The 112172-nt window shown below is 72.0% G+C and carries 100 protein-coding genes and 1 pseudogene (1 of these 101 running past the window's edge); 50 read left to right on the top strand and 51 right to left on the bottom strand.

Annotated elements, in window-relative coordinates; translation table 11 throughout:
* Together cyoD and EOE48_RS03020 are read left to right on the top strand one after the other, a co-directional pair.
* Window positions 1–247, top strand: partial view of a cytochrome o ubiquinol oxidase subunit IV gene (gene cyoD / locus EOE48_RS03025; protein WP_127727303.1) — the 3' portion only. Its footprint begins 170 nt before the window's first position; 247 of the gene's 417 nt are visible here — the last part of the coding sequence; the start codon falls outside the window, past its left edge; its stop codon occupies window positions 245–247.
* Window positions 248–858: 611 nt separating this feature from the next.
* The gene (locus EOE48_RS03020; protein ID WP_127727302.1) at window positions 859–1896 is read left to right on the top strand and encodes a PAS domain-containing protein; all 1038 of its coding nucleotides are present in this window, start codon (window positions 859–861) and stop codon (window positions 1894–1896) included.
* 10 nt (window positions 1897–1906) lie between these two features.
* Here EOE48_RS03020 and hydA read toward each other — a convergent pair whose 3' ends face one another.
* The 4 genes from hydA to EOE48_RS03000 all read right to left on the bottom strand — a co-directional run bounded on the left by hydA (window position 1907) and on the right by EOE48_RS03000 (window position 9713).
* Window positions 1907–3400 carry a dihydropyrimidinase gene (gene hydA, locus EOE48_RS03015; protein ID WP_127727301.1) on the bottom strand — a complete coding sequence of 498 codons (1494 nt, stop codon included), beginning with the start codon at window positions 3398–3400 and terminating at the stop codon, window positions 1907–1909.
* 315 nt (window positions 3401–3715) lie between these two features.
* On the bottom strand, window positions 3716–5266 hold the full coding sequence (locus tag EOE48_RS03010) for an efflux transporter outer membrane subunit (protein WP_246153924.1): 1551 nt from the start codon (window positions 5264–5266) through the stop codon (window positions 3716–3718).
* Window positions 5263–8403 (bottom strand): efflux RND transporter permease subunit, encoded by a 3141-nt coding sequence (locus tag EOE48_RS03005; protein ID WP_127727300.1) that lies wholly within the window; start codon window positions 8401–8403, stop codon window positions 5263–5265. Before EOE48_RS03005 ends, EOE48_RS03010 begins: the two co-directional genes overlap by 4 nt.
* A gap of 41 nt (window positions 8404–8444) precedes the next feature.
* Window positions 8445–9713 carry an efflux RND transporter periplasmic adaptor subunit gene (locus EOE48_RS03000; RefSeq protein WP_127727299.1) on the bottom strand — a complete coding sequence of 423 codons (1269 nt, stop codon included), beginning with the start codon at window positions 9711–9713 and terminating at the stop codon, window positions 8445–8447.
* A gap of 529 nt (window positions 9714–10242) precedes the next feature.
* Between EOE48_RS03000 and EOE48_RS02995 the strand changes: the two genes are divergently transcribed.
* The 3 genes from EOE48_RS02995 (at window position 10243) to EOE48_RS02985 (ending at window position 11503) form a co-directional block, all read left to right on the top strand.
* Window positions 10243–10566 carry a hypothetical protein gene (locus EOE48_RS02995; RefSeq protein ID WP_127727298.1) on the top strand — a complete coding sequence of 108 codons (324 nt, stop codon included), beginning with the start codon at window positions 10243–10245 and terminating at the stop codon, window positions 10564–10566.
* Window positions 10563–11156 carry a hypothetical protein gene (locus EOE48_RS02990; RefSeq protein WP_127727297.1) on the top strand — a complete coding sequence of 198 codons (594 nt, stop codon included), beginning with the start codon at window positions 10563–10565 and terminating at the stop codon, window positions 11154–11156. The genes EOE48_RS02995 and EOE48_RS02990 overlap by 4 nt, the downstream gene beginning before the upstream one ends.
* A gap of 86 nt (window positions 11157–11242) precedes the next feature.
* Window positions 11243–11503, top strand: coding sequence for a hypothetical protein (locus EOE48_RS02985; RefSeq protein ID WP_127727296.1), 261 nt, complete (start codon window positions 11243–11245; stop codon window positions 11501–11503).
* A 34-nt stretch (window positions 11504–11537) separates the two neighbouring features.
* Here EOE48_RS02985 and EOE48_RS02980 read toward each other — a convergent pair whose 3' ends face one another.
* The 6 genes from EOE48_RS02980 to rpiA all read right to left on the bottom strand — a co-directional run bounded on the left by EOE48_RS02980 (window position 11538) and on the right by rpiA (window position 16319).
* On the bottom strand, window positions 11538–11813 hold the full coding sequence (locus tag EOE48_RS02980; RefSeq protein WP_127727295.1) for a hypothetical protein: 276 nt from the start codon (window positions 11811–11813) through the stop codon (window positions 11538–11540).
* A 6-nt stretch (window positions 11814–11819) separates the two neighbouring features.
* Entirely contained in the window at window positions 11820–12047 is a 228-nt protein-coding gene (locus EOE48_RS02975) for a hypothetical protein (protein ID WP_127727294.1), read from the bottom strand.
* Window positions 12048–12355: 308 nt separating this feature from the next.
* Complete coding sequence (gene gor, locus EOE48_RS02970) at window positions 12356–13747, bottom strand: glutathione-disulfide reductase (RefSeq protein ID WP_127727293.1); 1392 nt, start codon at window positions 13745–13747, stop codon at window positions 12356–12358.
* Window positions 13744–14967: an O-antigen ligase family protein gene (locus EOE48_RS02965; protein WP_246153923.1), complete on the bottom strand. Its 1224-nt coding sequence runs from the start codon at window positions 14965–14967 to the stop codon at window positions 13744–13746. The genes gor and EOE48_RS02965 overlap by 4 nt, the downstream gene beginning before the upstream one ends.
* A gap of 21 nt (window positions 14968–14988) precedes the next feature.
* On the bottom strand, window positions 14989–15543 hold the full coding sequence (locus tag EOE48_RS02960; protein WP_127727292.1) for a DUF2059 domain-containing protein: 555 nt from the start codon (window positions 15541–15543) through the stop codon (window positions 14989–14991).
* Between the two features lie 77 nt (window positions 15544–15620).
* Window positions 15621–16319, bottom strand: a complete 699-nt coding sequence (gene rpiA, locus EOE48_RS02955) for a ribose-5-phosphate isomerase RpiA (RefSeq protein WP_127727291.1) — start codon at window positions 16317–16319, stop codon at window positions 15621–15623.
* Window positions 16320–16794: 475 nt separating this feature from the next.
* Here rpiA and EOE48_RS02950 point away from each other — a divergent pair, with 475 nt between their 5' ends.
* The 4 genes from EOE48_RS02950 to EOE48_RS02935 all read left to right on the top strand — a co-directional run bounded on the left by EOE48_RS02950 (window position 16795) and on the right by EOE48_RS02935 (window position 20690).
* The gene (locus tag EOE48_RS02950) at window positions 16795–17649 is read left to right on the top strand and encodes an ABC transporter permease (protein ID WP_127727290.1); all 855 of its coding nucleotides are present in this window, start codon (window positions 16795–16797) and stop codon (window positions 17647–17649) included.
* Window positions 17646–18464, top strand: a complete 819-nt coding sequence (locus tag EOE48_RS02945) for an ABC transporter ATP-binding protein (protein ID WP_127727289.1) — start codon at window positions 17646–17648, stop codon at window positions 18462–18464. The genes EOE48_RS02950 and EOE48_RS02945 overlap by 4 nt, the downstream gene beginning before the upstream one ends.
* A gap of 23 nt (window positions 18465–18487) precedes the next feature.
* Window positions 18488–19498 carry an ABC transporter substrate-binding protein gene (locus EOE48_RS02940; protein ID WP_127727288.1) on the top strand — a complete coding sequence of 337 codons (1011 nt, stop codon included), beginning with the start codon at window positions 18488–18490 and terminating at the stop codon, window positions 19496–19498.
* Window positions 19499–19799: 301 nt separating this feature from the next.
* The gene (locus tag EOE48_RS02935) at window positions 19800–20690 is read left to right on the top strand and encodes a TauD/TfdA dioxygenase family protein (protein ID WP_127727287.1); all 891 of its coding nucleotides are present in this window, start codon (window positions 19800–19802) and stop codon (window positions 20688–20690) included.
* A 25-nt stretch (window positions 20691–20715) separates the two neighbouring features.
* Here EOE48_RS02935 and EOE48_RS02930 read toward each other — a convergent pair whose 3' ends face one another.
* Window positions 20716–21711, bottom strand: a complete 996-nt coding sequence (locus EOE48_RS02930) for a L,D-transpeptidase family protein (RefSeq protein WP_127727286.1) — start codon at window positions 21709–21711, stop codon at window positions 20716–20718.
* A gap of 80 nt (window positions 21712–21791) precedes the next feature.
* Window positions 21792–22580 (bottom strand): extensin-like domain-containing protein, encoded by a 789-nt coding sequence (locus EOE48_RS02925; protein ID WP_127727285.1) that lies wholly within the window; start codon window positions 22578–22580, stop codon window positions 21792–21794.
* Window positions 22581–22739: 159 nt separating this feature from the next.
* Here EOE48_RS02925 and EOE48_RS02920 point away from each other — a divergent pair, with 159 nt between their 5' ends.
* Window positions 22740–24797 carry a M3 family metallopeptidase gene (locus EOE48_RS02920; RefSeq protein WP_127727284.1) on the top strand — a complete coding sequence of 686 codons (2058 nt, stop codon included), beginning with the start codon at window positions 22740–22742 and terminating at the stop codon, window positions 24795–24797.
* A 78-nt stretch (window positions 24798–24875) separates the two neighbouring features.
* The gene (locus EOE48_RS02915) at window positions 24876–25706 is read left to right on the top strand and encodes a hypothetical protein (RefSeq protein WP_127727283.1); all 831 of its coding nucleotides are present in this window, start codon (window positions 24876–24878) and stop codon (window positions 25704–25706) included.
* 3 nt (window positions 25707–25709) lie between these two features.
* On the opposite strand, the gene EOE48_RS02910 is transcribed toward EOE48_RS02915, so the two are convergent.
* From EOE48_RS02910 to purL, 8 genes are all read right to left on the bottom strand, one after another.
* A complete protein-coding gene (locus EOE48_RS02910) occupies window positions 25710–25898 on the bottom strand; it encodes a hypothetical protein (RefSeq protein ID WP_127727282.1) in 189 nt (62 codons plus the stop codon).
* A gap of 283 nt (window positions 25899–26181) precedes the next feature.
* Window positions 26182–27060: an SMP-30/gluconolactonase/LRE family protein gene (locus tag EOE48_RS02905; protein WP_127727281.1), complete on the bottom strand. Its 879-nt coding sequence runs from the start codon at window positions 27058–27060 to the stop codon at window positions 26182–26184.
* Window positions 27061–27190: 130 nt separating this feature from the next.
* On the bottom strand, window positions 27191–27346 hold the full coding sequence (locus tag EOE48_RS02900) for a hypothetical protein (RefSeq protein WP_246153922.1): 156 nt from the start codon (window positions 27344–27346) through the stop codon (window positions 27191–27193).
* A 141-nt stretch (window positions 27347–27487) separates the two neighbouring features.
* Entirely contained in the window at window positions 27488–28387 is a 900-nt protein-coding gene (locus EOE48_RS02895) for an NAD(P)/FAD-dependent oxidoreductase (RefSeq protein ID WP_127727279.1), read from the bottom strand.
* A 127-nt stretch (window positions 28388–28514) separates the two neighbouring features.
* Window positions 28515–28850 (bottom strand): Grx4 family monothiol glutaredoxin, encoded by a 336-nt coding sequence (gene grxD / locus EOE48_RS02890; RefSeq protein ID WP_127727278.1) that lies wholly within the window; start codon window positions 28848–28850, stop codon window positions 28515–28517.
* Window positions 28847–29728, bottom strand: coding sequence for a DUF29 family protein (locus EOE48_RS02885; RefSeq protein WP_127727277.1), 882 nt, complete (start codon window positions 29726–29728; stop codon window positions 28847–28849). Before EOE48_RS02885 ends, grxD begins: the two co-directional genes overlap by 4 nt.
* Before the next feature lie 30 nt (window positions 29729–29758).
* A complete protein-coding gene (locus EOE48_RS02880) occupies window positions 29759–29995 on the bottom strand; it encodes a BolA family protein (protein WP_127727276.1) in 237 nt (78 codons plus the stop codon).
* 14 nt (window positions 29996–30009) lie between these two features.
* A complete protein-coding gene (purL, locus tag EOE48_RS02875; protein ID WP_127727275.1) occupies window positions 30010–32232 on the bottom strand; it encodes a phosphoribosylformylglycinamidine synthase subunit PurL in 2223 nt (740 codons plus the stop codon).
* A 212-nt stretch (window positions 32233–32444) separates the two neighbouring features.
* Between purL and EOE48_RS02870 the strand changes: the two genes are divergently transcribed.
* Window positions 32445–33797 carry an NAD(P)H-dependent oxidoreductase gene (locus EOE48_RS02870; RefSeq protein ID WP_127727274.1) on the top strand — a complete coding sequence of 451 codons (1353 nt, stop codon included), beginning with the start codon at window positions 32445–32447 and terminating at the stop codon, window positions 33795–33797.
* Between the two features lie 409 nt (window positions 33798–34206).
* On the opposite strand, the gene EOE48_RS29070 is transcribed toward EOE48_RS02870, so the two are convergent.
* The 3 genes from EOE48_RS29070 to EOE48_RS02860 all read right to left on the bottom strand — a co-directional run bounded on the left by EOE48_RS29070 (window position 34207) and on the right by EOE48_RS02860 (window position 36161).
* Entirely contained in the window at window positions 34207–34458 is a 252-nt protein-coding gene (locus tag EOE48_RS29070; protein WP_187371303.1) for a hypothetical protein, read from the bottom strand.
* Between the two features lie 44 nt (window positions 34459–34502).
* Window positions 34503–35549, bottom strand: coding sequence for a hypothetical protein (locus tag EOE48_RS02865; RefSeq protein ID WP_127727273.1), 1047 nt, complete (start codon window positions 35547–35549; stop codon window positions 34503–34505).
* Window positions 35550–35732: 183 nt separating this feature from the next.
* Complete coding sequence (locus EOE48_RS02860) at window positions 35733–36161, bottom strand: carboxymuconolactone decarboxylase family protein (RefSeq protein WP_127727272.1); 429 nt, start codon at window positions 36159–36161, stop codon at window positions 35733–35735.
* A 301-nt stretch (window positions 36162–36462) separates the two neighbouring features.
* Between EOE48_RS02860 and EOE48_RS02855 the strand changes: the two genes are divergently transcribed.
* Window positions 36463–38061: a Dyp-type peroxidase gene (locus tag EOE48_RS02855; protein ID WP_127727271.1), complete on the top strand. Its 1599-nt coding sequence runs from the start codon at window positions 36463–36465 to the stop codon at window positions 38059–38061.
* 4 nt (window positions 38062–38065) lie between these two features.
* Here EOE48_RS02855 and EOE48_RS02850 read toward each other — a convergent pair whose 3' ends face one another.
* On the bottom strand, window positions 38066–39913 hold the full coding sequence (locus tag EOE48_RS02850) for an aminopeptidase P family protein (RefSeq protein ID WP_127727270.1): 1848 nt from the start codon (window positions 39911–39913) through the stop codon (window positions 38066–38068).
* A gap of 48 nt (window positions 39914–39961) precedes the next feature.
* On the bottom strand, window positions 39962–41068 hold the full coding sequence (locus EOE48_RS02845; RefSeq protein ID WP_246153921.1) for a DUF2125 domain-containing protein: 1107 nt from the start codon (window positions 41066–41068) through the stop codon (window positions 39962–39964).
* Between the two features lie 132 nt (window positions 41069–41200).
* On the opposite strand from EOE48_RS02845, the gene EOE48_RS02840 reads away from it, so the two are divergent.
* From EOE48_RS02840 to EOE48_RS02810, 7 genes are all read left to right on the top strand, one after another.
* Window positions 41201–41746 (top strand): gamma-glutamylcyclotransferase, encoded by a 546-nt coding sequence (locus tag EOE48_RS02840; protein ID WP_127727268.1) that lies wholly within the window; start codon window positions 41201–41203, stop codon window positions 41744–41746.
* 156 nt (window positions 41747–41902) lie between these two features.
* Window positions 41903–43144: an MFS transporter gene (locus EOE48_RS02835; RefSeq protein ID WP_127727267.1), complete on the top strand. Its 1242-nt coding sequence runs from the start codon at window positions 41903–41905 to the stop codon at window positions 43142–43144.
* Between the two features lie 227 nt (window positions 43145–43371).
* Window positions 43372–44091 carry an ABC transporter ATP-binding protein gene (locus tag EOE48_RS02830; RefSeq protein WP_246153920.1) on the top strand — a complete coding sequence of 240 codons (720 nt, stop codon included), beginning with the start codon at window positions 43372–43374 and terminating at the stop codon, window positions 44089–44091.
* Window positions 44084–44833, top strand: a complete 750-nt coding sequence (locus EOE48_RS02825; protein ID WP_127727265.1) for an ABC transporter ATP-binding protein — start codon at window positions 44084–44086, stop codon at window positions 44831–44833. Before EOE48_RS02830 ends, EOE48_RS02825 begins: the two co-directional genes overlap by 8 nt.
* Before the next feature lie 234 nt (window positions 44834–45067).
* Window positions 45068–46273, top strand: a complete 1206-nt coding sequence (locus EOE48_RS02820; RefSeq protein ID WP_127727264.1) for an ABC transporter substrate-binding protein — start codon at window positions 45068–45070, stop codon at window positions 46271–46273.
* 83 nt (window positions 46274–46356) lie between these two features.
* Complete coding sequence (locus tag EOE48_RS02815; RefSeq protein WP_127727263.1) at window positions 46357–47244, top strand: branched-chain amino acid ABC transporter permease; 888 nt, start codon at window positions 46357–46359, stop codon at window positions 47242–47244.
* A gap of 30 nt (window positions 47245–47274) precedes the next feature.
* Window positions 47275–48267 carry a branched-chain amino acid ABC transporter permease gene (locus tag EOE48_RS02810; protein WP_127727262.1) on the top strand — a complete coding sequence of 331 codons (993 nt, stop codon included), beginning with the start codon at window positions 47275–47277 and terminating at the stop codon, window positions 48265–48267.
* A gap of 28 nt (window positions 48268–48295) precedes the next feature.
* On the opposite strand, the gene EOE48_RS29065 is transcribed toward EOE48_RS02810, so the two are convergent.
* The gene (locus EOE48_RS29065; protein WP_187371302.1) at window positions 48296–48748 is read right to left on the bottom strand and encodes a MarR family winged helix-turn-helix transcriptional regulator; all 453 of its coding nucleotides are present in this window, start codon (window positions 48746–48748) and stop codon (window positions 48296–48298) included.
* A 410-nt stretch (window positions 48749–49158) separates the two neighbouring features.
* Between EOE48_RS29065 and EOE48_RS02800 the strand changes: the two genes are divergently transcribed.
* On the top strand, window positions 49159–51315 hold the full coding sequence (locus EOE48_RS02800; protein WP_127727261.1) for an acetate--CoA ligase family protein: 2157 nt from the start codon (window positions 49159–49161) through the stop codon (window positions 51313–51315).
* A 142-nt stretch (window positions 51316–51457) separates the two neighbouring features.
* On the opposite strand, the gene EOE48_RS30165 is transcribed toward EOE48_RS02800, so the two are convergent.
* Complete coding sequence (locus tag EOE48_RS30165; protein ID WP_127727260.1) at window positions 51458–53488, bottom strand: transglycosylase domain-containing protein; 2031 nt, start codon at window positions 53486–53488, stop codon at window positions 51458–51460.
* A 282-nt stretch (window positions 53489–53770) separates the two neighbouring features.
* Here EOE48_RS30165 and EOE48_RS02790 point away from each other — a divergent pair, with 282 nt between their 5' ends.
* The 3 genes from EOE48_RS02790 to EOE48_RS02780 all read left to right on the top strand — a co-directional run bounded on the left by EOE48_RS02790 (window position 53771) and on the right by EOE48_RS02780 (window position 56144).
* Complete coding sequence (locus EOE48_RS02790) at window positions 53771–55012, top strand: hypothetical protein (protein WP_127727259.1); 1242 nt, start codon at window positions 53771–53773, stop codon at window positions 55010–55012.
* A 180-nt stretch (window positions 55013–55192) separates the two neighbouring features.
* Window positions 55193–55453 carry a hypothetical protein gene (locus tag EOE48_RS02785; protein WP_127727258.1) on the top strand — a complete coding sequence of 87 codons (261 nt, stop codon included), beginning with the start codon at window positions 55193–55195 and terminating at the stop codon, window positions 55451–55453.
* A 166-nt stretch (window positions 55454–55619) separates the two neighbouring features.
* Window positions 55620–56144: a CoA-binding protein gene (locus tag EOE48_RS02780; RefSeq protein WP_187371301.1), complete on the top strand. Its 525-nt coding sequence runs from the start codon at window positions 55620–55622 to the stop codon at window positions 56142–56144.
* Window positions 56145–56150: 6 nt separating this feature from the next.
* Here the strand turns inward: EOE48_RS02780 and gph are convergent, their stop codons facing one another.
* Together gph and EOE48_RS02770 are read right to left on the bottom strand one after the other, a co-directional pair.
* Complete coding sequence (gene gph / locus EOE48_RS02775) at window positions 56151–56843, bottom strand: phosphoglycolate phosphatase (RefSeq protein ID WP_127727257.1); 693 nt, start codon at window positions 56841–56843, stop codon at window positions 56151–56153.
* A gap of 68 nt (window positions 56844–56911) precedes the next feature.
* Window positions 56912–57820 carry a LysR family transcriptional regulator gene (locus EOE48_RS02770; RefSeq protein WP_127727256.1) on the bottom strand — a complete coding sequence of 303 codons (909 nt, stop codon included), beginning with the start codon at window positions 57818–57820 and terminating at the stop codon, window positions 56912–56914.
* A gap of 243 nt (window positions 57821–58063) precedes the next feature.
* Here EOE48_RS02770 and benA point away from each other — a divergent pair, with 243 nt between their 5' ends.
* The 9 genes from benA to lptB all read left to right on the top strand — a co-directional run bounded on the left by benA (window position 58064) and on the right by lptB (window position 66980).
* Window positions 58064–59392 carry a benzoate 1,2-dioxygenase large subunit gene (gene benA / locus EOE48_RS02765; RefSeq protein ID WP_127727255.1) on the top strand — a complete coding sequence of 443 codons (1329 nt, stop codon included), beginning with the start codon at window positions 58064–58066 and terminating at the stop codon, window positions 59390–59392.
* A gap of 278 nt (window positions 59393–59670) precedes the next feature.
* On the top strand, window positions 59671–60162 hold the full coding sequence (gene benB / locus EOE48_RS02760) for a benzoate 1,2-dioxygenase small subunit (RefSeq protein ID WP_127727254.1): 492 nt from the start codon (window positions 59671–59673) through the stop codon (window positions 60160–60162).
* Between the two features lie 10 nt (window positions 60163–60172).
* Window positions 60173–61186, top strand: coding sequence for a benzoate 1,2-dioxygenase electron transfer component BenC (gene benC / locus EOE48_RS02755; RefSeq protein WP_127727253.1), 1014 nt, complete (start codon window positions 60173–60175; stop codon window positions 61184–61186).
* On the top strand, window positions 61183–61977 hold the full coding sequence (locus tag EOE48_RS02750; RefSeq protein ID WP_127727252.1) for a 1,6-dihydroxycyclohexa-2,4-diene-1-carboxylate dehydrogenase: 795 nt from the start codon (window positions 61183–61185) through the stop codon (window positions 61975–61977). The genes benC and EOE48_RS02750 overlap by 4 nt, the downstream gene beginning before the upstream one ends.
* 31 nt (window positions 61978–62008) lie before the next feature.
* Window positions 62009–62950, top strand: a complete 942-nt coding sequence (gene catA / locus EOE48_RS02745; protein WP_127727251.1) for a catechol 1,2-dioxygenase — start codon at window positions 62009–62011, stop codon at window positions 62948–62950.
* Window positions 62951–63047: 97 nt separating this feature from the next.
* A complete protein-coding gene (locus tag EOE48_RS02740; protein ID WP_127727250.1) occupies window positions 63048–64217 on the top strand; it encodes a muconate/chloromuconate family cycloisomerase in 1170 nt (389 codons plus the stop codon).
* 4 nt (window positions 64218–64221) lie between these two features.
* Window positions 64222–64500, top strand: coding sequence for a muconolactone Delta-isomerase (gene catC / locus EOE48_RS02735; RefSeq protein ID WP_127727249.1), 279 nt, complete (start codon window positions 64222–64224; stop codon window positions 64498–64500).
* A gap of 77 nt (window positions 64501–64577) precedes the next feature.
* Window positions 64578–65939 carry an MFS transporter gene (locus EOE48_RS02730; RefSeq protein ID WP_127727248.1) on the top strand — a complete coding sequence of 454 codons (1362 nt, stop codon included), beginning with the start codon at window positions 64578–64580 and terminating at the stop codon, window positions 65937–65939.
* A gap of 231 nt (window positions 65940–66170) precedes the next feature.
* Window positions 66171–66980 (top strand): LPS export ABC transporter ATP-binding protein, encoded by an 810-nt coding sequence (gene lptB, locus EOE48_RS02725; RefSeq protein ID WP_425463617.1) that lies wholly within the window; start codon window positions 66171–66173, stop codon window positions 66978–66980.
* Window positions 66981–66999: 19 nt separating this feature from the next.
* Here lptB and EOE48_RS02720 read toward each other — a convergent pair whose 3' ends face one another.
* A complete protein-coding gene (locus EOE48_RS02720) occupies window positions 67000–68622 on the bottom strand; it encodes an ABC-F family ATP-binding cassette domain-containing protein (RefSeq protein ID WP_127727246.1) in 1623 nt (540 codons plus the stop codon).
* Between the two features lie 895 nt (window positions 68623–69517).
* Here EOE48_RS02720 and EOE48_RS02715 point away from each other — a divergent pair.
* Complete coding sequence (locus tag EOE48_RS02715) at window positions 69518–70336, top strand: DUF1828 domain-containing protein (protein ID WP_127727245.1); 819 nt, start codon at window positions 69518–69520, stop codon at window positions 70334–70336.
* An 83-nt stretch (window positions 70337–70419) separates the two neighbouring features.
* On the opposite strand, the gene hutC is transcribed toward EOE48_RS02715, so the two are convergent.
* Together hutC and EOE48_RS02705 are read right to left on the bottom strand one after the other, a co-directional pair.
* On the bottom strand, window positions 70420–71121 hold the full coding sequence (hutC, locus tag EOE48_RS02710) for a histidine utilization transcriptional repressor HutC (protein WP_127727244.1): 702 nt from the start codon (window positions 71119–71121) through the stop codon (window positions 70420–70422).
* Entirely contained in the window at window positions 71118–72473 is a 1356-nt protein-coding gene (locus EOE48_RS02705; protein ID WP_127727243.1) for a formimidoylglutamate deiminase, read from the bottom strand. Before EOE48_RS02705 ends, hutC begins: the two co-directional genes overlap by 4 nt.
* A 109-nt stretch (window positions 72474–72582) precedes the next feature.
* Between EOE48_RS02705 and hutI the strand changes: the two genes are divergently transcribed.
* From hutI to hutU, 3 genes are read left to right on the top strand one after another with little or no spacing between them, the layout of a single operon-like run.
* Entirely contained in the window at window positions 72583–73785 is a 1203-nt protein-coding gene (gene hutI, locus EOE48_RS02700) for an imidazolonepropionase (RefSeq protein ID WP_127727242.1), read from the top strand.
* Complete coding sequence (gene hutH, locus EOE48_RS02695; RefSeq protein ID WP_127727241.1) at window positions 73782–75308, top strand: histidine ammonia-lyase; 1527 nt, start codon at window positions 73782–73784, stop codon at window positions 75306–75308. The genes hutI and hutH overlap by 4 nt, the downstream gene beginning before the upstream one ends.
* A 33-nt stretch (window positions 75309–75341) precedes the next feature.
* Window positions 75342–77009, top strand: a complete 1668-nt coding sequence (hutU, locus tag EOE48_RS02690; protein WP_127727240.1) for a urocanate hydratase — start codon at window positions 75342–75344, stop codon at window positions 77007–77009.
* A gap of 320 nt (window positions 77010–77329) precedes the next feature.
* Here the strand turns inward: hutU and EOE48_RS02685 are convergent, their stop codons facing one another.
* The 3 genes from EOE48_RS02685 to EOE48_RS02675 form a co-directional block, all read right to left on the bottom strand.
* Entirely contained in the window at window positions 77330–78271 is a 942-nt protein-coding gene (locus EOE48_RS02685; RefSeq protein WP_127727239.1) for a prephenate/arogenate dehydrogenase family protein, read from the bottom strand.
* Complete coding sequence (locus tag EOE48_RS02680) at window positions 78264–79376, bottom strand: pyridoxal phosphate-dependent aminotransferase (RefSeq protein WP_127727238.1); 1113 nt, start codon at window positions 79374–79376, stop codon at window positions 78264–78266. Before EOE48_RS02680 ends, EOE48_RS02685 begins: the two co-directional genes overlap by 8 nt.
* 91 nt (window positions 79377–79467) lie before the next feature.
* Complete coding sequence (locus EOE48_RS02675; RefSeq protein ID WP_127727237.1) at window positions 79468–81039, bottom strand: GMC oxidoreductase; 1572 nt, start codon at window positions 81037–81039, stop codon at window positions 79468–79470.
* 142 nt (window positions 81040–81181) lie between these two features.
* On the opposite strand from EOE48_RS02675, the gene EOE48_RS02670 reads away from it, so the two are divergent.
* Genes EOE48_RS02670 through EOE48_RS02655 form a run of 4 tightly spaced genes read left to right on the top strand, consistent with a single transcriptional unit; the run spans window position 81182 to window position 83826 of the window.
* Window positions 81182–81658: a DoxX family membrane protein gene (locus EOE48_RS02670; RefSeq protein ID WP_127727236.1), complete on the top strand. Its 477-nt coding sequence runs from the start codon at window positions 81182–81184 to the stop codon at window positions 81656–81658.
* Window positions 81655–82101 (top strand): cupin domain-containing protein, encoded by a 447-nt coding sequence (locus tag EOE48_RS02665; RefSeq protein ID WP_127727235.1) that lies wholly within the window; start codon window positions 81655–81657, stop codon window positions 82099–82101. The genes EOE48_RS02670 and EOE48_RS02665 overlap by 4 nt, the downstream gene beginning before the upstream one ends.
* A 4-nt stretch (window positions 82102–82105) precedes the next feature.
* Window positions 82106–83008, top strand: coding sequence for an SMP-30/gluconolactonase/LRE family protein (locus tag EOE48_RS02660; RefSeq protein WP_127727234.1), 903 nt, complete (start codon window positions 82106–82108; stop codon window positions 83006–83008).
* On the top strand, window positions 83005–83826 hold the full coding sequence (locus EOE48_RS02655; RefSeq protein WP_127727233.1) for a VOC family protein: 822 nt from the start codon (window positions 83005–83007) through the stop codon (window positions 83824–83826). The genes EOE48_RS02660 and EOE48_RS02655 overlap by 4 nt, the downstream gene beginning before the upstream one ends.
* 5 nt (window positions 83827–83831) lie before the next feature.
* Here EOE48_RS02655 and EOE48_RS02650 read toward each other — a convergent pair whose 3' ends face one another.
* A complete protein-coding gene (locus EOE48_RS02650) occupies window positions 83832–87401 on the bottom strand; it encodes a methyltransferase domain-containing protein (RefSeq protein ID WP_127727232.1) in 3570 nt (1189 codons plus the stop codon).
* A 241-nt stretch (window positions 87402–87642) separates the two neighbouring features.
* On the opposite strand from EOE48_RS02650, the gene EOE48_RS02645 reads away from it, so the two are divergent.
* Window positions 87643–87888, top strand: a complete 246-nt coding sequence (locus EOE48_RS02645; protein ID WP_127727231.1) for a hypothetical protein — start codon at window positions 87643–87645, stop codon at window positions 87886–87888.
* Window positions 87889–87896: 8 nt separating this feature from the next.
* On the opposite strand, the gene EOE48_RS02640 is transcribed toward EOE48_RS02645, so the two are convergent.
* From EOE48_RS02640 to EOE48_RS02605, 8 genes are all read right to left on the bottom strand, one after another.
* Window positions 87897–88682 (bottom strand): TrmH family RNA methyltransferase, encoded by a 786-nt coding sequence (locus EOE48_RS02640; protein ID WP_127727230.1) that lies wholly within the window; start codon window positions 88680–88682, stop codon window positions 87897–87899.
* Window positions 88683–88773: 91 nt separating this feature from the next.
* The gene (locus tag EOE48_RS02635; protein WP_127727229.1) at window positions 88774–88947 is read right to left on the bottom strand and encodes a metallothionein; all 174 of its coding nucleotides are present in this window, start codon (window positions 88945–88947) and stop codon (window positions 88774–88776) included.
* A 115-nt stretch (window positions 88948–89062) separates the two neighbouring features.
* A complete protein-coding gene (locus tag EOE48_RS02630) occupies window positions 89063–89362 on the bottom strand; it encodes an ArsR/SmtB family transcription factor (protein ID WP_246153919.1) in 300 nt (99 codons plus the stop codon).
* Between the two features lie 249 nt (window positions 89363–89611).
* On the bottom strand, window positions 89612–90922 hold the full coding sequence (gene fahA / locus EOE48_RS02625; protein WP_127727475.1) for a fumarylacetoacetase: 1311 nt from the start codon (window positions 90920–90922) through the stop codon (window positions 89612–89614).
* Window positions 90923–90930: 8 nt separating this feature from the next.
* On the bottom strand, window positions 90931–92283 hold the full coding sequence (gene hmgA / locus EOE48_RS02620) for a homogentisate 1,2-dioxygenase (RefSeq protein ID WP_127727228.1): 1353 nt from the start codon (window positions 92281–92283) through the stop codon (window positions 90931–90933).
* A complete protein-coding gene (locus EOE48_RS02615; RefSeq protein WP_127727227.1) occupies window positions 92280–92531 on the bottom strand; it encodes a DUF2783 domain-containing protein in 252 nt (83 codons plus the stop codon). The genes hmgA and EOE48_RS02615 overlap by 4 nt, the downstream gene beginning before the upstream one ends.
* Complete coding sequence (locus EOE48_RS02610) at window positions 92531–94189, bottom strand: FAD-dependent oxidoreductase (protein ID WP_127727226.1); 1659 nt, start codon at window positions 94187–94189, stop codon at window positions 92531–92533. Before EOE48_RS02610 ends, EOE48_RS02615 begins: the two co-directional genes overlap by 1 nt.
* 272 nt (window positions 94190–94461) lie before the next feature.
* Window positions 94462–95415: an MBL fold metallo-hydrolase gene (locus EOE48_RS02605; RefSeq protein WP_127727225.1), complete on the bottom strand. Its 954-nt coding sequence runs from the start codon at window positions 95413–95415 to the stop codon at window positions 94462–94464.
* A gap of 119 nt (window positions 95416–95534) precedes the next feature.
* On the opposite strand from EOE48_RS02605, the gene EOE48_RS02600 reads away from it, so the two are divergent.
* The 5 genes from EOE48_RS02600 to EOE48_RS02580 all read left to right on the top strand — a co-directional run bounded on the left by EOE48_RS02600 (window position 95535) and on the right by EOE48_RS02580 (window position 100369).
* Complete coding sequence (locus EOE48_RS02600; RefSeq protein ID WP_127727224.1) at window positions 95535–95990, top strand: MarR family winged helix-turn-helix transcriptional regulator; 456 nt, start codon at window positions 95535–95537, stop codon at window positions 95988–95990.
* Between the two features lie 196 nt (window positions 95991–96186).
* Window positions 96187–97176, top strand: coding sequence for an ABC transporter ATP-binding protein (locus tag EOE48_RS02595; protein WP_127727223.1), 990 nt, complete (start codon window positions 96187–96189; stop codon window positions 97174–97176).
* A 52-nt stretch (window positions 97177–97228) separates the two neighbouring features.
* Window positions 97229–98515 carry an ABC transporter substrate-binding protein gene (locus EOE48_RS02590; RefSeq protein WP_127727222.1) on the top strand — a complete coding sequence of 429 codons (1287 nt, stop codon included), beginning with the start codon at window positions 97229–97231 and terminating at the stop codon, window positions 98513–98515.
* A complete protein-coding gene (locus EOE48_RS02585) occupies window positions 98512–99468 on the top strand; it encodes an ABC transporter permease (RefSeq protein WP_127727221.1) in 957 nt (318 codons plus the stop codon). The genes EOE48_RS02590 and EOE48_RS02585 overlap by 4 nt, the downstream gene beginning before the upstream one ends.
* Window positions 99469–99472: 4 nt before the next feature.
* Window positions 99473–100369, top strand: a complete 897-nt coding sequence (locus tag EOE48_RS02580; protein ID WP_127727220.1) for an ABC transporter permease — start codon at window positions 99473–99475, stop codon at window positions 100367–100369.
* Window positions 100370–100482: 113 nt separating this feature from the next.
* On the opposite strand, the gene EOE48_RS02575 is transcribed toward EOE48_RS02580, so the two are convergent.
* From EOE48_RS02575 to EOE48_RS02565, 3 genes are all read right to left on the bottom strand, one after another.
* Complete coding sequence (locus EOE48_RS02575) at window positions 100483–101040, bottom strand: hypothetical protein (RefSeq protein WP_127727219.1); 558 nt, start codon at window positions 101038–101040, stop codon at window positions 100483–100485.
* Window positions 101041–101280: 240 nt separating this feature from the next.
* A complete protein-coding gene (locus EOE48_RS02570) occupies window positions 101281–102576 on the bottom strand; it encodes a pilus assembly protein TadG-related protein (RefSeq protein WP_127727218.1) in 1296 nt (431 codons plus the stop codon).
* Between the two features lie 83 nt (window positions 102577–102659).
* Window positions 102660–102902, bottom strand: coding sequence for a hypothetical protein (locus tag EOE48_RS02565; RefSeq protein WP_127727217.1), 243 nt, complete (start codon window positions 102900–102902; stop codon window positions 102660–102662).
* Between the two features lie 264 nt (window positions 102903–103166).
* On the opposite strand from EOE48_RS02565, the gene EOE48_RS02560 reads away from it, so the two are divergent.
* A complete protein-coding gene (locus EOE48_RS02560; RefSeq protein WP_127727216.1) occupies window positions 103167–104840 on the top strand; it encodes a formate--tetrahydrofolate ligase in 1674 nt (557 codons plus the stop codon).
* 143 nt (window positions 104841–104983) lie between these two features.
* Here EOE48_RS02560 and EOE48_RS02555 read toward each other — a convergent pair whose 3' ends face one another.
* A complete protein-coding gene (locus EOE48_RS02555; protein WP_187371298.1) occupies window positions 104984–105559 on the bottom strand; it encodes a transposase in 576 nt (191 codons plus the stop codon).
* A gap of 769 nt (window positions 105560–106328) precedes the next feature.
* On the opposite strand from EOE48_RS02555, the gene EOE48_RS02550 reads away from it, so the two are divergent.
* Complete coding sequence (locus EOE48_RS02550; RefSeq protein ID WP_127727214.1) at window positions 106329–107966, top strand: porin; 1638 nt, start codon at window positions 106329–106331, stop codon at window positions 107964–107966.
* A gap of 587 nt (window positions 107967–108553) precedes the next feature.
* Here EOE48_RS02550 and EOE48_RS29705 read toward each other — a convergent pair.
* The 3 genes from EOE48_RS29705 to tsaD are packed head-to-tail and all read right to left on the bottom strand — an operon-like array spanning window position 108554 to window position 111473.
* Window positions 108554–109546, bottom strand: a complete 993-nt coding sequence (locus tag EOE48_RS29705) for an NAD(P)H-dependent glycerol-3-phosphate dehydrogenase (protein ID WP_246153918.1) — start codon at window positions 109544–109546, stop codon at window positions 108554–108556.
* Complete coding sequence (locus tag EOE48_RS29700) at window positions 109543–110415, bottom strand: GNAT family N-acetyltransferase (RefSeq protein ID WP_246153917.1); 873 nt, start codon at window positions 110413–110415, stop codon at window positions 109543–109545. Before EOE48_RS29700 ends, EOE48_RS29705 begins: the two co-directional genes overlap by 4 nt.
* Complete coding sequence (tsaD, locus tag EOE48_RS02540; protein ID WP_127727213.1) at window positions 110412–111473, bottom strand: tRNA (adenosine(37)-N6)-threonylcarbamoyltransferase complex transferase subunit TsaD; 1062 nt, start codon at window positions 111471–111473, stop codon at window positions 110412–110414. The genes EOE48_RS29700 and tsaD overlap by 4 nt, the downstream gene beginning before the upstream one ends.
* Window positions 111474–111824: 351 nt before the next feature.
* On the opposite strand from tsaD, the pseudogene EOE48_RS02535 reads away from it, so the two are divergent.
* Window positions 111825–112172 (top strand): annotated as a pseudogene (locus tag EOE48_RS02535) (uroporphyrinogen-III synthase); the annotation flags it as partial.

The following is a 112172-nucleotide window of genomic DNA, read 5'->3' as shown; positions in this document are numbered from 1 at the left end:
GCCGGCCATTCCGGCCGCGCTGCTGGTCTTCGCCGTCGCCCAGATGGGCGTGCACCTCGTGTTCTTCCTGCACCTCACCACCGGGCCGGACAACACCAACAACGTGATGGCGCTCGCCTTCGGCGTGCTGATCGTGGTGCTGCTGTTCGGCGGCACGGTGTGGATCATGGCCCACATGAACCACAACATGATGATGCCGGCCGATCCGGTGGCGGCACGGCCATCCCACCCCCCCGGGCACCATTGACGGACGCCGAAACCCCGCCGGCCGTGGATCCGGCCGGCGGGGTCTGCGACTGAAGACCGAGGGGGCGAGCCGCGCACGCGAGTTCATGCAGCCGCTGCATGGCAGCAAGGCCACCGTTCCGCTTGTGATGTGCGCTGCAACGTGGGACACCGATCCCACGCACGGACGCGATGGCGTCGCGGCCGTGTCGCCCTCCTTGGGCGTTTCCTCCCTAGACTTCGGGCCGCCTGCAAGGGCGGCCTTTTTCTTTGGTGTGCACGGGTCTTAACCGCCGTCGGGATCGGGATCAAGCACAATCGTGCGCCACCCCGGGTTGAGTCGCACTTTGTTTCCAGATTTTGCCGGCTGCGGCATCGTGTCAATCCCCCGGTCGCGACACACCCCCGCACAGTGAAGAACCATCGGTGAGTTGCCGCAGCGAGAGGATCTATCAGGTCTGTTCTCGCGTGGGGATGAGCCGATCTTGATCCTGCGAGGATTTCGCGGCTGCTTCGACCGGGAACCGAGTCCCGCGACGGGTCGTGGACGACTGCAACGTCAGGCCGGGTTCCGGCGTTTGGACCGGCGATGCCGTCCTGCACGAAATCCCGAATCCGCAGATCACGACCGTCATGAGCGCGAACACGATCCGAGACCTGTCCGTCGATCCTGATGCGGACGCACTGCTCTGGTCGTCCACCGTCGGACATCTCGCCGGCGCGTGGCGGTGGATCTTCGCCACCGGCGAACAGGTCTGGTCGCCCGGCCTGTTCGGCCTGCTCGGCCTCGATCCCGGGAGCGTGCGCCCGGACTACCGGCTGTTCCTCGCCCTCGTCCATCCCAACGACCGCGTCCTCGCGGGCAGCACGCTGCTGCTGTTCCGGGACGGCGTCCTGCCCGAGGCCACGATCCGGGTGGTCCGGCCGGACGGGGCGGTGCGCGTGCTCGCCCGCCGCGGCCGGGTCGTGCACTCCCCCGACGGCCGTCCGCTGTCGGCGGCGGGCGTGATGCTCGACGTCACCGACGCGGAGGCTCTGGCGGGCCTGCGCCACGAGGAGCAGCGCCGCCGCCGGGCGCTGTTCGAGCAGGCGCAGACCTGGACCCACGCCACCGCCTACGGGGCCGCCGCTCGCCGCGGCTCGCAGGAGATCCTGCGTCTCACCGGCCTGAGCCAGGAGGCGTTCCAGCACGACTGCACCCTGGTCTCCGTGCCCGACCGGCGCGAGCGCATGCGCGCGCAGGTCCGCCGGATGCTCGACGCCGGCCGGCCGTTCGCGGTCGAGAAGCGCCTCGTCCTCGCCGGGGGCGGGCACGGCGACTTCCGGTTCGTGTTCGCGCCCGTGCGTGACGAGCGCGGCGCGATCGAGGTCTGGGCGAGCCAGGCGGCGCGGATCGGCGGCCTGCGCGAGGCGCCGGCCGGGCGCCTGCGCCAGGGCCTCGAACAGGGCATCGAGGGGCGGCACCTGCGCGCCGCCCGCGGGCTGCTCGACTGGTCGCGCGACGATCTCGCCCGGGTCAGCGGCCTCTCGCTCTCGACCATCCGCCGCCTGGAGCAGGACGGCGAGGGGGCCGCCGCGCGCAGCCGCCACGCCGCCGTGGCGGCCCTGCGACAGGCCGGGATCGGCTTCCTGCTCGTCGACGGCAACGCCGTCGCGGTGGTGAAGCAGTAGCCCGGCAGCGTCAGCGCCCGGCGGCGTCGAAGCCGTCCGGCACCCGGCCGGTCGGGCGGACGAGGTCGTAGGGACCGCGGGCGAGGAAGCGGCCGGAGCCGGGCTGCGCCAGCACCGCGCCGTCGCGCACCGCGACCTCGCCGCGCCGGATCGTCGTCGTCGGCAGCCCCTTGAGCCGCAGGCCCTCCCACGGGGTGTAGTCGATGGCGTGGTGCAGATCGGCGTTGGCGAGCGTGCGCTCGGCCGTCGGGTCCCACAGCACGAGATCGGCGTCGGCTCCGGGCGCGAGGCTGCCCTTGCGGCCCTGGAGGCCGAACAGCCGGGCGGCGTTGGCCGAGGTCAGGCGTACGAAGGCCGGCAGGTCGATGCGGCCGGCCGAGACGCCCTCCGAGAACAGCACCGGCATCCGGGTCTCGATGCCCGGCACGCCGTTGGGGATCGCGTTGAAGGCCGGCAGCCCGTCGGCGCGGGCCGCCGCGCCGCCCTGGCCGTAGCCGCTGCTGCCGGGGGCGCGCTTGGCGGTGGCGAAGGAGAAGCCGCAATGGTCGGACGACACCACGTCGAGGGTGCCGTCCTGGATCCGGGCCCAGACCCGCGCCCGCTCCTCCGGCGCCCGCAGGGCCGGCGAGCACACCGCCTTGGCGCCCTCGAAATCCGGCCGCGCGAGGTCGTCGGTCGAGAGGGTGAGGTATTGCGGGCAGGTCTCGCCCCACACCTTCACGCCCCGCGCCCGCGCCCGGGCGATCTCCTCCGCCGCCGCGTCGCAGGAGACGTGGAAGACCTGGATCGGCTGGTCGACGAGTTCGGCGAGCGCGATCGCCCGGTGGGTCGCCTCGCGCTCGACCACCGGCGGACGGGCCCAGGCGTGCTGGAGCGGGTCGGTGAGGCCGGCCGCCAGCAGGGCGCGGATGCGCCAGCCGATCGCGTCGAAGTTCTCGCAATGCACCGTCACCAGGGCGCCGAGCCGGCGGGCGGTGGCCAGCACCTCGAGGAACTGCCCGTCGGTGAGGCGCAGGGGATCGTAGGTGAGGAACACCTTCAGGCTGCGGATGCCGCGGGCGACGAGCGCCGGCACCTCCCGCTCCAGCACGTCCGGGGTCGGGTCGGTGATGATCTGGTGGAAGCTGTAATCGGCCATCGCGGCGCGGGCGGTCGCCTCGTAGGACTCCGCGGTGGCGGCGATCGGGTGGCCCTTCCATTGCGGCACGAAGCAGATGAACGAGGTCGTGCCGCCGGCGAGCGCCGCCGCCGAGCCGGTGACGAAGCTCTCCTCCTGCACGCCCCCGCCCTCGGCGGGCTCCTCGATGTGGCAATGCGGGTCGAGTCCGCCGGGGGTGAGGATCAGCCCCCTGGCGTCGATCTCCTCCGCGCCCCGCCGCAGGCCGCGCCCGACCGCCGCGATGGTGCCGTCCTTCACGCCGAGATCGGCCTCGAACACCTCGGCCGCGCTGGCGAGCGTGGCGCCGCGCACGACGAGGTCGTAGTCGTGGTCGTGGCTCTGCATGGGGCTGGTCCTCCGCTGGCGTCGGGGATCGTTCTACCTGCCGACCCGCACCGTTGTCCCGCGCGCGCCGTGCAAGACGGTGGCCGGATGATGTGTACCTCCGTGCTTCGCCATCGACACGTCGATGGCGAAGCGTCCGGCGCATCGGCGCCGGCGCCCGTTCGGGCTTGCCTTGCATCGTCGAACGGGACCGTTCGACGATGCGGCGGTTCATACGATTTTCGATTGATCGCTTCGCGATGCGAAAATCGGCCTCGCTCAGGCGCCGCGCGGGCTCGTGATACGGATTTCGGAACTGATCGTCCGAAAATCGTATCACAGGAACGGCGCCGGGTCGGCCGGGTCGGGCCGCGGCGCGGGGCCCGGTCGGTTCCACCAGCCGCCGCCGAGGGCCTGGAACAGGGCGGCGGTGTCGGCGTACTGGTTGGCGAGCGCCTGGTTCTGGCTGATGACCGCCTGGAGATAGGCCTGCTGCGTGATGAGCAGCGAGGCGCTGCTGACCGCCCCGGCGGTGAACTGCTTGCGCACCAGCGCGACGCTCTCGCGGCTCGCCTCCAGTGCCCGGTTGGCGGCGGTGACGGCGCGGCCGTCGGACTGGAGCGCCCGCAGGGCATCGGCGACGTTCTGGAGCGCGGTCAGCACCGTGGCGCGGTACTGGGCCTGGGCCTGGGTCAGGGTCTCCTCGGCGGCGCGCTGGCGGCGAAAAAGGGTGCCGGCGTCGAACAGCGGCTGGGCGACGGCCCCGGCGACGCTCCACAGGCCGGCGGCCGGGTTGAGCAGCCCCGCGAAGGTGGTGGCGCTGGCCCCGCCGGCGGCCGAGAGGGTGAATTGCGGCAGCCGGTTGGCCAGCGCGACGCCGACCTGGGCGCCGGCCGCCTGCACGGCGGCCTCCGCCGCCTTCACGTCGGGCCGCTGGGCGACGAGACGCGAGGGCAGGCTCACCGGCAGGTTGCGCGGCAGGCGCAGGCCGGCGAGGGTGAAGGTCTGGCCGATCTCCTCGCTCGGGACGCGGCCGGCGAGCGCGGTGAGCAGGTTGCGCTGCTGCGCCAGCGCCCGCTGCAGGGGCGGCAGCGTCTGCTGCGACTGGGCGAGGAGGGCGGTCTGCTGCACCACGTCGGCGCCGGCGAGCTGGCCGGCCTGGGACTGGGTGGTGATGAGCTTCAGGAGGTCGGTCTGGGCCGCGATCACCTTCTCGGTCGCGGCGATCTGGCCGCGCAGGGACGCCTCCTGGATCGCCGCCGCCACGACGTTGCCGGTCAGCGTCAGCACCGCGGCCTCGTACTGCCAGCCTTGAATCGCGGTCTGGGCGTCGGCGGCCTCGATCGCCCGGCGGGTGCCGCCGAACACGTCGGGGACGTAGGACACCGTCACCCCCGGCGTCGCGAGGCTGTAGAGCAGGGCGTTGTTGTTGAGCGGCGACTGGATGTCGCCGCCCGGCGCCTTCTGGTAGGAGGCCGCGCCCCCGAACGCGACCTGCGGGAACAGCGCGCCGCGCTGGGCCTCGGCGCTCTCGCGCGCCGCCCGCAGGGAGGCGTCCGCCGCTTCCAGGGTCGGGTTGCGCGCCAGCGCCTCCGCGACGAGGGCGTCGAGGGCCTTCGAGCCGAACAGCCGCCACCACGCGCCCGGCACGTCGGCGCCCGGCACGAAGTGTTGCCGCGGGGCGTGCTGGGACGGGTGGGCGCCGGCCGCCGCGACCTCGGGGTCGCGCAGGGGCTCGGGCGTGTAGCCGGCGGCCGGCGGCGCCTGCGCGCCGTGGAAGTCGGGCCCGACCATGCAGGCCGAGGCGAGGAGCGGCAGGGCGAGAGCCGCGAGGCGCGCGGGCAGGCGCAGGCGCCGCGAGGACGACATGGGGAAGCGGGGCGTCACGGGGTCGGTTCCGCATGGGTCCGGACGGCCGGGCGGGCCGGCTCGGGGGGAGGGCGGCGGCGCGAGGCGGCGGCGATCAGCGCCGGCATCACCACCAGGATCAGGATCGGCGCGAGCAGGATGCCGCCGACCACCACGAGGGCGAGGGGCTTCTGCACCTGCGAGCCGATGCCGTCGGAGAGCGCCGCCGGCAGCAGGCCGACGCAGGCGGCGACGCAGGTCATCATCACCGGCCGCATCCGCACCGCCGCGGCCTCGCGGATCGCGGCGAGCCGGTCCCGGCCCGCGGCGACGAGCTGGTTGTACGACCCGAGCAGGATCACCCCCTCCATGGTCGAGATGCCGAACAGCGCGATGAAGCCGATCGCCGCCGAGACCGAGAACGGCGTCCCGGTGACGAGCAGGGCGAAGATGCCGCCGATCAGCGCCATCGGGATCACGCTGAGCGTCAGCAGCGTGTCGGTGAGGGAGGCGAAGTTGAGGTAGAGCAGCAGCGCGATCAGCAGCAGGGTGACCGGCACCACCACCTGGAGCCGGGCGATCGCCCCCTGGAGGTTGCTGAACTCGCCGACCCAGTCGAGCCGGTAGCCCGGCGGTAGGGTCACCTCGTCGGCGATGCGCGCCTGCGCCTCCAGCACCGCCCCGCCGAGGTCGCGGCCGCGGACGCTGAACTTCACCGGGATGTAGCGCTGCTGGTCCTCGCGGTAGATGAACGCCGCCCCCGAGACCAGTTCCACCGTCGCGATCTCGCTCAGCGGGACCTGCATCACGCCGCCATTCGGGTTCGCCACCCCGACCGTGATGTTGCGGATGCTGGCGAGCGAGCTGCGGTATTGCGGGGCGAGGCGCACCCGCATCGGGAAGTGGCGGTCGCTGCCGTACTCGTAGAGGTCGCCGGCGGTCTGGCCGCCGATCGCCGCCTGGATCGTGGTGTTGACGTCCCCGGGCGTGAGGCCGTAGCGGGCCGCCCGCGCCCGGTCGACGTCGATGCGCACCGTCGGCTGGCCGAGGGAATCGAAGATCGCGAGGTCGGTGATCCCCGGCACCCGGGCGAGCGCCGCCTTCACCTCGCCGGCCGTGCGGGTGAGCGTCTCGAGGTCGTTGCCGTAGATCTTGACCGAGTTCTCGCCCTTCACGCCCGAGGCCGCCTCCTCGACGTTGTCCTCGATGTACTGCGAGAAGTTGAACTCGACCCCGGGCAGGGCCTCGGCGAGCCTCGCCGACATCTCCTCGACGAGATGCTCCTTGGTCAGCCCCTTGCGCCAGGCGTCCGCCGGCTTGAGGGGGGCGAGGATCTCGACGTTGAAGAAGCCGGTGGCGTCGGTGCCGTCGTCGGGCCGGCCCTGGTGCGAGACCACCGTGACCACCTCCGGGAACGAGCCGATCAGGGCGCGCATCCGCTCCACCGCCGGGTTGCCGGCATCGAGCGAGATCGAGGCCGGCAGGGTGGCGCGGATCCACAGGTTGCCCTCCTCCAGCTTGGGCAGGAATTCGAGGCCGAGCCCCCGCACCCCGATCCCGGCGGCGAGGAGGCCGGCCAGGGCCACCCCGATCGCGAGGCCGCGATGGGCCACCGCCCCGCGCTGGAGCGGCCCGAACAGCGCCCGCAGGGCCCGCACCACGGGCGTGTCGCGCTCCTCGACGCGGTTCGGCAGGATCAGCGCGGCGAGCGCCGGCGAGACCGTGTAGGTGGCGATCAGCCCGCCGACGAGGGCGTAGGCGTAGGTCTTCGCCATCGGCCCGAAGATGTGGCCCTCGACCCCCGTCAGGGTGAAGAGCGGCAGGAAGCCCGTGATGATGATCGCGGCCGAGAAGAAGATCGCCCGGTTCATCTCGCGGGCGGCGGCGCCGATGACGCCGAGGCGGGTCTCGGCGTCGGCGGGGCCGCGATGCTCGGCGAGGTGGCGGTAGATGTTCTCCACCATGATGACGGTGGCGTCGACGATGAGGCCGAAATCGATCGCGCCCAGGGAGAGCAGGTTGGCCGAGTCGCCCCGCGCCACCATGATCGTGATGGCGAAGCCGAGGGCGAACGGGATCGTCGCCGCGACGATGATCGCGCTGCGCAGGCTGCCGAGGAAGAGCCACTGGACCAGGAACACCAGCACCACCCCGACCACGAGGTTGTGCAGCACCGTGTGGGTCGTGGTGTCGATGAGCCCGCTGCGGTCGTAGATCGGCTCGATCCGGACCCCCGGCGGCAGGATCCCGCTGGCGTTGATCCGCGCGATCTCGGCCTTGACCCGCTGGAGGGTCGGCAGGCTCTGGCCGCCGCGGCTGAGCAGCACGATGCCCTCGACGATGTCGCCGTCGCCGTCGTGGCCGACGATGCCGAGCCGCGGCGCGTGCCCGACCCGCACCTCGGCGACGTCGCGGATCAGAATCGGCACGCCGTTCGCCTGCGTCACCATCGTGTTGCGGATGTCGTCCGTGTCGCGGATCAGGCCGACGCCGCGCACCACCGCCGACTGCTCGCCGACGTCGAGGGTCTGGCCGCCGACGTTGGTGCTCGAAGCGTTGAGCGCCGTCGTCACCTGCACCAGCGTCAGGCCGCGGGCCTGGAGCCGGGGCAGGTCGACCGAGACCTCGAACTCCTTGACCTTGCCGCCGAAGGCCGAGACGTCGACGATGCCGGGAATCGCCTTGAACCGGCGCTGGAGCACCCAGTCCTGCAGCGTCTTGAGGTCGGTCGAGGAGAAGCCCTTGGGCCCCACCACCTTGTAGCGCATGATCTCGCCGATCGGGCTCGTCGGCGAGATCTGCGGCTGGGCGCCGTTGGGCAGCGGCGGCAGCTGCGACAGGCGGTTGAGCACCCGCTGCAACGCCTCCTCGTAGGTGAAGTCGTAGGTGAACTGGATCTTCACGTCCGAGAGGCCGAACAGGGAGATTGTGCGCACCACCGTGGCGTTGGGGATGCCGGCGAGCTGCACCTCGAGCGGGATGGTGATGTAGCGCTCGATCTCTTCGGCCGACTGGCCCGGATTCTGGGTGATGACGTCGACGAGCGGCGGCACCGGGTCGGGATAGGCCTCGATGTTGAGGATTCGGAAGCTGCCATAGCCGACCGCCAGCAGGCCGGCGAACAGCAGCAGGACCAGCACCCGCTGGCGCAGGGCGAACTCGATCACCGCGTTCATCGTCGGGGCTCGCTAGGGTTGGGGCCGGTTGGGCGGAAGATTCAGGACGCCCTGTCGCCGCTGGCGGCGCGGTCGATGAACAGGCTGCCGCGGGTGACCACCCGCTCGCCGGGGCTCAGGCCCTGCACGACCTCGACCAGCCCGTCGGCGGCGAGGCCGAGGGCGACGCCCCGCGCCTCGATGGCGCCGTCCGGGCGCTCGACCCAGACATGGGCGCGCCCGCCCTCGTACACGACGGCGCCGGCCGGCACCGCCGGGGCCGAGACCGCGCGCCCGGTCAGGATCGCGAAGGTGGCGAACATCTCGGGCCGCAGCAGCCCCTCGGCGTTGTCGATCTCGGCCCGGACCGGGAGCCGCCGGGTCGCCGGGTCCAGGGCGGCGGCGACGTAGGAGATGGTCGCCCGGAAGGTCCGGCCCGGCAGCCCGACGACCCGGGCCTCGAGCTCCTGGCCCTTGCGGACCTGCGCCGCCTCGCTGTCGCGCACCTGGGCGATGAGCCAGACGGTCGAGAGGTCGCCGATGACGAAGACCGGGTCGCTGCCCGCGGACAGGTACTGGCCGGTGCCGACCTTGCGCTGGACGATGGTGCCGGCGATCGGCGCGCGGATCTCGGTCTCGGGGCTCATCGCGCCGCTGCGGGCGAAGGCCTCGATCTCGGCCTCCGACTTGCCGAGCAGGCGCAGGCGGTTCTTCACCGCCTGGAGGCTCGCCTCGGCGGCGCGCTGGTCGCTCTGGGCCGCGATGACGTCGTTCTGCGCCTGCTGCCAGTCCTTCAGCGCCACCGCCCGGGCCTGATAGAGCTCCTGAAGCCGCGCCGCGACGGTCTGGTTGAGCTTGAGCAGGGCGGCGTTCTTGGCGAGCGCGTTGGCCGCCGCCTGATAGTCGTTGAGGGCCTGGACCATGTCGGCGGCCTCGAGCGTCAGCAGGACCTGCCCGGCCGCGACCCGGTCGCCGGCGCGGGCGGTCACCCGCAGCACCCGGCCGGCATAGGGCGCGTAGACCGGGACGTTGTCGTCCTCGTTGACGCCGATCCGTCCGTCGGCGGAATCCTCCGGCTGGAACGCCCGGGTCGCGACCGGCTCGATCGTGAAGCCGGCGCGCTGCTGCTTCGTCGGGCGAAACACGCCCTCGCGCGGCGCGGCGCCGGCGGGGGCGTCCGCCCGCGTGCCGGCCTCGCCGGGCCCGCCCAGGGCGTCGAGGGCGCCGGCGCGCCACAGCAGCACGCCCGCGGCGGCCAGGACCAGAACGAGCAGCGCCGGAACGGCCCGCCGGACCGGGCGGCGCCCCGGCCGGGGATTGGTGTCGTCCATCGCTCCGCGTTCCCCGGCTCCGCCTGCGGTCACGGGGGCGCGTCGCCCGGGTTTCCCGCTCATGGTCGCGCCGTGCTGTTGTCCCGGATTGCGGCGGTGTCTGGGCGACGGTGGGTTAGGCCGGATGGCCATGGGTCGTCGTCGGGGCGCCGCGGGATCAGCCGCACGACAGGCCGGTCGCGATCACGATGAAGATCGGTCGACACCCGGTCGTTCCTCTGTGTCAGGGTCTCGTTTGATCGCACCGCATGACGGTCCGGTGACTAGCCGGGGCCTGATCACCCGGGCGATCCCGACGGAACCGGTGCAAGTCTCCTGCCGGAGCGGCGCGGCGCGCGCCCGGACGCGGCGGGACCGTGGTTCGACATCCGCCATCGACCGGGATCCCGGTTTCGTGCCATCACGTTCCGACATCGACAGGATTCGGGTGGCCGCGCCGGCCGTGCCGGCGTCGCTGTCACGGTCGCCCGGGATTGCCGGAGATGCGGGGTCTCCCCCGGCGATCCGACACCCCAGCCGTGGAGGCCGGATGGAGCCCGTCGTGATCCTGGCTGCTGCGGCAGCCGTGCTGTTCTCCTGCCTCGCGGCCGGGTTCGCGTTCATGCGCGGGCGCCGTCCCCCCTTGCGCCTGCCGCACGAGGACACCCTGGAGGATCGCGGCGACGGGCTGTACAGGGACGACCAGCCCGAGGAGCCCGCCCTGCACCGCCTGCCCGAGATGTTCGACGACCTGCTGCCCGAGACTCTGCTGCCCGATCCCCGGACGCCCGCGCGCCGCGGCCCCGACACGATCGACCACGACCCGGCCGAGCCGGGCCTGGGCGGGCGTCCCGGCCGGACCGACGACCGATGAGGGGTCTCCGCCTCGCCCTGCTGCCGCTCCTCGCCCTGCTGCCGGCGGCGGTCCGGGCGCAGCCGGCGCCGGACCCGTCGGCCGCGCCGGTCGCCTGCGGCGCCCGGGCGGCGCGCTACGCCGCGGCGAAGGGCCTGTCGCTGTGGGTTGCCCGCCGGGGCACGATGACCTTCGAGAATCCCCTGCGGCCGCTCTCGCCCGAGGTGCTGCAGGTGCTGCAGGTGACCATCCGCAACAAGCCCGCGACCGCCTACGGCCCGGACCTCGACAGCCTGCGGCGCGGCGCGTCGCCCGCCGCCCTGGAGGCGCAGTACGGCGCCCCGGTGAAGTGGTCCGGCGAGCTTGAGGGCCTGCCGGCGTCGCTGCGGATCCTCGCCGACGACGGCGCCGCGGTGCTGGCGCAGCTCCGGTTCGAGGCGTGCGGCGACGCCCCGAAGGTCGCCGAGCCGCGCAAGCCGGCGCCGCCCCGCAAGCCGGCGCCGAAGCCGAAGGAGGGCGCTCCCGCCGAGGCCACCCGCACGCCGTCCGGCCGCGCCCTGCCGCAGGGCGCCCTGCCGGAGGGCGCGCTGGCGCCCGGCCCGCGCCCCTGACGCAGGGGAGCCGTCGCGCGTCCGGCGCGTTCATGAGAGGAGCGCCGCGGGGCGGCGTTCTGCCTCATGCCCGGTGCGGAGACGTCATGTTCGGACCCTGGATGCAACTCGGCCTCGCCACGACGCAGCTCGCCTTCGAGGCGCAGACCGTCATCGCGATGCGGTTGGCGAAGCTGTCGCTCGGCGGGCCGGCCGCCGGGGTCGAGGCGCAGCGGATGGTGTCGGAGAAGGTGATGGCTGCGATGGAGGCCGCCGCGACGCTCGCCACCGGCGGTTCGGCCTCCACGGTGGTGAAGGACTACCGGCGCCACGTGCGCGCCAATGCCCGCCGGCTCCGGCGCGGCTGAGGCCGGGACGCCCGCAGGGCGCGGGCCCGCGGCGTTACTTGCGGGCCGCCATCATGTCGTGGGTGAGCACCGTGAGCTTGCCGATCAGGCTCGAAATGTCGCCGTGGGTGCACGACCACTGCGTCCCGATCGCGGCGCCGTCGGACGACACCGAGACGACCGCCACCGAGCGCAGCTTGCCCTCGCGGGCGAGGCGGAGCTGCTCCTGCAGCACGTCGATCATCGAGGCGGTGTTCTCGTCCGCCGGGGTGACGGGAACGGCCCGGGGAAAGGCGAGCACGCGGTCTTGGTCGGTCGCGGATTCGGTCATGGCACTCTACGCACGCAGGGAGGAATCGCAGGACGGGGCGGAGGCGGTCTGGTCGAGCCGCGCGACGAGGTCGGCGAGACATCCCGCCAGATCCGCCGGCAGTGCCTCGGAGAGGCAGCCGCCGTAGGCCGCCCGCAGCCCGGTCGACAGGGCCGCCACGTAGCGGTCTCCCTCGCCGGGGACGGGGTCCGGTCCGGCGAACCCGGTCTCGTCGCTGTGGATCTGTGACGTCATCGTAACCTCGGGTCGATCGGCGTCTTCCCTCCCGGCTCACCCTGCCAGTCCCGGCGCGGATCACAATCCCCGCTCTGTGGTCGAGCTTGCAGTTCGACTTCCCTTGTTGTGGTGCAGCAACACTTCCGGGCCGCCCCGCCGACGTGCCAGTTCCGGCCGGGTGCGGCCACGGTCGAGGCGGTGGCGAGATCTTTCGGTCCGGTTAATCGGGGCCGGCCACGACTTGCCGCGGCGGGGACCTGCGGCTGTTCACGACGGGGCCCGACGCGAGCCCTCTCCCCCTCCGCGGGGGAGGGTTCGCGCCCCGCCTAGCCCACGCCGACCGGGCGCTTGATCGCCGAGGGCGTGCGCATCGTGACCAGCTCCTCGCCGGCGGTCGGGTGGACCGCGATGGTGCGGTCGAAATCCGCCTTGGTGGCGCCCATCGTCACGGCGATGCCGACCGCCTGGATGATCTCGCCGGCATCGTGGCCCATGACGTGGACGCCGACGACCCGGTCGCTGGCGCGGGCGACCACGACCTTCATCAGGATGCGCTCGTCGCGGCCCGACAGGGTCGCCTTCATCGGGCGGAACCGCGCCTCGTAGACGTCGATCTCGCCGTGGAGCGCGCGCGCCACGTCCTCGTTGTGGCCGACGACGCCGATCTCCGGCGTCGAGAACACCGCGGTCGGGATCAGTTCGTGATCCACCGCCCACGGTTTGCCGCCGAACACCGTGTCGGCGAAGGCGTGGCCCTCGCGGATCGCGATCGGGGTCAGGGCGGCGCGGTTGGTGACGTCGCCGACGGCGTGGATCGACGGCACGGCGGTCTGCGAGAAGCGGTCGACCGGGATCGCCCCGGCGGCGTCGAGGTCGAGGCCGACGCGCTCCAGCCCGAGCCCGGCGACGTTGGGGCGCCGTCCGGTCGCCACCAGCACCTGATCCACGACGAGGGTGCTGCCGTCGTGCAGCGTGGCGCGGATCGCGCCGTCCTGGCGGTCGAGGCGGTGCACGGTGGCGCCCAGCCGCAGGTCCATCCGCTTGGCGTAGGCCTCGCCCAGCGCGTCGCGGATCTCGGGGTCGAAGCCGCGCAGCAGCCGGTCGCCGCGGTGGAGCAGGGTGGTGCGGCTGCCGAGCGCCGCGAACACCCCGGCGAACTCGACCGCGATGTAGCCGCCGCCGACGACGAGGATGCGCGCGGGCTGCGTCTCCAGCTCGAACACCTCGTTCGAGGTGATGGCGAGCTCGGCGCCGGGGATCGCCGGCTCCTTCACCGGGCGGGCCCCGACCGCGATCAGGATGTGCCTGGCCCGCACCCGCTCGCCGGAGGCGACGAGGCGCACGGTATGCGGGTCCTCGATCACCGCCCGGTCGGCGACCACGTCGACGCCGGCGCGCATCAGGTTGGTGGCGTAGATGCCTTCCAGCCGCGTCACCTCGGCGTCGCGCCGGCGCTTCAGCGCCGCCCAGTCGAAGCGCGTCGTCCCGACCTCCCAGCCGAAGCCGGCGGCGTCCTCGAACTCGTCGGCGAAGCGGCCGGCATAGACCATCAGCTTCTTGGGCACGCAGCCGCGGATCACGCAGGTGCCGCCGACCCGGTACTCCTCGGCCAGCCGGACCCGGGCGCCGTAGCCGGCGGCGATGCGGGCCGCCCGCACGCCGCCGGACCCGCCGCCGATCACGAACAGGTCGCAGTCGAAATGGTCGGACTCGCTCATCGCGGTTCTCCTTCTCGGGCGTCGTCATGGTGGCGCAACGCGCGGGCCCAGGCGATGGCGGCGCCGAGGCTCGCGGTCCACCACGCCGCCCAGGCGCCGTGCTCGACGAAGGCGACGATCGCGGCGGCGGCGAGCAGCGCCAGCGCCGCCGCCCGCTCCGGCCGCCCCCAGGCCGCGAGGGCGCGCAGAAGCAGCATCAGGGCGATGCCGGCCAGCACCGCGCCGGGCAGGCCGAGTTCGACCCAGACCTGCAGGAAGCTGTTGTGCGGATGGCCGACCGCGAGCATCTCGCGCATCTCGGCCGGCAGGCCGGCGGCGACCGGCGTCTCGTGGAAGCGCCCGCTGGTGCCGAGTCCGGCCCCGCGCCAGGGATCGGCCGCCACCGCGGCGCCGAAGCTGCGGGCGATCATCACCCGCGCCCGGGTGCTGCTCGCCGCGAGGCGCTCGTGCGCCGCCTCGGGCATGAGCCTCGTCAGGATCTCGCCCTCGACCGGCGCCACCGCGAGGGCGGCGAGCAGCGCCGCGCCGGCGAGGGCCACGGCCGGGCGCCCCGGCATCCGGCGCGCCGCCGCGTAGACGATCAGGCCGGTGGCGAGGCCGAGCACGGCGGCGCCGCTGACTGAGCGCCACGCGGCGACGAGGCAGGCGAGCACGATCAGCGCCGCGAGCCCGCGCCGGCCCCGCCGCAGGAGCAGGGCCGCGAGGGGAAACACCACCAGCATCGCGGTGAGCAGCGGCCGGTTGTAGGCGAAGGCCGCGACCCGCAGGCCGAGCGCCCGCCGCATCGCGAGGTCGGCGGCGAGGTCGGCCACCACGACGGCGCAGGACGCCGCCAGGATCCAGCCCGCCGGTCCCGCCGCGGCGGCGAGCCAGGGCGGCGCCAGCCGGGCGACGAGGAACGCCCCGGCGAGCGCCGGCAGGAATTCCGTGGCGGTGCGCCAGGACAGGCCGGGCAGCGCGGTCCAGGCGCAGCTCAGGCCGCACCACGCCAGGAAGGCGAGGGCGGCGAGGCCGAGCGGGCCGGCGAGGGGCGCGAACGTGCGCCGCAGGGCGCCGGCCCCGCCCTCGCGCCACTCGGCGGCGAGGAACAGCAGCCCGGCCAGCCCGATGACGAGCGGACTCGACCGGTTCGCCGCCGCCATGATCGCCGGCAGCGCCGCGACCAGCCCGACCGCGACGGCGCGCAGCGGACCCGCCGGCCGGGCCGGACCCGGATCCACCCTCCGCACCGCGCGCCCCGGCTATTGCAGGTTGTGGCCGCGCTTGCCCATCTCGGCGCGCACCCGGACCATGGTGTATTCCGAGACTTCCTGGGTCCAGGTCTGCATCGCCTGCACCATCTCGTCGAGCACCTGCGGCTGGCTCTCGACGTAGCGCTTGCCCGAGGGCGAGCGGAAGAAGGTCGCGATGTCGCGCAGTTCCGCCTCGGTCAGCCGGGTGGCGTAGATGCGCGAGGCGGTGTCGATCATCCGCTGCTTCTGCAGCTCCATCTCGGGCTGGAGCTTCTCGATGACGTCGTTGAGGTCCTTGGCCAGTTCCGGGCGGGTGACGGCGGCCTGACGGATCTGCTCGCCGAAGGCCGGGATGATCGAGTCGAACGACCGGGCGATGCCCGAGGCCATCATCACCTCGCGGGCGAGGGTGAGATGGGTCGGGCTGATCTCCTTGGCGGCGGGAGCCGGCGCCGGCGCCGGCGCCGGAGCGACGGGGCGCTGCTGGGCCACGGCCGGCGCGGCGAGGAGCGCGGCGAGGAGGCCGGCCAGGACGAGGGGGCGGCGCGGGAACGGCGGGACCATGGGACGGGCTCCGGAGAGGGGCGCGGGGCAGGGCCCGCCGCCGGGATCGGGATGACAGGAAGGAGGGGTGGTCGCGCTCAGGCGAGCGCCCCGAGGAGGACGAGGCCGTCGCCGCCGGCGACTACGGCCCCGGTGGCGAGGCTGAGGAACAGGCCGTGCTCGACCACGCCCGGCACCGCCGCGAGGCCGGCCGCGAGGCGCTCGGGATCGGGAATGCGGCCGAGATGGGCGTCGAGGATGAGGTGGCCGCCGTCGGTGACGAAGGGCGCGCCGTCGGGCCGGGTCCGCAGGGTCAGCTCGCCGGCGCAGCCGGCCGCCGTCACGGCGTCCGCCACCGCCCGGCGGGTCGCGCCGAGGCCGAACGGCACCACCTCGACCGGCAGCGGGAACCGGCCGAGGGTCTCGACCCGCTTGCCGGCGTCGGCGATCACCACCATGCGGGCGCTCGCCGCCGCGACGATCTTCTCCCGCAGCAGCGCGCCGCCGCCGCCCTTGATGAGCCGCAACCGCCCGTCGATCTCGTCGGCGCCGTCGACCGTGAGGTCGAGCTCCGGGGTCTCCTCGAGGGTGGTGAGCGGGATGCCGGCGGCCTCGGCCGCGGCGCGGGTCGCCTCCGAGGTCGGCACGCCGACGACCGACAGGCCGGCCCGCACGCGCTCGCCGAGCAGGTCGACGAAATGCGCCGCCGTCGAGCCGGTGCCGAGCCCGAGCCGCATCCCGTCCTGTACCAGCGCGACCGCGCGGGCGGCCGCCTGGCGCTTCGGGTCGGCGCTCATGCGACGTCTCCGGGAGGATGCGGGATGGAGGAAGCGGAATCGGCCGGCATGGAAGAGGGGTCCCGACGGGCGCGCCGGTGCCCTGCGGCGCCCGGCGTCTTGCGCAACGCCCCTACCATGCGGGCGGCGCGGCACGGAAGCCGTGTCGGCGTGCCATTGCGCCCGCCCTCCGCCCCCTCTGCCGCAACGTCCAGCCCCGGTTCCTCCCGATCGGCCGATCTGAAGAACGATCTTCCCCGTCTCCTCGTCGAATTGGATATTGTTTCGCGTTGACATGGCATTGCTTTCAACAGACCATGTGCATATCCCGAATATATAGACGAAGACGGTGCGGGACGTCGCGTATTCATACTGATGTCCATCGCTTTGGTTGCGCGGGATTCGGCGCGATGACGGGGTGGGGCGACGGTGTTCGTCCGGCTCGTCCTCGGCTGGGACGCGCGCAGTCTCTTGCTCCAAGGCCATGAGGTTCGACATGACGACGCTCGCCGGCCGTCCGGCCGACGCGGCAGGCCATCCCGGGGCTGCGGCCGGCACGGGTCTCGGGGCGGTGGGCCCCGTCCTCGCATCCTTCGCCGGGCGCGCGGGACTCGTCCTGCTGCCCTGGGCCGCGATCGTCGGCCTGTGGGCCGCGGCGGCGGGCTCCGGCCTGTTCGACCCGGTGCTGCTGCCGGCGCCCTCGGCGGTGCTGGCGCAGGCTCTGCAGCAGCTCGGCGACGGGCGCCTGCCCGCGGCGGTGGCGGCCTCGACCGGCCGGGTGCTCGCCGGCCTCGTCCTCGGCGTGGCGCTGGCGGTCCCGGCCGGCATCCTGCTCGGCCGCAGCCGGGGCGTGCGCCGCGTCGCCGGGCCGCTGCTCGGCTTCTTCCGCGCCCTGCCGCCGATCGCCCTGATCCCGCTGGTGATCGTCTATTTCGGCATCGGCGAATCCGCCAAGGTGATCGTGCTGACCTTCGCGGCGTTCTTCGCCGCCGTCATCGTGGTCAGCGAGGGCGTGGCGCAGATCCCGCCGCTCTACGAGAACGCCGCCCGGACGCTCGGCGCCACCCGCGCCGAGGTGTTCCGCCGGATCGTGCTGCCGCAGGCGCTGCCGCACATCCTCACCGGCATCCGGGTCGCCCTCGGCACCACCTGGGCGACGCTGGTCGCGGCCGAGCTGGTCGCGGCCCAGGTCGGGCTCGGCGCCACGATCCAGGTCGCCGCGGCGTTCTTCGACCTGCCGGTGATCTATCTCGGCATCATCGGTATCGGCGCCGCCGCCCTCGCGATGGATGCCGGCCTGCGCCGCCTCAATGCCCGCCTGCTGTCCTGGCAGGACCGGAGGCCGGCATGACCGCCGTGCCGGCCCGGGGCGGCCTGTCCTTCTCCCGCGTCAGCGTCGCCTACGACACCTCGCGCGGGCCGGTGCCGGCCCTGTCGGAAGTGAGCCTCACGGTCGCGCCCGGCGAGTTCGTCGCCGTCGTCGGGCCGTCGGGCTGCGGGAAGTCGACGCTGCTGAAGCTCGCCGCCGGCCTGCTGGCGCCGTCCTCCGGCACGGTCACGGCCGGCGGCGTCCCGGTCGCCGGTCCGGGCGCCGACCGCGGCGTGATCTTCCAGGACTACGCGGTGTTCCCCTGGCTCACCGTCGAGCAGAACATCGGTTTCGGGCTGACGCTGTCGGCCAACCGGGCCGAGGCGCGCGAGCGCGAGGCCCGGGTCGCCCACTACCTCGACCGCATGGGGCTGGCCGAGTTCCGCCACGCGCTCCCCAAGACCCTGTCGGGCGGCATGAAGCAGCGGGTGGCGCTCGCCCGCGCCTACGTGGTGCGGCCCGGCACCCTGCTGATGGACGAGCCGTTCGGCGCCCTCGACAGCCAGACGCGGCTCGCGATGCACGACCTCCTCCTCGGCGTGCTGCGCCAGGAGGGCACCGCCGGCCTGCTCATCACCCACTCGGTCGAGGAGGCGCTCTACCTCGCCGCCCGCGTCGTCGTGCTCTCGGCCCGCCCGGGCCGGATCCGGGCGGTGATGGAGGTGCCGTTCGGGCGCGCGCGCGACCACGCCCTGCTCGCCTCCCCCGACCTCGCCCGGCTCAAGGGCGAGATCACCGCACTCGTCATGGACGAGTACCGGCGCCAGACCGCCCTCGACCGGCGCCCCGCCGCCTGACCCTCCCTCCCGGAAGACTCCCCATGATCTCCCGCCGCTCCCTCCTCGGCCATACCGCCGCGGGCCTTGCCGCCGCGGGCCTCGCCGCCTCGGCGCTGCCCCGCCCGGCGCTCGCCGCCCGCGAGACCCTGCGCATCGGCTACCTGCGCGGCCTCGCCTCCGACGCCCATCTCTGGACCGCCGAGCGCCTCGGCGCCTTCGGCCGCGAGGGGCTCGACGTCGAGACGATCCAGTTCGTCAGCGGGCTGGAGGCCTATCAGGCCCTGGTCGGCGGCAGCCTCGACCTCGTGACGACGGGGGCGGTGATCGCGAACTTCCCGGCCCGCGGCCAGGGCAAGGCGTTCCTCATCAACGCGGTCGAGAAGGCCTCGGCCCAGCTCTGGGTCCAGGCCGGCAGCGGCATCGCGAGCGTCGCCGACCTGAAGGGCAAGGCGGTGGCGACCACCCGCGGCACCACCGCCCACTACTTCCTGTACAGGCTGCTGCAGAAGGCCGGCCTCGCCGAGACCGACCTGCGCCTCGTCCACCAGCCGATGAACAACGCGGTGGCGAGCTTCATCGCCGGCTCGGTGCCGGCGCTGGTGACCTGGATCCCCCTCGACCTGTCGATCCGCAAGTCGGCCAAGGGGGCGGTGCTGCTCACCGATTCGGGCCGCTACGACGACGCCAGCGTCCTCAACGGCTGGTCGGCGCGCAACGCCGTCTTCGCCGAGCGCAGGGACGCCCTGCGCCGCTTCACCGCCGCCTGGCTCACCGCCAACGACGAGCTCGTCACCCGGCGCGAGGACGCCGTCGCGGCGTTGCAGCGGACGAAATACCCCGAATTCACCGCCGCCGAGATGGTCGAGCAGGCGAACGCCATCGCGCTCTACGGCGCCCGCGACTGGGCCGCGCGCTACGGCGACGGCTTCGTGACCGGCATCCTCAACCGGGTCACCGACTTCAACGTCGCGGTCGGCGGCATCGCCAACCCGCTGCGGGCCGAGAGCTACTTCGACCCGAGTCTCTTCCTCGACGTCGCGGCCAAAGCCTGAGAGACTGTTTGACGCTCGTTCTAAAGAGCAAGCTCCCCTTTCCCGGACGACTGGAACGCAGTGGAAGGAGATCCGGGATCCAGTACAACAAATCGCGAAGCGTCCATACATAGCGGTGATGCTGCTGTACTGAGCCGCTTCGCGGCACATCTGACGTCTGGATCCCGGATCTCCTTCCGCTATCGCTTCAGTCGTCCGGGAAAGGAGCTTCTCGCGGTAAATAATACAGACGGCCACTCAAGCAGGCTCTGAGTCCCGAAGCCAGCTTCCTAAAGTCCGAACCTCCACGGAGACCCTGCCCATGTCCCACCTCGCCTATGCCGAGACCCGCCGCGCCTCCGCGCCGTTCGGCGCCGGCCCCACGGTCGTCCCGGTCAGCCCCCATGTCGGCGCCGAGATCGACGGGATCGACCTGTCGCGGCCCCTCGACCCGGCCGCGCGCGACCTCGTCGCCGAGGCGCTGGCGACCCGCGGGGTCGTGTTCTTCCGCGACCAGGACCTGACGCCCGAGCAGCACGTCGCCTTCGCCGAGCAGTTCGGCCCGATCAACGTCAACCGCTTCTTCCGCGCCGTCGACGGCCACCCGCAGATCGCCGAGGTGCGCAAGGAGGCCGATCAGCGGGCGGCGATCGGCAGCCAGTGGCACACCGACCACAGCTACGACCGGATCCCCGCCAAGGGCTCGGTGCTCTACGCCCGCGAGGTGCCGCCGGTCGGCGGCGACACCCTGTTCGCCAGTATGGTCGCCGCCTACGACGCTCTCTCGCCGGCCTTCAAGGCGGTGCTGGAGCCGCTGCGTGCGGTGCATTCGAGCCGCCACGTCTTCGGCGAGACGAGCCGCACGGTGCGGTCGGGCGCCCTCGAGGGCCGGATCCTCAACCCCGAGCTCGCGACCCAGGACGCGGTCCACCCGGTCGTCATCACCCATCCGGAATCCGGGCGCCGGGCGCTCTACGTCAACCCGAACTTCACCCTCGGCATCGAGGGCTGGAGCGAGAAGGAATCTGCCGCCCTGCTCGGCTTCCTGTACGAGCACGCGCGCCAGCCGGAATTCTCGTGCCGGTTCCAGTGGCGCGAGGGCTCGATCGCGTTCTGGGACAACCGCGCCACCTGGCACCTCGCGCTCAACGACTATCACGGCCACCGCCGGCTGATGCACCGCATCACCATCGAGGGCAGCGCCCTGAGCTGACGCCGGCCCGGCGGTGGGTCCCGACTCAATCCGAGCCGGTGAACTCCACCGTCGCGCCCTTGGACACATGGAGCGCGAGGTCGCGGGCGTCCCAGTTGGTCAGGCGCACGCAGCCATGCGACTCGGCCTTGCCGACCAGTTCGGGCTCCGGCGTGCCGTGGATGCCGTAGGATTCCGCCGACAGGTCGATCCACACCACGCCGACCGGGTTGTTGGGGCCGGGCTTGATCGTGAAGGCCTTGCGGGTCTTCACGCCCTGGAACGCGTAGTCCGGGTTGTAGGTGTAGTCCGGGTCGAAGGCGACCGCCTGGACCTTGAACGTGCCGCTCGGCGCCGGCTTCTCGCGGCTGCCGACCGAGGCGGGGTAGAGCCGCAGCAGGGCGCCGTCCTCGCCGTAGGCCCGGACCTGCCCGGCCGACTTGTCGACGGTGATGCGGGCGACCTTCGGCGTCTCGGGCATGTCCTTCGCCTTCGGCCGGCCGGTCCCCATCGCCGGCACCGCCGCGACCGTGATCACCGTGCCGGCCTTGTCGAGCGGCTTGCCCGGGTTGAGGGCCTCCAGCAGGGCGCGGCTCATGTGGAAGCGCTCGGCCAGCATCTCGGCCGGGTCGGCATAGGACAAAGCCTTCAGGTCGGCCTGCTCCTCCATGCCAGCCGGCACCTCGGCGAACGGCCCGGCGACGTCCTGCTCGGTGAGCGTGTAGTCGGCGAGCACCGGGCCGGTGCCGGTCGCCGCGAGCTTGTCCCACAGGGCGCGGTCGAGCCGCTCGCCCTTGAGCCCGTTGGCCTCGGCGAAGCCGGCGAGCGCGCCGCGCAGGTTGCCGCCCTGGCGCCCGTCGATCGCGCCGGGCGAGAATCCGGCGCGGTCGAGCAGCACCTGGGCCTTGAGCGTGAGCGGATCGGGCCGGCCGGACTTGCTCTCGCCGGACTTGCCTTCGCCGGACTTGCCTTCGCCGGACTTGCCCTCGCCGGCGGCCTTGTCGGTGACCGCCGCGGCCCAACTCCACCGACCCGGCCGCATGTCCGCCTCCCGCGCTCGTCCGCGTGCACAAGCGCGAAGGGTGCCGTTGCGTTCCACGGGCCGCCGCGGATGGCGGCGGCCTACTGGCAGAGCCGGTGGCCGGCCGGGCGCTCGCGCTCGTCGAGGTGAAGGTGGTTGCCGTGGGCGGCGTCCGAGCCGGGGCCGAGCACGGTGCGGAAGAAGCCGCAGGCCCGCGCCCGCAATGCGGCGGCGAAGACCGCCTCGGGGCTGCCCTCGCGGGTGTCGCCGACCGTCACGGGCGCGCGGCCGGAGAACTCGAACCCCATCACGTCGACGCCGTTGGCGAAGGCGTGCTCGCTGAGCTTGGCGTCGGGGTCGTGGTTCTGGCCCCGGCACTCGTAGGAGGTGCTGATCCGGATCGCCTTCGGGGCCGCCCCGAGGTGGCGCTCGCCGAGGACGCGCACCTCGGTGCTCCAGCGCGCCAGCGCCTCGGCGGCGGTGCAGGTGAGGGTCGCGGCCGGCGTCAGCCCGAGGCCGTCGGGCAGTTCGGTGAGGGTGAGGGGCCGGGCGGCGCCGCACAGCCCGGAGGCCAGCGGCGGGTGCGGCTGGGCCTTGGCGCCGAGCTTCTCCAGCCGCCGCAGGCAGCCGGCATCGTCCGGCACGATCTCGGCGGGTGCCGGCATCGCCTGCGGCGCCGGCAGGTCGGCGGGCCGCTCCGGCGGCAGCGGCGCCGGATCGGGGGCGGGAACGGCCAGGGTCGGTGCCTCGGGGGCGGCCGGCACGTCCGCGGGCCGCGGCGGCGGCAGGGGAGGGGAGCCGGCCGGAGCCTGGGCCAGGGCTGGCGCGGCGAGGAGGACCGCCAGGGCGACGATCGGTCCTGCCCCGACGCGCGACGTGATCCGGCCCATGATCGTTCCCCCCGGCCGACGCGGCGGCTGCGTGGCTCAACGGACGGGCAAGCGTGGCTGTTCCACGGGCCGCGATCCGCCTTGCGCCGCCGACCCCGCCGGCTATCGTCGCGGCAGACCGGCCGCCTCGCGCGGCCTTCGACAGCCAGGATCCCCCGCATGAACGGCCTCACCCCGGACCACGCCCCCAACCCGTTCTCGGAGCCGGCCTGGACCACGCCCCACGGCCTGCCGCCGTTCGAGCGCATCGCGCCGGCCCACTACGAACCTGCCTTCGAGCGCGCGCTCGACGACCACGCCGCCGAGATCGCCGCCATCGCGGGCAACCCGGAACCGGCGAGCTTCGCCAACACGGTCGAGGCGCTGGAACGCTCCGGTGCCGCCCTGCGGCGGGTCAGCAGCACCTTCTTCAACCTCACCGGCAGCCATACCAATCCGGACCTGCAGCAGGTCGAGCGCAGCGTCGCGCCTCGCCTCGCCCGCCACCGCAGTGCGCTGTTCCTGAACCCGGACCTGTGGGCGCGGGTGCGGGCGGTGCCGGAGGACGGCCTGTCCGAGGAGCAGGCGCGGGTGCTCGACCGCTACCGCACGATCTTCCGCCGGGCCGGCGCCGACCTCGACCCGGCGGCCAAGGAGCGCCTCGCCGCCATCGCCGGGCGGCTCGCCGAACTCGGCACCGAGTTCAGCCAGCATCTCCTGGCCGACGAGGCGAACTTCACCCTGGTGCTCGAGGGCGAGGACGACCTCGCCGGGCTGCCGCCGTTCCTGCGCGCCGCGGCGGCGCGGGCGGCGGAGGAGCGGGGTCTCCAGGGCCAGCACGTCGTCACCCTGTCGCGCTCGCTGATCGACCCCTTCCTGGTGTTCTCGACCCGCCGCGACCTGCGCGAGAAGGCCTACGAGGCGTGGATCGGCCGCGGCGAGACCGGCGGCCCGACCGACAACCGCGCGATCATCGCCGAGACGATGCAGTTGCGGGCCGAGCGCTCGCGGCTCCTCGGCTTCTCGAGCTACGCCGAGTACCGCCTCGCCGACACCATGGCGGGCTCGCCCGACGCCGCGATGGGGCTGTTGCGCGACGTCTGGGCGCCGGCGCGCCGGCGCGCGGCGCAGGAGCGCGACCGGCTCCAGGCGATCGTGGGCGAGGAGGGCGGCAATTTCGACCTCGCGCCGTGGGACTGGCGCCACTACGCCGAGAAGCTGCGCCGGGCCGAGCACGACCTCGACGAGGGCGAGATCAAGCCGTACCTGCCCCTCGACGGCATGATCGCGGCGAGCTTCGACACCGCCCACCGGCTGTTCGGCCTCCAGTTCGAGGAACTGAGCGAGTTCCCGCGCTACCACCCCGAGGTGCGGGCCTGGAGCGTGCGCGACCGCGACGGCACCGAGATCGGCCTGTTTCTCGGCGACTACTTCGCCCGGCCGAGCAAGCGCTCCGGCGCCTGGATGAGCGGCTTCCGCTCGCAGGAGAAGCTCGCCGGCCCGGTGACGCCGATCATCGTCAACGTGATGAACTTCGCCAAGGGCGGCGACGGCGAGCCGGCGCTCCTGTCGTTCGACGACGCCCGCACGCTGTTCCACGAGTTCGGCCACGCCCTGCACGGGCTCCTGTCCGACGTCACCTACCCGCTGCTCGCCGGCACCGCGGTGGCCGGCGACTTCGTGGAACTGCCCTCGCAGCTCTACGAGCACTGGCTGGAGCAGCCCGAGGTGCTGCGGGCGCACGCGAAGCACTACCGCACCGGCGCGCCGATGCCGGACGACCTGCTGCAGCGCCTGCTCGCCGCCCGCACCTTCAACCAGGGCTTCGCCACCGTCGAGTACACCGCCTCGGCGATCGTCGACCTCGACCTGCACCTGTCGGGCGAGGCCGAGGCCGGGCTCGACGTGCTCGCCTTCGAGGCCGAGAGCCTGCGGCGCATCGCCATGCCGGCCGAGATCGGCATGCGCCACCGCACGCCGCACTTCGCCCACATCTTCGCCGGCGAGGGCTACGCGGCGGGCTATTACAGCTATCTCTGGTCGGAGGTGCTGGACGCCGACGCCTTCGATGCGTTCCGGGAGGCCGGCGACATCTTCGATCCGGCGACCGCCGCGCGCCTGCGCGACCACGTCTACGCCGCCGGCAACCTGCGCGACGCCCGCAGCGCCTACACGGCGTTCCGCGGCCGGCTGCCGAGCATCGACCCGCTGCTGCGCAAGCGCGGGCTCGCGGCCTGAGCAGCCGGAGGGCCGCTAACGATTTGGTAAACAAACATCGTTAGCAAAAGCTTCCTGTGGTTCGAGGAAGCCAGTGCCATGAAGGACCAGAAGGACGCGGCCCCGGCGGCCAAGGTCGAGGAGGCCCCCGCCGCCGCGAAGGCCGAGACCGCCGCGGCGCCGCGGCGCCCGGCCTTCCGGCTCCGGCTGAAGCCGCCGGTGATCGCCGGCCTGCTCGGGGCGCTCTGCCTCGGGGCGGTCGGCGGCGGCGCTGCGGTGGCGCTCCTCGGCAAGGGCCAGCGCAGCGAGCGGCCGGTGGTCACCCGGGCCGAGTGGAAGGCGCTCGCCGCCCGCATCGACACCGCGGCGACCGACATGACCGGGCTCGCCACCGACCTCAAGCTCCTGCGCGATCAGGTCGCCCAGGGCCGCGAGGCGGCCGACCGGGCCCGAACCGAACTCGGCGGCCGGATCGGGCAGGCCGGCGAGCGCGCGCAGCGCCAGGAGGGCGAGACCGCGGCGAAGCTCGCCGGTCTCGGCGACAAGCTGGAGCAGTTCGACCGCGAGCAGGCGGCGCGCCTGACGGCGCTCGGCGAGCGGATCGACCGCAAGGTCGCGGCCGCCCATGCCGCGGCGATTCCCGCGCCCGTGGCGCAGGCGCCCGCCGCGAAGCCGGCGCAGGTCGCCTCGGCCGAGCCGGCACTGACCGGCAGCCTGCCCGACAAGGCCAAGCCGCCGACCGTCGACGGCTGGGTGCTGCGCGACGTCTACGACGGCGTGGCGATGATCGAGAACCGCAGCCGGCGGCTGGTCGAGGTCGGCCCCGGCGACACGCTGCCCGGAGCCGGGCGGGTCGAGGCGATCGAGCGGCGTGGCCGGACCTGGGTCGTGGTGACCAGCAAGGGCCTGATCACGTCCCAGGCGTGGTGAGGATCACGCGGCCGGCTGGGCGGCTTCGCTGGCCGCCGGCGGGCGCGGTTCGAGGCTCGCGATGCCGGCGCGCAGCCGCCGACGCCCCCGCGCCTTCGCCTGGCTGCGCAGAGCGGGCGTCGGATGGAGAATCTCGGCGAGCCGCGTGAGAGCGGCGACGTCGTCGAGGTTCCGGGCGTCGAAATCGGACATGACCATTCCCCGGGGCACTGCCCGCGGTTGTAGGGGGGATACGCTGACGGCTACTGATCGCAGAGACAACGAGCGTCTGCCCCAACAGTTCCGCATTTGCGGATTCCACGCAAGACCGAAGTTCTCGCGAGACTACTGATCGGAGCCGCCACCGTCGTCGGCGGTTTCGGAAGTCCTAAGTCCGGCTCTGAAATTTCCCGGTGCGGCATCGCACATCGGTAACATGCTGCGATGCACTGTTGCGCTTTCCGTCGGAACGCGGCGGCAAGTCTAAGCGGTGCCGTCAGAGTTCGCAGAGGCGCACCGGCAGGCCGCGAAATCCGGTCTCGAGCACGAACAGATGCCCTGCCATAGGGTCGATCGTCGGATCGCGACCGCGCAGGCAAGTCGTGACGTAGAGGGTGGTCAGATCGGGGCCGCCGAAGGTGCACTTGGTGACCAGGGACGTCGGAATCGGAACGATTCGCTCGATGGTTCCGTCTGGTCGAAACCGCGTGATGCGCGATCCGCCATAGTGACAGATCCAGAGATGCTCGTCGGCATCGACGGTCAGGCCGTCCGGCTTGCCCCAGCCGTCCTCGAACCGGATGATCTCGCGTGGCTCTCCGGGGCGGGAGCCGGGGCCGTGGGACGAGGCCCGAATCACCCCGGCGGCGGTGTCGATCGTGTAGAGCGTGCGGCCGTCCGCCGAGGCGACCGGACCGTTCGTCACCGCGCTCGCGCCGCCGAATGCGTCGAGGCTCCGCCCGTCGTAGCGGTAGAAGGTGCCGGTCGGGTCCGCCTCGGCGTCGTCCATGGTGCCGAAATAGACCGCGCCGTCGGGTCCGACCTGTCCGCTGTTGAGCCGGTTGCCGGGCCGGCCGGATTCGGGCGCCAGGATCGGGGTGCGCTCGCCGGTCGTCAGATGCAGGCGGGCGAGGCCCGACCGGAAGCCCGCCACCACCACGTCGGGATCCGGGGTCGGCAGCGCGAAGCCGAGCTTCTCGTCGAGGGGCAGGCGCACCGTCTCGTCCCGGTCGGGCCAGTGGCGCCAGACCGCCGGATCCTCGATGTCGACCCAGATCAGGCCGCCGGAGCGGGCGTCCCAGACCGGCTCCTCGCCGAGGGCGCAGCGGCACGCGACGGCGACGCGGGGTATCTCCGGGTGGATCGTGGGCGACATCGCCGCGGCTCCGGCTCGTGGGGGGCCTCGGAGCAACGTGCGGAGTCCGGTCGGGTTCGGCTCCGGGCGGTTCGGCGGCGCAGGCGCGCCGCTTCAGGTCAATCGCGGCGCAGGCGCGCCATCCGAACCGTCAATCGCGGCGCAGGCGCGCCGCCTGGGCCATGCGGATCAGGTCGCGGGCGGTCAGGCCGCCGTGCTCGGTGTCGGCCGCCTCGTCGCCCGACCGGGCGGCGTGGAGGCGGAGGGCGACCGGGGCCTTGCGCCGCACGGTTCCGGTCCGGTTCATGAAGGCTCCGAAACGCCAAGCCTTCGCCAGTGCTCTCATCGGGTTCCCCGTGCGAATCGATGGCTTAACCATATCGAAGCTTTGCATGCTGCGACATTCTTGACCTCCCGGCCAGCGGCCCTAGGCCGGTCGGTCGAGGGCTCAGGCCGTGTCCTCGCGCAGGAGTTCGGTGTTGACCGCGAACGCCGCCATCGCGCCCTCGGCGGCGGCCACCACGGCGAGCTGGACCCGCCGCGAGGCGTCGCCGGCGACGAACAGGCCCGGGACGTTGGTCTTCTCGTAGTCGCTCGTCGGCACCGTGCCCTTCTCGGTCAGATCGCAGCCCAGCCGCGCCACCAGGGGCGAGGGCACGCACTCGGCCGGCGTGAAGAACACGGCGGCGCAGGCCAGGGCGTCGCCGTCGCCGAACCGGACCCGCTCCAGGCGGCCGTCCTCGCCCTCGACCCGGGTGACGGGGCGCTCCTCGATCCGGATGCCCTGGCGGGAGAGCCGGGCGCGGTCGTCCTCCGACAGCGCCTCCGCCGGGCCGTCGGTGCAGAGCGTGAGGTCGCGGCTCCAGGCGGTCATCTCGAGGGCGAGGCCCTTGCCGCAGCCGCCGCGGCCGTAGACCACGAGCGGCCGGTCGCGGTTCTCGAAGCCGTCGCAGTAGGGGCAGTGATGCACGCCGTGACCCCAGAACTCGGCGAAACCCTCGACCGGCGGCAATTCGGTGCGCAGGCCGGTGGCGAGGATCAGGCGGCGGGTCCGCTCGCGGGTGCCGTCCGCGAGCACGACCTCGAAGCCGTCCGCGACCCGGGCGGCGTCGGCGACGTCGCCGGCCCGGCGCTCCACCGTCTCGTAGCGGTCGAGCTCGCCGCCGGCGATCTCGCGCAGCGTCCCGGGCGGGCAGCCGTCGCGGCTGAGAAAGCCGTTCATGTGGCCGGTCACGGCGTTGCGCGGATGGCCGGCATCGACCAGCAGCACCCGGCGCCGGCAGCGGCCGAGGATGAGGGCCGCGCTGAGCCCCGCCGGCCCGCCGCCGACGATGATGACGTCCCGCATCGCGACTCCGCGTCCTGTCCCGTGTCCCGGGTAGACGCACCGGGCCGCCCCGGGTTTCGTATGACGTTGAAGCGGAAACGAAAAAGGGCGCTCGCGCGCCCTCGTTCGCCGGTCCTGGCGGTCCGGTTCAGGCGGCGGTCTTCACCGGCACGCCCTTCTCGGTCAGCATCTGCTGCAGCTCGCCGGACTGGAACATCTCGCGGGTGATGTCGCAGCCGCCGATGAACTCGCCCTTGACGAAGACCTGCGGGATGGTCGGCCACTGCGAGAAGGCCTTGATGCCCTCGCGGATCTCCATGTCCTCGAGCACGTTCACGCCCTTGAACGTCACGCCGAGGTAGTTGAGGATCTGGGCGACCTGCCCCGAGAAGCCGCACATCGGGAATTGCGGCGTGCCCTTCATGAACACGACCACGTCGTCGGACTTGATCTCGTTCTCGATGCGGGTGTTGACGTCGGTCATGGTGGGTCCTTTCGCGGTGATGCCGAGATGGCGACGGCCATCCGGGAGAGCAAGGCATCCATCGTGGCGGCCTCGTCGAGAAGGTCGTCCAGGCCGAGCGGACAGGTGGCGGGCAGCGGCTGCACCAGCCGGACGCCGTATTCATCGAGGTCGCGTCGCGCTTCCGCGATGGCCCGGCCCCACAGGTGGTCGAGGTCGAGGAGGCGACGCATCGACGGCGTGAACTCGGCTCCGATCCGCAGCCGCCAGACGTCGATCTCGTGGCGCCAGTGCCGGCGGCTCGGCGCGTCCGGGTCGGACAGGATCTTGAGCAGGTGGGCCAGGACCAGTTCGATCTTCCGGGCCACGCCGGCCGTCTGCGAGCGGCCCACGCTCAGGACCTCGTCGATCAGATTGTCCCAGTCGACCTCACGCGACAGGTCGTCGGTGCGTGCGGCCAGTTCGCCGAGACGCCGCGCCTGCCGGTGCGACCAGGCGACGACATCGCGGTGATAAAGGGAGTTCCCCGCCTCGGCGCTCCGGCCGGCGAGCTGGCGGGCGAGGTGCGGCACCTCGTCGGCGGGGGCCGCGCAGGCCAGCAGGGCATCGAGATACGCGCCGATGCCGCCCTCGGCGTCGTAGCGGATGTCGTTGAGATGGGCGGCGACGGTGGTGCCGTCGACGGTCTGGTTGCGGCGGATCAGCGTCCCGATCGCATCGAACACCGCCTGATCCAGCGGATCGCTGAAATCGGGCGCGTCGAGTTCGCTCCGGATGCGATGGTAGAGTGCGGCATCGTCCAGAAGGGCGCCCAGCAGCCGTCGCCCGGCCTCGACGAGGTCCGGCCGCGGGCATGCCGGATCGACGGACGGGTCCCGGTTCAGGGAAGGGCGGCCCATGACGTGCGACGCCTCGGCGTGATCGGTCGGCTAATCCTGCGGCACGCCCGTGGTCAGGGCAAGCGCGTGCAGCACGCCGCCCATCCGGCCCTGGAGGGCGCCGTAGACCATCTGGTGCTGCTGCACCCGCGACTTGCCCTTGAACGCCGCCGACACCACGGTCGCGGCGTAGTGGTCGCCGTCGCCGGCGAGGTCGCGGATCTCGACCGTCGCGTCGGGCAGGGCTTCGCGGATCATCGACTCGATCTCGCGCGCATCCATCGGCATCGGGGTTCTCCAGCTCAGGCCGCGGCGTCGGCGGAGGCGGCCATGTAGTCCGGCAGCCAGGATTCGTGGGTGGCGCGCAGGGCGCTCACCGATATGGTTTCGTCGCCCGGCAGGGTCAACGAATCCGAACCGGTGACGCCGACCACCGCCGCGTCGATGCCCTGGGCCGAGGCGCTGTAGAGCAGGTCCGGCACCGTCTCGGGATCGACCGCGAGCAGGTAGCGGCCCTGGTCCTCGCCGAACAGGTAGGCGTGGCAGGGGATCGCGAACGGGCATTCCGGCAGCGCCGCGCCGATGCCGCCGGCCATCGCCATCTCGGCCAGCGCCACCGCGAGGCCCCCGTCCGAGAGGTCGTGGACGGTGTCGACGAGGCCCGACGTGATGAGCCCGCGCACGAAGTCGCCGTTCCTGCGCTCGACCGCGAGGTCCACCGGGGGCGGGGCGCCCTCCTCGCGGCCGCAGATCTCGGCGAGGTAGACCGACTGGCCGAGCCACCCTCGCGTGGCGCCGATCAGCACCAGCGCGTCGCCCTCGCGCTTGAGGGCGAGCGTCGCGATCCTCGCCACGTCGTCGACCACGCCGACGCCGCCGATGGTCGGGGTCGGCAGGATGCCGACGCCGTTGGTCTCGTTGTAGAGCGAGACGTTGCCCGAGACGATCGGGAAGTCGAGCGCCCGGCACGCCTCGCCGATGCCCTGGAGGCAGCCGACGAACTGGCCCATCACCTCCGGCTTCTCCGGGTTGCCGAAGTTGAGGTTGTCGGTGACGGCGAGGGGACGGCCGCCGACCGCCGTGATGTTGCGCCAAGCTTCCGCCACCGCCTGCTTGCCGCCCTCGACCGGGTCGGCCTCGCAGTAGCGCGGGGTCACGTCGGTGGTCATGGCCAGCCCCTTCGGGCCGTCCTCGACCCGCACCACCGCGGCGTCGCCGCCGGGCTTCTGCACGGTGTTGCCGAGGATGAAGTGGTCGTACTGCTCCCACACCCAGCGCTTCGACGACAGGTCGGGCGAGGCGACGAGGGTCTTCAGCGCGTCGACGTTGCGCACCGGCGCCGCCACGTCCTCGGCCTTGAGCACCGGCTGGTGGGTGTTGGCGCGGTGGGGCCGGTCGTAGAGCGGCGCCTCGTCGCCGAGTTCCTTGATCGGCAGGTCGGCGACCGTCTCGCCGCCGTGCTTGATGACGAAGCGCAGGGTGTCGGTGGTGTGCCCGATGATCGCGAAGTCGAGGCCCCACTTGACGAAGATGGCTTGCGCCTCCGCCTCCATGCCGGGCTTGAGCACCATCAGCATGCGCTCCTGGCTCTCGGAGAGCATCATCTCGTAGGCGGTCATGCCGGGCTCGCGGGTCGGCACCGCGTCGAGGTTCAGCTCGACTCCGAGATTGCCCTTGGCGCCCATCTCGACCGCCGAGCAGGTCAGGCCGGCCGCGCCCATGTCCTGGATCGCGATGACGGCGCCGGACGCCATCAGTTCGAGGCAGGCCTCGAGCAGCAGCTTCTCCGCGAAGGGGTCGCCGACCTGCACGGTCGGGCGCTTCTCCTCCGAGGCGTCGTCGAAGGCCGCCGACGCCATGGTGGCGCCGTGGATGCCGTCGCGGCCGGTCTTCGAGCCGAGATAGACGATCGGGTTCCCGACCCCGGTCGCGGCGGCGTAGAAGATCGCGTCGGCCCGCGCGAGGCCGACCGCCATCGCGTTGACCAGGATGTTGCCGTCGTAGCGCTTGTGGAAGCCGACCGAGCCGCCGACCGTCGGCACGCCGAACGAGTTGCCGTAGCCGGCGATGCCGGCCGAGACGCCGCCGACGAGGTGGCGGGTGCGGGGATGGTCGGGCGCGCCGAACCGCAGGGCGTTGAGCGCCGCGATCGGCCGCGCGCCCATGGTGAACACGTCGCGCAGGATGCCGCCGACCCCGGTCGCCGCGCCCTGGTAGGGCTCGATGAAGCTCGGGTGGTTGTGGCTCTCCATCTTGAACACGCAGGCGAGCCCGTCGCCGATGTCGATGACGCCGGCATTCTCGCCCGGGCCCTGGATCACCCACGGCGCCGAGACCGGCAGCTTCTTGAGGTGCAGCCGCGACGACTTGTAGGAGCAGTGCTCGTTCCACATCGCCGAGACGATGCCGAGCTCGGTGATCGTCGGCTCGCGTCCGATCAGCCCGACGAAGCGGGCGTACTCGTCCTCGGTGAGGCCGTGCTGGCGCACGAGGTCGGGGGTGATGGAGACGTCGTTGCGGATCATGCGGCGGTCTCGGGCGGGCGGCGGGGCTGTCTGGCCCTGCGCTTAAAGCCGGAACGGGCGCGAAGGCAACCGCGGGGTGACACCTTGGGTTTACGGCCGGCTCGGGATCCGGGAGGATCGGATGAACCGACGACTGCGGCGGCAAGCCCGCGGGACGGGAGGAGACACGCCATGACCCATCATCCGCGAACCGTGCCGACGGGGGGGCCCGCGTGAGCCTGTCGCAGAAGCTCGCCGCCCGGGCCGAGGCCGGCAACCCGGTCCGGGTCGGAGTCATCGGCGCCGGCAAGTTCGGCTCGATGTTCCTGTCGCAGGGGCCGCGCACCCCCGGCCTGCACGTCGCCGGCATCGCCGACCTCGATCCGGAGCGCGCCCGGCAGGCGGTCGCCCGGATCGGCTGGCCGGCGGAGCGCAGCAGCGCCCGCTCGCTCGCCGAGGCGATGCGCACCGGCGCCACGTTCATCACCGAGGATGCCGCGGCGCTGACCGCCGGCGACGGTATCGACGTGATCGTCGAGGCGACCGGCAATCCCGGGGTCGGCATCCGCCACGCGCTCCACGCCTTCGCGCACGGCAAGCACGTCGTGATGGTCAACGTCGAGGCCGACGCGCTGGCCGGGCCGCTCCTCGCCCGAAGGGCGGCGGAGGCCGGGGTGCTGTACTCGTTCGCCTACGGCGACCAGCCGGCCCTGATCGCCGAGCTGGTCGACTGGGCCCGCACCGCCGGCTTCCACGTCGTCTGCGCCGGCAAGGGCACCAAGTACCTGCCGGTCTACCACGCCTCGACCCCCGACACGGTGTGGCGCCATTACGGCTTCAGCGAGGAGCAGGTCGCCGGCGGCGACTTCAACCCGCAGATGTTCAACTCCTTCCTCGACGGCACCAAGTCGGCGCTGGAGATGGCGGCGGTGGCCAATGCCTGCGGGCTCGACCCGGCCCCGGACGGGCTCGCCTTCCCGCCTTGCGGCGTCGACGACCTGCCGGGCGTGCTGCGGCCGCGGGAGGACGGCGGCATCCTGTCCCGGTCGGGCACCGTCGAGGTGGTGTCGTCGCTGGAGCGCGACGGCCGGCCGGTGTTCCGCGACCTGCGCTGGGGCGTCTACGTCACGTTCGAGGCGCCGTCCGACTACGTCCGGCGCTGCTTTGCCGAGTACGGGCTGAAGACCGATTCCACCGGGCGCTACAGCGCGATGTACAAGCCCTATCATCTGATCGGGCTCGAACTCGGCCTGTCGGTGGCGAGCGTCGTGGTGCGGGGCGAGCCGACCGGCACCACCCGGGGCTTCTCCGGCGACGTGGTGGCGACGGCCAAGCGCGACCTGTCGGCGGGCGAGCGCCTCGACGGCGAGGGCGGCCACACCGTCTACGGCCGGCTGATGCCGGCGGCCGATTCGCTGAGGGCGGGCGGCCTGCCGATCGGGCTCGCCCACGACCTCGTCCTGACCCGCCCGGTCGCCGCCGGCCGGCCGGTCTCGTGGGACGACGTGGCGTTCGACCCCGACAGGCCGGCGATCCGCTTCCGGCGCGAGATGGAGGCGCTGTTCCGGGGGGAGGCGGGCGGCTGACCGGGCCGCGGCCGGCGCCGGGCCGACGCCGGCCGCTCTCAGAGTCTGTTCGAGTGCCTGACCCTAAGCAGATTTCGCAAAAGTGGTAGCCGATTTTGCGACAAAAATTTGCGAAAAATCAAGAATCTAAGCAGACGAAGCGTTGGTGTGCCAACGCGAGTCTGCTCAGTATTTGCCGCGCGAAGCACCCCTTTCCGGGCCCGAATGGGCCTACACGACTGAAGCGAAGCGGAAGGAGATCCGGGATCCAGACGTCAGGTGTGCCGCGAAGCGGCTCCATATTCTGCAACGTTGCAGAGATTCGGACGCTTCGCGACGTCTTGTGCTGGATCCCGGGTCACATTCCGCTGGCGCTGCATGCGCCCGGGAAAGCGGCGCTTTTTCTTTAGATCACGAGTCAAGCAGGCCCTCAGTCGGTCGTCGAGATGTCCGGCTGCTGCGAACCTTCCTTGAAGGTCTTCACCGCCGAATCCCGGCCCTGGTTGGAGGTCGAGATCGTCAGGTAGCCGAGCCGCGAGGGCATCGTGTGGACCGTCGTCGCGGAGGGCGGCAGGGCGGGCTGCAGGGGCGGCGGGGCGTGCTGGGCCCGGGCGGCGCCGGCGGCGGTCGCGACGAGGACGCCGCCGAGGAGGAGCTCGGGGATGAGGAGCTTGGAGAGCATGGTCGCACGTCTCGCACGAGGGGGCGGGACGCGCGGCGTCCCGCTCAGGGGCAGGCCGGCCCGAACGCGCCGCTAAAGCAGGTGTTGGCCGTGGCCGCGCTCAGGACCTGTGCGGCGTACTTTGTATTGAGGCTGATTGTGTAAGTGTTGACCTGATCGGTCGAAGTGTCGAAATTCACCCCGAGAGGGTTGATGAATCCTGAGATCAATGAATAGTTTCCGTTGAATTCCGGGCTGACGTGGAGCGTGAACGAGTAGGTGAGCTGGCCGACGAGCAGGTTCTCGGCGGTCGGGTAGACGGTCTTCTCGTTGGCGGTCATCTCCGTGGCGGAATCCTGCAGCCATTGCGCGAGGGTCCGCCCGCCGACCCGGACGCGGGTGAAGTTCTCGTATTCCTCCCAGCCCGGATCGCTCGCGACGAGGTGCTGGACCTCCTGGATTGCGTCGAGGAGCGTCCGGCTCCGGCTCTTGAACAGGGACTTGTAGCAGTAGAAGCGCTCGTCCGCCTGCGGGTGGGCGTTGTAGACCGTCGAGAACTTCGCCGCGGCCGGCGGCGTCTCGCCGCGCGGCGAGTACGACTGGACCGGGCCGAGATCGCCGTTCTGCAGGATGGCGTAGGAGTGGATGAACTCGGACACCTTCGTCTGCGTCAGCGACCCGCCGAGGCCGCGTCCGAGTGAGCCCTCCAGGTCGATGCGTCCGGCCTTCGAGGCGAGCGACGGCTTCTCGCGCGTGTAGCCGAGGGTCATCGACAGCGAGTCGATGTTCTGGAGGTCGACGTTCAGGAAGCCGAGCTGGCGCGAGTCGATGTCGATGTAGGGGAACTGCCGGATCGTCTCGATCCTGTCCGCGACGAGGTGGTCGACGCCGCGCTTGGTGTCGGCCTGGACCTGCGCGAACAGCGGCGACACGTAGCTGCTGCGCAGCTTGTTCTCGACCAGGAAGGTCGTGACCTCGCAGCGGATCGACTTCACCACGTCCGAGATCTTCGGCCCCATGCCCAGGACCTTGTCGGGCTCCTGGAAGTGGTAGGGCGACAGGTTGCAGGAGGCGACGGCGAGGCTGGCCGACAGGACGATGAACACTCGCATGGCGCCAGACTGAATCCTGCGGTCCCGCAATGGCACGATGCTTAACGGACGGTTTCCGGCTGACAACGGCTCCCGGCGCAGAAAAATTTTGTCCGCCGAAAGGTTGCCCGCGAGCAACACCGGAACGACGGCGAAATTAATGTTTCGTTAATACTTTCGGGCGGCCGCGCAGGTGGCGCCGCCTCATCCGCCGCGGCGTTCCGAGCCCGTCCCGACCTGGAACTCGGGATCGACCGGCACCTGCATCGCGGTCACGAGGGCGTTGGTCTTGGCCGCCATGCCGATCACCGCGAGCAACTCGCCGTGCTGAGCGTCGGTCATGCCCTTGGCCCGGGCGGCGGCGGTGTGGGAGTGGACGCAGTAGCCGCAGCCGTTGGCGGTCGAGACCGCGATGTAGATCATCTCCTTGGTCAGGGCATCGAGGGCGCCGCCGGCCATCACCACCTTCAGGCTCGCCCAGGTCCGCTCCAGCACCGCCGGCTGGTTGGCGAGGCCGCGCCAGAAGTTGTTGACGAACGGGTTCCCGCGGGTGGCGCGGATGTCGTCGAACACCGCCTTCACCCGCGGCTCGGCCGCCGCCTCCTCGTCGCTCCACAGCCGCGCCGTCGCCATCCCGAATCTCCCGTCGTGCTCGCGCCGACCTTTCCGCGAACGGCGCATCCCGTCGAGGGGGTGGGGACAGTCATCCACGGCTGTTCGATCGCGCCGGCGAAGTCGCAGTGCCGACCCTTCGCCGCTCGTCGGCCGGCGCCGGGACGAACGGGAGAGCCGGATCGACATCGCGTCGTCGCTTCCAAGTAACTCCGGGGAGGTAGTGCCGAGTGGACATCGGCAGCGGCTTGCCGGGCGATGGCGCCGACGATAGCACTTGCCTGCACACGGCAAAATTCGAAGAACCGTAGGGGAGGCTGCGATGAGCGCATCGGTTCCTGGATTCTCGGCTGTCATCGCATCGAAGATCGACCGGTCGGTCCAGCTACGGCGGTCCGAGATTCAGGGCGACGTGCTGATCGGGCTGCAGAAGGACGTCGAATTCTTCATCTTCTTCCGGATCGAGGATGCGGATGCGTTCAAGCGGGTGGTCCGGGACCATCTCGCCGATCTCGTCACGACGACCGAGGCCGTCCGCTCGCGCGAGTTGCAGATCGCGGCCGCCAAGGAGGCGGGCGACCTGGAGCGGCTGCCGTTCGTCGGCTTCAATCTCGGCTTCACGCACCAGGGCCTCGGCGCCCTGGTCGGGGAGGGGGGTGCCGACGGCATGGACCCGTCGTTCATGGCCGGCGCCGCCGCCCGCGCCGCCGACCTGAACGACCCGGCCGGCCAGGACGGCACGCTGGCGTGGAAGCCCGGCTTCGCCGATGGCGGGATCGACGGCGTGTTCCTTCTCACCGGCCCGCTGGACTGCAAGGATGCCGTCCATCCCCTCCTCGTGGAGAAGCGCGACGACGTGCTGGCCCTGGCCGGCGGATCGATCTCGATCGTCCACGAGGAGACCGGCCGGGTCCGGCCCGAGCGCGGCCACGAGCATTTCGGCTTCCGGGACGGCATCTCCAATCCGGGCGTGCGCGGGCTGACCCCGAACCAGAACCCGGCCGACGGCGACCAGGGCGCCCCGGGCCAGGACCTGCTGTGGCCGGGGGAGTTCGTGTTCGGCTATCCCGTGCAGGATCCGGAGAAACCCTTCACCGAGCCCGGCGACCCGCCCGGCCTGCCGCAGGCCTGGATGCGCGACGGCTCCTACATGGTGTTCCGGCGCCTGAAGCAGCTCGTCCCGGAATTCGACGCCTTCCTGGACGAGCGGGGCGAGGCGCTCGGTCTCGATCCGGCGCTGCTCGGCGCCCGCATGGTCGGCCGCTGGAAGAGCGGGGCGCCGGTGATGATCGCGCCGCTCCAGGACGAGCCCGCGATCGGCGGCGCGCCGCTGCTCAACAACGACTTCGAGTTCGGGTCCGACCCGCACCAGCGCCGCTGCCCCTACGCGGCCCATATCCGCAAGACCTATCCGCGCGACGACCTCGCCCGCCTGATCCCGAACGGCGAGGGCGTGGTGCAGACCCACCGCATCATGCGCGCCGGGATCCCGTTCGGGCCCGAGGTGACCGAGGCCGAGGCCGAATCCGGCACCAGCGCGGCTGAGCGCGGCCTGTTGTTCGTCTGCTACCAGACCTCGATCGTCGAGCAGTTCGAGTTCATCCAGAAGGACTGGAGCAACGCCCCGGGCTTCCTGTTCGACCAGACGCGACCGGGATCCGACGAGGCCGTCGAGCCCGGCCACGACCCGATCATCGGTCAGGCGTCGGGCGCCCGCGAGATGGACGAGCCGGTCCCGAACTACCCGTTCGGATCCCGGCGCTCGACGCTCGCCATGCCGAACCCGTTCGTGGTCCCGGACGCGGCGGCGTACTTCTTCATGCCGTCGATCTTCGCCCTGCGCACGGCCCTGTCGGAGCCGGGCCCCGCGACCGTGACCGCCTCGGCCGAGCGCAAGGGACGGGCCGAGGCCCGCACCTGAGCCCTCAGCCGCCGAGCGGCGCCGTCGCGCCCTCGAGCCAGTCGCGGGTCGCGGCGTCGAGGAGCGGCGACAGTTCCTCGCGCACCCGGGCGTGGTAGGCGTCGAGCCACGCCGCCTCGGCCGGACCGAGCAGGCCGGGATCGATCAGCGCGCGGTCGAACGGCGCCAGGGTCAGCGTCGCGAAGCCGAGCATCGGCCGTTCGCCGCCCGCCACCGCGCGCTCCTCGACCAGCACGAGGTTCTCCAGCCGGATGCCGTAGGCCCCCGCCCGGTAGTAGCCCGGTTCGTTCGAGACGATCATCCCGGGCTGGAGCGCGACGTGGCCGGTCTTGGCGATGCGCTGCGGCCCCTCGTGCACCGACAGGAACGCCCCGACGCCGTGGCCGGTGCCGTGGTCGAAGTCGAGCCCGGCCTCCCACAGCGGCCGGCGGGCGAAGCCGTCGATCTGGGCGCCGGTCGTGCCGCGGGGAAACACCGCGGTCGCGATCGCGATGTGCCCGCGCAGGACCCGGGTGTAGCGGTCGCGCATCTCGTCGGTCGGCGCGCCGACCGCGACGGTGCGGGTGATATCGGTGGTGCCGTCCGGGTACTGCGCGCCGGAATCGACGAGGAACAGCTCGCCCGGGGCGAGCCTCCGGTCGCTGGCCCGGGTCACCCGGTAATGCACGATCGCGCCGTTGGGGCCGCTGCCCGAGATGGTCGGGAACGACACGTCGCGCAGGTCGCCCGCCTCGGCCCGGAACGCTTCGAGGCGGGCGACCGCCGCGATCTCGCTGACCGCGCCGCCGGGCGCCTCGCCGGCGAGCCAGGCGAGGAACCGGGTCATGGCGGCGCCGTCGCGGCGGTGGGCGGCGCGGCTGCCGGCGATCTCGGCGGCGTTCTTCACCGCCTTCATCGCGGTGATCGGGTCGGGCCCGACATCGACGCGCCCGCCCGCCGCCTCGATCCGGCGGCGCAGCGCCACCGCGCCGGTCGCCGCGTCGAGGCGCACCGTCGCGCCGGCGCTGCCGAGGGCGTCGAGCCGCGCCGTCAGGGCGTCGGGGGCCGCGACCTCGGCGAGGCCGGACAGCGCCGCCTGCGCCTCCGGCGTCGGCTTGCCGGGATCGAGGAACAGCACCGGCATCCCCTCCCGCGGCAGGAGCGCGTAGCCGAGGGGGATCGGCGTGTGGGCGACGTCGCCGCCGCGCAGGTTGAACGTCCAGGCGAGGTTGTGCGGGTCCGAGACCACCAGGGCGTCGAGCTTCGCCCTGGCCAGCGCCTCGCGCACCCGCCCGATCTTGTCGGCGGCGGTCTCGCCCGCCAGCGCGTCGGGCTGCGGCACCACCGGGGCGCGCGGCGCGCCCGGCCGATCGACCCAGATCAGGTCGACGAGGTTGAGGTTCTGGGGTTCCAGCCGCCCGCCCGCCGCCGCGGCCGCCCGTTCCAGCTTGGCGAGGCCGTCCGGGGTGTGCAGCCACGGATCGTAGGCCAGCACCCCGCCGGGCGGCAGGTTGGCCTCGATCCACGCCTCCGGCGTCGTCTCGGCCAGCGGCACCGGGGTGACGAGCGCGGTGTCGACCTGCTCGGCCGCCTGGAGGGTGTAGCGCCCGTCGACCACCAGGGCGGCGCGGTCGCCCAGCACGATCGCGGTGCCGGCCGAGCCGGTGAAGCCGGTGAGCCACGCGAGGCGCTCGGCGTGGGGCGGCACGTATTCCGACTGGTGCTCGTCGGCCCGCGGCACCACGAAGCCGGCCAGCCCCCGCTGGGCCAGGGCGGCGCGCAGGGCGCCGATGCGGGCCGCGCCCTCCCGGTGGCCGGGATCCTCGAAGCTCTGGAAGCGGGCGGAGGAGGGGGGCGGGGCCGTGTGCGTCATGGCCCAAGCGTTACGCCCCGCCCTCCGGCCCGGCAATCCCGGGCCGGGTCAGTACAGCGGGTCGAGCCGGACGTTCGGGATCGCGAACGGGCCGACCATCACCCGCCCGTCGGCGAGCCGCACCGTCGGCAGTGGCCGCAGGCGGCCCTCGTCGGTGCCCGGCCGGGCCGGCGCCTCCGGCTCCTGGCGCCGGCCGCCGCCGAGGAACTGGCCGACGAGGTTGCCGACGAGCGCCGCGCCGTTGCCGCCGAGCCGGCTGCCGAGCTGGGCGCCGATCAGCGGGGCGATCACGCCTTCGAGCCCGGCGGTGCGGACCTCGAACCGGCCGGCGGGCCGGTGCTCGGGATCGAGCGCGACGGTGCCCTCGGCCTGGACCCGGCGGTCGCCCTTGGCCAGCGACAGCTTCGTCAGCTCGACCTCGCCGCCGGCGGCGCGCCACGCCTCCATCTCCACCGGCAGCGGCCGGGTGCGGAACCCCGTCGCCCGCGTCACCGTGGCGTCGAGGGCGATGTCGGCCGGCTCGCTGCCGCCGAGGATCGGGTCGAGCAGCGGCACGCCCGCCCGGGCGACCCGGGTGCTGAGGTCGATCGCGCCGTCGCCCTCGAAGCGGCCGGGGGTCGGCCGGGCGTGCAGTTCGAGATGGTCGGCGGTGAAGGCGACCGGCCGCGGCACCGCGCCGGAGACCTGCCCCTTGAGGCCGTCGACCACCAGCGAGGCGCGCTGGAAGCCGTCGCCGGTGAGGTGCAGGCTGCCCTCCAGCCCGGTCCAGGTCGCGTCGCCGATCCGGCCGTCCTGCTCGACGTGGAACGGCCCGGTCGCCTCCAGGATGACGTGGCGCGGCTGGTAGACCTGTGCCACCGCCACCACCGGCCCGACCGAGAAGGCGACGTCGGAGCGCGCGAAGCGCAGGGCCGCGCAGCGCAGTTCGAGCCGGAAGGGATAGCCGCCGATCGCGCGGTCGGCGCAGGTCCAGGTCCGGCCGGCGGCGGCCTCGCGGGCGATCCAGGCGTCGGTCTCCTGCGCCGCCTTGGCCCGGGCCCAGAACCACCCGCCGGTCCACAAGGCGGCCACCAGCACCAACAGCCCGAACGGCACGAACAGGCCGAGCCGCAGGCCCGGCTTGCGGCCCGCGGCCGTCTCCGGCGGTGAGGTCATGCGATCCATCCCCTGATCCCTCGCCCGATTGAATCGCCTCCCCGTAGCTGCTACCGGCCGCGGCCGGCAAGGAGAGCGAGACGGGCGGGCCGGGGCGGCCGGCTCCCGATCGCCGATTCCGGGAGGACGGACGTGGAGGCGGGCGGCGCGCCGGCGGATCTGTGGGTGTTCGGCTACGGCTCGCTGATGTGGCGGCCGGGCTTCCCGTTCGTCGAGGAGCGGCCGGGGCGGCTGCGCGGCTACCACCGCTCGCTCTGCGTCCTGTCCCACGTCCATCGCGGCACGCCGGAGCGGCCCGGCCTCGTCCTCGGGCTCGACCGCGGCGGAAGCTGCCGCGGCATGGCGTTCCGGGTCGCCGCCGCGGCCGCCGGCGAGACCCTCGCGTACCTGCGGGCGCGCGAGCAGGTGACGGCGGTCTATGTCGAGCGGCGCCTCGGCGTCACCCTCGACGACGGCCGCCGGATCGAGGCGGTGACCTATCTCGTCGACCGCACCCACCCGCAATATGCCGGCCGCCTGCCGGAGGCCGACCTGCTGCGCCTCGTGCGCCAGGGCCTCGGCCGGTCCGGCCCGAACCCAGACTACGTCCGCCACACCCACGACCGGCTGGTGGCCCTCGGCATCGCCGATCCGCTCCTCGCCCGGGTCGCGGCCGCCTGCGCGGTGCCGAGCCCGTAGGCGGGCGCCGGCCCTCCGACGGGGCCCGAGGCGATCATTCCCGGTTCAGGCGCGTTGGTCCCCAACCTCGCGGCGGCCGCCAAGGAACCGCCGCCAAGGAGCCGCCGCCAAGGGGGCCGCATCCCGGCCGCCGCGCAACGGAGTCGCCCCGCGTTGATGACCCCCACCACCCACCTCGCCCTCATCAACGTCTTCGTCGGCGACATCCAGGGCGGGCTCGGCCCCTTCCTCGGCACCTGGCTGGCGCAGGCGGCGCAGTGGGGGCCGAGCCAGGTCGGCCTCGTCACCACCCTCGTCGGCTTCGCGACGCTGGGCCTGAGCGGCCCGATGGGCGCCCTCGTCGACCGGCTGGCGCGGCCGCGGCTGCTGCTCGCCGTCGCCTGCGGGGCGATCCTCGCCGGCACGCTGGCGCTGCTGCCGGCGCGCTCCTTTCCCGCCGTGCTGGCGGCGCAGTTCGTCGCGGCGCTCGGCGGCACGCTGGTGGTGCCGGCGGTCGCCTTCCTCACCCTCGGCATGGTCGGCAAGCAGGCGTTCCCGCGCCAGCAGGGCCGCAACCAGGCCTACAACCACGTCGGCATCCTCGGCGCGGCCCTGGTCATCGGCTTCGGCACGCCGCATGTCGGCCCGAGCATCGCGTTCTGGGTCCTCGGCCTGCTCGCCGCCGCCGCGATCGTCGCCGCCGCGACCACGCCGGCGGGCGCCTTCAACCGGCGCCGGGCGGCCGGCTGGAAGGAGGACGACGCGGACGACGCGCCGCAGCGCTCGGCGATCCTCGCGGTGCTCTCCGATCGCCGCCTGCTGATCCTGTCGGCGGCCCTCGCCCTGTTCAGCCTGTCCAACGGCTCGATGCTGAGCCTCATCGGCCAGAAGCTCGTCGCCTCGGGCCAGGACGGCACCGGCTGGACCGCCCGCTACGTCATGGTGGCGCAACTCGTGATGATCCCGGTGGCGCTGTTCTCCGGCTCCCTCGCCGACCGCCGCGGCCGGCGCCTGCTCCTCGTCGTCGCCTGCGCGGTGCTGCCGGTGCGCGCGGTGCTCTCGGCCCTGGTCGCCGACCCGCTCTGGCTGATCTCGGCCCAGATCCTCGACGGCGTCGCCTCGGGGGTGATCGGGGTCGCGGTGCCGGTGGTGGTCGCCGACCTCACCTGGGGCTCGGGCCGGACCCAGACCGCGCTCGGCTCGGTGGCGGCGGTGCAGGGCATCGGCGGGGCGCTCTCGGGCTGGTTCGGCGGCCTGCTGGCGATCCATCTCGGCTGGACCTGGACCTTCCTGATCCTGGCGGTGCCGGCCGCGGCGGCGCTCGCCCTCGCGTGGTGGCTGGAGGAGAGCTGCGCGCCGGGCGGGACGGGAGCGGCCGGCGAGCCCTGCGGCACCGGCGCCGAGGCGGCCACGACCTGAGGGAGGCCCTCCCCAGCCTTGCAGAGCCGGAGGCGGGCGTCACTCCGCCATAAGCACAACGGCGAGTTGACACCCGCACGGCCGCTGTGCTGTTTCGCCCATGCCGAACGCGCATAAGCGCGGTCCAATAAATGCAAGGGTGAAGCGCCGCGATGGTCCAACCGACCACAGCCGTCAAAGAAGGGTCGTCCGCGCCGGACATCGTCCTGGCGACGGAGGGGCTGACGATGGAGTTCAAGGGCTTCCGGGCCGTGAACGGCGTCGCCCTCCAGGTGAAGCGCGGCACGATCCACGCCCTGATCGGCCCGAACGGCGCCGGCAAGACCACCTGCTTCAACCTGCTCACCAAGTTCCTGACGCCGACCGCCGGCACGATCCGCTACAACGGCCGCGACATCACCAGGATGAAACCCGCCGACGTGGCGCGGCTCGGCCTCGTGCGCTCGTTCCAGATCTCGGCGGTGTTCCCGCACCTCACCGTGAAGGAGAACGTCCGCATCGCCCTCCAGCGGCGCAAGCGCGGCGACTCGTTCGATTTCTGGCGCTCCGAGACGGTGCTGCGGCAGCTCAACGACGAGGCGCTCGCCCTTGTGGAGGCGGTCGGCCTGACGAGCTTCTCCGACATCCCGGCGGTCGAGCTGTCTTACGGCCGCAAGCGCGCGCTCGAGATCGCCACGACCCTGGCGCTGGAGCCCGAGATGCTGCTCCTCGACGAGCCGATGGCCGGCATGGGCCACGAGGACGTCGACCGCACCGCGGCGCTGATCCGCCGGGTGTCGCAGAACCGCACCATCCTGATGGTCGAGCACAACCTCTCGGTGGTCGCCTCGCTCTCCGACCGCATCACCGTGCTCGCCCGCGGGCAGGTGCTGGCCGAGGGCGACTACGCCACCGTGTCGAAGGATCCCCGCGTGATCGAAGCGTATATCGGAGCCGGTCATGGCTGAGGCGGTGATGACGAGGCCGGGCGCGCCGGCCGCGGCCGGCGCCGCCCCGCTGCTCTCCGTGCAGGGCCTCGAAGGCTGGTACGGCGAGAGCCACGTGCTGCACGGCATCTCCTTCGACGTGCGGCCCGGCGAGGTGGTGACGCTGCTCGGCCGCAACGGCGCCGGCAAGACCACGACCCTGCGCGCGATCATCGGCATCCTCGGCAAGCGCAAGGGCTCGATCCGCTACGATGGTCAGGAGACCATCGGCATGGCCTCGCGCAACATCGCCAAGCTCGGCCTCGGCTACGTGCCGGAGGAGCGCGGCATCTTCTCGAGCCTGTCGGTCTACGAGAACCTGATGCTGCCGCCGCGGGTGAAGCCCGGCGGCATGACCGTCGAGCAGATCTACACCCTGTTCCCGAACCTCAAGGAGCGCTCGGGCAGCCAGGGCACCAAGCTGTCGGGCGGCGAGCAGCAGATGCTCGCCATCGGGCGCATCCTGAGGACGGGCGCCAAGCTGATCCTGCTCGACGAGCCGACCGAGGGCCTCGCCCCGGTCATCGTGCAGCAGATCGGCCGCACGCTCGCCCGGCTGAAGACCGAGGGCTACACGATCGTGCTGGTGGAGCAGAACTTCCGCTTCGCCCAGACCGTGGCCGACCGGCACTTCGTGGTCGAGCAGGGCCGGGTGATCGACATGATCCCCAACGCCGAGCTCGATGCCAACATCGACAAGCTCCACACCTATCTCGGTGTCTGAATGGCGGCGCCCGGACCCCCCGGTCCGGGCGCCGGGCCGGACGCGGACCCCACGGTCACGCAGCCGGCCGCTCCGCCGGGCGGCCTGGAGCCGGTGCGGCCGCGGCGCCGCGCCGGGCTCGGCCGCGCCGCCCCTCCGCCCCGGCCGCCGGTTCGGCGTGACGAACCGGCGGCTCCCCCACGGCCCGACCCAACGTCCTCCGCCCCGGTGCGGCGGCAGGACCGGAGGAAACCGATGCTGACACGACTTCTCCTCGCGACCGCGCTCGGTGCGCTCGCCGCCGGCACCGCCCTGGCGCAGACGCCGGTGAAGATCGGCGTGCTCAACGACCGCTCGGGCGTCTACGCCGACCTGTCGGGCGAGGGCTCGGTCGTCGCCGCCCGCATGGCGGTCGAGGACTTCAAGGCCGCCGACAAGGGCCTGAAGGTCGAGATCGTCTCGGCCGACCACCAGAACAAGCCCGACGTCGGCGCCTCGCTCGCCCGGCAATGGTACGACCGCGACGGCGTCGACGCGATCTTCGACGTGCCGACCTCCTCGGTCGCGCTGGCGGTCGCCCAGGTCTCGCGCGAGAAGAACAAGGCGTTCATCGATTCCGGCGCCGGCACCGCCGACCTCACCGGCCCGCAATGCGCCCCGACCACGGTGCACTGGACCTACGACACGGTGGCGCTCGCCAACGGCACTGGCAGCGCGATGGTCAAGCGCGGCGGCGACACCTGGTACTTCCTCACCGCCGACTACGCCTTCGGCCAGGCGCTCCAGCGCGACACCACCGCGGTGGTGACCAAGAACGGCGGCAAGGTCGTCGGCTCGGTCAAGACCCCGTTCCCGACCTCCGACTTCTCGTCGTTCCTGCTCCAGGCCCAGGCGTCGAAGGCGAAGGTGATCGGGCTCGCCAATGCCGGCGGCGACACCATCAACGCGATCAAGCAGGCGGCGGAGTTCGGCATCACCGAGGGCGGGCAGGCGCTCGCCGGGCTGCTGATCTTCTCCTCCGACGTCCACGCCCTGACCCCGAAGGTGGCGCAGGGCCTCGTCTTCACCGAGCCGTTCTACTGGGACCTCAACGACGGCACCCGGGCCTTCTCGGACCGCTTCGCCAAGCTGTCGGGCGGCAAGAAGCCGACCGCGGTGCAGGCCGGCGTCTACGCCAGCGTGCTGCACTACCTCAAGGCGGTCGAGGCGCTGAAGGAGTCCGGCGACGGCACCAAGGTGGTCGCCAAGATGAAGGAACTGCCGACCGACGATCCGCTGTTCGGCAAGGGCACGATCCGCCCCGACGGCCGCAAGATCCACGACATGTACCTGTTCGAGGTCAAGAAGCCCGGCGAGTCGAAGAACCCCTGGGACCTCTACAAGACCCTGGCGACCATTCCGGCCGCCGAGGCGTTCCGCCCGCTGAACGAGGGCAACTGCCCGCTCGTCGCCAAGAACTGAGCTTTTTTCCCGAATGCTCCGGCCGGGACGGCGCGCGCCGCCCCGGCCCTCGCCGCAGCCCCGCACCGAGTCGTTGACTTGCCATGATCACCATCCTCGGCGTCCCCATGCAGGCGCTCTTCGGCCAGCTCCTGCTCGGCCTCATCAACGGCTCGTTCTACGCCATCCTGTCGCTGGGGCTGGCGATCATCTTCGGGCTGCTCAACATCATCAACTTCACCCACGGCGCCCAGTACATGATGGGCGCCTTCGTCGCCTGGATGCTGCTGAACTACGCCGGCCTCGGCTATTGGTGGGCGCTGATCCTCGCTCCGATCATCGTCGGCCTCTTCGGGGTGATCCTGGAGCGGCTGCTGATCGCGCGGCTCTACAAGCTCGACCACCTCTACGGCCTGCTGCTCACCTTCGGCCTCGCCCTCATCATCCAGGGCCTGTTCCGCAACGAGTACGGCGTCTCGGGCCTGCCCTACGCCATCCCCTCCGAGCTGTCGGGCGGCCAGCGCCTGCCGTTCATGTTCCTGCCGAACTACCGCGGCTGGGTCGTGGTCGCCTCGCTCGTCGTCTGCATCGCGACCTGGCTCGTCATCGAGAAGACCAAGCTCGGCGCGTATCTCCGCGCCGCGACCGAGAACCCGACCCTCGTCCAGGCCTTCGGCGTGAACGTGCCGCTGCTGCTCACCCTCACCTACGGCTTCGGCGTCGCGCTCGCCGCCTTCGCGGGCGTGCTCGCCGCCCCCGTCTACTCGGTCAACCCGAACATGGGCGCCGACATCATCATCGTGGTGTTCGCGGTCGTGGTGATCGGCGGCATGGGCTCGATCCTCGGCTCGATCGTCACCGGCTTCACCCTCGGGCTGATCGAGGGGCTCACCAAGGTCTTCTATCCCGAGGCGTCCTCGACCGTGATCTTCGTCATCATGGTGCTGGTGCTGCTGGTGAAGCCCGCCGGCCTGTTCGGCCGCACCGCCTGATCCCGACCCCCTTTCCGAGGACCGCCCGAGATGGCCCATTCCGCCGCGGCCGCCGACGCCGCCCCGATCGCCACCACCGGCCTGCCGGAGAGCCGCGACGCCCGCGCCCTGCACCGCCGCGTGTTCATCGGCATCGCCGTGATGCTCGTCGTGCTGCCCTTCGTCCTCTACCCCGTGTTCCTGATGAAGGTGCTGTGCTTCGCGCTGTTCGCGCTGGCCTTCAACCTGCTGCTCGGCTACGGCGGCCTGCTGTCGTTCGGCCACGCCGCCTACTTCGGCATGGCGAGCTACCTGTGCGCCTACGCCGCCAAGACCTGGGGCGTGACGCCCGAGATCGCGGTCGTCATTGGCACGGTCACGGCGGCCCTGCTCGGCCTCGTGTTCGGGGCGCTGGCGATCCGGCGCCAGGGCATCTACTTCTCGATGATCACCCTGGCGCTCGCCCAGATGGTGTTCTTCTTCTCGCTGCAAGCAAAATTCACCGGCGGCGAGGACGGCATCCAGGCGGTGCCGCGCGGCCACCTGTTCGGGGTCATCAGCCTCGCCGACGACCGGGTGCTGTACGTCCTCGTGGCGGTGATCTTCTTCGCCGGGCTGGCGCTGATCTACCGCATCATCCACTCGCCGTTCGGCCAGGTGCTCAAGGCGATCCGCGACAACGAGCCCCGCGCGATCTCGCTGGGCTACCGCGCCAACCAGTACAAGCTCGCGGTGTTCGTGCTCTCGGCGACGCTCGCCGGCCTCGCCGGCTCGACCAAGGCGATCGTATTCCAGCTCGCCTCGCTCACCGACGTGCACTGGTCGATGTCGGGCGAGGTCGTGCTGATGACGCTGGTCGGCGGCATGGGCACTGTGTTCGGCCCGATCCTCGGCGCCTTCGTCATCATCGCGATGGAGAACTACCTCGCGCAGTTCGGCGCCTGGGTGACGATCATCCAGGGCGTCGTGTTCGTGGTCTGCGTGCTGCTGTTCCGCGAGGGCATCGTCGGGCTGTTCGCCCGCCTGCTCAAGAAGCCGCTCTGATCCCTGGGGCGGGGCCGCCGGCTCCGCCCTACTCGTCGCCGTCCTCGGGCGCCCCGGCGCCCCACAGCACCTGGAGCCGGGCGCGCAGCTCCTCCGGGTCCGGGTCGCCGCCGAAGAACCGTCCGTCGTACTCGGCCGTGGCGCGGAACGCCGCCGCGGCGAGCCGCTCGCCCTCTCGCGTGAGGTGCAGGCCGTGCGAGCGCCGGTCGACCGGCGCCCGGTCGATGAGGCCGCGGGCCGCGAGCCGCGCCACCAGCGGCGCCATGTTGGCCCGCTTGATCCCGAGCAGCCGCCCGAGCGCGCTCTGGGTCGCGTTCCGGTTCTCCGCCAGCACCATCAGCACCGTCGCCTCGGTGATGCGCAGGTCGAGCGGCACCAGCGCCTCGGCGAGCCCCGCCATCAGCGCCGCCGAGGCCCGCCGCAACTGGTAGCCCAGCCGCGCCTCCATCGGGTTGACCAGCGGCGTGTCGTCCTCGGGCATGACGTCGGGGGTCCGTGTCGTTGGGAAGCGGCTGCGCTGCCGGAGGGCGCCCTCTAAGCACCGATCGCGGGGGGGCGCAACGACAGCGCCCGGCCACTCTCCCCCTTTCCCGGACGAGTGCAGCGTCAGCGGAAGGAGATCCGGGATCCTGCACAAGGAGTCGCGAAGCGTCCGTCTTCAACAGCCGTGCCGTCGCACGGAGCCGCTTCGCGGCACATCTGACGTCTGGATTCCGGATCTCCTTCCACTGCGTTCCAGTCGTCCGGAAAAAGGGGGAGGATGTTCCAGCGGACATGGATGACCGTGGGGGCCTGCGGCGTCTCCGCGACCCGACGCACAGGCTTGATCCCACGGCCCTGCGGTGCTCTATTGCTATACAACATAGCAATAACCCGACCGGGAGTGGAACGATGACGGCGAGCGGGCCTGAACCGCGCGGGGCCTCCGCGCAGACCGGGGGCGGGGACGGGCGCCGTCCGGCCCTGGCGCGGCTCCTCGCGCCCCGCTCCATCGCCATCGTCGGCGCCTCGGACAAGCCCGGCGCCCTCGGCGCCTCGGTGCTGGCCAACCTGGAGCGGTTCGGCTTCCCGGGCGAGATCCATCTGGTCAACCCGAAGCGCGACCGCATCGGCGGCCGCGCCTGCGTCCCCGGCGTCGCCGACCTGCCCCTGGGGATCGACGCCGCAGTGCTGGCGATCCCGGGACCGGCGGTGCTCGACGCGGTGCGGGCGCTGGCGGAGCGGGGTGCCGGCGCCGCGGTGATCTTCGCCGCCGGCTTCGCCGAGGGCGGCGAGGAGGGGAGGGCGGCCCAAGTCGAGATCGCCCGGATCGCCCGCGAGACCGGCATGGTGATCGAGGGACCGAACTGCCTCGGGCTCACCAACTACGCCGCGGGCGTGCCCCTGACCTTCGTGGCGAGCGCGCCGCAGGCGGTGCCGGAATCCGGCGGCGTCGGCATCGTGTCGCAATCGGGCGCGATGGCGGTGGTGCTCGGCACGATGCTGAGCGCCAAGGGGCTGCCGCTGACCCTCTCGGTCTCGACCGGCAACGAGGCGGCGAGCGGCGTCGAGGACTACGTCGAGCACCTCGTCGACGACCCCGCGACCCGCGTGATCGCGATGGTGGTCGAGCAGTTCCGGGCGCCGCGCCGCTTCCTCGCCGCCGCCGAGCGGGCGCGGGCCGCCGGCAAGCCGGTGGTGCTGCTGCATCCCGGCCGCAGCAGCGCGGCCCGCGACTCCGCCGCGACCCATACCGGCGCGATGGCGGGCGACTGGGCGCTGATGCGGGCCAAGGTGGAGCAGGCCGGGCTCGTCGTCGCCGACGGGCTCGAGATGCTCGCCGACTGCGTCGACATCGCGTTCCGCTGCGGCCCGGTGCCGGCCGGCGGCACCGCGGTCCTGACCGAGTCCGGTGCGTTCAAGGCGCTCGCCCTCGACCTCGCCGAGGCGATCGGCCTCGACCTGCCGGCCGTCGGCCCCGAGGCCGCCGCGACCTTGCGCGCCGCGATGCCGGACTTCATCCCGGTCTCGAACCCCCTCGATCTCACCGCCCAGACGCTGGTCGATCCCGACCTCTACCGCCGCGCCCTCGCGGCGATCCTCGCCGATCCGGGCTTCGGCAGCGTCGTCCTCGGCATCATCCAGACCGATCCCGAGACCGCCGCCCAGAAATTCTCTCCCATCACCGCGGCGTTGCGCGGGCTCGGGGTCGGCAAGCCGGTCCTGTTCGCCGGCCTCGACGAGGGCGCGGCCGTGCCGCCGGACTACGTCGCGGACCTGCGCGCCCTCGGCGTGCCGTACTTCCCCGCCCCCGACCGGGCCTTCCGGGCGCTCGCCGCCCTGCGGCGCGGCGCGGAGACCGGCGCCGAGGCCGCCGACCCGATCGCGCTGGCGCTGCCGGCCGCGGGCGGCATGATCCCGGAGCACCGCGCCAAGGCGCTGCTGGCGCCGGCCGGCCTGCCGTTCCCGCCCGGCGCCTTCGCGGCGAGCGTGGCCGAGGCCGAGGCCGCCGCCGCCCGCCTCGGCTACCCGGTGGCGCTGAAGGCGCAGGCGGCGGCACTGCCGCATAAGAGTGACGCCGGCGGCGTGGCCCTCGGCATCGCCGATGCGGCGGCGCTGGAGCGGGCCTGGGGCGCGATGCACGAGGCGGTCGCCCGGCACGTCCCGGGGCTGGTGCTCGACGGCGTGCTGGTCGAGGCGATGGGCCGGCGCGGCACCGAGCTGATCGTCGGCGCCCGCAACGATCCCGACTGGGGCGCCGTCATCCTGGTCGGGTTCGGCGGGGTGCAGGCGGAGATCCTGAAGGACGTGCGCCTGCTGCCGGCCGGCCTGTCGCGCACCGCCATCGCGGCGGAACTGCGGGCACTGCGCGCCGGGGCCCTGCTCGACGGCTGGCGCGGCAGCCCGGCCCTCGACGTCGAGGCGGTGGTCGACCTCGTGGTGGTGCTCGGCCGGGTCCTCGCCGGCACCCCGGCGATCCGCGAGATCGACCTCAACCCGGTGGTGGTCCACCCGGCCGGGGACGGTGTCGTCGCCCTCGACGCCCTGATCCTGGCGGATCCGGCCTGACGCCGGGCCACCGGTTCATACGATTTTCGATTGATCGCTCGGCGATTGCTGCGCAATCGCTTCGCGATGCGAAAATCGGCTTCGCTCAGGCGCCGCGCGGGCTGGTGATACGCTTTTCGGAACGAGTCGTCCGAAAAGCGTATCAATTCTGCCAGATCCCGGCCCCCCGCGACTTGGCGTTGGCCTCGGCGGCCGCGAGGTCCGGCGGGGCGTTCGCCGCCGCGCGGGCGGCGCCGTTGAACAGCACCACCTCCGACAGGTCCTGCACCCCCGCCCGGCAGCGGTAGGTCTCGGGTTCGCCGGCCGGGGTGCACTCGACCTCGCGCTTGCGCAGGTACTGGCGGAACTCGCGGGCCGGGCGGCCACCCTGGCCCTCGACGCCAGCGAGGCGCACGCTTTGCCCGTCGAGGCGCAGCCGGCCGGTATCGACCACCTTCGGCACCCCGCGCAGCGCCCGCGGCGTCGTGCTCGCGGTCTTGATCTCGGGGTTCTGCCACGGCGCCCGCACCTCGGCCGAGGCCGGCATCGGGCGCATCCGGCCGGCCGGCGCCTGGGCTTGGGCCGGGGCCTTGGCCGCCTGGGGCTGGCTCGCCTGGACCTGGGCGGCGAAGTCGCGCCACAGGGCGTCGGGGGCGTCGTCGGCGCCGGCCTCCGGCGTGCGGTCGTCCTCGGCCGAGAACCAGGTCCCGACCAGCATTCCGTCGAGGCTGCCGAGGGTGAAGCCGTCGCGGGCGCCCGCCGTCGCCGGCTGCCGGGCGAGCGCCGGCAGGAGGGCGAGCATCGCCGCCCGCTGCTCGCCCTCGGGCAGGGGGGCCGCCCGGATGCGGTCGTAGACCGGACGGCCGTCGCGCTCGATCCGCCGCAGGCTCGCCTCGCCGGCCGCGAGGGCGGCGGGACCGGCGAGCGGCGCGCCCCCGGCCGCCGCCAGCACGGCGCCGTCCGGGGCGAGCGCCAGCAGGGCGGCCGCCCGGCGCGCGCCGGTTTCGAGGCGGCGCGCCACCGCGCCTTCCGCCGCCGCCTGGAGCCCGCGATCGAGGGAGGTCCGCACCACGAGGTCGCGGGCGCCGCCGGCCCGCTCCCGGGCCGCGGCCGCGACGAGATCGGGCAGGCCGCTGCGGGTCGCCGCCGAGGCGTCCGCCACCGCGAGGCCCGGCAGCGCGCGGAGCGCCTCGTCGGCCTGGGCGCGGGAGACCGTGCCGGTCATCACCAGGGTGTCGAGGACGCGGCGGGCCCGCGCCTGCATCTCGGCCCCGTCGCGGTCCGGGCGCAGGGTCGCGGGCGCCACGCTCAGGCCGGCGAGGGCGGCGGATTCGGCGAGCGACAGGGCGCCGGCCTCCTTGCCGAACACCCCGCGGGCGGCGGCGTCGATGCCGGTCAGGTCGGGCCCGAACCGGGCGGCGTTGAGCGCCCGGGTCAGGATCGCGTCGCGGCTCTCGCGGGCCTCCAGCCACAGCACCAGCATCGCCTCCTGGAGCGACGGCACGAGGCCGCGGGCGCCGCCGAGGATGTCGTCGCGCACCAGCGCCTGGGTCAGCCGGACGCTGCCCGCGCGCGGCGCCGGGTCGAGTTCGTCGCGGAAGGCGCCGCGGATCACGGAGACGATCCCGTAGCCGTCGAGGCGGGTCGGCTCGAAGGCGTGCGGGTCCTGGGCCGCCACCATGGCTTGCCTCATCGCCGGAGCGATCGCGTCGGCCGCGAGCGGCCGGCCGGCCCCGGTCCGGCGCGTCGCCACGGTCTCCCCATCCTGCGCCTGCACGGTCAGCGCGGTCTCGGCGGTCTTCGGGCCGGACAGCGGCGGCAGCGTCGCGGCGGCCCATCCGAGGAGGGCAAGGACCGGCAGCGCGACCACGAGGGCGAGGGCGGCGGCGACCCGCCCCCAGCGCACCCGGGCGAGCAGGGCCGCGGTCCGGTCCGAGCCGACAGCGATCCCGCCGGCGACGCGCTTCAGGCCGGGATGGCGGCCGGCGGCCCGCAGCGGCGGCACGAGATGCCCGGCGACGCCGGCGCTCAGCCGCGTGCGGGCCTCGCCGCCGACCCTCGCCGCGCCCTGCCGCAGCCGGGTGCCCCAGCCCGGCCCGGGGGACGGGGCCGGCTCGGGGCGCACGGGATCGGCCGGGCGGCTCAGGTCGAGCCAGTCGCGTCCGGTCGGGGTCGGTGGGGTCTCGGCCGTCATGCTGCGCGCGTCACCTCCGGGGACGGCCCGCGCAGGCGCGCGCCGCCTCTCGCCTTACGGCTACGGTGACGAGCAACGTCGCGGCCCGTGGAACGGTTCCGCTCGGTCCGCGCAGGTCGTCCCGAGCGGCCGGTTCTCAAGACGAGGCACAGTCCAGGGCTCCGAGGTTGTCCATAAGCTTCGCCGTTTCGGCAATGCAATACGTAGTCGTCGAAAAAAACCGGAACACAACGTCGGCAGTCGGCGTTTGGGCCGATCATCGGACATAGGGAGGGAGCCCTCATGAACAGGTTGACGATTGGTCTCGCGGCGCTGCTCATCAGCACATCCGCGTTCGCCCAGAGTGCGGGCGGGGCCGGTTCCCCGGGCGGCAGCGCGCCGGGCGCGGCCAGCGGAGCCTCGTCGCGCGGGGCCGAGGGCGGCCGTGCCGGCGAGGGCGGGCGCGGCGGAATGGAGCGCGGCACCGCCGGCAACCGGGCCGAGACCGGCGCGGCCGGAGGGCAGGGCGAGCGCACCCGGATGAACGCCGAGCGCGGCCCCGGTCAGGCCGAGGGCGGCAAGGCCGACGGGATGCGCGACGGCAAGGGCATGGCCGCCCGCGACGGCAACGGCGGCGATGAGCGCGGTGAGTCGCGCGGGCGCCGCGACGCCGCCATGGGCGAGCGCCGCGGGGAGACCCGGGGCGAGACGCGCGAGGGCCGCCGCAGCGAGATCCGGGGCGGCGAGCGCACCCGCGACGAGCGCATCACCCGTACCAGCGTCCGTGACAGCGTGCGCCACGACGACGTGTCGGTGGTGGGCGGCCGCCGCTATGTCACGGTCGCCGGCCAGCGCGTGATCTACGGCTCGCCGGAGTATCGCCGCCTGATCGTGGTCGAGCGGCGCGAGAACCGCGGCGTCCGGGCCGGCCGGGCGCAGTTCGTGGTGATCCAGGGCCGCCGGGTCCGGGTCGGCTCGCCCGAGTACCGCCGCCTCGTCATCCGCGAGCGCAGCGGGCCCGAGCGGTACGTCGTCGTGCGCGGCCAGCGCGTCGTCTACGGCTCGCCCGAGTACCGTCGCCTCACCGTCAGCGAGCGCACCACCACCACCGGCAGCGTGAACGTCCGCGGCGGCACCCGCACCGACATCCGCCGCGACGAGAGCGTGTCGTCCCGCACCACCCGCGACTCGGTCCGCACCGGCGAGCGCCGTGAGGAGGGCCGCGGCGCCGAGCGCAACCGCAACGAGATGTCTGGCCGCACCGGCGAGCGCGGCATGGAGGCCGAGCGCGGCCGTCAGGCCGGCGGCAACCGCGAGGACCGCGCCGGGCAGAACCCGGCTCAGGCCAAGGAGAATCAGGCCAAGGGCACGGCCGTCGGCGCGCCGGACACCACCGGCAGCACCCGCGGCGGCCAGGGCGGCATGGACCGTGGCATGAACCGCGGCGGCGCGGGCCAGGGCGGCATGGGCGGCGCCGAGACCGGCGCGGGCAAGTCCGAGATGGGCAAGTCCGACACCGGCCGCGGCTCCGCCAAGGGCATGTGACGCACGTCTCCTTCGAGGTCCGTCATCCGGGGGGGGCCGCCGGCAGTGCCGGCGGCCCCTTCTCGTCTCGGGATCCCTGCGCAAACTTCCCGTGGCGCGGCACCGGCCCCATGCCGTAGGCTCGCGGCGCGACCGGGGGCGCGAGACCCCGCCGGCGCGAGGACTGGGGGAGGCGCGAGGATGAAGCTGCGCGGACTGGCCGCCCTGCCCGAATTCGCCAGCGACGCCGAGATCGCCGCGGCCCTGGTCGGCAAGGCGCGGGCGGCGGAGGCCGAGGCGCTGTTTCCGACCCTCGAAGCCGCCGGCTTCCCGCATGTCGATCCGCGCTTCAAGGCCCGCTACGTCCCGGCGGTGCGGCGGTTCTTCGAGGCGGAGTGCGGCCTGTCGCCGCCCGCCGGTGCCGAGGCCGACCATCGCCCGCGTGGCTGGCGCCGTCCGTGAGCCGGGCTCCCGCCCGGGCCCGAACCGCCCTATGGAGTCCGCAGCCTCTCAGCAGACTGGCGTTGGCAGGCCAACGCCAGTCTGCTGTGATTTCTTGTTGTGTCGCAGATTTTCGTCGCAAAACCGGCAGCCACTTTTGCGAAATCTGCGTAGCCCGGACCCCGCGATGACCCACGACCGCTACCCCGACGACCTCCTCCGGACCCTGCTGCGGCAGGTGCGCCGCATCGCCCTGGTCGGCGCCTCGGCCAACCCGGCGCGCCCGAGTTGGATCGTCACCAAGTACCTGCTGGAGCGCGGCTACGAGGTGACCCCGGTCAATCCCGGCCTCGCCGGCCAGCAGCTCCTCGGCCGCACCGTGGTCGGGCGCCTCAGCGAGCTGCCCCACCCGGTCGACATGGTGGAGATCTTCCGCAATTCCGAGGCGGCGGGTCCGCTCGTCGACGAGGCGCTCGCCCTCGACCCGCTGCCGGCGGTGATCTGGATGCAGCTCGGCGTGCGCAACGACGCCGCGGCGGCCCGGGCCGAGGCCCGCGGCCTGACGGTCATCATGGATCGCTGCCCCAAGATCGAGTACGGCCGGCTCTCGGGCGAGATCGGCTGGACCGGCGTGAACTCCCGCATCCTCAGCGCCAAGCGGCCGAAGCTCGCCGCCAAGGGGTTCCAGAAGCTCACGATCGCCGAGCGGTAGCCCCGGTCAGGCGGGAACCCGCGCGCCGGGATCGAGCCGGGCCACGGCGTCGGGCAGCGCGTCGAAATGCGCGACGACCACGTCCGGATCGAGATCCTCGACCGGCACGTCGGTGTAGCCGAACGGCACCGCGACCACCGGGATGCCGGCGGCCTTGGCGGTGGCGACGTCGGTGCGGGAATCGCCGACCATCACCGCCCGGGCCGGGTCGCCGCCGGCGCGGGCGATGGTTTCGGTGAGGTGGCGCGGATCCGGCTTGAAGTACGGGAAGGTGTCGCGGCCGCAGATCGCCCGGAAGCGGTGGCCGACGCCGAGCAGGCGCAGCAGCTCGACCGAGTGCTGCTCGGGCTTGTTGGTGCACACCGCGAGCGCGTAGCCCGCCGCCTCCAGCCGGTCGAGGGCGGCCGTGACGCCGGGATAGAGGTGCGAGACCTCGCACAGGTTCTGCCCGTAATGGGCGAGGAAGACCCGGAACAGTTCTTCCAGCCGGTCGGGGGCCAGTTCCCGCCCCGAGACCGCGAAGCCGCGCTCGATCAGCGCCCGCGCTCCGGCTCCGATCAGCTCGCGGGCCTTCTCCAGCGGCACCGGCGCCACGCCCTCGCGGGCGAGCACGACGTTGAGGGTCGCGATCAGGTCGCCGGCGGTCTCGGCGAGCGTGCCGTCGAGGTCGAACACCACGATGGGGGCGGAAGCGGGCATGGGGTCTCGCGGGAATGAGGGGATGCCGGAGCCTCTAGCCGGAGTCCCGGCCGCGTGCCAGCGAGCGGCTACACCCCGAACGCAATCCCCTCGCGGTCGTAATCCTCACGCACGCATTGCAGGATCAGGGCGATCTCCGGCGAGGGGTCGTCGCGGCGGTAGCTCATGATGACCGGGATCAGCGCCCTGTCCTCGTCGAGCGGCCGGTAGGCGACGCCGTCGCGGCGCAGGCGCTCGACGGAGGCCGGCACGACGCAGATCCCGGCCTCGGCGGCGACGAGGCCGAGCGCCGTCTGCAACTCGCGCACCTCGTGGATCACAGGCGGGCGCACGCCGTGGTCGCGAAACAGCGCGAGGATGCGGTCGGCGTTGTTGGGCCGCGCGCTCTTCGGGTAGACGATCAGCGCGCGGCCGGCGAGGTCGCGCAGCGTGAGCGGGCGGGGCGAGAAACCCGCCTCCCACGCCGTCGGCACCGCGACGATCATCCGCTCGTTGCGCAGGAGCACGCGGGCGATGGCCGGATCCTCGATCTCGATGCGGCCGAAGCCGACATCGATGCGGCCCTCCTTCAGCGCCGCGATCTGCTCCAGGGTCAGCAGTTCCAGGAGCGTGAGATCGACGTCGGGGCGCTTGAGGCGGTAGCCGCGCAGGATCTCGGGCAGGCGCCCGTACAGGGTCGAGGCGACGAAGCCGACCCGGAAGCGGTTGCGCTCGGCGAGCCGCAGCCGCCGGCCGGTCTCGCGCAGGTCGTCGAACCGCTCCAGGATCTGCAACGCCTGCTCGAAGATCAGACGGCCCGGCTCGGTCAGCCGCAGCGGCCGCGAGCCGCGCTCGATCAGCGCGAGGCCGAGTTCCTCCTCGAAGTGCTGGATCTGCTTGCTGAGCGCCGGCTGGGCGACGTGCATCGTCTCGGCCGCGCGGGTGAAGCTCTGCTCCCGGGCGACGGCCACGAAGTAGCGCAGGTGCCGAAGCTCCAATCATTCCTCCCAGGAATGGTTTCGTTCCCAAACGGTCTTGGACGCCGCTATGCCCGCTCCTTAGAACTGAAAAAAGAGGAAACGCCCAGGAGCAGGCGGGGACCGGGGGACATCGACAGTCCGCACCGGGCACCGCGCCCCTCCTGCGCAAGGTGAGAGGACGATCCGGACCGGCTACGCGGGGCGTGGACCGGCAACGATCCCCCTCGCCCGAAGCAGCGCCCACGAGGCCAGGAGGAGAGCATGCTGGACACCGTTCATCAGGTCGTCGAGAGTGCCGTCGAGGAGAACCCGGAGGCCGGGATCTATCGCTGCCGGCGGGACATCTTCACCGATCCCGACGTGTTCGAGCTGGAGATGCGCCACATCTTCGAGGGCAACTGGATCTACATGGCGCATGAGAGCCAGATCCCGAACCCGAACGACTACTTCACGACCTTCATGGGCCGCCAGCCGGTGGTCATCACCCGCAGCCGCAAGGGCGAGCTGCAGGCCTTCGTGAATGCGTGCAGCCATCGCGGCGCGATGGTGTGCCGGCACAAGCGCGGCAACAAGGCCACCTTCACCTGCCCGTTCCACGGCTGGACCTTCAGCAACGGCGGCAAGCTGCTCAAGGTCAAGGACCCGGACGACGCCGGCTATCCCGACAGCTTCAACCGCGACGGCTCGCACGACCTGACCAAGGTGGCGCGGTTCGAGAGCTACCGCGGCTTCCTGTTCGGCAGCCTCAACCCCGACGTGAAGCCGCTGACCGAGCATCTCGGCGAGGCGACGAAGATCATCGACATGATCGTCGACCAGTCGCCGGACGGGCTGGAGGTGTTGCGCGGCTCCTCGACCTACGTGTTCGACGGCAACTGGAAGCTCCAGACCGAGAACGGGGCGGACGGCTACCACGTCAGCGCGACGCACTGGAACTACGCCGCCACCACCAGCCGCCGCAAGGAGGTGCAGGCCGTCGACAAGACCCGGGCGATGGATGCCGGCGGCTGGGCCAAGCAGGGCGGCGGGTTCTACTCGTTCGAGCACGGCCACCTGCTGCTGTGGACCACCTGGGCCAACCCCGAGGACCGGCCGAACTGGGACCGCCGCGCGGAACTGGCGGATTCCTACGGCTCGGCGATGGCGGACTGGATGATCAGCCGCTCGCGCAACCTGTGCCTGTATCCGAACGTCTACCTGATGGACCAGTTCTCGTCGCAGATCCGCACCTACCGGCCGATCGCAGTCGATAAGACCGAGGTGACGATCACGTGCATCGCCCCCAAGGGAGAGGCGTCGGCGGCGCGGACGCAGCGCATCCGCCAGTACGAGGACTTCTTCAACGCCAGCGGCATGGCGACCCCGGACGACCTCGAGGAGTTCCGCGCCTGCCAGATCGGCTACAGCGGCCGGGCGGCGCGCTGGAACGACCTGTGCCGCGGCGCCACCCACTGGATCGAGGGTGCCGACGAGGGCGCCAAGGCGATCGGCCTCAAGCCGCTGCTCAGCGGCGCGCGGACCGAGGACGAGGGCCTGTTCGCGATCCAGCACCGCTACTGGATGGACACGATGCGCCGGCACCTGCCGTAGCGCACCGCCCGAACCCTCCCACCTCCGCGGGGGAGGGTGGCCTGCGGAGCAGGCCGGGAGAGGGGAGCGCGACGCTCATCCAGGTGGCGCCCTGCATGAAGCGCGCGACCTTTTCCGGAAGCGTCGTCCCCTCTCCCGGCCCCTGCTGACGCAGGGGGCACCCTTCCCCGCAGAAGGGGGAAGGGCCGGGAGCCCGACTCGATCACCGAATCGAAACACCAGCGGCGCCGGCCCCTTCCGGGGCGCCGAACGCGCCCGCACGCCCAAGGAGCCCCCCGATGCCCCTCACCCTGGAGCAGGTGCAGCAGTTCCTCTACCGCGAGGCCCGCTTCCTCGACGACCGCGACTTCGATGCGTGGCTGGCGCTCTACGCCCCCGACGTCGAGTTCTGGATGCCGTCCTGGGACGACGACGACCAGCTCGTCACCGACCCGCAGCGCGACGTCTCGCTGATCTACTACGACAACCGCGGCGGCCTGGAGGACCGGGTGTTCCGCATCCGCACCGAACGGTCGAGCGCCACCAGCCTGCCGGAGCCGCGCACCTCGCACAACATCTCGAACGTCGAGATCCTGGAGCAGGACGAGACCAGTTGCAGGCTCCGCTTCAACTGGCTCACCTTCAATTACCGCTACAAGACGGTCGATACGCATTTCGGCACGTCGTTCTACACGCTCGATACCGGCGGTGAGACCCCGCTCATCAAGAAAAAGAAGGTCGTTCTGAAGAACGACTACATCCACCATGTCATCGACGTCTACCACATCTAGGGAGGGTGCCATGTCCACCATCGCACTCAACTTCGAGGACGGAGTCACCCGCTTCGTCGCCTGCCGGCCCGGCGAGACGGTGGCGGACGCCTCCTACCGTCTCGGCATCAACATCCCGCTCGATTGCCGGGACGGCGCCTGCGGCACCTGCCGGGTGCTGTGCGAATCCGGCCGGTTCGATCCGGGCAGCTACATCGAGGACGCGCTGACCGACGAGGAGGCGGCGCAAGGCTACGGCCTCGCCTGCCAGATGCGGCCGAGGACCGACCTCGTGCTCGCCGTCGCCGCCTCGTCGGAGGTCTGCAAGACCAGGGCGGCGGCGCTCAAGGGCACGGTGGCGGCGGTGCGGCGCCTGTCCGACACCACCTTCGGCCTCACGGTCGAGACCGGGGAGCCGGTCGGGTTCCTGCCCGGGCAGTACGTCAACATCGCGGTCCCGGGCAGCGGGCAGGCGCGCTCGTACTCGTTCAGCTCGACCCCCGGCAGCGCGCGGGCGGAGTTCCTGATCCGCAACATCCCGGGCGGGCTGATGAGCACCTACCTGGCCGAGCAGGCCCGGGCGGGCGCCGGCCTCGACCTGACCGGCCCCTCGGGCAGCTTCTACCTGCGCGAGATCCGCCGGCCGGTGCTGATGCTCGCCGGCGGCACCGGGCTGGCGCCCTTCCTGTCGATGCTCGGCACGATCGCCGAGACGGAGGCCGAGCAGCCGATCCACCTCGTCTACGGCGTGACGCACGACGCCGACCTCGTCGAGACCGAGGCGTTGGAGGCGGCGGCGGACAAAATCCCGGGCTTCAGCTTCGAGACCTGCGTCGCCTCGCCCGAGAGCCGGCACGCGAACAAGGGATACGTCACCGAGCATCTCGCCGACGCGCATCTGCATGGCGGCGACGTCGACGCCTACCTGTGCGGCCCGCCCGCGATGGTCGACGCGGTCCGCAGGACCTTCGCGGAGCGCGGGCTGACGCCGGCGAGCTTCCACTACGAGAAGTTCTCGGCGAGCGGCGTCGGGGGAACGGCATGAGCGGCTTCGTCTCGCCCGGCCGCTTCTCGGGCAAGGTTGCGGTGGTGACGGGCGCCGCGCAGGGCATCGGCCGCGAGGTGGCTTTGCGCCTCGCCCGCGAGGGGGCGGCTTTGCTGCTCACCGACCGCTCGGAGATCGTCCAGGAGACGGCGGCGGCGGCCCGCGACCTCGGCGCCAAGGCGGCGGTGCACCTCGCGGACGTGGAGCGGTACGACGGCGGCGACGCCGTGATGGCGGCGGCGGTGGCGGCCTTCGGGCGGCTCGACGTGCTGGTCAACAATGTCGGCGGCTCGATCTGGTTCAAGCCGTTCGCGCACTACGCCCCGCACGAGGTCGAGGCCGAGATCCGCCGCTCGCTGTTCCCGACCCTGTGGTGCTGCCGGGCGGCGCTGCCGCACCTGCTCGCCGCCGGCGGCGGCAGCATCGTCAACGTCTCGTCGGTGGCGACGCGCGGGATCAACCGCGTGCCCTACGCGGCGGCCAAGGGCGGGGTGAACGCGCTCACCGTCTGCCTCGCCTGGGAATATGCCGGGCACGGCATCCGGGTGAACGCGGTGGCGCCCGGCGGCACCGAGGCGCCGCCCCGGCGCATCGCCCGCAACCCGACCCCGCCGGGCGACCAGGAGCGGGCCTGGATCGCCGAGGTGGTGGCCCAGACCAGGGCGTCGAGCCCGATGGGCCGCTACGGCACCGCCGCCGAGCAGGCCGCCGCGATCCTGTTCCTCGCCTCCGACGAGGCCTCCTACGTCACCGGGGTCACGCTGCCGGTCGCCGGCGGCGACCTCGGCTGACCCACCCCCCGAGCAGAAGAGAGGAAACGCCATGTCCCCGATCACCGGCTCCACGATCACCGATTCCCCCGAGGCTCAAGGACTGTTCGACAAGGTGGCGGGCCTCGGCACCGGGACCGGCAACCCGCGCGTCAAGCAGATCGTGCGCCGCGTCGTCGAGGATGCCTGCCGGATCGTCGAGGATCTCGACGTGACGCCGAGCGAGTTCTGGACGGCGATGAGCTACCTGACCGAGACCGGCCAGAAGAACGAGTTCGGGCTGCTGATGCCGGGCCTCGGCATCGAGCACTTCATCGACCTGTGCATCGACGCCAAGGAGCGGGCGGCCGGGATCGAGGGCGGCACGCCGCGCACCATCGAGGGTCCGCTCTACGTCGCCGGTGCGCCGCTGGCGACGGGCGAGGCGCGGCTCGACGACGACCCGGAGGACGGCGAGGTGCTGATCGTCGAGGGTCAGGTGACGGGCGCCGGCGGCGCCCCGCTCGCCGGGGCCATCGTGGACGTCTGGCACGCCAACACGCTCGGCAACTACTCGGTCTTCGATCGGAGCCAGAGCACCTGGAACCTGCGCCGGCGCATCGAGACCGACGCGCAGGGCCGCTACCGCTTCCGCAGCATCCTGCCCAAGGGCTACGGCTGCCCGCCCGAGGGCCAGACCCAGGCGCTGCTGGACCAGCTCGGCCGCCACGGCCAGCGCCCGGCCCACATCCATTTCTTCGTCTCGGGCCCCGGCCACCGGCAGCTCACGACGCAGATCAACCTCTCGGACGACCCCTACCTGCACGACGACTTCGCCTTCGCGACCCGCGACGGGCTGATCGCCGAGGTGGTGCGGGTCGCCGATCCGGCGGCGGTGAAGGCGGCGGGGCTCGAGGCGCCGTTCTCGACGATCCGGTTCGACTTCGCCCTCAACCGCGAGGCGGCGCACGCGCCGGATCCGGTGGTGGTGCGGCCCCACGCCGAAGCGGCGTAGGGAGCGACGCCCGAACCCTCCCTCCTCTGCGGGGGAGGGGGTCAGGGCCGCGCGCTGCACGCCCGAACCGATCTCATCCCGCACCCCGAGACACCCCATGCTCGCGAAGAACCAGCTCCACGACGCCGTGCGTCACGCGCCCGACCGGGACCTCGCGGTGGCGGAGATCCGCACCACGATCGTCGACGTGCCGACCGTGCGCAAGCACAAGCTGTCCCAGACCTCCGTCACCGCGCAGAGCTACGTCATCGTGCGCTTACGCCTCGCCAGCGGCGTCGAGGGCATCGGCGAGGCGGCGACGCTCGGCGGGCCGCGCTGGAGCGAGGAGAGCGTCGAGGGCATCAAGGCCACGATCGACGCCTATCTCGCCCCGGCCCTGATCGGCCAGCCGGCCGACCGCTTCGTGACCGCGGGCGAGCGCCTCGACGCGGCGGCCAAGCGCAACAACGCCGCCAAGGCGGCGCTCGAAACCGCCCTGTTCGACGCGACCGCCAAGAGCCTCGGCCTGCCCGTCGCCGCGCTGCTCGGCGGCGCGGTGCGCACGAGCTTCCCGGTGCTGTGGACGCTGGCCTCCGGCGATCCCGACCAGGAGATCGCCGAGGCGCAGGCCAAGCTCGACGCCCGGCTGCACCGCACCTTCAAGATCAAGATCGGCGCCCAGGCGCCGGAGGCCGACCTCGCCCGGCTCGAACGGCTGTCGCGGGCGCTGGCCGACCGCGCCACCCTGATCGTCGACGCCAACCAGGCCTGGGACGAGACCACCGCCCGGCGCTGCCTGCCGCGGCTGGCCGATCTCGGCATCGCCCTCGTCGAGCAGCCGCTGCCGGCCTGGAACGTCGCCGGGATGGGCCGGCTGCGGGCGCGGGACGGGGTGCCGCCGCTGCTCGCCGACGAGTGCGTGTTCACGCCCCACGACATGATGGGCGTCGCGCAGGCGGCCGCCGCCGACGCGGTCTCGCTCAAGCTCGTCAAGCACGGCGGGCTCGTCGGCTTGCGCAACGTCGCGGCGGTGGCGGAATCCGCCGGCATCGGGCTCTACGGCGGCTGCCTGCTGGAGAGTTCGGTCGGCGCCGCGGCCCATCTGCACGCCTTCGCGGGGCTGCGTGAGCTGGCCTGGGGCTGCGAGCATTTCGGCCCGCAGATCCTCACCGACGACCTCGTGACCACGCCGCTGCGCTTCCATGACTTCGCGGTCCACCTGCCCGAGGGACCCGGCCTCGGCGTCACCCTCGATCCCGACAAGCTGCGCCATTACGCCCGGAGCTGATTCCATGCTGTACTGCGTCGAGATGGACGTCGCGATCCCGCACGGCCTTGATCCCGATCACGTCGCCCGGCTGAAGGCCGACGAGAAGGCCCGCGCCCAGGATCTCCAGCGCCAGGGCAAGTGGCTCCACCTGTGGCGAGTGGCCGGACGCTACGCCAACGTCAGCATCTTCGAGGTCGAGAGCCACGACGAGCTGCACGACCTCCTGTCCGGACTGCCGCTCTTCCCGTTCATGACCATGCGGGTGCGCCCGCTGGCGCGCCACCCCTCGGCCATTGGCTGAGGCAGGCCGGCGCCGGCGAACCGGCTCCGGCGCACGACCGGAACATCCCAAGAAAGCACCTCAGGAGGACAACGCCCATGCCCCAGCCCCGCAGCATCGACGTCCAGGACGTCATCGACCGCCACGGAGTCTCCGGCTTCCAGATCCGGATCGTGCTCCTGTGCTTCCTCGTCGTCGCGATCGACGGGTTCGACACCGCCGCGATCGGCTACATCGCCCCGGCGCTCCGGTCGCAATGGGGCGTGACCCAGGCGCAGCTCGCGCCGCTGTTCGGGGCCGGGCTGTTCGGCCTGATGATCGGCGCCTTCCTGTTCGGCCCGCTCGCCGACCGGGTCGGCCGCAAGGCGATGCTGGTCGTCACCACGGCGTTCTTCGGGCTCGCCAGCCTCGCCTCGGCGTGGTCGACCTCGATCGAGATGCTGACGGTGCTGCGCTTCGTCACCGGGCTCGGCCTCGGCGGCGCGATGCCGAACGCGATCACGCTGACCTCGGAATACTGCCCGGATCACCGCCGCTCGTTCCTCACCATGGCGATGTTCTGCGGCTTCACCGTCGGCTCGGCGCTCGGCGGCTTCGCGGCGGCCCATCTCATCGCCGATCACGGCTGGACCTCGGTGCTGGTGCTCGGCGGCGTGCTGCCGCTCGCCGCGATCCCGCTGCTCGTCCTCGGCCTGCCCGAATCGGTGCGCTTCCTCGTCCTCAAGCAGGCGCCGGCCGAGCGGATCGCGACGCTCCTGCGCCGCATCGCCCCGGCGGAGGATTTCTCCGGCGCGGTCTTCACCGGCATCGCCAAGACCGACCTCGGATCGCCGAAGGGCTCGCCGATCGGTCAGCTGTTCCAGCCCGGCCTCGTCGCCGGCACGCTGTGCCTGTGGCTGACCTTCTTCATGAGCCTGCTGATCTTCTACCTGCTGTCGAGCTGGTTGCCGACCATCATCAGCAGCGCCGGCCTGACCCTCAAGCAGGCGTCGCTGGTGACCGTCATGCTCGCCACCGGCGGCACGGTCGGCGGCCTCGTGCTCGGGGCGATCATGGACCGGACCAACCCGCACGTGGTGCTGGGCCTGTCCTACCTCGCGGCGGCCGGCTTCGTGGCGCTGATCGGCAGTTCGACCGGCTCGGTCGCCCTGCTGGTGACGGCGGTGTTCGGCGCCGGGTTCTGCGTCGCCGGCTCGCAGATCGGCATCAACGCGCTCGCGGCGAGCACCTACCCGACCGCCAGCCGGGCAACCGGCGTCGCCTGGGCCAACGCGGTCGGCCGGGTCGGCTCGGTGGTCGGCTCGATGATCGGCGCCTCGCTGATCGGGCTCGGGGTCGGCCTGCCGGCGACCTTCGCCATCGTGGCGGTGCCGGCGCTGATCGCCGCGGCGAGCATCACGCTCAAGGGCCGGCTCGGCACGCCGCCGGTGCGCCTCGCGCCGGCGCTGCAGGGCTCCTGAGGCGCGGCGGCGCCTCCACGGGGCGGCGGATCCGGGCGCGGCACGGCGGAGCGGCCGGGCCGCGCCGTTCGCCGCGTTGCCCCGCCGCCCCGGCTCCGCTAGACACCGCGGCTGTCGAATCCGGTTGCGGCTCCGCGGGGTGGGGGGAGTGCGACGCCGGCCGGCCTCGGACCCGTCGTCGGAGAGCACGCCTTGACTCCCACCCCGGCCCTGCCGCTCCAGGCCCCGTCCATGCCGGCCGTCTCGCGCTTCACCCGCCTGTTCGGCCGCGCCGCCCGCGCCGAGGCCCCGGCGCCGCCCGCCACCGCCTTCGGCGGCCCCGGCATCCTGGCGGTCCACGGGCTCAAGAAGAGCTACGGCGCCCGCACCGTCGTGCACGATGCCGGCCTCGTGGTGCAGAACGGCGAGGCGGTCGGGCTGCTCGGCCCCAACGGCGCCGGCAAGACCACGATCTTCTACATGATCACCGGGCTGGTCTCGGCCGACCGCGGCACGATCAGCCTCGACGGGCACGAGATCACCCACCTGCCGATGTACCAGCGGGCGCGGCTCGGCATCGGCTACCTGCCGCAGGAAGCCTCGATCTTCCGCGGCCTCAACGTCGAGGACAACATCCGGGCGGTGCTGGAGGTGGTCGAGCCCGACCGCAAGGCGCGCGAGCGCAAGCTCGATTCGCTCTTGGAGGAATTCAACATCACACGGCTGCGCAAGGCGCCCTCGATCGCGCTGTCGGGCGGCGAGCGACGGCGCTGCGAGATCGCCCGGGCGCTCGCCTCCTCGCCGTCCTTCATGCTGCTCGACGAGCCCTTCGCCGGCATCGACCCGATCGCGGTCGGCGACATCCAGGACCTCGTGATGCACCTCAAGGGCCGCGGCATCGGCGTGCTCATCACCGACCACAACGTGCGCGAGACGCTCGGCCTCATCGACCGCGCCTACATCGCCCATTCCGGCCGCATCCTCACCGAGGGCACCCCCGAGCAGATCGTCGCCGACCCGGAGGCGCGGCGGCTGTATCTCGGCGAGGATTTCCGGTTGTAGGGGGCGACCGGCCGTCGCCTCAACTGCGCAGCCCCGGCGCCTCCTGGCCGGTGCGGGCGACGTACTCCGTGTAGCCGCCGCCGTACTGGTGGACGCCGTCGGGCGTCAGTTCGAGCACCCGGTTCGACAGCGCGGCGAGGAAGTGCCGGTCGTGGCTGACGAACAGCATCGTGCCCTCGTAGCCGGCGAGCGCCCGGATCAGCATCTCCTTGGTGCCGAGGTCGAGGTGGTTGGTCGGCTCGTCGAGGACGAGGAAGTTCGGCGGGTCGAACAGCATCTTGGCCATCACCAGCCGGGCCTTCTCGCCGCCCGACAGCACCCGGCAGCGCTTCTCGACGTCGTCGCCGGAGAAGCCGAAGCAGCCGGCGAGCGCCCGCAGCGAGCCCTGGCCGGCCTGCGGGAAGCTGCTCTCGAGGTCCTGGAAGATCGTCAGGTCGCCGTCGAGCAGGTCCATGGCGTGCTGGGCGAAGTAGCCGAGCTTCACGGTGCCGCCGACCGACACCGTGCCGTCGTCGGGCGCGGTGGTGCCGGTGACGAGCTTCAGCAGCGTCGACTTGCCGGCGCCGTTGATGCCCATCACGCACCAGCGCTCGCGGCGCCGCACCGCGAAGTCGAGCCCGTCGTAGATCGTGCGGCTGCCGTAGCGCTTGGCGACCTTCTTGAGGCTGACCACGTCGTCGCCGGAGCGCGGCGCCGGCTGGAACTCGAACATCACCGTCTGGCGGCGCTTGGGCGGCTCGACCCGCTCGATCTTGTCGAGCTTCTTGACCCGGCTCTGCACCTGGGCGGCGTGGGAGGCGCGGGCCTTGAACCGCTCGATGAACTTGATCTCCTTGGCCAGCATCGCCTGCTGGCGCTCGAACTGCGCCTGCTGCTGCGCCTCGTTGAGCGCCCGCTGCTGCTCGTAGAAGGCGTAGTCGCCCGAGAAGGTGGTGAGCGCGCCGCCGTCGATCTCGATCACCTTCGAGACGACGCGGTTCATGAACTCGCGGTCGTGCGAGGTCATCAGCAGGGCGCCCTCGTAGCCCTTCAGGAGGCCTTCGAGCCAGATCAGGCTCTCGATGTCGAGGTGGTTGCTCGGCTCGTCGAGCAGCATCACGTCGGGGTTCATCAGCAGGATGCGGGCGAGCGCCACCCGCATCTTCCAGCCGCCCGACAGCGCGCCGACGTCGCCGTCCATCATCTCCTGGCTGAAGCTGAGCCCGGCCAGCACCTCCTGCGCCCGGCCCTCGAGCGCGTAGCCGCCGAGTTCCTCGAACCGCGCCTGGACCTCGCCGTAGCGCTCGATCAGGGCGTCCATCTCGTCGGCCCGGTCGGGGTCGGCGAGGGCGGTCTCGGCCTCGCGCAGCTCGGCCGCGATGGCGCTCACCGGCCCGGCGCCGTCCATCACCTCGGCGACGACGCTGCGGCCGGCCATCTCGCCGACGTCCTGGCTGAAATACCCGATGGTGATGCCGCGATCGGTCGCGACCTGCCCCTCGTCGGGCTGCTCCTCGCCGATGATGAGCCGGAACAGCGTCGTCTTGCCGGCGCCGTTGGGGCCGACGAGGCCGATCTTCTCGCCCTTCTGCAGCGCCGCCGACGCCTCGATGAAGACGATCTGCTTGCCGTTCTGCTTGCCGATTTTGTCGAGGCGTATCATCGGGTCCGGGGCGTGGTGTCGAGGGAGTTGCCGCGGCCATACCCGTTGGGGGCGCGCGACGGAAGAGCGTGGGGGCCACGGAGGGGCGGGGTGCCGGGTTCAGACGCCGGCGGCCGAGGCACCTCGCGGCGCGCCTTCGCGATCGTGGCTCCTGCTCGACCAAACGTGAATCGGTTTCGGATTCTTCTGAAGCATTCGTCCATCGGACGAAATCGCGCATTCGCACCTAAGCAGATTTCGCAAAATCGGAAGCCGGTTTTGCGACAAAAATCTGCGACAACCAAGAATCTAAGCGGACGAAGCGTTGTCGTGCCAACGCAAGTCTGCTTAGTCATCCAGAATGCATCCGGGTCTCCAAAAATTGGTGACATACACACTCTCTTGCTTTAATTTCATCTTGAGTCGCGTAGGGTGGCAAGAAAGATGCGCGTAAGACATCTGATTGGGGAAGAAAAAATCACCGAGGTCGCAGGTCAATGGTCGACAAAGGATCTGCAGCCGCGACATGCGCCGATCTATAGCAAAACAAAGCCGATCCGTGCAGGGTGGCAGTGGCGGTCGTCGAGAGTCGTCGCGGCTGACGGGATCTATATATTATTGGCTGAATGTAACCCTGGCCGCGGCAACTGGAACGCCAAGCTTATCCGCCAGACGGACGGAGGATTTTCCGTCGTTGCTCGTTTCGAGTCGCACGCCAGCCATCCCGGTCTGCACGTGCATGCTCACTGCGACCGAGGGGGCATAGAGACGGGGGCGACCGGACTTGATAATCTCGCCCGCATTCCGCCCATCGGGACATGGCACCGGCGGACACATGCCTGGACCGAAGCAACTTTTTGGGAAGCCGCAAAGCGGTTTTTCCGTGTGAGAGAGGAGCAGGGAGTCCTGGATTTAGATGCACCCTGAAGATCTGAAAAAGACACTTTGCACGACGTTTTGCGGGGGCATTTCTGTCCAGCCCGTTCCGACCGGCTATGCCATCAGTTCGGCCTTCGAGGACGGCTTGGGCGATGCTATCAGCTTTTACCTGACCCATGCGGACGACGATCATTATATCATAGAAGACGATGGCAGCTATCTGGCACACTTGATCGCAAAAGATATTCCGATCGATCAGGGTGTGCGTGGTCAGCTTCTCGATGCCATTCTTTCGTCCGGCAACGCTCATTGGGATCGTGATACCTACGAAATCCGTACGGACCCGTTCTCAAGCCAAGACATCGCGCGTCGGGCCATTGAGTTCCTTTCGAGCATGATCCGCGTGCGGGATCTGGAACTGCTTACGCGCGACGTGGTTCGTTCAACGTTTCGGGAGGATGCAACCCGCGCTCTCATGGGAACTCTGGGTCGCGTTGCAAATATATTGGAGGATGAACCGATCGGCAGCGCATTCAGGGATTTTCCTGCCGATCTGATCATAAAACCGCGTCCGGAATTTGAAGACAGGGCACGAGCCGGGGCGGTTTATTTCGTCAACTCGAACGACAAATTAAATGAAGCTCTTTTGTTGCAAATGGAGCAGAGGCAGCTAGACCGTCTGGATTTTGAAGTCATTGCGCTTGTGGAAGATCCGGAGATGCGGACCATCAAGCGAAAGAATTTTCAGCGAGCCCAAAATCGTGAATTGGCCATGCCGATTTTTCGCGAGGATGAGCTTGGTGCAATGAACTATATTCGCCGCAGGCTCGGCTACCCGAAAAATTTGATCGCTTAACGCTCCACAGCCGCTCGCACACCGCCAAGCCGACTGGGCTTGGCCCCGACGCGATCGTTACGATCCGCGTCGGAGAAAGGGCCTCACGGCGCGAACCGCGCCCCCAGACTGTACAGATCGCCGCGAAACACCTGCTGCACGTAGGTGAGCGTCCCGTCGCCGCGCCACGTCCGCCGCGCGACCGAGAGGCAGGCGCCGCCGGGCGGCAGGTCGAGGGAGGCGGCGAGCGCCGGCGAGGCGTTGAGCGCGGTGATGCGGTGCTCGGCCTCGGTCCAGGGCACGTGGCGCAGGAGCCAGGTGCCCGGCGGCACCGCCGAGAAATCGGCCTCGGCCGCCGCCGGCACCGTCGCGAGGCTGATGAGCCGCTCCTCCCAGGCGAAGGGGCGGCCGCTGGCGAGGTGGCGGCAGGTGAGGGCCAGCACCGGCTCGCCCGGCGCCAGCCCGGAGGCCGGCGGGTCCTTCGGGCCGACGCCGCGGCGCTCGCGCGCCACCAGTTCGAACCCGTAATGCTCGCCCCGCGCCTCGACCTCGTGCGGGATGTCGGGGATGCGCAGGACCGCCGATTGCAGCGCCGGCTGGGCGACGAACGAGCCGGCCCGGCGCCGCCGCTGGATCAGCCCCGATTCGGCGAGGCCGGCCAGCACCTTGTTCACCGTCATGCGCGAGCAGCCGTAGAGGTCGGTCAGCTCGGACTCGAACGGGATGCGGTAGCCGGGCGGCCACTCGCCCGAGAGGATGCGCGCTTCGAGGTCGGCCCGGATCCGCTCCTTGAGGGGCGCAGTCACGCCAGCAGCCTCGCCAGGGTGGCGCGGTAGCGCGCCGTGATCCCCGCATGGTCGACGTGGCGCCCGCCCGCGACCACCGGCCGGCCCGCCCGCCAGACCGCCAGGACCGGCGAGGAGCGCGCCGCGAAGATCCAGCCGTCGAGGAGCGCGTCGCCGTCGCGCTCGACCAGCGCTGGGTGGTCGGGGTCGAGGGCGACGAGGTCGGCCGCCGCGCCCGCCTCCAGCCCGGCCGGCACCCCCAGCGCCTGCGCGCCGCCGGCGAGCGCCGCGTCGAACAGCGCCCGGCCGGTGGAGGGCGAGGCGGGGCCTGTGAGGACGTTGCGCCGTCGCAGGCTCAGGCGCTGGGCGTATTCCATCATCCGCAATTCGTCGGCGGCGCCGATCAGCACGTTCGAATCGGTGCCGATGCCGAACCGGCCGCCGGCCTCGGCATAGGCTTCGAGCGGGAAGATGCCGTCGCCGAGATTGCCCTCGGTGACCGGGCACAGGCCCGCGACCGCACCGCTCTGCGCGAGGCGCCGGGTCTCGTCGGGCGTCAGGTGGGTGGCGTGGATGAGGCACCAGCGGGAATCGACCGGCGCGCCGTCGAGCAGGGTCTCCACCGGCCGCGTGCCGAGGGCGGCGACGCACTCCTCGACCTCCAGCACCTGCTCGGCGGCGTGGATGTGGACCGGGCCGCCGGCGGCGAGCGGCAGGATCGCCGCGATGTCGTCGAGGGTCGCGGCGCGCAGGCTGTGCGGCGCGATGCCGACCACCGCCCCGTCGAGCACGGCGACGGCGCGCCGCCCGCCCTCGACCAGCCGGGCGAAGCCGTCGCGGCTGCCGAGGAACCGGCGCTGGCCGTGCACCGCCGGGCGCGGCCCGAACCCCCCATGGGCGTAGAACACCGGCAGCAGGGTCAGGGCGATCCCGGTCGCCTGTGCGGCGGCGGCGATGCGAAACGCCATCTCGGCCGGCTCGGCATAGGGCGTGCCGTCGCGGTCGTTGTGCAGGTAGTGGAACTCGCCGACCCGGGTGAAGCCGGCCTCCAGCATCTCGGCATAGGCCATCGCCGCCACCGCCTCGTTGTCCTCCGGGGTCAGCCGGTCGAGGAAGCGGTACATCACCTCGCGCCAGGTCCAGAACGTGTCGCGCTCCGGCCCGCGGGTCTCGGCGAGGCCGGCCATGCCGCGCTGGAAGGCGTGGCTGTGCAGGTTCGACAGGCCCGGCACCGCGATGCCGTGGCGCTCGTCCGCCGCCTCCGGCGCGACGCCCGCCGCCACCGCGGCGATGCGCCCGGCCTCGACCGTGAGCCGGACGTCGCGCGCCCAGCCCCCGGGCAGCAGGGCGGAGCGGAACCAGAGCTGGGGCATCGGACGACCTCGCGACGGAGCCGGATGGACAGCGCGCCCGGCCTGCGATTATGTATATACATACTCGTTGTGATTCACCATGCCGGTGCGCGGGAGCAGGAGGCAGGCCATGCAGTGCGATCGCATCTGGCGCGGGGCGCGGCTCGCGACCCTGGCTGACTCGGTCCCGGGCCTCGGCGTGGTCGAGGACGGGATCGTCGCCTGCCTGGACGGTCGCATCGTTTATGCCGGGCCGGCCGCCGGGGCGCCGTCCCTCGACGCGCCGGAGATCGTCGCGTGTGACGGGCGCTGGATCACCCCCGGGTTGATCGATTGCCACACCCACCTGATCCACGGCGGCGACCGGGCGGAAGAATTCGAGCGCCGGCTGGCTGGCGCGACCTACGAGGAGATCGCCCGGGCCGGCGGCGGCATCGTCTCGACGGTGCGGGCGACGCGGGCGGCCTCCGAGGCCGACCTCGTGGCGAGCGGCCTCAGGCGCCTCGACGCGCTGATCGCCGAGGGCGTGACCACGATCGAGGTCAAGTCGGGCTACGGCCTGTCGCGGGAGGCCGAGCTGGCGAGCCTGCGGGCGGCGCGGGCGCTCGGGCGCCACCGCGCCGTCTCGGTCGTCACCACCTTCCTCGGCGCCCACGCGCTGCCGCCCGACGAGACCGACCGCGACCGCTACGTCGCTTCGGTCTGCGACGACATGCTGCCGGCGGTCGCCGCCGAGGGGCTGGCGGATGCGGTCGACGCCTTCAGCGAGGGCATCGCGTTCTCGCCGGCGCAGACCGCCCGGGTGTTCGAGGCGGCACACCAACTCGGGCTGCCGGTGAAGCTGCACGCCGACCAGCTCTCGAATCTCGGCGGCGCCGCGCTCGCCGCCCGCTACGGCGCCCTCTCGGCCGACCATCTGGAGCACACCGACGAGGACGGGGCCGCCGCGATGGCGCGGGCCGGCACCGTCGCGGTGCTGCTGCCCGGCGCCTACTACTTCATCCGCGAGACCAAGGTCCCGCCGGTCGCCGCCTTCCGCCGCCACGGCACCCGCATGGCGCTCGCCACCGACTGCAATCCCGGCACCTCGCCGCTGACCTCGCTGCTGCTCACCCTCAACATGGGCGCGACCCTGTTTCGGATGACCGTCGAGGAATGCCTTGCCGGCGTCACCCGCGAGGCCGCCCGCGCCCTGGGCCTCCTGCCGCAGACCGGCACCCTGGAGCCCGGCAAGTGGTGCGACCTCGCGATCTGGGACGTCGAGCGCCCGGCCGAGCTCGTCTACCGCATCGGCTTCAACCCGCTCCACGCCCGCATCCGGAGAGGCCAGTGACCCCGACCCTCACCCCCGGCGCCGTTCCCCTGGCCTTCTGGCGCGCGATCCTCGACGGGGCGGTGCCGCGCCTCGACCCGGCCTGCCTGCCGGCTGTGGCGCGCTCGGCCGAGACCGTGGCGGCGATCGTCGCCCGGGGCGAGCCGGTCTACGGCATCAACACCGGCTTCGGGAAGCTCGCCACCGTCCGGATCGGCGCCGAGGATCTCGGCACGCTCCAGCGCAACATCGTGCTGTCGCACGCCGCCGGGATCGGCGAGCCGATGCCGGTGCCGGTCGCCCGGCTGATGATGGCGCTCAAGCTCGCGAGCCTCGCGCAGGGCGCGTCGGGCGTGCGGCCCGGGACCCTGGCCTTCCTCGCCGCCCTGCTGGAGCGCGGCCTGACCCCGGTGGTGCCGGCGCAAGGGTCGGTCGGCGCCTCGGGCGACCTCGCGCCGCTCTCCCACCTGACCGCCGCGATGCTCGGCGTCGGCGAGTTTTTTTGTGAGTCCGGCCGGGTTCCCGCGGCCGAGGCGCTGCGCCACGCGGGTCTGGAGCCGCTGGTGCTCGGCGCCAAGGAGGGGCTCGCCCTCCTCAACGGCACCCAGTTCTCCACCGCCTACGCGCTCGCCGGCCTGTTCGGCGCCGAGGACCTGCTGCGCGCCGCCCTGGTGGTCGGCGCGCTCTCGACCGACGCCGCCCGCGGCTCCGACACGCCGTTCGACCCGCGCATCCACGCCCTGCGCCGCCACCGCGGCCAGATCGAGACCGCCGCCGCCCTGCGCGGGCTGCTCGCCGGCTCGGCGATCCGCGCCTCGCACCTCACGGGCGACGAGCGGGTGCAGGACCCCTACTGCCTGCGCTGCCAGCCGCAGGTGATGGGCGCCGCCCTCGACGTCCTGCGCCAGGCCGCCGCGACGCTGGCCACCGAGGCCGACGGCGTCTCCGACAACCCGCTGATCTTTTCGGACACCGGCGAGGCCCTGTCGGGCGGCAACTTCCACGCCGAGCCGGTCGCCTTCGCGGCCGACATGATCGCCCTCGCGGTGTGCGAGATCGGCTCGCTCGCCGAGCGCCGGATCGCGATGCTGGTCGACCCGGCCCTGTCGGGCCTGCCGGCCTTCCTCACCCCGCGGCCGGGGCTCAATTCCGGCTTCATGATTCCGCAGGTCACCGCCGCGGCCCTGGTCTCCGAGAACAAGCAGCGCGCCCACCCGGCGAGCGTCGATTCGATCCCGACCTCGGCCAACCAGGAGGACCACGTCTCGATGGCGGCCCACGGCGCCCGGCGCCTGGGCCCGATGGTCGACAACGCCGTCGCGGTGGTCGGCATCGAGCTGCTCGCCGCCGCCCAGGGCTGCGACTTCCTCGCGCCGCTGACCTCCAGCGCGCCGCTGGAGCGCCTGCGGACCGCGTTGCGCGCGCGCGTGCCGACCCTGGCCGAGGACCGTTTCCTGCATCCCGACATGCTGGCGGCGGTCGATCTCGTGCGCGGCGGCGCGGTCGCCTCGGTGGCCGAGGCGCTGCCGGGCGTCGCTCCGTAAGTCTTGTCAGATCCTCGCTCCGGGAGCCCGGCCATGACCACCCGCCTCGACAACAGCCGCGTCGTCCGTGCTGCCCGCGGCAGCGACCTCACCGCGAAGAGCTGGCTCACCGAAGCCCCGCTGCGGATGCTGATGAACAACCTCGACCCCGACGTCGCCGAGCGGCCGGGCGAACTGGTGGTCTATGGCGGCATCGGCCGGGCGGCGCGGGACTGGGCGAGCTTCGACCGCATCGTCGCGGCCTTAAAAGATCTCGACGACGACCAGACGCTGCTGGTGCAGTCGGGCAAGCCGGTCGGCGTCTTCCGCACCCACCCCGATGCCCCGCGGGTGCTGATCGCCAACTCCAACCTCGTGCCGCACTGGGCGACCTGGGAGCATTTCCACGAGCTCGACCGCAAGGGTCTGGCGATGTACGGCCAGATGACCGCCGGCTCGTGGATCTACATCGGCAGCCAGGGCATCGTTCAGGGCACCTACGAGACCTTCGTCGAGATGGGCCGCCAGCATTACGGCGGCGACCTCGCCGGGCGCTGGATCCTCACCGCCGGTCTCGGCGGCATGGGCGGCGCGCAGCCGCTGGCTGCCACCATGGCCGGAGCCTCCTGCCTCGCGGTCGAGTGCCGGGCGTCGAGCATCGAGTTCCGGTTGCGCACCGGCTACGTCGACGTCCAGGCCCGCGACCTCGACGACGCCCTGGCCTTGATCGAGGAATCCTGCCGCAGCAAGACCCCGCGCTCGGTGGCGCTGCTCGGCAACGCGGCGGACGTCTTCGCCGAACTCTACGCCCGCGGCGTGCGGCCGGACTGCGTCACCGACCAGACCTCGGCCCACGATCCCGTCAACGGCTACCTGCCGGCGGGCTGGACGCTGGCCGAGTGGGACGCCAAGCGCGAGAGCGACCCGGCCGGGGTCGCCGCGGCGGCGAAACGCTCGATGGCCGCGCATGTGCGGGCGATGCTCGACTTCCACCGCGCCGGGGTGCCGACGGTCGATTACGGCAACAACATCCGCCAGATGGCCCTGGAGGAGGGCGTCGCCGACGCCTTCGCCTTCCCGGGCTTCGTGCCGGCCTATATCCGCCCGCTGTTCTGCCGCGGCGTCGGCCCGTTCCGCTGGTGCGCCCTGTCGGGCGACCCGGAGGACATCTTCGCCACCGACGCCAAGGTCAAGGAGCTGCTGCCGGACAACCACCACCTGCACCGCTGGCTCGACATGGCCCGCGAGCGGATCCGGTTCCAGGGCCTGCCGGCGCGGATCTGCTGGGTGGGTCTCGGCGACCGTCACCGCCTCGGCCTCGCCTTCAACGAGATGGTGCGCAAGGGCGAGCTGAAGGCGCCGATCGTCATCGGCCGCGACCACCTCGATTCCGGCTCGGTCGCCTCGCCCAACCGCGAGACCGAGGCGATGCGCGACGGCTCCGACGCGGTGTCGGACTGGCCGCTGCTCAACGCGCTCCTCAACACCGCGTCCGGCGCGACCTGGGTCTCGCTCCACCACGGCGGCGGCGTCGGCATGGGATTCTCGCAGCATGCCGGCATGGTCATCGTCTGCGACGGCAGCGAGGCCGCCGACCGGCGCCTGGAGCGGGTGCTGTGGAACGATCCCGCCACCGGCGTCATGCGCCACGCCGATGCCGGCTACGACGAGGCGGTGGACTGCGCCCGCGAGCACGGGCTGGTGCTGCCGAGCCTGGGGTAGGGGCGGGGCGGGTTCTGCTCGCCCGGCAGACGCGCGGCTATTTCAGGAAGATACTTTTCAAGATCAAGCGCGGGATCCCCTCTCCAGAGTGGGAGAGGGGTAGGGGTGAGGGTGGAGACGGTTCAGTATCGGACGCTGAGCATGAAGCTGCGCAGCTCGACGGTTCAGGGTCATTGCGGAGGCCGAGCCACCCTCACCCCCGGCCCCTCTCCCACTCGGGAGAGGGGAGGCGCGGGTCTACTGTTCGCCGGATGGCCCTGTACTGTTGCGGAGCCAGGAGGAACGCGCACCAACCACGGTGCACACCCCACGCCCCGGCCTCACCCCGGCCCCGCCCCGGCTTCCTTGCCGCGGCGGCCGAAATCCGGCTCCGCCGTCTCCTGGCCCATCGCCACGATGCCGCGGCGGATCGTCCGGGTGCGGGTGAACAGGGCGTGCAGGGCCTCGCCGTCGTCCCAGCGGATCGCCCGGGCGAGCAGCGCCAGATCCTCGTTGAAGCGGCCGAGCATCTCCAGCACCGCGTCCTTGTTGGTGAGGAAGATGTCGCGCCACATCGTCGGGTCGGAGGCGGCGATGCGGGTGAAATCGCGAAAGCCGCCGGCCGAGAACTTGATGACCTCGGACTGCGTCACCGTCTCCAGGTCGGCGGCGGTGCCGACGATGTTGTAGGCGATGAGGTGCGGCACGTGGCTGGTGATCGCCAGCACGAGGTCGTGATGAGCCGGACTCATCGTCTCGACCACCGAGCCGAGCCCCTCCCAGAACCGCCCGACCCGCGCCACCGCCTCGGGGGGAGCGCCCTCGGGCGGGGTGAGGATGCACCAGCGGCCGTGGAACAGCGCGGCGAAGCCGGCATCCGGCCCGGAATGCTCGGTGCCGGCGACCGGATGGGCCGGCACGAAGGCGACATGGGTCGGCAGGTGCGGCAGGGCGGCGGCGACCACCGCGGCCTTCACCGAGCCGACGTCGGACACGATCGCGCCAGGCGCAAGGTGCGGTGCCATCGCGGCGGCCACCACGCCGATCGCGCCCACCGGCACGCACAGGATCACGAGGTCGGCCCCGGCCACGCCCGCGGCGAGGTCGGCCGTGGCCTCGTCCGCGAGGCCGAGCGCCCGCACCCGCTCCAGCACCGCCTCGTCGCGGTCGATCGCCACGATCGCGCCGGCGAGGCCCCGGGCGCGGGCGCCCCGGGCGATCGACGAGCCGATCAGCCCGAGCCCGACGATCGCGAGGCGCCGGAACGCCGCCGGGTCAGGCATCCGCCCGCTCCCGCACGAAGTCGGTCAGGGCCGCGATCACCGCCTCGTTGGCCTCGGCCGGGCCGATCGTCATGCGCAGGGCGTTGGGCAGGCCGTAGGCGCCGACCCGGCGCAGGATCAGCCCGCGGGCGGTGAGGAAGGCGTCGGCCTCCGCGGCGGTGCGGCCGGGCGCCTCGGGGAAGTGGATCAGCACGAAGTTGCCGACGCTCGGCGTGACCGTGAGCCCCAGCGCCTCGACCGCCTTCGTCACCTTCGGCAGCCATTCGTCGTTGTGGGCGAGCGCCGCGGTCAGGTGGGCGTCGTCGGCGATCGCGGCGGCGCCCGCACTGATCGCGGCGGCGCCGACGTTGAACGGCCCGCGGATGCGGTTGACCGCGTCGGCCACCGCCTCCGGCGCCACCATCCAGCCGATGCGCAGGGCCGCGAGCCCGTAGACCTTCGAGAAGGTCCGGGTCATCACGACGTTCTCGGATTCGAGCACCAGTTCGAGCCCGGCGGCGTAGTCGTTGCGGCGCACGTACTCGGCATAGGCCGCGTCGAGGATCAGCAGCACGTCCTTCGGCAGGCCGGCATGCAGGCGGCGGACCTCGTCGAACGGCAGGTAGGTGCCGGTCGGGTTGTTCGGGTTGGCGAGGTAGACGATGCGGGTGCGCGGCGTCACCGCGGCGAGGAGCGCATCGACGTCGGTGCGGTGGTCGCGCTCGGGCGCCACCACCGGCGTGCCGCCCGCCGCCAGGATCGCGATGCGGTACACCAGGAAGCCGTATTGCGAGTACAGCCCCTCGTCGCCCGGGCCCATATAGGCGTAGGTCAGGAGCGACAGCAGCTCGTCCGAGCCGGCGCCGCAGACGATCCGGGCGGGGTCGAGCCCGTACTTGCGGGCGATCGCCTCGCGCAGGGCGGTGGCGTTGCCGTCCGGGTAGAGTTCGAGCCCGTCGGCGGCGGCGCGCATCGCCGCGATCGCGGCCGGGCTCGCGCCGAGCGGGGTCTCGTTCGAGGACAGCTTGTGCAGCTTCACCCCGGCCGGGGCCGCCGACTTGCCCGGCACGTAGGCTTCGATGTCGAGGACGCCCGGGCGCGGAACGGGACGAGGGGCGGCAGACATGACGATTCTCGGATCCGACGGGAGGAATCCCGCCCGTCTAAGCCGCGAACGCCGCGCTGTCATACGAAATCGGCCCGGCCCCGCGGCCCGCTCACCCCCCGAGCCGCCCCGCCACGATGTCGCCGACCCGCAGGGCGTTGGCGATGATGGTGAGGGTCGGGTTCACCGCGCCGATCGACGGGAAGAAGCTCGCATCGGTGACGTAGAGGTTGTCGACCCCGTGCGCCCGGCAGTCGAGGTCGAGCACCGAACCCGCCGGGTCCTCGCCGAAGCGCAGGGTGCCGGCCTGATGCGCGGTGCCGCCGATCGGCACGTCCTTGCCGAGGTAGAGCGAGCGGTCGAACAGGTGCGGGTGCACGTCGAGCCGGTCGCACAGGTCGCGCAGCTTGCCGCGCAGGCGCCGGTGCGCCTCCTCGTTGGTCTGGGTCAGGTCGAGCCGCACCCGGTCGCCGTCGTAGAAGATCCGGTTCTCCGGCCGCGGCAGGTCCTCGGAGGTGAGCCAGAAGTCGAGGGAGTGCCGGGCGATCCAGTCGAACGGCTTCTCGGGGAACCATTGCAGGAAGCCCGGAAGCCCCTCGCCGTGGATCTGGGTGCCGTCGGACTTGCCGACCATCTGGATGTGGCCGAGGGGGTACTCCCAGTCGTCCGAGCCGAAATAGAAGTCGTTGAGCCCGAGGGTCTTCTGGAACCGGGTCGGGTTCGGCGTCTTCGAGATCGCCAGCACGGTCGAGTTGTTGTGGCGCATGTAGTTGCGCCCGACGAGGCCCGAGCGGTTGGCGAGCCCGTCCGGATGGGCGTCGCTGCCCGAGCGCAGCAGCAGCAGCGCCGAGGACAGGGCGCCGCAGGCCACCACCACGATGTCGCCGGACACGGTCTGGCGCACCCCGTCGCGCACCAGCTCGACCCCGGTGACGCTGCGCCCGGCCGGATCGGTGACGAGGCGCTCGACATAGGCGCCGGTCCACAGGGTGAGGTTGTCGTGGGCGGCGAGCGCCGGGTCGACGCAGATCACCTGGGCGTCGGCCTTGCCGTTGGTGAGGCAGGGATAGCCGTCGAAGGCGTCGCAGCGGATGCAGGCCGAGTGCGGCAGAGGCTTGCCGTCGCGCTCGTCGAGCAGCACGCCGACCGGCAGGTGGAACGGGCGGTGGCCCTCGCGCCTGAGCCCGTCGAACAACTCCTGGATCCGCGGCTCGTGCGAGACCGGCGGGTAGGCGTAGGGCTTGGGCGCCGGCGGCTCGGTCGGGTCCTCGCCGCGCAGGCCGTGGACGTGGAACAGCTCCTCGGCGGCCTGATAATAGGGCTCGAACACGTCGTATTTCAGCGGCCATTCCGGCGACACGCCGTCGACGTGGCGGACCGCGTGGAAGTCGCGCTCGCGCAGGCGCAGCAGCACCGCGCCGTAGACCTTGCTGTTGCCGCCGACATAGTAGTGCAGGCCGGGATGGAAGCGCGACCCGTCGGCGCCGTACCACGTCTCGGGCGCCTGGTAGCGGGCATCGACGAACACCGCCTGGCTGTCCCAGTTCTCGCGCTCGCGCGGCAGGTAGCCGCCGCGCTCCAGCAGCAGCACCCGCTTGCCGGTCTGCGCGAGGCGCCACGCCATCGTGCCGCCCCCCGGCCCCGAGCCGATGACCACCGCGTCGTAGTGCCGGGATTGATCCATCGCTCGGGTTCCCTGGCGGCGGGTGCGCCCCGTCATGTCGCGGGTGCATATGGAGGGGGCTGCCCGCCCGTCGATCCCGCCCCACTTTGCCGGAATGTCGCGGCCGGCAATGTCGCGCCCTGCCGGCGAGGATGAGGTCCCGATGCCGTCCCTGAGCCTCGTCGTGGCGTTCCTGGTCCGCCTCGTCCTGGTGCTGCTGTTCCTGCCGTTCAGCGCCCTCGACAAGATCCTCAACTTCCGCGGCGCGGTCGGGCAGGCGCAGGAGGCGGTGGCGAGCCGGGGGGCCGCCGCGGCGCTGATCTGCGCCGGGCTGTTCGTCGAGGTGGTGATGTCGCTGGGCGTCCTCACCGGCATCGCCGACCGCGCCGCCGCCTTCGTGCTCGCCGGCTACTGCGCCGTCACCGCCCTGCTGTGGAAGCCGTTCTGGAAGCCCGGCGACTTCTGGGACGGGCCGCAGAGCCGGGGCCGCACCCTGTTCTGGGACTTCTGGAAGAACCTCGCGCTGGCCGGCGGCTTTCTCCTCATCACCTTCGGCACCGGGGCCGACGGCGTCGCGCGCTTCCTCGACGCGCCGCTGGCCTCCTCCGACCCCTACCGGATCGTCCGGGAGCAGCCATGACCGACGACAGCCCGCGCATCCCCTACTGGCACCTGTGGACCGACGAGGCCGGCATCAGCCGCCAGTCCCGCTGCCACATGACCGAGTTCGAGCGCAAGTCGATGTCGCCGCCGGCCGCGCCGCAATGGCAGGGGCAGAAGACCCGCGACGGCGCCACGGTGTTCGTGACCGTGCAGCCGGTCGGCTGGACCGGCGACTGGCACGAGAACCCGAAGCCGCAATGGATCATCCCGCTCTCCGGCCGCTGGTTCGTCGAGGCGATGGACGGGACCCGGGTCGAGATGGGGCCGGGCGAGATCTCGTTCGGCGAGGACCAGAACACCCGCGAGACCGACGGCCGCAAGGGGCATTATTCCGGAACGGTCGGCGACGAGCCCTGCGTGCTGATGATCGTGCAGTTCGACGCGGCCCCGACCCTCGCCGCGGCCTGCCGGTTCCGGTGACGCCATGGACGGGTTCGAGATCCACGATCCCCGCTTCGCGCATTACATCCTCGCCAACGCCCCGCTCGAGGAACTCGGCTCGGGCTTCCGCTGGATCGAGGGACCGGTGTGGTTCGGCGACGCGAACTGCCTGCTGTTCCAGGATCTGCCGCGCAACCGCACGATGCGCTGGATCGAGGGCGAGGGTTTCTCGGTCTACCGCGCGCCCTCGGACTACGCCAACGGCCAGACCCGCGACCGCCAGGGCCGGCTGATCGCCTGCTCGCATCGCGGCCGCTGCCTCACCCGCACCGAGCCGACCGGGGAGGTGACGGTGCTGGCGACCCACCACGACGGCCGGCGCCTCAACGCGCCCAACGACGTGGTGGTGAAGTCCGACGGCACGATCTGGTTCACCGACCCGCTCTACGGCATCTCGAACGACTACGAGGGCGGCCGGCAGGTCTCCGAGCAGCCGCCGGCCCTCTACCGCCTCGATCCCGAGACCGGCCGCCTCGACGCGATGGCGACGGATTTCGACGGGCCGAACGGCCTCGCCTTCTCGCCCGACGAGCGCCGGCTCTACGTCGCCGAGACCGGCGACCAGAGGAAGCCGAACCCGCGCCAGTACATCCGGGTGTTCGACGTCGGGCCGGACGGTCGCCTCACCGGCGGCGACGTCTTCCACACCATCGCGCCGGGCTATTGCGACGGGATGCGGGTCGACGAGGATGGCAATGTCTGGTCGAGCGCCGCCGACGGCGTGCATTGCCTCGACCCGGACGGAAAGCTCCTCGGCAAGATCCTGGTGCCGCACCGGGTCTCGAACCTCACCTTCGGGGGGCTGCACAAGAACCGGCTGTTCATCGGCGGCTCGCACACCCTGTACGGCATCTTCCTCGACCGGCGCGGGGTGCAGTGGCCGTGAGCGGGCTGCGTCTGGCGCGCCTGCGCCTCGTCTGCACCGACCCGGACCGGCTGGCGGAGTTCTACGCGCGCGCCCTCGGCTTCTCCCGGCGCGCGGGCGGGGTCGAACTCGGCGGCCTGCCGGTCGACCTCCTCGGCGGGGCGGCGCGGCCGTACCCGGCCGAGGTGCCCGGCTGGAGCCCGCTGTTCCAGCATGCCGCGATCGTGGTCTCCGACATGGCGGCGGCCTATGCGCAGCTTCGCGCCGTGCCCGGCTGGACGCCGATCTCGCGGGCCGGGCCCGAGCGCCTGCCGGACCGCTCCGGGGGCGTGAGCGCGTTCAAGTTCCGCGACCCCGAGGGCCACCCGCTCGAATTGCTGGCCTTTCCGGCGAACGGCGTGCCCGAGGCGTGGCGCCGGCCCGGCCTCCATCTCGGCATCGACCACTCGGCGATCTCGGTCGCCGACACCGGCCGCAGCGTCGCGTTCTACGAGCGCCTCGGGCTCCGCGTCGCCGGGCGCTCGCTCAACCACGGCCCGGAACAGGCCCGGCTCGACGCGGTCGCCGACCCGCAGGTCGAGGTCACCGCCCTCGGCCTGCCGGGCGGCGGGCCGCCGCATGTCGAGCTGCTGTGCTACCGCGGCGACTTCGACCGCAGTGGTTCGAGGCCGTCGCACGACGCCGCCGCGGCGACCCGGCTGGTCTTCGCGCCCGGGTCGCCGGAGAGGGTCGCTGGTCTGCGCGCCGGGCTCGCCGACCGGATCGCCGCCGACGAATCCGACCGGCTGATCCTGCGCGACCCGGACGGGCACTGGATCGAGGTCGCGGCCGCCGGGTGAGCCTCCTACTCGGCCGCCACCTGCTTCGCCAGACCGCTGCGGTCGTCCCACAGGCGGGCGAGTTCGTCGCGCAGTCTCGCGTTCTCCTGCGCCAGATCGCGGATGCCGCGCTCGATGGCGACCTGCGCCTCGCGCTGCATCGCGTCCTGGCGGAAGCGCGTGTCGATGTTGGGCACCGCGCGGGCGTCGGTCTCGATGCCGATGCCGGTCAGGCGCTCGACCAGATACTCGGCCTCGAACATGTTGGGGTCGAAGTTCAGCAGTTCCTGGCGTCGCCACGGCTCGATCACCTTCGTGGCCTCGTAGGTGTCGTAGTGGGTGTGCCAGCGCAGCTCGCTGCGCTCCTTCTCGATGCGCGGCAGCCGGTCGCGGAACACCTTGCGCATCGCCTGCTCGGGCGAGCGCAGCGGGTAGTGCCGGTTGAGGAACTTCAGCGGGTAGACCCGCAGGCCGGGGAACTGCGCCACGTGGCCGCCGCTGGAGGCGAGATCGACCACCTGCCCGGTGTTCTTCCAGCCCTTGATCTGTCGCAGGTGCGAGGGATCGCGGCCGAAATCGAAGAAGCGGTAGTTGTGCGGCGAGAACGGCTGCGGCGCCTGCCCGCGCGTGAACGGGAAGTTCACCACGGTGAAGTCGATCGCCGTGTAGCCGCAGGCATCCACGAAGCCGATCGCGTCGACGAGCGAGACGCCGCGCCAGGGCGAGGCCCGCAGCTCGTCGGCGTCGTAGTGGATCACCCAGTCCGCCGACAGCGTCGCCGCGTAGGCGGCGGTGTGGCGCAACTGGTCGGCCCAGAGGTACTGGTCGGTCGGCTGCTCGGGGAAGCGCAGGACCCGGACGCAGACGCCCTCCTGCGCCAGCGCCAGCACGGTCTCCAGGGAGCCGTCGGTCGACCAGTTGTCGATGACGTGGACCTCGACGCCCTGGTCGTGCAGGTAGCGCACCACCGTCTCGATCACGTCGTTCTCGTTGAAGACGTTGATGACCGCCGCCACCGTCCGGGCGACGGGCTGGGGCCGGTAGGACGCCTCGCGCCCCGCGATCGACAGGACCGTGCTGCGGGCGAGGTCGTGGTCGTTGTTGAGGGTGTAGCCGAGGAAGGACTGGTCCGGGAAACCGCAATCGCGCAGGAAGCGGCCGAGCTCGTCGGCGGTCCATTCCATGGTGTGGGCGGGGTTGGTGGGCGGGCCCTGGTCGAGCAGCCCGCGGGCCCGCACCCGGTCGGGCGTCGAGAGCAGGGTGTAGGCGCTGGTCTTCGACATCCGGGCGAGGTCGCGCAGCAGATGCTCCGGCTCGCGCAGGTGCTCGATCACGTCCGAGCAGAGGATGACCGCGTTCGACAGCACCTGCCGGTTCAGCCGCGGCACGCCCGTCTCCAGGTCGTGCTCGACGAACAGCGCCTTGGGCAGGTTCGCGGCCACGAGGTCGCGCATCGGCGCGGCGTCGACGGCGATGATCTGGCAGCGGTCGTCGAGGGCACGCAGCTTCTCGCCCGACCCGCAGCCGACGTCGATGATCCGCTCGAAGCCGCCGCGCTGCACGAGGTAGGCGGCGATCTCGTAGACCTGATGCTGGTGGACGATGCCGGTCGGCGCGTCGATGAAGTGCTCGTTCCCGGTCCGGACCACGTAGCCCTGGGGAAGATGGCGGGGCGTCGTGGCGGGCGCGACCGCTTCCGCTGCGGGGGCGGGAACCATGTCACGCACGACGACGGTGGCCACCGCCGCGGCGGGGATGGCCGCCGCTTCCTCCGCGGGGGCGGGGACCATCTCCGCCGCGGGAAGCGGAACCACTTCCGGATCGGGCGCGGCGTGCGTCGGTGCCGCGAGAGCGGCCGGCAGCGGGGCCGGCTCCGGCGCGTCCGGGAAGAACCGCGCGCGAAGCAGGTCGGCCTGCCGCGACGCCAGCATGCGCGCGAAGCCGGCCTCGGCGAGGGACTCGCGCCGCTCCGGATCGGCCGCCAGGGCGACGCAGGTCGCCACCAGGGCGTCGTAAGGGACCATGGCGAGGCCGCCGGCGAAGCGCGCCGCGTCCGGATCGCCCGGCTCCCCCTCCGACACGACGCAGACGCGGTTGGCCAGCAGGTAGGACACCCGCACCGCCTCGAAGATCGAGGCGCGGTAGTAGTGCAGGTTCAGCACCACCTTGGCGCGGGCGATCATCGCGTCGCGCTCCTCGCCGTAGACGCCGAACAGGTTGGCGACCTTCAGGCCCTTCTCCTGGAGCGCGGTCAGGATGCGGGCCCGGCGCTCGTTGGTGGAGCCGTAGAACAGGACGTCGATGTCCTTGTCCGCCTGGGCGACCGGACGGATGCGGGTGAGGCCGGGGCTGTAGCCGACCTCGAGCAGGTCCGCATGGGGGATGCCGGCCCGGACCAGGGTGCGCCGGTTGCGGTCGCTGAAGTCGAGCACCGAATGCTTGCGCATCAGCGTGAAGTAGTTCCGGTTCAGGACCTGGCTCTCGTCGGAGATCTGTTCCAGGTTGAAGACGATGCTGCCCTCGGGGAGGGGCGGGAGGCCGGTCTTGGTGAGCAGGTGCGCGCCGAAGACGATCGGCAGCCGGCCGCGCCACTCGGACGGGTGGTAGACGACCGGCGCGGAGCCGCCGAGTTCGGCGAACGCCTCCTGCAGGCCCTCGGCGATCTCGGCGAAGGCCTGATGGTGCGGGTTGCCGTCGGGCGCGACGATCCAGAGGCAGTGCCGGTCCCGGACGGTGCTCCATCCGCCGGAGAACGGCGCGAGGGCAGCGGCAGGAGCCGGGTCGGGCGTCATCGCGGGAGCCGGGGCGGAGGAGACCGCCATCGGCGTGTGCAGGTTCGCGACGGGAGCCGGGGCCTCCGGGCGTGCGGGCCGTGCCGGAGCCCCGGGCGCCGGGCCGGCGGCCTGCCCGGGGGCAGGGCCGGCGGCCTCGGCGAGGGCCCGGGCGTTGGCCAGCATGGCGGCGCGGGACTGCGCCTCCTGGCGCGGCCCCTCGCGGTAGATGTTCCAGGTGTGGCGGTCCTCCTCCGACAGCTCGACCTTGCGCAGGCGCACCTGGAGCGAGTCGATCGCGCGCGGCACCCGGGTCAGCTCCTGGCCGTCGACGCCCTTCTCGTGCAGCTCGATGCCGACCGGCGACAGGACGTACTGGAGCGTGTCGCGCTCGAAGCGGGCCTCGTTCCAGCCGAGATACCAGAACCACTCGGAATAGTACTGCCAGCTGCGCTCGTTGAAGGTGCGCAGGTGGGTCGGGTCCTGCCACGCGCCGAAGGACAGGTCGTAGGGCACGTTGATGTCGAAGGTGCCGCCGAGCCGCAGCAGCTTCAGGCAGGCCGTCATCATGCCGATGAGATCGGGCACCTGCTCCAGCACGTCGTAGGCGATGATCTCGTCGAAGCTGCCGGGCTGGAGCGTGACCGGGCCGAACCGGGCGGTCTCGACCGTGAACCCGTCCTCCAGCCCCTCGGCGGTGCTGAGGTCGATGAGGACGTCCGGATACCAGCTCGGGTCGATGTCGACGTTGAGGTATTCGAGCCGGAAGTCCTTGCCGGAGCCGAGGTTCATCCGTGACGGGACGATGGGGCGATGGAGGTTCATGGACGGATCCTGACTCGTCGGCTCGCGGACGGTTCGGGATGTCCGGCCGCACGGCCCGGAGCCGTGCGCGCCCCGGACCCGCGCGCGGCCGGATGGCGGGCGAGGTGATCCGAGGCGTAAGGTCGCAAGCTTGCACGGGGCTTTTGCCGGGCGGGGGTCGCGTAGGACCCGAGCTTGGCACGACCCGTGCGGCCCCTCGTTCGGCCCGGACGGCCGGGCCAGCCAGGGAGTTCAGCCCCCCATGAAGGTCGCTCTCACCGTCGCCGCGCTCTCGCTGTTCCAGCCCGCGCATTCCTGGTACCCGCTCGAATGCTGCTCGAACGAGGATTGCGAGCCGGTGACCGACGCCGTCGAGGTGCCCGGCGGCTACCGTACCCACGGGGTGTTCATCCCCCTCGACAAGGTAAGGCCGAGCCAGGACGGCGGCTTCCACTGGTGCCACCGCGGCAACACCGTCCTGTGCTTCTTCGCGCCGCTCTCGGGATAGCTCCGGGCTCAGCGCCGCGGCACGAGGGCGTAGAGGGTGATCGCCGCGGCGTTGGAGACGTTGAGGCTCTGGATCGCGCCGGTGAAGGCGATCTTCGCCATCACGTCGCAGCACTCGCGGGTGCGCTGGCGCAGGCCCTTGCCCTCGGCGCCGAGCACGATCACCAGCGGCGCCTTCGGGGCGACCTCCTCCAGCGGCGTCGCGGCCTCGGAATCGAGCCCGACGCGGGTGAAGCCGCGCTCGCCGAGCTGGATCAGCGCCGCGGCGAGGTTGCGCACGATGATGAGCGGGACGTGCTCCAGCCCGCCCGAGGCCGACTTCGCCATCACGCCGGTGGCGGCCGGGGAGTGGCGGGCGGTGGTGACGATGGCGGTGACGCCGAACGCCGCCGCCGTGCGCACGATGGCGCCGACGTTGTGGGGATCGGTGATCTGGTCGAGGGCGAGCAGCACCGCGTCGGCCGGCAGGGCGTCGAAATCCGGCCCGGCCAGGGCCTCGGCCTCAAGGTAGAGACCCTGGTGGACCGCGTCGGGCCCGACGATCGCGGTGATCTCGCCCGGGCGGACGATCTCGGGAGCGATCCGCAACTCGCCGATCTCGTCGGCGAGGCGCGCGGCGCCGTTCTCGGTCGCGAGCAGGCGGTGGACCGCCCGGTCGGGGTTGCGCAGGGCCTCCGCGACCGGGTGCCAGCCGTAGAGCACCATCCGGCCCTCGTGGATCTCACGGGGGTTGTCGGGCCGTTTCGGACCGCCCCGGCGCATGCCCGGCCGCGGCGCTCCCCGTTTCTTCGCCATCGCCTCGTCCGCCGTCGCCAGTCTCGAAAGGGAGGCGCAGCTTCAAGACGCCGGCCGCGGCCGCGTCAAGCCCGGATCCGCTCGGCGGCCCTCAGCCGTGGCAGGTGCAGCCGGCGTGCTCGCAGCCCGGGTGGTCCTTGTGGCCGTCGGCGCACTCGTCGCAGCAGAAGGCGCGCTCCTCGCGCATCACCGCCTTCTCCAGGGACACGATGCACACGCAATCGGTGCAGGCACACTTCACCATCTCGACGTCGACGCTCGCCATCACGGCCTCCTCGCATGGAAATCCGAGCGGTCGCTTCGCGAAGCGGATGTCAGCTTCGCTCAGGCGCCACGCGGGCTGGTGATGCGATGTCCGAACGAATCGTCCGGATGTCGCATCACGGGTGGTCCGGTCTGGCCTCGCCGTCCCGGTGCTCATGCGGGTCGCAGACATGCGAGACCATGGTGCGGATCACGTCGCGGACGTGGTCGTCGTCGAGGACGTAGCGCACGCTCCGCCCCGCCCGCTCCGGCCGCAGCAGACGGGCGGTCCGCAGCAGGCGCAGATGGTGCGAGGTGAGCGACTGGCTCGCCCCGACCTCCTCGGCGATCTCGCCGACGCTTCGTGGTCCGTCGAGGCAGGCGAGCACGATCCTCAGCCGGTTGGGATCCCCCAGCAGGCTGAACAGCTCCGCCACCTGTCCGATCTGGTCCTGCCGCAGGTGTCCGGTTCCCTCGAATACATGAACAAGTGTGCATGTATCGCAGGAGCGCGGCGGGATCAAGCGCGCAGGCCCGCCGTCATACGAAATCCGATTGATCGCTCGGCGACCCCTGCGGGATCGCATTCGCGATGCGGATTTCGGCTTCGCTCAAGCGCCGCGCGGGCTGGTGATACGGATTTCGGAACGAATCGTCCGACATCCGTATCACAGGGCAATCGGGTTTCACCCGATTGCCCTGCCCGCCGTCACCACCCCGCGCGCCTCGCCGAAGCCGATCGGTGCGAAGCCGTCGCGGCGGCAGGTCGCGCGCAGGATCACCGTGTCGCCGTCCTCCAGGAAGCGGCGGGTCTCGCCGCTGGCCAGCCGGACCGGCTCGCGCCCGCCGCGGTTGAGTTCGAGCAGGCTGCCGCAGCCGTCCTGGTCCGGCCCCGAGATGGTGCCGGTGCCGAGGAGGTCGCCGGGATTGAGCGGACAGCCGTTGGAGGCGTGATGTGCCACGAGCTGCGCCGCGGTCCAGTACAGGTGGCGGGCGTTGCTGCGGGCGAGGCGCTCGGGCTCGCGCATCCCGGGGGTGAGCAGGAGCACGTCGAGGTCGATGTCGAGGGCGCCCGCGGCGGCGTCGGCCTCGTCGGCGAGGTAGGGGAGGGGGCGGGGATCGCCCTCCGGTCGCGGCGCCTGGGGGATGCGGAACGGCGCCAGCGCCTCGGCGGTGACCACCCACGGCGAGACCGTGGTGCAGAAGCTCTTGGCGAGGAACGGCCCGAGCGGCTGGTACTCCCAAGCCTGGATGTCGCGCGCCGACCAGTCGTTGAGCAGGCAGAAGCCGGCGATCCGGCTCCCGGCCTCGGCGATCGCGACCGGCTCGCCGCGGGCGTTGCCGGGGCCGATCCAGATCCCGAGTTCGAGTTCGTAGTCGAGGTTGCGGCAGGGGCCGAAATCCGGTGCCGGCTGGTCGCCGGGCCGGCGCTGGCCGTGCGGCCGGTACACCGGCTCGCCGGACACCACCACCGACGAGGCCCGGCCGTGATAGCCGATCGGGACGTGCTTGTAGTTCGGCAGCAGCGGCGCGTCGGGGCGAAACAGCCGCCCGACCGCCACCGCGTGGTGGAGGCCGGCGTAGAAGTCGGTGTAGTCGCCGATCCGCGCCGGCAGGTGCATCCGGCAGGCACCCGCCCGGTGCAGCAGGCCCTCGCCGGCGGCCTCGATCCGGGCCCGCTCCGGGCCGTCCTCGCGGAGAAGGTCGCTCAGCCGGGCGCGCAGCGCCCCCCGCGTCGCGGCCGGGAGCGCGAAGTAGGGGTTCAGCGCCTCGCCCGCAGCGGCCTCGGCGGCCGCCCGCGCCGGCCCGTCGAGGAGGCCGAGGCCGAGGGCGGCGGGGAGGTCGAGGATCCGGTCGCCGATCGCGACCCCGCCGCGGGGCGCCCCGCCCTCCGGCGAGAACACGCCCAGCGGCAGGTTCTGGATCGCGAAGTCCGGATGGCCGTTGGCCGAGGCGACGAGGCTGCGCCGGGCCGGGTCGTGGGTGGCGTCGATCATCGGTGCGCTCACGGCCGGGTCGGGTCGAAGTGGCGGGCGAGGCGGTGGCCGTAATCGCCGTAATCGGCTTGCAGGGCCGGCGTCTCGGCGGCGAAGCGGCTGACCTTCTGGGGAAACCGCGTCTCGAACATGAAGGCGAGGGTGCCTTCGAGCTTGTGCGGCTTGAGCTCCACGCTCGACGCCTTCTCGAAGGCGTCGACGTCCGGCCCGTGCGGCAGCAGCGTGTTGTGCAGCGAGGCGCCGCCGGGCCGGAAGCCACCGCCGGTCTTGGCGTCGTAGACCCCGTAGACCAGCCCCATGAACTCGCTCATGACGTTCAGGTGATACCACGGCGGCCGGAACGTGTTCTCCGCCACCAGCCAGCGGTCGGAGAACAGCACGAAGTCGATGTTGGCGGTGCCGGGTGTCTCGGAGGGCGAGGTCAGCACGGTGAAGATCGACGGGTCGGCGTGATCGAACAGGATCGGGCCGACCGGCGAGAACTTGCGCAGGTCGTACTTGTAGGGCGCGTAGTTGCCGTGCCAGGCCACCACGTCGAGGGGCGAGTGGGCGATCTCGGCCGCCCACAGGGAGCCGCCCCATTTCACCAGCATCGTGCCGGGCGCCTCGCGGTCCTCGTAGGCGGCGACCGGGGTGAGGAAGTCGCGCGGGTTGGCGAGGCAGTTGGCGCCGATCGGGCCGCGCTCCGGCAGGGTGAAGGCGCCGCCGTAATTCTCGCAGACGTAGCCGCGCGCCGGGCCGTCGAGGAGCTCGACCCGGATCTTCACCCCGCGCGGGATGACCACGATCTCGCCGGGTCCGGCGTCGATGATCCCGAACTCGGTGGCGAAGCGCAGGCGGCCCTGCTGGGGCACCACCAGCATCTCGCCGTCGGCGTTATAGAAATACTCGTCCCGCATCGAGCGGGTGGCGAGGTAGAGATGCGCGCCCATCCCGGCCTGCGCGCCGGCATCGCCCGCCGTGGTCATGGTGTGGATGCCCTCGACGAAGGAGAGCGGCGCGTCGGGGATCGGCACGGGATCCCAGCGCAGGGGCGCGGGCGGCATCTCGACCTCCTGTGCCGGGGCGGTGCGCCACAGCCGGGCGTCGCACTTCGTGAAGCGGTTCCAGTGCGCGACGGTCGGGCGGATGCGGTAGAGCCAGGAGCGCTCGTTGGTGGTGCGCGGTGCGGTGAACGGCGAGCCGGAGATCTGCTCGGCGTAGAGGCCGTAGGGGCATCGTTGCGGCGAGTTGCGGCCGACCGGCAGGGCGCCGGGCAGCGCCTCGGTCTCGAAGCCGTTGCCGAAGCCGGACAGGTAGCCGGGATGGAGGCCGGTGGAGGACGCCGCGGACGCGCCGTCGAGGCGGGCATGCTGGTTCATGGGGTCTCTCCGGGGGAAGGTTCGCTGGGAGAAGGCTTTCCTGGGGAAGGCTCGGGATTCAGGGAGTGTCGCGCCAGGGCGACCGCCGCGTCCAGCACCGCGAGGTCGCCGACCTCGTGGGCGAGGATCAGGACGAGGCGGGCGTTGAGCGCCGCGCTCTCGGCCTCGCTCAGGCCGTCATGGGCGCGGATCAGCAGCGCGAAGGCGTCGTCGCCGCGGCCGGCGAAGCCGTCGTCCCGGCGCAGCATCACGCCGCCTCCCGGAAAGGGGCGCCGGCCCGGCCGGTCGCCCGCGCCAGGGCGGCGGCGATCGCGGCCCCGTCCGGCGCGGCGAAGCGTGCCGCGACGTGGGCGTCGGGCCGGATCAGGTAGGTCGTGCCCGGCATCGCGCCGTAGCGCCGGGCGGCGACGCCGTCGGGATCGGCCAGGGATTCGGCGCCCGCGACGGCGAGCGGGGTCGCGGCCACCACCACGATTCCGAGACCGGGCAGGTCCGGCAGCACCGGCGGCGCCGCACCGGCGAAGACCAGCAGCGTGAAGCCCGTGCCGCCGAGGCGGTCGAGCAGCCAGCCCGGCCGCCCGGCGGCGTCGCTCACCGGGGCGTCCGGGCAGGCGGTGCCCGGGACCGGGCCGTCCTGCGGGCCGCCGCCGTCGTCCGGGGTCTGGAGCGACAGCCCGGCGAGGCTGCACGGCCGCGACAGTCGCCCGGCATTGAGCAGCGCGCGGGCGAACGGCGCCTCGCCGGCGAGCGCCAGCACCCCGTCGCGCAGCAGCCGCTCGGCCGGGCTCTTGGGGGTCATGAACGCGGTGGTGCGGCTCGATTGCAGGATATTCTCGTCGGCGCCGTGACCGCGCTCCTCGTCGTACGTGCCTATCAGGGCAGCATTTGCCTCTCTCTTGAGCACAAGCGCGAGCTTCCAGCACAGGTTGTCGGCATCCTGCACGCCGCCGTTGCCGCCGCGGGCGCCGAACGGGCTCACGACGTGGGCGGCATCGCCGACGAACACCACCCGGCCGTGGACGAACCGGTCGAGCCGGGCGCAGCGGAACGAGTAGACCGAGCACCATTCGAGAGTGACGGGCGTGTCGGCGCCGACGACCGCGCGCACCCGCGCCATCACCCGTTCGGGTTCGCGCTCGCGGTCGGGATCGGCGTCGGGGCCGAGCTGGAAGTCGATGCGGAACACGTCGTCGGGCTGGCGGTGCAGCAGGGCGCTCTGGCCGGCATGGAAGGTCGGCTCGAACCAGAAGAGGCGCTCGGTCGGAAACGCGGCCCGCATCCGCACGTCGGCGATGAGGAAGCGTTCCTCGAAGCGCTGGCCGTGCAGCGCCAGTCCCATCCGGGTCCGGGTCGGCGAGCGGGCGCCGTCGGCGGCGATCACCCAGTCGACGTCGAGGTCGTAGGCGCCCTCCGGCGTCGCGACGGCGAGGCGGACCCCGTCGCCGACCGGGGTCAGGCCGGTGACCTCGCTGCGCCAGCGCAGATCGATCAGATCGGGGAAGTCGGCCGCCCGCTCGATCAGGATCCGCTCGACGGTGTATTGCGGGAGGTTGATGAACGCCGGGCGGCGGTGGCCGGATTCGGGCAGCAGGTCGAAGCGGTAGAGTTCGCGGTCGCGGTGGAAGACCCGGCCGACGTTCCAGGTCACGCCCTGCGCGACCATGGCCTCGGCGACGCCGAGCCGGTCCCAGATCTCCAGGGTGCGCTTGGCCCAGCAGATCGCCCGGCTGCCGCTCGCCACGGTGTCGTCGTCGTCGAGGACGACCACCGGGATGCCCCGCGTCGCGAGGTCGAGGGCGCAGGTCAGCCCGACCGGGCCGGAGCCGATGACCGCCACCGGGCGGCGGGGACCGGGGCCGCGCAGTTCCGGCGGCGCCGCGAAGGCGTAGCGGGGGCTGGGAGTCATGCTGGCGCGTCCTGGGAGTGGATGGGGCCTGCTGGTGGTTGGGTGTGGTCGGTCCCGCCTCTCCCCTTTCCCGGACGACTGAAGCGTCAGCGGAAGGAGATCCGGGAACCAGCGCAACGAGTCGCGAAGCGTCCGTCCTCAGCGGCGGTGCCGACGCACGGAGCCGCTACGCGGCATTCCTCGTGCTGGATCCCGGGTCGCATTCCGCTGACGCTGCATGCGCCCGGGAAAAGGGGAGAGGCGGAACGCAAGGGGGAGTGGTCGGTCGCCCCTCACCCCTCCAGCGCGCGCCACATCTCGATGTCGCGCTCGGCGGTCCAGATCCGCGGGTGGTCGAGGCCCTTGGCTTCGTCGTAGGCGCGGCTGACGTCGAACGGCATGCAGTGCTCGAAGATCACCCAGTGCCCGTAGTTCGGCCGCATCTCCCGCATCGCCCGGTCGTAGACCGCCTTGAGGTCGTGGCCCGCCTCCACCCCGGATCGGGCGATGGCGTAGAGGTCGCGCAGGAACGACCGGGTGCCCTCCAGCCCGTCGCGGATCTGCTCCAGGGAGGTCAGCGCCTCGCCGCGGCCCGGCACCAGCGCGGCGGGATCGAGGGCCTGGAGCCGGTCGAGGGTGGCGGGCCAGTCGCCGAAATGCGCGTCGCCGCAATAGGGGGTCGCGCCGTACTCCACGAGGTCGCCCGAGAAGAGGACCTTCTCCTTCGGCAGCCACGCGATCGTGTCGCCGGCGGTGTGGCCGCGGCCGGCATGGACGATCCGCACCTCGCGCGAGCCGAGCCACAGCGTCATCTCGCCGTGGAAGGTCAGGGTCGGCCAGGTCAGGCCCGGGATCTCCTCGCGCCCGCGGAACAGCCGCGGGAAGCGCTGGATCTCCGATTCCATGTCCTGCTGCCCGCGCTCGACGATCATCGCGCGGGCGACGTCGCTGGCGATGACGTTGACCCGGTCCGGGTAGCCGGCGACGCCGAGGACCCGCACGGCATGGTAGTGGGTGAGCAGGACGTGGCGGATCGGCTTGTCGGTCACCTCGCGGACCTTCGCCACGAGGTCGCCGGCCATCCGGGGCGTCGCGCGGGCGTCGATCACCAGCACCGAATCGTCGCCGACGACGACGCCCGAATTCGGGTCGCCCTCGGCGGTGAGCGCGTAGACGCCGGGGGCGAGTTCGCGGAAGGTCTCGCGCTTCTCGGCGAGATCGGCCTGGCTGGCGAACCCCTTGCTCATCCCTGGTCCTCCCCGGCGTCCGCGGGATCGTCCCCGGCGCATCACCGTGATTGTTGTATCCGCAACCATCTGGTAGGCCGTTGCGCGTGCAACCGTCAAGAGGGGCCGACCCGGACCGCATGGCACGGCTGAACCTGCTCCGCTTCTCGCCCTTCCGCCTCAACCGCCTCGCCGCCGAGTTCAGCGGGGCGCTGGCTGAGGATTACGCCCGCTTCGGCATCGACATCCCGGAATGGCGGGTGCTGGCGACGCTCGGCCTGCACGACGGGCCCCGCAGCGCCGCCTACGTCGTGCGCTGCACCCGCACCCACAAGTCGCGGATCAGCCGGGCGGTGGGTCACCTCGCCGGGCTCGGGCTGGTGGAGCGCCGGGAGGACGAGGCCGACCGCCGCGAGATCATGCTGGCGCTCACGCCCGCCGGGCGGGCGATCTACGCCGAGCTGGTGCCGCTGCTGCTCGCCCGCGAGGAGCGCCTGCTCGCGGTGCTCGACCCCGGCGAGCGGCGGGAGTTCGAGCGCCTGCTCGGCAAGATCGAGGCGGGGCTCGGGCTGATGCGCTGCGACGAGGAGCCGTGATAGCGTTTGCGGACGATGACGTCCGCAAGCGGGCTCACCAGCCTGCGCGGTGGAGCCGGAGGCTCCACACGCCTGAGCGAAGCCGAAATCCGCGATCCGGCAGGATCGCCGAAGCAATCGATCGGATTTCGCATGACGCCTGCGGGATCGGCTGGCCTGAGGCTTGCTAACCCTGGGCCAGCCGCCGGGAGCCCGCATGGACGTCGAACTCGCTGCCCTGACCAAACGCTACGGCCACACCACCGCGGTCGACGGCATCGACCTCAAGATCCGGTCGGGCTCGTATTGCTGCCTGCTCGGCCCGTCCGGCTGCGGCAAGTCGACGACCCTGCGGATGATCGCCGGGCACGAGACGGTGTCGAGCGGCGACGTGGTGATCGGCCCGAAGGCGGTCGGCGACCTGCCGCCCGCCCAGCGCGGCACCGCGATGATGTTCCAGAGCTACGCCCTGTTCCCGCACCTGAACTGCCGCGACAACGTCGCGTTCGGGCTCAAGATGCGCGGCATGGCCAAGGCCGAGCGCCACCGCCGCGCCGACGCGATGCTGGCCCTGGTCCAGATGGACCGGCTCGCCGAGCGGCTGCCGGCGCAGCTCTCCGGCGGCCAGCAGCAGCGCGTGGCGCTCGCCCGCGCCCTCGTCACCGGCCCGAAGGTGCTGCTCCTCGACGAGCCGCTCTCGGCCCTCGACCCGTTCCTGCGGGTGCGGATGCGGACCGAGCTGAAGCGGATCCAGACCGACCTCGGCATCACCTTCGTGCACGTCACCCATAGCCAGGAGGAGGCGATGGCGCTCTCCGACCTCGTGGTGGTGATGAACGGCGGGCGCATCGAGCAGGCGGCCGACCCCCGCACGGTGTTCGAGCGGCCGGCCACCGCCTTCGTCGCCCGCTTCATCGGCGGCCACAACGTCATCGCGCTGCCCGACCGGCGCATCGCTGTGCGCGCCGACCGGATGCTGCTCGGCCCCGAGGCCGGGCCCGAGGCGGTGCCGGCGCAGGTCGTCGCGGTCGAGTACCAGGGCAGCGCCGTGCATGTCGGCCTCGACGCGCCGGGGCTCGACACCGACGCGGCGACGCCGCTGACGGCGATCCTCAGCGACCACGCCTTCGCCCGCCGGCCGCTGGCCCTCGGCGACACCGTGCGGGTCGGCTGGCAGGCCGACGAGGCGCACCGCCTCGAGGCGTGACCGCCACGGGGCCGGGGCCGGGGCGCCCGGAACGATTGCAAGGGAGAGACGAATGAGCGATGCGACCAAGACCCCCGGCCTGACCCGGCGCGGGCTGCTCCAGGGCGCCGGCGCGGCGGCGGGCGTCGCCGCCGGTTCGGGCGCGATCACCGGCTTCCCGGCGATCCACGCCGCCGACCCGGTGACCCTGCGCTACCTCGGCACCGCCGTGAACCAGAGCGGCGACATCGCCCGCAAGGTCAAGGAAGACCTCGGCATCACGATCGAGTACATCCCGGTCGTCACCGACGAGGTGTCGAAGCGCGTCGTCACCCAGCCGAACTCGTTCGACATCGTCGATTCCGAGTATTTCAGCCTCAAGAAGCTGATGCCGTCCGGCAACCTGATGGGCATGGACGCGCGCCGGATCAAGAACGCCGACAAGATCACCCCGGTCTTCACTAAGGGCGAGGTCGCGGGCAAGACAATCGGCGACCAGGGCACCGCGCCCAAGAAGGTCTTCTACCTCGAAGGCCAGAACTCGACCAAGTTCGCCGCCTCGCCGACCGAGTGGATCACCCTGATCCCGACGACCTACAACGCCGACACCCTCGGCATCCGGCCCGACCTGATCAAGCGCCCGATCACCTCGTGGAAGGAACTGCTCAACCCCGAGTTCAAGGGCAAGGCGTCGATCCTCAATATCCCGTCGATCGGCATCATGGACGCCGCGATGGTGGTCGAGGCCACCGGCGACTACACCTATCCCGACAAGGGCAACATGACGAAGGCCGAGATCGACCGCACCATGAAGGTGCTGATCGATGCCAAGCGCGCCGGCCAGTTCCGCGCCTTCTGGCAGGACTTCAACGAGTCCGTGAACCTGATGGCGTCGGGCGAGACGGTGATCCAGTCGATGTGGTCGCCCGCCGTCACCAAGGTGCGCTCGCAGGGCATCGCCTGCACCTACCAGCCGCTGAAGGAGGGCTACCGCGCCTGGGCGACCGGGTTCGGCCTGCCCAAGACCCTCTCGGGCCGCAAGCTCGACGCCACCTACGACTTCATCAACTGGTTCCTGTCCGGCTGGGCCGGCGCCTACCTCAACCGCCAGGGCTACTACTCGGCGGTGCTGGAGACGGCCAAGGAGAACATGGCCCCCTACGAATGGGCGTTCTGGATGGAGGGCAAGCCCGCCGAGCAGGACATCAAGGGGCCGGACGGGACCGTGCTGGAGAAGGCCGGGGCGGTGCGTGACGGCGGCTCGTTCGAGCAGCGCATGGGCGCGGTCGCCTGCTGGAACTCGGTGATGGACGAGAACACCTACATGGTCCGCAAGTGGAACGAGTTCATCGCCGCATGAGCACGACGAGCGAGCCCGCCCTGACCTCCCTGCCGGAGGTCGCGGCGCCCGCCGTCCCGGCGGCGGGCCTCCGGACGGCGGAGCGGCGCCAGCGCCGCCTCGCCTATCTCCAGGTCGGGCCGCTCGCCCTGGTCTTCCTCGTGTTCTTCGTCGTGCCCCTGGTGCTGACCCTGGTGGTCAGCTTCTGGGAGTACAACGAGTACGAGATCATCCCGTCGTTCACGCTCCAGAACTACGCCGACGTGTTCGAGGGCTGCCTGTCGGGCGGCGACCTCTGCACGACGTTCCGCACCTACCTGTCGACGCTGAAGTTCTGCCTGCTCGGCTGGGCCTTCACCCTCGTCATCGGGTTCACGGTGGCGTATTTCGTCGCCTTCCACGTCCGCTCCAGCACCATGCAGACGGTGCTGTTCCTGATCTGCACCATCCCGTTCTGGACCTCGAACGTCATCCGGATGATCGCCTGGATGCCGCTGCTCGGCCGCAACGGGCTGGTCAACGACGGGCTGATGTCCCTCGGGCTGATCCGCACCCCGATCGAGGGGCTGCTCTATTCCGACTTCTCGGTCGTGCTGGCCTTCGTCCACCTCAACACCGTGTTCATGATCGTGCCGATCTTCAACTCGATGATGCGGATCGACCGCTCGCTGATCGAGGCGGCGACCGATGCCGGCGCGACGCCGTGGCAGACCCTGTGGAACGTGATCGTGCCGCTCGCCAAGCCCGGCATCGCCATCGGGTCGATCTTCGTCCTCACCCTCATCATGGGCGACTTCGTCACCGTCGGCGTCATGGGCGGCCAGCAGATCGCCTCGGTCGGCAAGGTGATCCAGGTCCAGATGGCCTACCTGCAATTCCCCGCCGCCGCCGCCAACGCGGTGGTGCTGCTAGGCGCGGTGCTCCTCGTCATCGTCGCGCTGACGCGGCTGATCGACCTGCGCCGGGAGCTGTGAGCCGATGCTGCGCGACGGACCCCGCCCGCTCTCGTTCTACCTGCTCGCCGCGTTCTTCGGCCTGTTCGTGCTGTTCCTGTACGGGCCGACCCTGACCATCCTGGTGCTGAGCTTCCAGGGACCGCAGGGCGGCCTGACCTTCCCGATGAACGGGGTCTCGACCTTCTGGTTCTCGCGCCTGTGGGCCGGGCTCGGGGTGGTCGACATCTGGGCGGCGTTCCGGCGCTCCTTCGCGCTGGGCCTCGTCGTCATGGCGCTGAGCGTGACCCTCGCCTTCTTCGCCGGACTCGCCTTCCGCAAGGGATTTTTCGGCCAGGGCGTCGTGTTCTACACCGCGGTCGCGAGCCTGATCGTGCCCTCGATCGTCGTCTCGCTCGGCATCGGCCTCGAATTCCGGCTGCTCGACGACGTCGTCAAGGCGCTCGCCGCCGCGACCGGCTGGGGGTTCCTCCAGGACCACGGCACCCTGATGGGGCTGTTCACCTCGGCCCTCGGCGCCCACCTGACCTGGACGCTGCCCTTCGGCCTGCTCATCATGTTCGCGGTGTTCAACCGCTTCAACCGCGCCTACGAGGAGGCGGCCCGCGATTGCGGCGCCACCGGGCCGCAGACCCTGGTCCACGTCGTCGTGCCGATCATCCTGCCGTCGCTCGTCGGCGTCGCGCTGTTCGGCTTCACCCTGTCCTGGGACGAACTCGCCCGCACCAGCCAGGCGATCGGCGGCCGCAACACCCTGCCGCTCGAACTCCAGGGGCTCACCACCACCGTGACCACGCCGGAGATCTACGCCCTCGGCACCGTCACCACCGGCGTCTCGCTCGCGGTGATCGCGCTGTCGTTCGGCGCCTATCTCTGGCTCCAGCGCCGCCGCGCCCGCAGCGGCCTGATGCCCGGATCCTGATCCGGGCGCCGGATCCTGATCCGGGCGCCGGATCCTGATCCGGGCGCCGGATCCTGATCCGGGCGCCGGATCCTGATCCGGGCGCCGGGGCCTGCCCCGGCCCGCCCGCGCCGTCAGCGGATCGTCTGGCTCACGCCGGTGCGCTGGGCCTGCCGGTCGTCGCCGTTCGCGATCGGGTGCAGGGCGATCAGGAGGTAGACCTCGACGCAGAGCAGCAGCAGGATGCTGGCGAGGAGCGCGATGATGACGCTCTGGGCCCGCGGGCTGAAGCCGATCAGGCCGGCGGCGGCCGCCGCCGAGCCCGGGGGGACCAGGCCCGGGGCAGCCGGCCCCGGTGCCGGCACGGCCGCGGCCGGGTCGGGTATGGCGGCCGGCTCCGGCGGGGCGACGCGCTCGAATTGCGGCCGGTAGGTGCCGACCGGCACGCGGATGCGCACCGGTTGCGGCTCCTCGATCACCGCGTAGCCCTCGTCGATCGCCCGGCGCAGGCGCCCCGCCTCGACCCGGACGCTCGGATCGACGCCCGGGTCGAAGTCCTTCGGCCGGCCGAGGGCCTGCGTCGCGATGGTGTAGGCCTTGAGGGTGGCGCCCCGGCCGGCCAGCTCCTCCTCGACCACGAAGCGCAGGAAGCCGGCGAGCTTGGGCGAACGGGCGAAGGGACCGGACCGCAACAGCGTATCCAGGGCGCTCCTGACGAGCGCCGCGCGGTCTTCGCCGTCCGATTCGAGCATTGCCACCCTCTCCGGGCCTGGGGCCCCGCCCGGGCCGGGCTCGCGTCCCGGCGTCAACGGGCCGGTTTCCTCCAGGCCTAGTCCATCATACCTGCCGCATAACTCCCCGTCAGTATCATATGAGCATTGGAAGCCGAACCCCTTTTGCCGAATCCCCCTCCGGCAGGCGGTTCGCCGCGGTCAGCGGGTCAGCCGCACCTGCGCGAAGGTGTCGAACAGGGACTTGAAGCCGCTGGCGACCGAGCTCGTGGTGCCGAGATCCACGAACATCCCCGGGGAGGCGCAGGCCTTGAGCTGGGGCACGATGTCGTCGAAGCGGGTGCCGCGGTTGCCGATCTGGCTCGGCTGGCCGAGGGTGGCGACGTAGCCCCAGTCCCACGGCATCTGCAGGTAGGGCGCGTAGAGCACGCCGACCGAGACGCTGGCGTCGAGCTTCTGGCAATCGGCGGGGCTGAACGGGGTCACCTGCGGCCGCAGCTCGACGTAGTTGGTCCAGGAGCGGGTCGGGTCCTGCACGCCGTCGGTCGCGATGATGACGAGCTTCTTGGCCGCGGTCTGGCCGTCGCCGCCCGCCCCGACCTCCTTGGCGAAGTCGGGCATGATCTTGCCGAAATGGGTCGCGCCGGCGTAGTCGATCACCTTCGGGTCGCCGCCCTCGTGCGAGAGGTCGGGGGCGGTCGGCAGGTTGCCGGTGGCCGCGCTGAGCGTCGAGGTCAGGCCGACGAGCTTCGTCAGCGTGGTGCTGAAGCTGTAGACCGCGATGCGCAGGCGCTGCTTGGCTGCGCCCTGCTTCTGCAGCGTGGCGACGAAGTCGGCGATGCCGTCGTTGATCTCGTTCATCCGCAGCCGGATGCCGTTCTTCTGGGCCCACTGGAAGCTGTCGTACTGCGTGCCCTTGACCTTGACGTCGTCGTGGCACGCGAAGGCGCAGCCGAAGGCGGAGGTCAGCTTGGCGATGTCGGCGGTGGTGGCGCCGAGGGCCATCGAGGCCGAGACGTCGATCAGCAGGTAGATGTCGATGTAGGGCGACAGTTCGGCGCTGGCGGTCGAGCGGCCGCTGATCGGCACGGACGGGTAGCCGATGAGCTGGGTCACGGTGGTTTTGACGTCGGCGGTGTAGGTGCCGGTGATGGTGACCGTGCGGTTGGTGAGAGCCGGGCTGATCTCGACCGCGACGTTGCCCGCCACCGCGTCGTTGGCGACGAACGCGGCCTCGCCGGCCTTCTTCGCCGCCGCCTCGATCTGGTCCTTGCTCTGGTTCTGGGCGTCGGCGGCCTTGGCGGCCTGGGCGGCGGCGAGCACCGCGGCATCGAGGGCGGCGTCGAGCCGGCCCCGGCTCACCATCGCGCGGCTGTAGTCGAGGCCGGCTCCGAGCATGCCGATGAGGGGGACGAGGGCGGCCGCCACGAGGACCGAGACGGAGCCCTGGGGTGACCGGAAGCGGCGGAGCGCGGAGACGAGGTGGGTCGCGATCATGGCGGGTCTGCTGGGTTGCAAGCGTTCGGCCTTCGGGGCGTTCGGCCTCCGGGGCGGGCGGGCGCCCGGAGAGGAGTCGACCGTCACCGGATCGCGGCGGTCGTGTCGGGATGCCGCGCGGGGGCGTCGAGGCCGAGGGTTCCGCGCAGGGAGGCCTCGGCGGCGCGGCCGGCCTCCGCCGCACCGGCCCTGAGCGCGTGCTCGCGGAGCGGCTCGGCGAGCGCGGCCAGCCCGGGCCCCGGGGCCGGGCCCGGCCCGGCGTGCCGCAGCGGCGACAGGTAGAAGATCACGCCGATCACCAGTCCGGCGCGCAGGACGAAGGTCATGACGCGGGTCCTCCGTGCGAAACAGACGGCCACCATGGTCCCGATTGGTGAAGCGGATCCGAGTCCGATCGCGCACTCGCGGGGTGATCGTACGGGATGGCTAACGCTTCGATGCCGCAACTCAGGGATTTGTCGGCACCGGGCGCGCGGACGGGCGTTCAATTTTTTTGAGCGAATCGCTCAACCGATTGAGTCTGGTGGACGATCGCGGCGTCGGCCTAGGATGCGCCCCACGAACGCCACGCCAGACACACGACGGGATCCATGCCGACCGACATCGAGATCGCCCGCGCGGCCACCCTGCAGCCGATCAGCGCCGTCGCGGCGGGTCTCGGCATTCCCGACGACGCGCTGCACTCCTACGGGCGCCACATCGCCAAGATCGACCACGCCTATCTGCGCTCCCTCGACGGGCGGCCCGAGGGCCGGCTGATCCTCGTCACGGCGATCAGCCCGACGCCGGCGGGCGAGGGCAAGACCACCACGACGGTCGGGCTCGGCGACGCCCTCAACCGCATCGGCCGCCGGGCGATGATCTGCCTGCGCGAGCCCTCCCTCGGCCCGTGCTTCGGCATGAAGGGCGGCGCGGCCGGCGGCGGCCGCTCGCAGGTGGTGCCGATGGAGGCGATCAACCTGCACTTCACCGGCGACTTCCACGCCATCACCTCGGCCCACAGCCTCGCGGCGGCCCTGCTCGACAACCACGTCTACTGGTCGAACGACCTCGACATCGACCTGCGCCGCATCGCCTTCCGCCGCGTGGTCGACATGAACGACCGGGCGCTGCGCCAGATCACCCAGAGCCTCGGCGGGGTCGCCAACGGCTACCCGCGCGAGGACGGGTTCGACATCACGGTCGCCTCCGAGGTGATGGCGGTGTTCTGCCTCGCCCGCGACCTCGCCGACCTCGAGGCGCGCCTTGGCCGCATCGTCGTGGCCGAGACCCGCGAGCGCAAGCCCGTGACCCTCGCCGACCTCAAGGCCACCGGGGCCATGACGGTGCTGCTGAAGGACGCGCTGCAACCGAACCTCGTCCAGACCCTGGACGGGTCGCCGGCGCTGATCCACGGCGGCCCGTTCGCCAACATCGCGCATGGCTGCAACTCGGTGATCGCGACCCGGGCCGGCCTGCGGCTGGCCGACTACGCGGTGACCGAGGCCGGCTTCGGCGCCGATCTCGGGGCGGAGAAGTTCCTCGACATCAAGTGCCGTCAGGCCGGCCTCGCGCCGAGCGCGGTGGTGATCGTCGCCACCGTGCGGGCGCTCAAGATGCATGGCGGCGTCGCCAAGAGTGCGCTCGGCGCCGAGAACGTCGAGGCGCTGGAGCGGGGATTCGCCAACCTCGCCCGCCACGTCGAGAACGTGCGCCGGTTCGGCCTGCCGGTGGTGGTCGCCGTCAACCACTTCCACGCCGACACCGAGGCCGAGCACGCCGCGCTCAAGGCGCTGTGCCGCGACCGGCTCGACGTCGAGGCGATCACCTGCCGGCACTGGGCCGAGGGCGGGGCCGGGGCCGAGGACCTCGCCCGGGCGGTGGTGGCGCTCGCCGAGGGCGGGGGCCGGGTGCCGCACTACGCCTATCCCGAGGAGGCGCCGCTGGCCGAGAAGATCCGCACCATCGCGCAGACCCTCTACGGGGCGGCGGACGTGCAGATCGAATCGAAGGCGGCGGCCAAGCTCGCGCAGTTCGAGGCCGCCGGCCACGGCCGGCTTCCGGTCTGCATGGCCAAGACCCAGTACTCGTTCTCGACCGATCCGGGCCTGATGGGCGCGCCGAGCGGCCACGTCGTGGCGGTGCGCGACGTGCGGCTCTCGGCCGGCGCCGGCTTCGTGGTGGCGATCTGCGGGGAGATCATGACCATGCCCGGCCTGCCCCGGGTGCCGGCGGCCGAGGGCATCCATCTCGGCGAGGACGGGCAGATCGAAGGGCTGTTCTGACGCGGCGGCCCGGGACCCGCGGGCCGCGGCCTCATACGGTGTCCGATTGATGGCTCCGCAACGCGGAAACCGGCTTCGCTCAAGCGCCGCGCTCAAGCGCCGCGCGGGCTGGCGATACGGATTTCGGACCGAATCGTCCGAAATCAGTACCGGGACGAGGGGCGGATGCGGGCGACGGAGGCCGGCCCGGCCCGCAGGGACGCCGCCTGCGCGATCGCGAACTCCGTGCGCGCGAGGAGCGAGCGCGTCATCTCCCCGGTCTCCCGGCCGGATCCGGCCGGCTGCGCGCCCGGCGCATCCCCGGCGATCGGGGCCGGCACGGACCGCGCCGCGGGTGCCGTCTCCGCCGGCAGGGCGTTCAGGATGCTGATCAGGCAGTGGACCTGATACTCTCCGCTCCGGAGCTCGTCCTGGCGCGCCGCGCCTCCGCTCCCGGCCTCCGGCGTCGGCGGGACCGGCCACCCGTTCTCCTCGAACCGCGCGACCAGCCGGTCCACCACCACCTGCCACACCCCGTGCTTCGACCAGCGATTGAAGGTCTGCGCCGCGCGCCACCATGGGCCGTAGTGCGGCGGCACGGCCCGCCAGTTCTCGCGATGACAATGGCGCCAGAGGATCGCCTCGACCGTTCCACGCAGATCGTGCGGCGGGGTCTTCCCGCGCGGCCGGCACAGGTCAAGCAACGGCTCGAGCGTCGTCCATTGCCTCTCCGTCAGCATCCTTCCTCCGTCCCGAGAACCGCGGCGGGCGATCGCAGATCCTGACCACCCGGGACATCTCCCGAATGACCTTGGGTCCGATGAATCGACCGGCATGATAGATTGGCATTACCGCCTCGATCAAAGTTTTTGTTGGCGGATGTCCGAATGATATATTTTGATAATCTGCAATAAAAAAAGTCCATTCGGACCAAGATATATTATTACTGCACGAAGATGTTCGATATTCCGAAATTTTGGCTTTTTATAAAAGATATAACTTGCTAAAATGAGCAGTATGAAAATTTTTCCAGAGTTCCAGGGCCGTATTTTCGTCGAAAAATCATATAGAAATAAAATTATACTCGATAATATGCGACATTTCTCTCACTGACCTAAAGTCAAAAACTCGATGACAAGCAAATCAAAGTCGCTTGTTATGACATAAATTTCTCTTGAGAGGCGATTTACGAGTCAGAAACAAAGGCTTTTGTCCCTTGCCTGACTGAAAAAAGCGCTTCAAGAACTAGCAGTGACTGCTTGTGCTGATTTTGCCACAAACTCTACGTTATAACTTGGTAATAGCCTGTTATAACTCGTCGATGATTGATCGAATGACCGACATGGAACATGTTTCCGACGCACCGATCTTGGGAAAGACGGTCTCCGGCTTGATCCTTTCGGAGAGGCTGGAGTTTCGAGGGGACATAAGAGGGCGTGTCGACTGGAGGCGTCAGTCTTCGGGGCAGAGTCACTCATCCCTGAGGGGTCCGAAACTTTGGAGGTCTCAATGAAGCTCGTGAAGAGCCTTCTGCTCGGTTCGGCTGCTGGCCTGACCGTCGTGGCAGGTGCCCATGCTGCCGATCTGCCGGTGAAGAAGGCGGTTCCGGTCGAATACGTGAAGGTCTGCACCGCGCATGGTGCCGGCTTCTTCTACATCCCCGGAACCGATACCTGCCTGCGCATCTCGGGCCGCGCCCGGTTCCAGGCCACCTACCTGCAGAACTATTTCCGCGGCAACAACGGCAACGCCGGCGACCTGATGGGCTACCAGGGCCTCGGTCGCTTTGCGTTCGATGCCCGGACGTCGACTGCCTACGGCACCCTGCGCAGCTTCATCCGCTTCGACCTCGCCTACGGCACCGGACCGTTCCTTGCCTCGGGCACCCAGACCCGGCAGGGCGGCAACATCCTCGCCTTCGGCGTCGACGGCTACGGCCGCGCGGTGACGAACGTCAACATCGACAAGGCGTTCATCCAGTTCGCCGGGTTCACCGCCGGTCGCGCCTCGTCGTTCTTCGACTTCTACGCCCACGACTTCGAGATGATCGGCGGCACGCTCGGTTCCGATCTGCCCTCGACCAACCTGCTGGCCTACACCGCGACCTTCGGCAACGGCTTCTCGGCGACCCTGTCGGTCGAAGATCCGGCTCTGCGCCGCACGCCGCTCTTCGGCAGCGCAAGCTCGAACAGCATCGTGGCCTCCAGCCAGTTCGCGCTGATCACGGGCGGCTCCAACTTCTCGCCGGTGCTGTCGTCGCTCAACGGTGTGCCGGTCGGCGTTGCGGAATACGACGTCAGCCAGCGCTCGCGCATGCCCGACTTCGTCGGCGCGCTGCGATACGACTCGGCCTGGGGCTCGGCGCAGCTCTCCGCGGCGGTCCACGAACTCAATGCCGGCCTTGCGAACGGTGGCACGCGCCTGTTCGGGGGCGGCACCTCGACCTTCGCCTCGGCTCCGCATCCGTCGAGCGAGTACGGTTGGGCAATCCAGGCCGGCCTGAAGGTGAACACGCCCTTCATCGCCCCCGGCGATACCCTGTACCTTCAGGGCGCCTACGGCGAAGGCGCTCAGCGCTACGTCGGCTTCTCGTCCTGGAATGGCTCGTACCTCGCCAACAGCAACGTGGCGGCCGGCGCGACCCTCAACAACTGGTACGCGGACGCCGTCCTCGATCCGCTGACGGGCAAGCTCGATCTGTCGAAGAGCTGGTCGGTCGTCGCCTCGTTCCTGCACTACTGGACTCCGCAATGGCGGTCGGCCGTCTTCGGGAGCTACGGCGAGCAGTCGTTCGGTCGGGCCAGCCGCGTCAATGTCGGTCTGCTGACAGCGCCGGTCACGAGCTTCCTGAACCCGATCAACGCCGCCTACGGCTTCAATGGCGTGCTGCGCGACACCAACCAACTCGTCGCGGGCGGCAGCCTGATCTGGTCGCCGGTGCGTGACCTCGATATCGGCGTCGAGGGTGTCTACACCCGCGCCGCTCTCCAGAGCGGGCGGACCATCGACCTGAACAAAGCCGCGGGACAAGTCGCAACCGGCGTGAACGCTGCTGGTCAGCCGATCAACGCGGCGGGCATCGCCCTCCCGACCACCAACGCCACGGACACCTTCCAGGTCCGCATGCGCGTGCAGCGCGACTTCTGAGGCCAACCACCCGCGAGGGCGGCCGGTCCCGGCCGCCCTCGCACGGATCGACCGGGGCACCGGATCTCTCGATCCCGATCAGGCATTGTAAAGTATTGCCAAGGCTCCGGCGTCTCGCCGGGGCCTATTCGTGTTGTAAATTTAGAGAAAATGCAGACAATAAAAAAGACGCACTCTGCAGAGTGCGTCTTAAAAGTTGGCCTGGGTCTCGAAACCAAGGTTGATGCAACCTAGCATGTCCGGTTCTTGCGTCAACAAGACTTGAGATCTTTTTTGACCCAGCGGAGGAGAAAGGTCTGACCGCGTCCGCCGTGGACCGGGTTCTCCTCCCGCGGCCAGCCGGTCTTCGCCGGGAGCCGAGCGCTCGCGCGTCATGCCCGATGTCGTCGGCGTCCCGCGCGAGGTCGATGCCGGGCTCGCCCACGGTGCGCCTTCCGTCGCGGGGAGACCCGCGGACGGACGCCACGGCACCGCGTCCGTCGGGCGGGTGCGGCCGGGCCGGGCGGGACGGCGTGAGGATCGACCCTGCCCGTCCTCGCCCCGACGCCACCCTGTCCCTCCCGGGCCTCCGCCGGGGCCGGACGGCCCTACTCGTCCTCGCCCCGCAGCGGGCGGCGCATCAGCGCCGCGATGGCATCGTCGAGGCGCAGCGTGCCGGCGACGAGGGCGGCGACCGCCTCGGCCACCGGCATCTCGACCCCGTGGCGGCGGGCGAGGGCGACGAGGCCGGCGGCGGTGAGCGCCCCCTCGGCGAGCTTGCCGCCGGCCGCCTCGCCGGGGTCGGCGCCGCGGCCGAGGCGCTCGCCGAAGGCGAAGTTGCGCGACTGCGCCGAGGAGGCGCTGAGCACCAGGTCGCCGAGGCCCGACAGGCCCATCAGGGTCTCGGAGCGGGCGCCGCAGGCGCGGGCGAAGCGCATGAGTTCGGCGAAGCTGCGGGCGACCAGGGCGGCGCGGGCGCTCTCGCCGAGGCCGCGGCCCACGACCGCGCCGCACGCGATGGCGAGCACGTTCTTGGCCGCGCCGCCGATCTCGACCCCGCGCAGGTCGCCCGAATGGTAGACCCGCAGCGCCGGCCCCGACAGGATGCCGGCGAGGGCGGCGGCGCGCGCAGGCTCCGCCGCCGCCAGCGTGACGGCGGTGGGCAGGCCGCGCGCCACGTCGGCGGCGAAGCTCGGGCCCGACAGCACCGCGAGCGGGGCGCCCGGCGCCACCGCGGCGGCGACCTCGGTCATGAAGGCGTCGCTGCCGCGCTCGATCCCCTTGGCGCAGATCACCAGCGTCGCGTCCGGGCGCAGGGCCGGGCGCAAGGTTCCCAGAACCCCGCGCAGGGTCTGGGCCGGCACCACCAGCAGCACCGCCCCGGCGCCGGCGAGGTCGCCGGCCTCGCCGCTCGGGCGCACCCGCGGGTGCAGCGGCACGCCCGGCAGGTAGCGGGCGTTCTCGCGGGCGCGGGCGGCGTCGCGCGCCGCGGCGGCGTCGCGCATCCACAGCACGACCTCGCCCTCCTGCCCGGCGGCTGCCGCGTTGGCGAGCGCCGTGCCCCAGGCGCCGCCGCCGACCACCGCCACCGTCACCGTCACGACCCCTCTCCCGCGGCCGGCGCCCGCAGGCGGTAGAGGACGTGCGGCCGCAGCGGATCGCTCTCGCACAGGTCGGGATGGGCGAACGTGTCGACCCGCTCCATGCCGAGCCGCTCCATCACCCGGCGCGAGGCGCCGTTGAGGACCGCCGTGAGGGCGACGACCTCGGCGAGGCCGCAGCGCCCGAAGGCGTCGGCGAGGGCGAGGCGGGCGCCGCGCGTCGCGAGGCCGCGGCCCCAGGCCGCGCGAGCGAGCCGCCAGCCGATCTCGACCGCGGCGCCCGGCCCGGCCGCGACCGGCAGCGGCCGGGCCGGGCGCCAGCAGCCGACGAAGCCGCAGAATCCCTCCGGCGTCTCGATCGCCCACGGGCCGAACCCGTCGCGGTCGAAGCGCCGGTCGAGGGCACGGGCCTCGGCGAGGCTCTCGCGGGCGGTCTTGCGGGCGGGAAAGAACCGCATCACCGACGGGTCGGCGTTCATCGCCGCGAACGGCGCGTCGTCCCCCGGCCGCCAGCGGCGCAGGCGGAAGCCCTCGCCCGCCAGGGCGGCCGGGGCGGCGGGCATCGCCGGCCGCGCCCGCCACGCCAGGGAGCGGCGGTCGAGCTCGGCGAGGTCCTGCGTCCCGGCCAGCACCGCCTCGCCGAGGGCGAGCGCCGCGGCGAGGCGCGCCGGCGGCAGGTTGGCCCAGGCCGGGGGCGCGAGGCTCTCGCGCCACGGCCCGCCGCTGGCGTTGTCGAGCAGAATGCGGGCGAAGCCGTCGCGCGAGGACGGCCAGCCGGGGCGGGCGGCGGCGGGCAGGCGCTCGTCGACGAGGCGGCGCCAGCGGCGCTGGCATTCCTCCGCCTCGGGATCGTGTCCCGGCGCGGTCATCCGGCGGCGTCCGCCGCCTCGCGCGGCGAGGCGGCGGCGAACGGCCAGCGCGGCCGGGCCGGGGCGGTGAGGTCGTCGACGAGGCCGAGCCGCAGGCGCTCGATCCCGGCCCAGGCGATCATCGCGCCGTTGTCGCCGCACAGCGGCAGCGGCGGCGCCACCAGCGGCAGCCCGGCCTCGCCGGCCTGCTGCGCCAGCGCCCGGCGCAGGGCCCCGTTGGCGGCGACGCCCCCTGCGGCGACGAGCGCGGTCGGGTGGCCGGCGACCGGGCCGAAGCTGCGCAGCGCCACCCGCACCCGGTCGACCACCACGTCGACCACCGCGGCCTGGAAGCTCGCGCACAGGTCGGCGACGTCCTGCTGGGTCAGCGGCGCGATGCGCTCGGCCTCGATCCGCAGGGCGGTCTTGAGGCCCGACAGCGAGAAGTCGGGGGTGCGCCGGCCGAGCATCGGGCGGGGCAGGGCGAAGCGCTCGGGGTTGCCGGATTCGGCGGCGCGCTCGACCTCGGGGCCGCCCGGATAGGACAGGCCGAGGAGCTTCGCCACCTTGTCGAACGCCTCGCCGATGGCGTCGTCGATGGTCGAGCCGAGGCGCACGTAGTCGCCGACGCCCCGGACCGCGACGAGCTGGGTGTGGCCGCCGGAGGCGAGCAGCAGCAGGTAGGGGAAGGCGACGCCGTCGGTGAGCCGGGCCGTGAGGGCGTGGGCCTCGAGGTGGTTGATGGCGAGCAGCGGCTTGCGGGTGACGAGCGAGAGGGTCTTGGCGGTGACGAGCCCGATCAGCACGCCGCCGATCAGCCCCGGCCCCGCCGCCACCGCGATGCCGTCGAGGTCGTCGAAGCCGAGTTCGGCGGCGTCGAGGGCGCGGGCGATCAGCCGGTCGAGCACCTCGACATGGGCGCGGGCGGCGATCTCCGGCACCACCCCGCCATAGGCGGCGTGCTCGGCGATCTGGCTCAGCACCTCGTTGGCGCGGATCAGGCCGCGGCCGTCCTCCGTCAGCGCCACGACGGCGGTCGCGGTCTCGTCGCAGGTGGTCTCGATGCCGAGGACGTGCATGCGGGGCGGCTCTTCGCGGTGACGCCGCCGGGCGGGCGGACTCGGGGGTACCGGACGGAACCCGCTTTCCTGGAAACGGATCCCGCCCTCGCGGGCTGGCGCGGGCGCCGGCTCGCGGTCATGGTGCCGTCAGATAACCCCGCGGGGGCGGGTGCGCCAAGGTGCAAGGAGCAGGGCCGTCGCTTCGGCGATGGTCCTGCGGTCGCCCGCAGGGCGACACGCGATGGCGGGCGCGAGGAGCGCCCCGCGGAGCGGAAGCCAAGTGAGCGGACGCGAATGCCGGCGCCTGAGGCCGAGGAGGAAACAAGGGCCATCGCTCCCGAGCGATGGCCCTGCGAAGGGAGGAACCGAATGACCGGGCCCGGCGAGGCGGAGGCGGACCCGCTGCGGGTCTGGGTGGCGCGCCCGCTCCCGGCGGGCGGGCGCAGCGCCGCGCGCCTCGCCGCCCTCGGCCACGTCCCGCTGCTCGCGCCGGTCCTCGCCGTCGCGCCGGGCGACGCGCCGCCCCCGGCGGGCCCCGTAGGCGGGGGGGGGCTCACCCGCGCCCACGCGGCGGGGGCGCGGGCGGCCGGGCGCGGCCCGGTGCTGCGCGAGGCCGGCGGCGACGCGGCGGCCCTCGCCGCCCTGATCGCGTCGGACCTCTCCCCCGGGGCGCGCCTGCTCCACGCCGCCGGCCGCGAGCGCAAGCCCGAGCCCGCC

The organism is Methylobacterium oryzihabitans (assembly GCF_004004555.2).
GTDB classification, from domain to species: Bacteria; Pseudomonadota; Alphaproteobacteria; order Rhizobiales; family Beijerinckiaceae; genus Methylobacterium; species Methylobacterium oryzihabitans.
Note: the sequence above shows the minus strand (reverse complement) of the source record. Positions and strands in the feature narration are given on the sequence as shown.

Bases quoted from the DNA above. Each gene is read 5' to 3' on its own strand.
- EOE48_RS03020 (WP_127727302.1), top strand. From the start codon at position 859: ATGAGCGCGAACACGATCCGAGACCTGTCCGTCGATCCTGATGCGGAC.
- hydA (WP_127727301.1), bottom strand. From the start codon at position 3,400: ATGCAGAGCCACGACCACGACTACGACCTCGTCGTGCGCGGCGCCACG.
- EOE48_RS03005 (WP_127727300.1), bottom strand. From the start codon at position 8,403: ATGAACGCGGTGATCGAGTTCGCCCTGCGCCAGCGGGTGCTGGTCCTG.
- EOE48_RS03000 (WP_127727299.1), bottom strand. From the start codon at position 9,713: ATGGACGACACCAATCCCCGGCCGGGGCGCCGCCCGGTCCGGCGGGCC.
- EOE48_RS02995 (WP_127727298.1), top strand. From the start codon at position 10,243: ATGGAGCCCGTCGTGATCCTGGCTGCTGCGGCAGCCGTGCTGTTCTCC.
- EOE48_RS02990 (WP_127727297.1), top strand. From the start codon at position 10,563: ATGAGGGGTCTCCGCCTCGCCCTGCTGCCGCTCCTCGCCCTGCTGCCG.
- EOE48_RS02985 (WP_127727296.1), top strand. From the start codon at position 11,243: ATGTTCGGACCCTGGATGCAACTCGGCCTCGCCACGACGCAGCTCGCC.
- EOE48_RS02980 (WP_127727295.1), bottom strand. From the start codon at position 11,813: ATGACCGAATCCGCGACCGACCAAGACCGCGTGCTCGCCTTTCCCCGG.
- EOE48_RS02975 (WP_127727294.1), bottom strand. From the start codon at position 12,047: ATGACGTCACAGATCCACAGCGACGAGACCGGGTTCGCCGGACCGGAC.
- gor (WP_127727293.1), bottom strand. From the start codon at position 13,747: ATGAGCGAGTCCGACCATTTCGACTGCGACCTGTTCGTGATCGGCGGC.
- EOE48_RS02960 (WP_127727292.1), bottom strand. From the start codon at position 15,543: ATGGTCCCGCCGTTCCCGCGCCGCCCCCTCGTCCTGGCCGGCCTCCTC.
- rpiA (WP_127727291.1), bottom strand. From the start codon at position 16,319: ATGAGCGCCGACCCGAAGCGCCAGGCGGCCGCCCGCGCGGTCGCGCTG.
- EOE48_RS02950 (WP_127727290.1), top strand. From the start codon at position 16,795: ATGACGACGCTCGCCGGCCGTCCGGCCGACGCGGCAGGCCATCCCGGG.
- EOE48_RS02945 (WP_127727289.1), top strand. From the start codon at position 17,646: ATGACCGCCGTGCCGGCCCGGGGCGGCCTGTCCTTCTCCCGCGTCAGC.
- EOE48_RS02940 (WP_127727288.1), top strand. From the start codon at position 18,488: ATGATCTCCCGCCGCTCCCTCCTCGGCCATACCGCCGCGGGCCTTGCC.
- EOE48_RS02935 (WP_127727287.1), top strand. From the start codon at position 19,800: ATGTCCCACCTCGCCTATGCCGAGACCCGCCGCGCCTCCGCGCCGTTC.
- EOE48_RS02930 (WP_127727286.1), bottom strand. From the start codon at position 21,711: ATGCGGCCGGGTCGGTGGAGTTGGGCCGCGGCGGTCACCGACAAGGCC.
- EOE48_RS02925 (WP_127727285.1), bottom strand. From the start codon at position 22,580: ATGGGCCGGATCACGTCGCGCGTCGGGGCAGGACCGATCGTCGCCCTG.
- EOE48_RS02920 (WP_127727284.1), top strand. From the start codon at position 22,740: ATGAACGGCCTCACCCCGGACCACGCCCCCAACCCGTTCTCGGAGCCG.
- EOE48_RS02915 (WP_127727283.1), top strand. From the start codon at position 24,876: ATGAAGGACCAGAAGGACGCGGCCCCGGCGGCCAAGGTCGAGGAGGCC.
- EOE48_RS02910 (WP_127727282.1), bottom strand. From the start codon at position 25,898: ATGTCCGATTTCGACGCCCGGAACCTCGACGACGTCGCCGCTCTCACG.
- EOE48_RS02905 (WP_127727281.1), bottom strand. From the start codon at position 27,060: ATGTCGCCCACGATCCACCCGGAGATACCCCGCGTCGCCGTCGCGTGC.
- EOE48_RS02900 (WP_246153922.1), bottom strand. From the start codon at position 27,346: ATGAACCGGACCGGAACCGTGCGGCGCAAGGCCCCGGTCGCCCTCCGC.
- EOE48_RS02895 (WP_127727279.1), bottom strand. From the start codon at position 28,387: ATGCGGGACGTCATCATCGTCGGCGGCGGGCCGGCGGGGCTCAGCGCG.
- grxD (WP_127727278.1), bottom strand. From the start codon at position 28,850: ATGACCGACGTCAACACCCGCATCGAGAACGAGATCAAGTCCGACGAC.
- EOE48_RS02885 (WP_127727277.1), bottom strand. From the start codon at position 29,728: ATGGGCCGCCCTTCCCTGAACCGGGACCCGTCCGTCGATCCGGCATGC.
- EOE48_RS02880 (WP_127727276.1), bottom strand. From the start codon at position 29,995: ATGCCGATGGATGCGCGCGAGATCGAGTCGATGATCCGCGAAGCCCTG.
- purL (WP_127727275.1), bottom strand. From the start codon at position 32,232: ATGATCCGCAACGACGTCTCCATCACCCCCGACCTCGTGCGCCAGCAC.
- EOE48_RS29070 (WP_187371303.1), bottom strand. From the start codon at position 34,458: ATGCTCTCCAAGCTCCTCATCCCCGAGCTCCTCCTCGGCGGCGTCCTC.
- EOE48_RS02865 (WP_127727273.1), bottom strand. From the start codon at position 35,549: ATGCGAGTGTTCATCGTCCTGTCGGCCAGCCTCGCCGTCGCCTCCTGC.
- EOE48_RS02860 (WP_127727272.1), bottom strand. From the start codon at position 36,161: ATGGCGACGGCGCGGCTGTGGAGCGACGAGGAGGCGGCGGCCGAGCCG.
- EOE48_RS02855 (WP_127727271.1), top strand. From the start codon at position 36,463: ATGAGCGCATCGGTTCCTGGATTCTCGGCTGTCATCGCATCGAAGATC.
- EOE48_RS02850 (WP_127727270.1), bottom strand. From the start codon at position 39,913: ATGACGCACACGGCCCCGCCCCCCTCCTCCGCCCGCTTCCAGAGCTTC.
- EOE48_RS02845 (WP_246153921.1), bottom strand. From the start codon at position 41,068: ATGACCTCACCGCCGGAGACGGCCGCGGGCCGCAAGCCGGGCCTGCGG.
- EOE48_RS02835 (WP_127727267.1), top strand. From the start codon at position 41,903: ATGACCCCCACCACCCACCTCGCCCTCATCAACGTCTTCGTCGGCGAC.
- EOE48_RS02830 (WP_246153920.1), top strand. From the start codon at position 43,372: ATGGAGTTCAAGGGCTTCCGGGCCGTGAACGGCGTCGCCCTCCAGGTG.
- EOE48_RS02825 (WP_127727265.1), top strand. From the start codon at position 44,084: ATGGCTGAGGCGGTGATGACGAGGCCGGGCGCGCCGGCCGCGGCCGGC.
- EOE48_RS02820 (WP_127727264.1), top strand. From the start codon at position 45,068: ATGCTGACACGACTTCTCCTCGCGACCGCGCTCGGTGCGCTCGCCGCC.
- EOE48_RS02815 (WP_127727263.1), top strand. From the start codon at position 46,357: ATGATCACCATCCTCGGCGTCCCCATGCAGGCGCTCTTCGGCCAGCTC.
- EOE48_RS02810 (WP_127727262.1), top strand. From the start codon at position 47,275: ATGGCCCATTCCGCCGCGGCCGCCGACGCCGCCCCGATCGCCACCACC.
- EOE48_RS29065 (WP_187371302.1), bottom strand. From the start codon at position 48,748: ATGCCCGAGGACGACACGCCGCTGGTCAACCCGATGGAGGCGCGGCTG.
- EOE48_RS02800 (WP_127727261.1), top strand. From the start codon at position 49,159: ATGACGGCGAGCGGGCCTGAACCGCGCGGGGCCTCCGCGCAGACCGGG.
- EOE48_RS30165 (WP_127727260.1), bottom strand. From the start codon at position 53,488: ATGACGGCCGAGACCCCACCGACCCCGACCGGACGCGACTGGCTCGAC.
- EOE48_RS02790 (WP_127727259.1), top strand. From the start codon at position 53,771: ATGAACAGGTTGACGATTGGTCTCGCGGCGCTGCTCATCAGCACATCC.
- EOE48_RS02785 (WP_127727258.1), top strand. From the start codon at position 55,193: ATGAAGCTGCGCGGACTGGCCGCCCTGCCCGAATTCGCCAGCGACGCC.
- EOE48_RS02780 (WP_187371301.1), top strand. From the start codon at position 55,620: ATGACCCACGACCGCTACCCCGACGACCTCCTCCGGACCCTGCTGCGG.
- gph (WP_127727257.1), bottom strand. From the start codon at position 56,843: ATGCCCGCTTCCGCCCCCATCGTGGTGTTCGACCTCGACGGCACGCTC.
- benA (WP_127727255.1), top strand. From the start codon at position 58,064: ATGCTGGACACCGTTCATCAGGTCGTCGAGAGTGCCGTCGAGGAGAAC.
- benB (WP_127727254.1), top strand. From the start codon at position 59,671: ATGCCCCTCACCCTGGAGCAGGTGCAGCAGTTCCTCTACCGCGAGGCC.
- benC (WP_127727253.1), top strand. From the start codon at position 60,173: ATGTCCACCATCGCACTCAACTTCGAGGACGGAGTCACCCGCTTCGTC.
- EOE48_RS02750 (WP_127727252.1), top strand. From the start codon at position 61,183: ATGAGCGGCTTCGTCTCGCCCGGCCGCTTCTCGGGCAAGGTTGCGGTG.
- catA (WP_127727251.1), top strand. From the start codon at position 62,009: ATGTCCCCGATCACCGGCTCCACGATCACCGATTCCCCCGAGGCTCAA.
- EOE48_RS02740 (WP_127727250.1), top strand. From the start codon at position 63,048: ATGCTCGCGAAGAACCAGCTCCACGACGCCGTGCGTCACGCGCCCGAC.
- catC (WP_127727249.1), top strand. From the start codon at position 64,222: ATGCTGTACTGCGTCGAGATGGACGTCGCGATCCCGCACGGCCTTGAT.
- EOE48_RS02730 (WP_127727248.1), top strand. From the start codon at position 64,578: ATGCCCCAGCCCCGCAGCATCGACGTCCAGGACGTCATCGACCGCCAC.
- lptB (WP_425463617.1), top strand. From the start codon at position 66,171: ATGCCGGCCGTCTCGCGCTTCACCCGCCTGTTCGGCCGCGCCGCCCGC.
- EOE48_RS02720 (WP_127727246.1), bottom strand. From the start codon at position 68,622: ATGATACGCCTCGACAAAATCGGCAAGCAGAACGGCAAGCAGATCGTC.
- EOE48_RS02715 (WP_127727245.1), top strand. From the start codon at position 69,518: ATGCACCCTGAAGATCTGAAAAAGACACTTTGCACGACGTTTTGCGGG.
- EOE48_RS02705 (WP_127727243.1), bottom strand. From the start codon at position 72,473: ATGCCCCAGCTCTGGTTCCGCTCCGCCCTGCTGCCCGGGGGCTGGGCG.
- hutI (WP_127727242.1), top strand. From the start codon at position 72,583: ATGCAGTGCGATCGCATCTGGCGCGGGGCGCGGCTCGCGACCCTGGCT.
- hutU (WP_127727240.1), top strand. From the start codon at position 75,342: ATGACCACCCGCCTCGACAACAGCCGCGTCGTCCGTGCTGCCCGCGGC.
- EOE48_RS02685 (WP_127727239.1), bottom strand. From the start codon at position 78,271: ATGCCTGACCCGGCGGCGTTCCGGCGCCTCGCGATCGTCGGGCTCGGG.
- EOE48_RS02680 (WP_127727238.1), bottom strand. From the start codon at position 79,376: ATGTCTGCCGCCCCTCGTCCCGTTCCGCGCCCGGGCGTCCTCGACATC.
- EOE48_RS02675 (WP_127727237.1), bottom strand. From the start codon at position 81,039: ATGGATCAATCCCGGCACTACGACGCGGTGGTCATCGGCTCGGGGCCG.
- EOE48_RS02670 (WP_127727236.1), top strand. From the start codon at position 81,182: ATGCCGTCCCTGAGCCTCGTCGTGGCGTTCCTGGTCCGCCTCGTCCTG.
- EOE48_RS02665 (WP_127727235.1), top strand. From the start codon at position 81,655: ATGACCGACGACAGCCCGCGCATCCCCTACTGGCACCTGTGGACCGAC.
- EOE48_RS02660 (WP_127727234.1), top strand. From the start codon at position 82,106: ATGGACGGGTTCGAGATCCACGATCCCCGCTTCGCGCATTACATCCTC.
- EOE48_RS02650 (WP_127727232.1), bottom strand. From the start codon at position 87,401: ATGAACCTCCATCGCCCCATCGTCCCGTCACGGATGAACCTCGGCTCC.
- EOE48_RS02645 (WP_127727231.1), top strand. From the start codon at position 87,643: ATGAAGGTCGCTCTCACCGTCGCCGCGCTCTCGCTGTTCCAGCCCGCG.
- EOE48_RS02640 (WP_127727230.1), bottom strand. From the start codon at position 88,682: ATGGCGAAGAAACGGGGAGCGCCGCGGCCGGGCATGCGCCGGGGCGGT.
- EOE48_RS02635 (WP_127727229.1), bottom strand. From the start codon at position 88,947: ATGGCGAGCGTCGACGTCGAGATGGTGAAGTGTGCCTGCACCGATTGC.
- fahA (WP_127727475.1), bottom strand. From the start codon at position 90,922: ATGATCGACGCCACCCACGACCCGGCCCGGCGCAGCCTCGTCGCCTCG.
- hmgA (WP_127727228.1), bottom strand. From the start codon at position 92,283: ATGAACCAGCATGCCCGCCTCGACGGCGCGTCCGCGGCGTCCTCCACC.
- EOE48_RS02615 (WP_127727227.1), bottom strand. From the start codon at position 92,531: ATGCTGCGCCGGGACGACGGCTTCGCCGGCCGCGGCGACGACGCCTTC.
- EOE48_RS02610 (WP_127727226.1), bottom strand. From the start codon at position 94,189: ATGACTCCCAGCCCCCGCTACGCCTTCGCGGCGCCGCCGGAACTGCGC.
- EOE48_RS02605 (WP_127727225.1), bottom strand. From the start codon at position 95,415: ATGAGCAAGGGGTTCGCCAGCCAGGCCGATCTCGCCGAGAAGCGCGAG.
- EOE48_RS02600 (WP_127727224.1), top strand. From the start codon at position 95,535: ATGGCACGGCTGAACCTGCTCCGCTTCTCGCCCTTCCGCCTCAACCGC.
- EOE48_RS02595 (WP_127727223.1), top strand. From the start codon at position 96,187: ATGGACGTCGAACTCGCTGCCCTGACCAAACGCTACGGCCACACCACC.
- EOE48_RS02590 (WP_127727222.1), top strand. From the start codon at position 97,229: ATGAGCGATGCGACCAAGACCCCCGGCCTGACCCGGCGCGGGCTGCTC.
- EOE48_RS02585 (WP_127727221.1), top strand. From the start codon at position 98,512: ATGAGCACGACGAGCGAGCCCGCCCTGACCTCCCTGCCGGAGGTCGCG.
- EOE48_RS02580 (WP_127727220.1), top strand. From the start codon at position 99,473: ATGCTGCGCGACGGACCCCGCCCGCTCTCGTTCTACCTGCTCGCCGCG.
- EOE48_RS02570 (WP_127727218.1), bottom strand. From the start codon at position 102,576: ATGATCGCGACCCACCTCGTCTCCGCGCTCCGCCGCTTCCGGTCACCC.
- EOE48_RS02565 (WP_127727217.1), bottom strand. From the start codon at position 102,902: ATGACCTTCGTCCTGCGCGCCGGACTGGTGATCGGCGTGATCTTCTAC.
- EOE48_RS02560 (WP_127727216.1), top strand. From the start codon at position 103,167: ATGCCGACCGACATCGAGATCGCCCGCGCGGCCACCCTGCAGCCGATC.
- EOE48_RS02555 (WP_187371298.1), bottom strand. From the start codon at position 105,559: ATGCTGACGGAGAGGCAATGGACGACGCTCGAGCCGTTGCTTGACCTG.
- EOE48_RS02550 (WP_127727214.1), top strand. From the start codon at position 106,329: ATGAAGCTCGTGAAGAGCCTTCTGCTCGGTTCGGCTGCTGGCCTGACC.
- EOE48_RS29700 (WP_246153917.1), bottom strand. From the start codon at position 110,415: ATGACCGCGCCGGGACACGATCCCGAGGCGGAGGAATGCCAGCGCCGC.
- tsaD (WP_127727213.1), bottom strand. From the start codon at position 111,473: ATGCACGTCCTCGGCATCGAGACCACCTGCGACGAGACCGCGACCGCC.